This window comes from Streptococcus cristatus (genome assembly GCF_001588905.1).
Classification (GTDB): domain Bacteria; phylum Bacillota; class Bacilli; order Lactobacillales; family Streptococcaceae; genus Streptococcus; species Streptococcus cristatus_N.
Genome location: NZ_LAWH01000005.1, coordinates 1 through 94494, shown reverse-complemented (window position 1 = coordinate 94494; position 94494 = coordinate 1). Strand labels below are relative to the sequence as shown.

Here is a 94494-nt window from a genome sequence, read left to right as displayed (position 1 = left end):
AGAGGCTAGGACTTTTGTCCCAGCCTCCTCTTCCTTGTGCCCCAGATAGATAATGATATTGTCCCCTTCTTCTGCCTGATAAAAGGCCCTCAGCTCCCTCACAAGGCAGTCAAAGTCCAGCTTATCAAGAGCCAGCTCAAAGCAGGAACGCTGAACCCTCACACCATAGCCTTCTAAAAGCTTTGATAGCTTCAGGCGTCGCTTATGGCTCACGATATCATAAATGACCAGACAAAATTTCGTTTTCTTTCTGGCAAACTCTTTTTCATCATCATCAAGATTAAAGAAGACCATCTTTCCCTCCTCCCGTATAGCTCGACACATACTCAGCTGGATCCAAGGCTTCAAAGCTCCGGATCAAGGATTTGATTTGCTGATCAGCCGCGTATAGAAAAGTGTAGCGGTTTTTATCCAGCTCGACATAGTGATGAATCTCCAAGATCCTCTCCCTCATAGCTCGAGAAAAGATTTCGATCCCCTCAGGTGTCAAAAAGATACCATCTTCCTTCTCAATGAAATGCTCTTCAAAAATTTCCTGACGATTGACCAGCCCCAGTACCGTATCATCCACGATCACCGGCGCCATTCCTCCATCAAATCACTCGCCAAGACAGCATGATGGTCATGTGGCTGATGCATCACTCCAAAGCCTAAGCTCAGGCCATGTTTGCGAATCAAGCCCATGAAGCAAGAATAAAGAATGGAGTAGCCAAAGTTTAGCAGGGTATTAAACTTGTCCAGAGCTGGCCTCCGACTCCGACCAGAAAAATGAAAACCATCAATGACCAGTAAGTTCAAGAGGTAAAAGTAAGATTTAGCCAGTCTCCCTTCTATTCCCATAATTTCCGCTATGCTTCTCGCTTGCTCCAGATTTACCAGCGCATCTCCAAAGCGTTTGAAGTCCTCCTGGTCCAGCAAGTCATTTTCGTCAAAAGCCTGGAGCAGATTAAGCTGATTTCCGATCTTGGCCTCAGCGATTTTCCGAGCAATCCCCAAGCAAAAGTCCGAGTCAAAAGAAGCCCGAGCCTGACTGCGCTGCTTTTCAAAATCTTCCTTCCTAAAGTAATCAAGGAAAAATAGAAATTCGCCCTTGCTCGAGAAATAGAACACAAAAATATCCCTATTAGCCAAGGCTTTCAGTAGCTGAGTAGACAGCTGAGCATTACCAAAGACCAAGATATTATCAATCAGATTAAAAGAAATTTCCTTCAAAAGGATCTGCTCCTCGTTTCTCACAAGCACACGCTGCTCCCTCACCGACAAGCTACAAGACGAATTTTGAATATATAAATCAGCCATAAAAATCCTATTTTTATTTTCTAACCAAACATTTCTAGCAAAAAACATTTTTAGTTTTACTGCCTCAACTGCGCAAACACTTCCCCAATCTTGCCTTCGATGACGAGGTCAGCTTGCTTGTCCTGTGGAATGCTGGTCTTGTTGATAACGACCAGATACTTGCCAGCAAAGTACTGGATGAGACTGGCTGCGGGATAGACCACCAAGGAGGTGCCCCCGATGATTAGCAGGTCGGCTTGATGAATGGCCTGCGCAGCTTGCTGGAAAGTCTCCATATCCAAAGACTCTTCATAGAGGGTCACATCAGGCTTGATCATGCCGCCGCAGTCAGGGCAGTAGGGCACCGTTCCAGGCAGAGCTAGAAATGCCTCCAAATCATAAAATCGCTGACAGTCTAGACAGAAATTTCTATTCGCACTACCGTGTAATTTGAGGACATTTTTTGAACCAGCTATTTCGTGCAGGCTGTCAATATTTTGCGTCACTACAGCCTTGAGCTTGCCGATCTTCTCCAGATGAGCCAGATAGACGTGAGCCGCATTGGGTTTTGCATCTGGATAGAGCAGGTATTTCTTATAAAAATCGAAAAACTCCTGCGGATAGCGCTCAAACATAGTATGTGAAACCAGCTGCTCTGCTGTAAAATGCCGACCTAGCTTGACACTATAAATCCCATCCGAACTGCGAAAGTCAGGGATATTAGACTCGGTCGAGACGCCCGCCCCACCGAAAAAGACGATATTCTGACTTTGGTCAATCATGTCTTGCAACTGCTGTATTTTATCCATTTTCCTCTCCTGTCAATAAAGCTTTAACCAAGCGGTTTGCCTCATCAAAATAAAAATATTCCCGATCGTAGACAATCCCTGTAAAGCGAGCCAAGTCTACCAAAATCTCCATAAAATGCTGGGATGAAAAGCCCGTTGTCCGATATAATTCCGCTTCATCAAAGGGCTTAATCAGATGAGCCAGCGGATTTCGCACTGACTTTTCCAATTCCCGCAACTGTCTGACCTCTTCCTTGACAGACTCCGGCAGATCCAAATGCAAAATCAACTCTGTCAAACTGGATGAATTTACCGTGCTTTCTGCATGAAAGGCTTGTAAGACAGCATAATCTGACTCCCGCATCCGTTCAAACTTCCAGCGGTCATAGCTGGCTTCACGAGAATTATGGATAAAGTGCTCAATATCAGGAATTTCCAGCTTGATCAGGCGCATGAAAATCCGATAAATCGCTGGGCTGACCGCTCGAACGAAATCAATAATCTGCTCATTGCGCAGCTTGGCTTCCAAATCGTAGAGATAGTTGGCCAGCTGCTCGTCAGCCAAATCGGTATGACAAAAAAGCTGAAAACCGCTTTGCGTCTGCAAGGCAGTCTTCAACTCTTCATTCATGGCTGGCAGAATATTGAGCTCTCTACGCTCTGCCAGAATAGCCAATAGGCTGGTTACAATCGAGGAACTTCCCATCAACTTCTGCGCCAGTTTATAGGCATAAGCATAGTCATAACGGGAAATCGCAAAGAGAATTTCCTCTTTTAAATCTAGATTCATGCTTAATCAATCAAGGTTTCCAAACCAACCTTCATCATATCGGTGAAGGTATTTTGGCGTTCCTCTGCTGTCGTATCTTCGTCAGGATTGACCAAACTATCAGAAATGGTCATGATAGCTAGAGCCTCCACTTGGTGCTGGGCAGCCAGATAGTAAAGTGCCGCAGCTTCCATCTCAACAGCTTTCACACCCCATTTGCCCAGCTCGATATTTTTTTCAAAATAGTTCGAATAGAAAACGTCTGATGACAAGACATTTCCGACATGGGTCGTCATGCCCAAGTCTTTGGCGATATGATAAGCCCTGTCCAGCAGGTCAAAGCTGGCAATCTGCGGGAAATCATACTGAGGCCAGTCATTGCGGATAATGTTTGAGTTGGTCGCAGCCGCTTGAGCCAGAACCAATTCACGAACGTGAACATCTGCATTGAGCGAACCAGCCGTTCCCACACGAATCAGCTTTTTCACACCGTAGTCCACAATCAACTCACGCGCATAGATAGAGATTGACGGCATTCCCATGCCCGTTCCCATAACAGAAACCCGCTGACCCTTGTAAGTACCAGTGTAACCAAACATGTTCCGCACTTCGTTAAAACAAACAGCATCTTCTAGGAAATTCTCCGCAATAAACTTGGCACGAAGCGGATCGCCTGGCAAGAGAATTTTATCAGCAATCTCACCTTGTTTAGCAGCAATATGGATAGACATAATTTATGATACAAAGAGCGACAAGAAAACGACTGAAAATTAGGAATCTGACGAGAAATCAGGATTTCTCAGTCAGATTATCTATTTTCCAAGTTTTCCGCTCGTGTTCAAATCTGAACACTTCACTCTACCTTTCCTTCGTTTAATATTTTATTTTCTTACAATTCAGCAAGAATGGCTTTAAGTAGTCGTTTGAAATCACCTTTGACACGCTCTGTTACTTCAACCACTTCCTCATGGTTGAGTTCTTCTTGGAAGCCGGCAGCATGATTGGTAATGCATGAAATTCCGAGAACTTTCAATCCTGAGTGGGCAGCCACGATCACTTCGGGAACAGTAGACATGCCGACTGCATCCGCTCCGAGCGTCTTATAAGCGCGGATTTCTGCTGGCGTTTCGTAAGTTGGACCAGTCACACCGATATAGACACCCTCATCCAGCTTAATGCCAAGCTTATCAGCGACTTGATGAGCAGTTGCACGATATTCTGGTGTATAAGATTTAGACATGTCAGGGAAACGTGGACCAAATTCATCCAAGTTTTCACCAATCAAAGGATTTTGACCCGTCATATTGATGTGGTCAGTAATCGCCATAAGCGTACCAGGACCATAACCGATACCTCCGGCAGCATTGGTAACAATGACACCTGTCGCACCGAGAGCCTTCATCACGCGCACTGGGAAAGTAACGACTTCGAGAGGATTTCCTTCATAGAAATGGAAACGGCCTTGCAGTGCCAAGACTTTACGGCCTGCCAAGTCTCCATAGACTAATTTTCCAGCGTGGCCAACGACAGTTGAGCGACCCCAGTTTGGAATATCCGCATAGTCAAGACTAACGGCATTTTCGATTTCAGAAGCCAATTCTCCCAAACCAGACCCCAAAATCAGACCAAATTCAGGTTCTGTCATACCTTTTTCTTTCAGAAAGGCTGCCGTTGCTTTGATTTTCTCAGATAACGTTGTCATAAAATATATTCCTCACTCTCTTATGCTTATACCAATTTGTCCAAGAAGCTTTCACCAATCATAGCCTTGTCGACACCGAAGTTGTCAGCGATGGTTGCTGAAATGTCCGCAAAGTGTCCGACAGGCAAGTGTCCATTCCCCTTGAGTGATTTACCAAAGACCAAGAGCGGAATGTACTCACGAGTATGGTCCGTTCCGGCATAGGTCGGATCGTTACCGTGGTCAGCGGTAATCATGAGCAAGTCGTCTTCACGCATGTTTTCAATGATTTCTGGCAAGCGAGCGTCGAATTCCTGCAGACAATCACGATAGCCATGCGGATCACGACGGTGACCATAAAGAGCATCGAAGTCTACCAAGTTGGTAAATGAGAAGCCATACTTGAAGTCCTCAGACTGGATAGCCTTAACCAGATTGTCTACACCATGATTATTGGACTGGTTATGCCCCATGTCGTGGTTGATACCTGCACCGTTGAAGATGTCGTTAATCTTACCAACAGAATATGTATCAATACCAGCTTCATTGAGCTTGTCCAAAACAGTTGGTTCAAATGGTGAGACTGCATAGTCATGGCGATTGGCTGTACGAGTGAAGTTGCCTGGCTCCCCTACATAAGGGCGAGCGATGATCCGTCCCAGAAGTGCAGGGCGTTCCAAGGTAATTGAGCGAGCGAATTCACAGATACGATAGAGCTCTTCCAAAGGAATAATCTCCTCATGAGCTGCAATCTGAAGCACCGGATCAGCAGAAGTATAGATAATCAATTCGCCAGTTTCCATCTGACGAGGCCCGAAGTCGTCAATAACAGCAGTTCCAGAATAAGGTTTGTTAGCCTCACGAATAACTTTGCGGCCAGAAAATTCTTCAATTTTAGTCAAGATTTCCTCTGGGAAGCCATTCCAGAATGTATCAAAAGGCTCAGTAATGTTCAGCCCCATGATTTCCCAGTGGCCTGTCATCGTGTCTTTACCTAAAGAAACTTCTTCTAATTTAGTATAGTAACCACTTGGATTTTCCTCAGCTGGTACAGTTTTCAAGGCTTGCTCACGCTCGATATTGCCCAAGCCTAGCTTAGCCATGTTTGGCAAATCTAGACCGACTGCTTTGGAAATATGTCCCAGAGTATCGGAAGCTCCATCTGGCACCCCTGCATTAACAAAATTGTTAGCATCTGGTGCTGCCCCAATGCCGACTGAGTCCATAACGACTAAGTGAATACGATTAAATTTTGACATGAAAACCTCTTTTCTAGTTATTTGCTTCTAAAATGTTTACGCCACCTTGACCAGCGACGATCACCTTGTTGACCATTTGTGTGAAAAGGCCGTGCTCAACAACGCCCACGATATGATCTAATTCTCGGCCAAATTCGACTGGATTTTCGATTACACCTAAATCTAGATCAATAATGAAGTTCTGCATATCCGTGATAAAACGTTGGCCATTTTTTTCACGGAAACTTGGCTTGTAGCCTGCCTCTACAAAGCGACGGAAAACTTGCTCTGCACCATATTGCACTACTTCGACTGGCAGCTTGAAAGCACCTAGCTTTTGAACCAATTTGCTTTCATCAACCACCCAGATGTAGTCCTTGGTAGGTGTCGCGACAACTTTCTCCATCAGCAGGGCTCCGCCTCCGCCTTTGATACCGTTGAACTGAGGATCCACTTCATCAGCTCCATCAACGGTCACATCGACCTGATCCACTTCATCGATGGACTTCAGCGGAATGCCCAGGCCTTCTGCTTGCTTGCTGGTAACGCTAGAGGTGGTGACTGCAGTAATCTGCAAGCCTTCCTCTTTGATACGTCGACCAATTTCCTCGACAAAATAGTAAGCAGTCGAACCTGTTCCCAGACCGACCACCATCCCGTCTTCGACAAATTCAGCAGCCTTGATGCCTGCTAGTTTCTTTAGAGTTTCCATAGCACCTCCTCAAATCAACTATGTTTAGTATATCACAATTCTTTGAAATTTGAAAGTGTTTTCAGCTCTTTAAACGGTTCTTCACGTTTTAACAGTGCTCCATTTCACGAAAATCTCCTTAAAATCTTGCTCCTAGTTCTATTTTACGCTACAATGAAGATAGGCAAATTATTGAAAGAAATACATATTTCAAGTAGTAAACCATAGAAAATCTGAGGAGGTTGTTATGATGCAGCAAGAAAATAAAGTTTTAGGTATTTTAGCCATTGTCTTTGGGGCAATCGCTTTACTTGGCTCCTGGATACCAATCATCAATTATCTATCTTTTTTTATCGGTACTATTGCTCTTATCCTTGCTATTATCGGTCTCATTGTTAACCAAAAGAAACCGAAAACTTTGGCTATAATTGGCTCTGTCATTTCCTTTTTCTCCTTAATTATCGCACTGGTCACTCTATCATTCTATTCCCGTATGTTCAATGAAATGGGAAAAAGGTTTGATACTCTTTCGAGCTCTTATCGTTCCTATGTTGATTCATCAGAAAGAGAAGAAGAAAAAGAAGAAAGTACGAAGTTTACATGGACAAAAGCAGAATTTGATGCACTCAAAGAGGGCGATATTTTGAAAAAAGGTGCAGGCGGAACAAAATACGACGACGTCATTCGCGACCACGGCAAACCAACTGACGAAACCACTTCCACTGTCAGCGGCTCTGAAATAAAAACCATCACCTACTTACCAGGAGGAAGCAAGTATCAAGCCGTCATCCTAACTTTTTCAAAAAACGAAGACGGTTCTTTCCTACTGACTAGCAAGATAGGAACAGGTTTAGAATAAAATAAATTTCCTACCTGACAGCTGTTTATCTTCTACCAATATTGGAAAGAACTCTAGCCATCAATCGCATTTTACTAAGACACAAGGATTTAACTATCACTTTCCTATTATACCCATTAATTGATGCAAAGTAAGGACAAAATGATGCACAAATCTCAAAAACTTTTTGGGTGAATTTTGGACGAACTGGTAGGAAAAGCTTATTAAATAAGCTTTCAGAAAGGATATACATGATAACACGAGAATTTGATACCATCGCTGCGATTTCGACCCCTCTTGGGGAAGGAGCCATCGGTATCGTCAGACTAAGCGGGACTGACAGCTTTGCTATTGCCCAAAAAATCTTTAAAGGCAAGGATCTAAGCAAAGTGGCCAGCCACACACTCAACTACGGCCATATCATCGACCCTCAAAATCAGGAGATTCTGGATGAGGTCATGGTCGGCGCTATGCGTTCTCCCAAGACTTTCACCCGTGAGGATATCATCGAGATCAACACCCACGGCGGGATTGCGGTGACCAATGAAATCCTACAGCTGGCTATCCGAGAAGGGGCTAGAATGGCGGAGCCTGGAGAATTTACCAAGCGAGCCTTTCTCAACGGGCGCGTGGATTTGACTCAAGCTGAGGCCGTCATGGATATCATCCGGGCCAAGACCGATAAAGCCATGAACAATGCTGTCAAGCAGCTGGACGGCTCTCTTTCCGACCTTATCACTAGCACCCGTCAGGAAATCCTCAACACACTGGCTCAGGTCGAGGTCAATATCGACTATCCTGAGTACGACGATGTTGAGGAAGCAACGACAGAAATCATTCGTGAAAAAACACTTGAATTCGAGCAACTTCTGACACAGCTTCTCAAAACTGCGCGACGAGGCAAGATTCTGCGCGAAGGGATTTCTACCGCTATCATCGGTCGACCTAATGTTGGCAAATCCAGCCTCCTCAACAATCTTTTGCGTGAGGACAAGGCCATTGTGACCGATATCGAGGGGACGACTCGTGATGTTATCGAGGAGTATGTCAATATTAACGGCGTACCGCTCAAGCTCATCGATACCGCAGGGATTCGGGAAACGGATGACCTTGTGGAGCAGATTGGCGTTGAGCGCTCTAAAAAAGCCTTACAGGAAGCTGATTTGGTTCTCTTGGTTCTCAATGCCAGCGAGCAACTAACTGACCAAGACAAACAATTGCTTGAAATTAGCCAAGACAGCAATCGCATCGTCCTACTTAACAAAACTGACCTTGAAGAGAAGATTGAACTAGACCAGCTGCCGACTGATGCAATCAAGATTTCCGTCCTCCACAACCAAAATATTGATAAAATCGAGGATCGCATCAATCAGCTCTTCTTTGAGAATGCTGGAATTGTCGAGCAAGACGCCACCTATCTGTCCAATGCCCGCCACATCTCTCTCATCGAAAAGGCTGTCGAAAGCCTGCAAGCCGTCAATCAGGGACTGGAACTAGGCATGCCTGTGGATCTCCTCCAAGTCGATCTGACCCGCACTTGGGAAATTCTTGGTGAAATCACTGGTGACGCTGCACCAGACGAGCTTATCACCCAGCTCTTCAGCCAATTCTGCCTAGGAAAATAATATGGGAATCACAGAGTTTATCAAAGCAAAAAATTTGGGCGAATACCTAGAAAGTCGAAAGAATGGACAAGTCAGAGAGCGCATCCAAAAACGTAGCTGGCTGGAGGTTCTCCTCCACAAAGCCCGTACTACCAAAATAAATCCTGAAAATCATCAAAAAATGAAGAATACGAAACACGGTTCTTGAAAAACAGAACCGTGTTTGTTTGTCTATTAAATCTAACTGAATATTTGCCTAATCATGAAGCGAGGCACTCTCCTTGTCCCAAACTATTTTTTTGTTTGGCTACATCTTCATCGGACTTGAGTCAGCACTCCGTCTTGCATTTCATAAACCTTGTCAACCTCGTCCAGTAGGCGGGTATCATGGGTAATCATGACTACGCTCTTGTTGAATTTTTGAGTCACTTCTTTGAGCAGATGGACCACGCGCTTAGCCCGTTCTGTATCCAGACTAGCTGTTGGCTCATCAGCCAAGATAATATCTGGGCTATTGTAAAGCGCTCTGGCGATAGCAGCTCGCTGCCGTTCCCCACCGGACAATTCTTTCGGATACTGTTTGAGCGTGTCTTTTAGATCTAGCAGCTCAATCAAACTGTCCAGATCTGTCCTTTCTTTTTTAGACAAACGATCAATTAGCTGAAACTGGTCTTCGATTTTCAAAAAAGGTATGAGATTGGAAGCCTGCAAAATAAAGCCGAAATCATTGAAGCGTAGAGCGGCCCGTTCCTTTTCCTTGAGCTGGGAGGTATCTTTCCCATGTAGGAGAATCTGCCCTTTTGAAGGAGTTTGCAAATGCCCCAGCAAGGTCAGAAAGGTTGTTTTACCCGACCCTGACGGCCCAATAATAGCTACAAACTGCCCCGCTTCCAGTTGGAAATCAGTTGGTTTCAAGGCTTGGACCAGTGTATGCCCCTGACCATATTCTTTTGTAACACCTTTTAGTTCTATGATTGGCATTTACTCACCTCCAATCGCTGTGATAGGGTCAATTTTCAGAACTCGGTGAATGGACAAAAGTCCGCCAGCCAGTGACATGAAAACAATCAGGACAATCAATCCAGCATAAGCTCTCCAGTCACTGTAAAAAGGCATAGAAGCCGGCAAGACTAGCTGGGTTCCCAAAAGAGCCAAGACAGCTAAGCTGATTCCCAGAGTGGATAGGATGAAAATCTGCCAGAAAATAGAAGCAATAATCTTCCCACTGGCAATCCCTTGGGCGCGCATAATACCGTAAAGTTGGGTCTTCTGAATGGTGATAATGTACATGAAAATCCCCAATACTAAAAAGGTAATCAGAACCATGGCCCCAATCATAAAGGAAAAAGTCAGAACCTGAGGCTGATAACCAGGGATATTTTCTATAAAATCACTCATAGAAAGCTGACTAAGCCCAGTTTCTTCAATCTTTTGACTATCTTTGACCACAAGTGCGCTGATATTCTTAACCTGACTAGAGCCGTACTTTAATTCCCTGAAATCATCTAGATCCATAAAAATTACAGGTTGCGTAAAGAAGCTATTATCCTCTGTGAAACCAACAACCTGATAGAGGCGCTCACTGCCATTGAGCTGAAGCTGGTCGCCTAGTTTGACACCTTTTTGCTGCAGACGCTTATCCGCAATGACTTCATAAGCAGTTTCAGCAGGACGTCCCTCAATAATGTCAGGCGCTAGAAAACTATCCCAAGAGAGACCAAAAACCTGAGCATTGAGTTTATCAGTCCCATCTTCATAATTGGCCACTGCTGACGTTTGTCCCAAAGCAGCGACTGAGTCCCCTTGAAGCAAGCTACTATACTCCTCTTCCTTGATAGTCGAAGCAACCAGATTCTTATTTGCGTACTCCGACAAGACAATTGACTCAGCCTGCCATTGGTCCAGAGCCAAGCGATTGAGCCTAGCCAAACCGACAGAAAGACTAGACAAAAAGAAAACCATATAGGTAATGAGAAAGACCACAGCAACCACTAAACGATAGCGTCCACGGCTGTAGATAATCTCTTTAAAAGCTAAAAACAAAGCTATCCTCCTTTGAGATGTTAAAGATCATTATATCATAAAGAAGCAAGCTAGAAAAACATATGAGACTAATGGCAACCAGATTCACACGAAAATCACTAAGTCGTATAGCGGTTCCCTAAGTAAGAAACTTTCCTTAAAAGAAATTCATAAAATAAAAAGAAACAAGGGCTTCAGTTCATATACTGAAACCGTTCTTGTTTCTTTTTCTTTACGCTTCGCACACACTTTTTCTGAGCAGATTAAGAAACACTTTACTGCTTGGTAAAGGTCAGAGTGTCTGGATCATCATCCAATTCGTTCACAATCAGCTGATTGCCATTTTGTCGGTAACTTTTGACATCGTCACCGACAATTAGTCTCTGCTTCGCTGCATCTACTTGTACCTGTTTGATTTCCTTACTGCCATCGACCTCGGTCTCAGTCCAAGTGCCAGTCTTACCGTTGATTTCTAGGACATGCTGGTCACCATCATGGTCGGTTGCTTGGTAGCGTCCGTTTATATTGCTGGTCTGACCTGCATTGGATGAAGAAGCCTGTTCTTGCGCAGGCTGTGATGTTTGGCTTTGGGTATTTTGTGATGAGTTAGCATTTCCTCCCTGATTAGCATTGCCTGAGCAAGCAGTCAATAGAACTGCGACTGTCAATGATAAGATTCCAGTAAAGGCTTTTTTCGAAATAGTCATATTGCTTTCTCCTTTTTCTACACTTGTAGTTTATAATTGTATTCTACAATTGTCTGTTTTGTTTGTCAATCATATAGCATTTTTTATCTAAAAATAGAAAATTCTCCAGCCTAACTTGACTGGAGATGTAAAATCTATTGCTTCTTCTAGAGGATCAAAGCTAGTCATCCTTGATGGCCGAGCCTTATGCCTTATCACCAAATAACAGAGTAGAATTCTGCAGATAGGGATTGGGGTACTTTCGAAGCAAATCTTTTACAGCTTCTACCAAAACCTTCTGCTCCATCTGACCTACTTGGTATCGTTCTAAAAGCAGCATAAAGTTTTCTTTTTCAGCTGGGAGGGCTTTTTTCTTAAAATAGCCCCAAACATGCTGAAAAGCATTACAGACCTGACCTCGGTTTTCTGGTAGGGCTATCGCCTGATCAATTAAATCTTGGACATGTGCTGCTTCCACTGAGTCGCTTTTTAGATATTGGCGGATTTCCAGATAAATCTTACTGGAATGACTGAGAACCAGATATTTATTTCTAGCCCAAAGAGTCTGACATTGGGATATTTGGCTTACATTTTCCATAATTACTTTTCTTACAATCTTTCCTTTTATTCCGGAAAAATCCATTCAATATGTGGAGCTCGCTTACTGATTTCTTTATAAATAGTATTGAAATCAGCATCAACAAGATCATTCAAGTCAATCTCTTCCAGTATTTTTCCTTCTTCGTCTTTAAAATAAAGTATGCGATAAGTTGATCTCGAATTTTTAGAATAAGCACGTCTAATTTCATACTCGATTTGCTTAATATTTGTTAAATTAATGTGATTTATATCTTGGAAAACAGAGGGTTTAACATCAATCTTATCATCAGAAATAGTAAAAGCTGCAGGCTCATGAGCTTTCTTATAAGCCGAAACACCTAAAATAGTAACTATAACACCTGCACCAATTAGAATTGGACCCACATATTCATTATTTTGATTGAGAATTTCTTGCTCAGATTCCTTTTCTCTTCGGATAGAAGCTTGTTCGGACTCTAATTGTTTATTATAGGTCTCTACAAAAGCTTGCAGTCTTTTTTGCTCTTCTTCTGGTGTTTCATTCTCAGGTGCAAAATCCGAATTAACCAAGGTTTTGGCTTTTTCAATAGTCATCGGGCTTTCATTCAACTTTGCATCTTTTCGTTCAGACTCTAGCTGTTCTAAGCGATCATTATAGCTATCACCAGTTCTGGGGGGAGATTGAATTGTAGCGATTGCAATAATTGCTCCGATGATAATGACAATAATGCCAATAACCTCACCAGCATAACTCCTCTTATATTCCACACAAATCTCCTTTACACCACATTATTTAATAGAACAAGAATACCATAATTTAGGCATTTTATAAAGTATCATTTTATTAAAGAAGCAGCCCTTAAGGACTGCTTCTCTTTGTATATACTAGCGCACTTCTGCGCCGACATTTTCTTCCAAGGATTTTTGGATTTTTTCCATGTATTTAGCCACTTCATCGTCAGTCAGGCTGTCTTCTGGATTTTGGAAGGTCAGTGTGTAGGCCATAGACTTAAGGCCAACACCTAATTTGTCACCAGAGAAGATATCGAAGAGCTTGATATCCGTCAAACGTTTCACTCCGGCAGCTTGAATCGCTTCCACCACCTGTCTGTGGCTGATCACTGCTTTGAGCAACAAGGCCACATCGCGAGTAACAGCTGGGAATTTGGTGATTTCTACAAAAGGCTGTTCTGGCTCAAGATTTGCCTCAATAGCTGTCAGATTGAGCTCTGCCACATAGGTTTCTGGGATGTCATAAGCCTTGGCCGTCACTGGATGAACCTGCCCAACATAGCCCACTGGCTGACCCTTGATCGAAATCAGCGCTGTCCGACCTGGATGCAGACTCTTAAGCTGGTCAGTTGCTTGATAATCAGCTTCTAATCCCAAGCGGTCAAAGAGCGCTTCAACCACTCCCTTAGCGTAGAAGAAGTCCACAGGAGTCGCTGGCGTTTGGAAATCTTTTTCACTTACCAAGCCAGTTAGGGCAAAGGCAAAGCTATTGATTTCGTTAGGCAATTCTTCCTTTGGATTACCTGTTTGTTCAAAGATTTTCCCAATTTCATAAAGAGCCAAATCCTTATTTTTACGAGCAACATTGTAGCTGACAGTATCCAACATGCCTGAGAGCATATTTTGTCGGAGAACACTGCGCTCCCTTGTCATAGGCCACATAAGCTCCGTTAGATTTGTAGGATTAAGCGTAAATTCAACAGCTTTTTCTGGCGTAGTCAAAGCATAAGAAATAATCTCGGTCAGCCCTGCTCCTTCAGCCACCGTCCGAACCTTGCGACGTAGCTTCTGAGTAGCCGTCAATTCACCAGCTGTTCCAGCATCTTGAGGTAGGGAAACTGGCAAGCGGTCATAGCCATAAATACGAGCAATTTCCTCGTAAAGATCTGCTGGAATACGAATATCCCAACGACGAGCAGGCACGCTGACTGTGAACAAGTCCGCAGATCCGCTAAGACCAAAGCCTAGACGACGGAAAATATCTTCAATATCCGCATAAGTCAAATCTGTTCCCAGGACTCGGTTGACATCAGAAAGGCTAGTCGAAACCTGCTTGTCAGTCGTATCTAACTGTCCTGCTTGGACAATACCAGCATGAACAGTTGCACCTGCCAAGTCAGCAATCATGCTTGCAGCAGCATCTAGAGCTTCGGTTACTGTTGCAAGGTTAATCCCTTTTTCAAAGCGTGAAGAAGACTCAGAACGCAATCCCAGACGACTGCTTGTCTTACGGATTGACTTGCCATCAAAGACAGCCGCTTCCAGAACGACACGAGTCGACTTGCCAGAGATTTCGGTGGCTGCTCCGCCCATAACACCTGCAAGGGCTACTGGCTTATCTGCCACAGTGATAACTAAATCGCCGACTTCCAGCTCCCGCTCTTCGCCGTCCAGCGTCACTAGTTTTTCACCAGCACGCGCTTCTCGGACGACAATCTGGTCGCCCTCAAATGTATCCAGATCAAAGGCATGCATGGGCTGACCAAAATAGAGCAAGATGTAGTTAGTCACGTCCACTACATTGTTAATCGGACGGATTCCTTCGTTCATGAGGAGATTTTGCAGCCACTGAGGACTCGGAGCAATGGTCACATTGTCCAAAATACGAGCGGCATAAAACGGTGCTTTTTCAGTCTCAAGGGCTACAGATAAGCTAGCCGCAGCCTCTTTATCCCCTTCAGTCAAAGGAAATTCTTTGAAATGAACGGGCTTATCGTAAATAGCTGCTACTTCATGCGCTACCCCACGCATAGACAGCGCATCTGCTCGGTTGGGTGTGATGGAAAGCTCGATAATTTCATCATCCAAGTCTAGATAAGGGAAGACCTCATCTCCTGGTACAGCACTATCTGGCAAAATTTGAATGCCATCCGCAAATTCCTTTGGCACGACAGAATCCGAAATGCCCAGCTCGCCAAGAGAACAAATCATACCTAGTGACTCCAAGCCACGGATTTTCCCTTTTTTAATCTTATAATTATCCGCAATACGAGCACCTGGCAAAGCCACCATAACCTTGATACCCGCACGAACATTCGGTGCACCACAGACAATCTGGCGAGGCTCCTCTTCTCCGACATTGACCTGACAGAGGTGCAGGTGAGTTTCAGGTACATCCTCGTAGCTTAAAACTTCTCCGACAACAATTTTCGAAAGACCTTCGGCTGGCGAGCTGACTCCTTCTACTTCAATACCAGTTGTGGACATTTTCTCAGCCAGCTCGGCACTCGTCACATCCAAATCAACCAGTTCTTTTAACCATTTATAACTAACTAACATATGTATGATTTTACGACCGACCAGACCTAACTCTGACTTCATAGACAAAGCCAGTCCATTCGTCTTTTCGGTCGTATTTGATTCCTCTCTATAAATTTCTGTTTTCACTAAAAGCCCAATAAACAGCGCTGTTATCGTCTTTTTAGTTTAATTTCTTCCTTAAAAGCCAGTCAATATCGACTGTGTCACCAGTAATATATTCATGCTGGCTAAATCTTTCAAAGCCATATTTAAAGTAAAAATTCTGCGCCTTAAAATTTCTTTCCCAAACACCTAGCCAAGCCCAGCTAAAGCCACGTTTTTGGGCTTCTTCTAAGGCAAATTCAAACATTTCCTTGCCCAAGCCGAAGCCCTGATGGGAGGCAAGTACATAAATCCGTTGAATTTCAAAGGAAGCTTCCAACTCCTGCTCTGTCTGAGCCTGACCCCAGTTACACTTGAGAAAACCAGCGATCTTTTGCTCCTTGTCCAGCACAAAATAATGCTCAGACTCAGGATTGGCCAGCTCCTGCTCCAGCCTTTCATGCGCCAGCTCATGGGCAAAATAATGCTCTAAATCTGCCTGTTTGATGAAAGGACCAAAAGTTTCTTGGTAGGTCTGCACTTGTAACTCCCGCAAAATATCCAGATCTTCTGGCTGAACTCTAACTAACATAGGGCACTCCTTTCTCAGAAGTGGCTGTGAGCGATATTCCTAGCTAAAATTGTCTTATAAGCTAGTATACTGATGAGCCTCTTTCTCACGCATTTCAAGTCCGCAAACATTGCTAATCAGGCTTTTCGTGATGGGATTGTTCAAATCAAGTTCTATTCTACTGACTTCTTACTTGAACTGCTGTGAAAAACGCACATCGCCTTGGTAGAAGCCACGAATATCGTTGATACCGTAGCGAAGCATAGCTACCCGCTCCTGACCGAGACCAAAGGCAAAGCCAGAATATTTCTCCGAATCGATGCCACTCATTTCCAAGACACTTGGGTGCACCATTCCAGCTCCCATGATTTCGATCCAGCCAGTCTTCTTGCAGACATTACAGCCAGCACCACCACACTTAAAGCAAGATACATCCACTTCGACAGATGGCTCTGTAAATGGGAAGTAAGATGGACGTAGACGAATCTTCCGATCCGCACCAAACATTTTTTGAATAATCAGCTGCAAGGTTCCTTGCAAGTCAGCCATAGAGATATTTTCCCCTACGACCAGACCTTCAATCTGATGAAACTGGTGAGAGTGAGTCGCATCGTCTGTATCACGACGGAAAACACGTCCCGGAGAGATCATCTTAAGTGGCCCTTGGCTAAAGTCATGGGCATCCATGGCACGAGCCTGAACAGGAGAAGTGTGAGTACGCAAGAGGATCTCTTCTGTGATGTAGAAGGTATCCTGCATATCTCGCGCAGGATGGTCTTTAGGCAGGTTCATCCGTTCAAAGTTGTAGTAGTCTGACTCAACCTCGAAACCATCCACGACCTGATAGCCCATACCGATAAAGATATCTTCGATTTCTTCACTCGTTTGGGTCAAAATATGGCGATTTCCAGCTGGAATCTTACGGCCTGGCAGGGTCACATCCAAGGCATCATTGGCCAACTGGGCTGCGACTTTCTGCTCTTCCAAGATTTGAGCTGCTTCTTCAAAGGCCGCATTCAGCACATCTCGTGCTTCATTGACGTGCTTCCCGATAATAGGACGCATCTCAGCAGAAACATCCTTCATCCCTTTGAGAATCTCAGTCAGACTTCCTTTTTTCCCTAGGACAGATACTTTCAGCTCCTGCATATCCTTAGCATTTTCCAGAGTAATGGTCTGCAATTGGGCTAAAGTTTCCTCACGCAGACTCTGCAATCGTTCTTCAATTGTTGACATAGTTCCTCCAAAATAAAAACCGCGGCCTCACTCACACCGAAGCGGAGCGTTGACACGCGGTACCATCCGTTTTTTATCTGGCAAGCCAGACCTTAATTACCAATCCCAAAGCAAGTGAATTCGCCTAGCTTTCATCTAGAGAGCTCTCAGTCGCTGGCTCCCCTCCCTGTCAAACTTCCCCTAGGTTACTGGTCTTGCGGATTGCTATTCAATTATAATTTATTCTAACAGATTTCTAAACATTTCGCAAGCTCAGTTGAGGAATTTACAAGAAGAAAAAGAAGTCCGTTGAGCAACGGACTTCCTTTCTTTCTATTTAATCACTTGTCCTGCTTCTTTGAGAGCATCTTCTGGTACAGTGATACCCAGTTCTTTGGCATTTTTAGTATTGATAACAGATTTACCTTTATCAAAAATATCTACTGCAGTATCAGCAGGCTTGGCACCTTTAAGGACTTTAGCTGCCATTTTACCAGTCGCCACACCTAGGTCATACTGGTCTACAACGACAGAGGCAAGACCACCTTCTTCTACCATGGCTGTCGCACTTGGATAAATCGGTTTCTTAGCTTCTTTATTACTGGACACAACTGTCGCAAATGCTGACGCAATAGTATTGTCAATTGGAATCCAGATAGCATCAACCTTGCCAGTCATGACATTCATGGTTGAAGCAATTTCATTGGTTGAAGGAACAGAATATTCCTCTACCTTGTAGCCTGCCTCTTCAGCCAATTTTTTGAACTCTTCTACCTGGGCTTTAGAGTTGTCTTCACTGCTAGAATAAAGGGCACCGATTGTTTTCACATTTGGCGTCAATTTTTTAATCAGCTCTAGCTGTTGCTTGGCTGGATTGTGGTCAGAAACACCTGTGATATTAGCACCTGGCTTTTCCAGATTTTTCACTAGGTTTGCTCCAACTGGATCTGTGATAGCTCCCATGACGATAGGCTTGTCCTTAGTAGCCGCAGCTAGTCCTTGCGCAGATGGAGTGGCAATCCCAATCAGCACATCATTGTCATTGGACACCAGCTGCTTACTCATGGTAGAGACTTTGCTCTGATCTCCCTCAGCATTCATAAAGTCAATCTTAATCTTGTCGCCCTTATAGCCTTCCTCAGCTAGACCGTCCTGAATTCCCTTGTAAATCAAATCAAGCGAAGGGTGGCTGACATACTGCAAGACACCAACCTTTACTGTCTTACTATCGTCGCCAGTCTTAGATCCGTTGCTCTTTCCACTCAAGCTGGAATAAGCCATCCCACCGATTACCAAAATAGCCAATAGGCCCAAAATAGTCATTAAACGTTTATTTTTCATATTCTTTCTCCATTTCTTTATTTCATTTTTTCTATTCAATCCCTAGGGACGCCATCGTTTAAACATAGGCAATTCTCCTTGTTTTTTATAATAAGCAACAAAAAACCTCACACAGGTATTCTGTGTGAGGGCGTAAATCGCGGTGCCACCTCAATTATGGAAAATAGCTAGTCTTTCTCCATATCTCTATCTTGTCATCAAACAAGCTGCACTGTAAGGTGTGCGCACCGAATTCTTATTGTTTCAAATTCATATTTATCAATTAGCCCAATTTCGTAAAGATTTGCTGCTCATTTCCACCAACCACAAGCTCGCTAAAAACAAATGCATTTACTACTTTTCTAATTTCCTATATTGTAAATTTTTCCTGAAGGGATGTCAAGACCTTTTTGAAATTTTTTATAAAATGTTCGGTTTTTGTTTATAGCGATAATCATTGACAAAAATAAATTTCTTTTTGATGAGACTTTAGAAGCTTTTAGCTTGGTTTTTTGTTATAATCTTCTTTAGCAACTTTCAAGGAGAAAAGCATGTCTTTCGACGGATTTTTTTTACACCACATGACAGAGGAGCTCCGCCGCGAATTGCTGGGCGGCCGCATCCAAAAGATTAATCAACCTTTTGAACAGGAGCTGGTTTTACAGATTCGCAGCAATCGCCAAAGCCACAAGCTGCTCCTGTCAGCCCACTCGGTCTTTGGGCGCGTCCAGCTGACAGAGACTACGTTTGAAAATCCTGCCGTTCCTAATACCTTTATCATGGTCATGCGCAAATACCTGCAGGGTGCTGTTCTTGAAGCGATCCAGCAAGTTGAAAATGATCGGATTTTGGAAATCAGCGTCTCCAATAAGAACGAAATCGGTGACAGCGTGGCTGTGACTCTGGTCATCGAAATCATGGGCAAGCACAGCAACATCATTCTCTTGGATAAGGCTAGCGGCAAGATTATTGAAGCCATCAAACATGTCGGATTTTCTCAGAATAGCTATCGGACCATCCTGCCGGGCTCAACTTATGTTGCTCCGCCTCAGACAGGCAGTCTCAATCCTTTCACTGTGGGTGATGAAAAGCTCTTCCAAATCCTGCATACTGAAGACTTAGAGCCCAAACGCTTGCAACAAATGTTTCAGGGATTGGGTCGGGATACAGCTACTGAACTCAGTGGCCGTCTGACAGCTGACAAGCTCAAAAACTTTCGAGCATTTTTTGCCAGTCCGACTCAACCTAGCCTGACCGAAAAATCCTTCTCTGCTCTGCTATTTTCTGACAGCAAGACCCAAATGTCCACGCTATCCGAGCTTTTGGACACTTTCTATAAGGACAAGGCCGAGCGAGATCGGGTCAACCAGCAGGCCAGCGAATTGATTCGCCGAGTAGAAAATGAGTTGGAAAAGAACCGGAAAAAACTGGGCAAGCAAGAGGAAGAGCTCCTAGCAACGGAGAATGCAGAAGAATTTCGCCAAAAAGGGGAACTCTTGACCACCTTTCTCCATCAGGTGCCCAATGATCAGGACCAAGTGGAACTGGATAACTACTACACAGGTGAGAAGATTATCATCTCACTTGACAAGGCCCTGACCCCCAATCAAAATGCCCAACGCTATTTCAAACGCTACCAGAAGCTCAAGGAAGCCGTCAAACATCTGACCAGTTTGATTGAGGAGACAAGGAATACGATTCTCTACCTAGAGAGCGTGGAAACTGCCCTTGCTCAGGCCAGCCTGACTGAGATTGCAGAAATTCGGGAGGAACTAATCCAGACTGGCTTTATCCGCCGACGCCAAAGAGAGAAAATCCAGAAAAGGCAGAAACCGGAGAAATATTTGGCAACTGACGGTCAAACCATTATCCTCGTTGGGCGTAACAACCTACAAAATGACGAACTGACGTTTAAGATGGCTAAGAAGGACGAGCTTTGGTTCCACGCTAAGGATATTCCAGGCAGTCATGTGGTCATCACAGGCAATCTTCAGCCCAGCGATGAGGTAAAGACAGACGCTGCCGAGCTAGCGGCCTACTTCTCCAAGGCCAGACTCTCCAATCTGGTCCAAGTGGACATGATTGAAGTTAGAAAACTCAACAAACCAACTGGCGGCAAGCCCGGATTTGTCACCTATACGGGCCAGAAAACCCTGCGCGTCACACCAGATGAAGAAAAGATTAAAAGCATGAAAATGTAAACTAATCAGTTTCTAAAATATGGATTTGGCGGATATTGAAAAACAAAAGAGGAGCCTCGGCTCCTCAAACTTACTGAATTTAAAAATCTAGTTATCTTTCAGAGGTTGGGACAGCAGAGTCCTAGCCTCTTTTTTTATCAGAAGTAGACAATTATCACAGCAATTGGCTACTCAACCTTGTCCATGTCCGATCTTACTTCATCGACATTGAATTTTGCAAAGAGGAACTTACGGTCTTGAACTGGGAAACGTTGATCCAACTGATCCACAGCACCTAGCTCCACAATCCCTTCCTTGATAACAAAGTCCATAACGTGACCACCAAAGGTATGGTCGTCTGAAATAAAGTGAAGATGATAGCCGGCTACACTGACACCGTGGAAAATTTCGGGTGTCCAAAAGCCAACAATGGTGCCGGAGACATTATCAGCATGGTACTCTGGCTGACTCACGGCCACCTCAGCAAACTTCTTCTCTGAAGTCGATTTTGGAATCATTCGCACATGCATGTGGGAAAATTCTCCATGAATCTTGATGGAGCGGAATAGATTTTCCCCATCGTAATAAGATTCAATCCGCTTTTCCAGCTCTTCATCTGTCATTTCGAAGCGCTGGCGGAAAATGACCTCCGCTTGATGGGGAACAACCGCAGCGTAGGGCACCGTTACATCATCTGAAACTTCTACAACTTCAGGCACATTGCCAGATCCCTTAGCCTGATAGGCCTTCCCATCAAGAACAATCAACTCCCCATCAATGGAATCCAGTGTACCAATCCCTAAATCGCCGTATTTCAGGAGCTCCCCAATCGTCATGCTCCCACCATAAAGTCCAGCCATCAAAGCTCCTAGGGTATTATACTGAAATAATTTCACTGGCTCTGCCATTTTTTCTCCTACATCAACAAATTTTTGTATTTTCTAATTCACTTAAGTATATCACATTCTGATTGAAATTCAAAAAAAGCGTTTAATGGACAATTAGAATCCGCACGTGATGCCTTAAATCAACTGACTTTCCTCAATACAGGCATCAGCGAGGATTTGAGCTACACGGTCAAACTTAAGTCGAAAATGTTCTAGTTTGTGACCATCGGAGCCAACTGAAAAGCGCTGACCACCCAGCTCCTTGACCAGACCAAGAGCGTAGATATAGAGATCTTCATGACCGTAGAGATACATAGACTTGCAGTTGAGTTCAAAGGCCAGATCATGATCAATCATCTTTTGAAAAAGCTGTCGCAGCTCTGGTTTAAAAGTTTTTAACTCCTCTACGGTAAGCGCAAATTTTCGGAAACCATAGTCAAAGTGGGCTAGGACATCTGCTGGTACAGCCTCAATAGCCTCTTCCAGCTCTCTCAGGTAGCGAGGAATTAACTCCATCTTGTCCAGCTGCAAGACAGGCTCTTCCAGATAGTCAAAACTGCCATTGTGGTGGACAGACAGGAGCTTGAGATCATAATCCTTGTCCGCTAGGAAAGCCAGAATATCGGCCTTACGCGGGGCGTAATAGCCAATTTCAATGCCCTTTTTGATGCGGTTGCCATATTGCTGGTTTAGCTCTGCTATTTTTGCTGAATAAGCCGCATAGTCAGGTACATCATCATGGGGCGAGGCAGCTTGGTAAGGGTAGGGATTGGACAAATCATAGTGCTCGGTGGTGACAATCTCGCCCTCGTAATGGTCCAGATAGTCAGAAAAATCCGCCTCAGAATCATAGGAAAAATAGGTATGAAGATGATTGTCGCGCATGCTTGCCACCTTTCTGCAAATCTTGTGTTCCTTTAATAATGTCAACGTTTGGTCGGCCCTTGTTTTATATTTCCCACATTCCGATCCTTTCGTTGACGTTGTCCATGCTCTAGCCTTTCGACAGAAGCCATTTTATTTCTTCCTAGGCCTTTACCTTTCTTTCAGCATGGCACTGGATAGGTCTAGCAGCTGCAAAGCCGTCTCAAAGTGCTCTCCCATCAGGTCATAGACAGCATCTTCGCTCAAAACGCCGCAGGCCACATCCTCAGGAAAGTCTGGTTGATTAGAAAATTCCAAATCGTCAAAGAAAACTTGGCTGGTGTAATAATCTCGGAGCTGGATATAATTCTTCTGGCTAGCCTCCAGCTCAGCCAAAGCAGATTGAGCCGCAGCCAGAGCCTGAGCGTATTTATTCAAATGCTCTTCCATTTCTTGGATTCGTTTCAGTTGGGACAATATCTCTACTCCTTCTTTAATCAAACTATCGTGTCAGCAAGAACATGCCTCTTCCTAATATAATCGAAAACTAGCAAGGCAAGAGATTTTTCAAGAAAACTTTACAAACTTTCGTACAGATCTGCCATAGTAGTATCATCTGGAACCAAACGCAGATATTTGCCAGCCTGTATTTTTGCTTCTTCCACACGCCCTAATTCGCGCAAGAGATAAACATATTCTTCCAAAAATTCAGGATTTTCCTGCAAGTCAACTGCCAGTTCCTGATACAGCTCCCCAGCTTTTTCCAGATTTTCCAAGGCCTGATAAGCACGCGCCAGATTCCAGCGAGTTAAGACATTATCTACTTCCTGATCCTCAAAAGCTAAGATCTCATCGTAGCGTTCCTGCTCCAGATAGAGATTGGTCAGGCGTAGAGCAATTTCCTCTAAATCATCTGCATTTTCCTGAGCTGCTAGCAAGTAGTTTTCAGATTTTTCCACATCATGCAGTTCGTAAGATAGTTGAGAAGCGAGGAGCAAAAGACGGGTTTCGAAAGGATTCTTGGTCAAACCTTGCTCAGCCATTTCCAAGGCTTCCTCCGTCTTATGCTCTGCATGGAGAGACTGCGCATAGGCATACTCATAGCCTTCAAAATCTGGCGAAATCGTATCCAGCTGCTTGAAGTACAAATTAGCTTTTTGGTACTCCTCTTGCTCATACAAGATAGCTGCTAATTCATAGACCGTCTCTTCGTCGTACTCCAGCTCTACAGCCTTTTCCAAAAATTCAATAGCTGCTTCGATTTTCCCCAGACTAGCATAACAAAGGCCAATGCGCTGGTAGGTGGACACGCCTGTCTGCTCGTAGATGGAGCGATGATCTAGCTGGGCATATTCCTTGATGGCCTGGGCAAAATTTTCCAATTCAAACTCAATTTCTGCTAAACCAAATGTCACCAAAGGTTCGTCCGACAGTTTGGCAGCTTCCAGCAATTTCTCCCGCGCCACATCTGGCAATCCCTCTAGCTGATAGAGGTCAGCCTTGGCCAAGAGAGCTGCCACATACCATTCACTTTCCGAGTTAATTTCCTCTAAATAGGCAAAAGCTTCCTCCAAATCACCATCGTCAGCGGCAATCGTTGCCAGACTAATATAGGACTCGGGGAAAAGCGGAGCCAATTTTTCATAAATTCGCTTGGCTTGAGGGAAAAAGCCGATACTTTCTAAGTAATCGGCTAATTCTAATAACTCTTGATCGGTATCTTGGCTCAAAGCCTCTTCAAAATACTTTTCAGCCTGCGCTAAATCTTGATTTTGCAGGGCTGTTAACATTTGTTCACTCTTACTCACTGCCTTCTCCTAATTCTTGAACACTTTCTTCATACAAACCGCTAACCTTCTTGTACCACTTAAAGAGCGCTGTGATGGCAACCTTGGCTGACGCATAAGCTGGAATTCCCAGCAAGACGCCCCAAATACCAAACATGGTTCCTGAAGTCAGCAAAACAAATAAAATCGTAATCGGATGGATGCTTAATTGGCTTCCCAAGATCAATGGAGACACGAAGCGCCCCTCAATGGTCTGCTCCACGATAAAGACGATAATGACTTTCAACAGCATGATCGGACCAGCTATTAAACCAAGAACCAAAGCCGGCAACATGGCAAGGAAGCTTCCCAGATAAGGCACTAAGTTCAAAACTCCTGCGACAACGGCTAGAGTTACACCGTAACGCAAGCCAATGATCTTGAAAAGAATCATAAACATAAAGGCCACAATAATCGCTACGGTCACTTGACCACGAACATAATTGGCCAACTGGGTATTGACATCTGTCATGACCTGACCAAATGACTCGCGGAATTTCGTTGGCAAGAACTGAACCACATAGCCTTTGAGATTTTTCCCATCACGCAGTAAATAGAAAAGAATAAAAGGCATGATGATGATAGCCACAATGATTTGTGAAGCCGTACTAATCAAATTGCTAGCCCAATTAACTGCCTTAGATGAAAAATTGCTGGCCCATGAAGTGATCTGAGTCGATAACTTATTCGTAACTTGCTCGATTTGTGGCTTCAAATCATCTGAAATATGATTGGTCAAAACATCATCAATCATTTTATTGGCTTGCTTGAGATAGGCGGGAACATTTTTTGAAAAACTCACTATCTGATGCTGCAAGTTAGGAATAGCAACTGCCAAGCCCCACACAATCAAAACACCAATCAAGACAAAGACAATTGTAATCCCAGCCACACGGTTAATCTTGCGCTTTTCCATCCAGTCGACAATGGGATTGAGCAGATAGTAAAGCAGCCCAGCCAAAATCACTGGCAACATAATGACACCAATAAACTCAATCACCGGTGTAAAAATAAAGCTAATTTTGCTAAGAATAAAAATGTTCAAACCGATGAGTAAGGTCACCAAAAATACGGTAATGGCCTTATTATCCAAGAACCATCTAAAAAACCAGGACAAACTAAAATCTTTTTCTTTGTGTTCCATATTCAACTCCTTTGGATATTCCATTTCATTGTACCATTTTTCAAAAAAAAATTCTTCAAGCAACCATGATGAAATGCCTCATTTATCGGACTTTTTCACTGATTGAAGTTAAAGTCCTGTTTTCTCTATCCATTCTACAAAAATAAAGAAAAATAGACCGAGATGGTCACTCGGTCTATGTATTTTTTCACTATGGATGGCTGACAATCAGTTGCAAGTCACCAGACAAGGTCCACTCTGTAACATCGCTCGGCAGGATGAAATGAGAGCCTTTTTCGATTGGATACACTGATTCATCTACTGTCAGCTCACCAGCACCTTCCAAGATACTGAACAGGCTGTAATCTACTGTCTTTTTAAATTCAACAGAACCAGCAATGTCCCACTTGTAAACAGCAAAGAAGTCATTGGCCACCAAAAGAGTAGAGGTCAAATCGTCTGCCTGAATGGTAACGGGACGGCTATTAGCAGGCTCGCCGATAGTCAGAACATCAATCGATTGCTCCAAATGCAACTCACGAAGATTGCCAGCATCGTCCTTACGATCAAAGTCATAGACCCGATAAGTGGTATCGCTAGACTGCTGAGTCTCCAAAATCAGAATGCCTGAGCCAATAGCATGCATGGTGCCACTTGGCACATAGAAAAAGTCACCAGACTTGACCGGAATTTTGGTCAAAAGATGATCCCAGTCCTTGCTCTCGATTTGCTGGCGCAGCTCTTCCTTGCTCTGGGCATTATGACCGTAGATAATCTCTGCCCCTTCGTCTGCAGCGATAACATACCAGCATTCTGTCTTGCCAAGCTCTCCTTCGTGCTCTAATCCATAGGCATCATCTGGATGGACTTGAACGCTGAGCCAGTCATTGGCATCCAAAATCTTTGTCAAAAGCGGAAAGACTGGCTCGGGGCGATTCCCAAAGAGCTCACGGTGTTCGGCATAGAGAACATCTAACTTCTGACCGGCAAATCGACCATTCTTGACGGTTGACACGCCATTAGGATGAGCCGAAATTGCCCAATACTCTCCCACATGGTCGCTGGGGATTTCATAGCCAAAAACATCACGCAGCTTGGTGCCACCCCAAATCTTCTCCTGCATCACAGACTCTAGAAATAACGGTTCTGACATAATAGTCTCCTTACATATTTTTCATCTTCCAAAATCAGGCATTCCTTGATGATAAAAGTTTGGTACTGCTTACATTATAATATAGACTCGGGTACTTTGTCTACTCCTACCTTACTTTACAAGGAGAAATCTGGCTCTCGCCAGACATTTATAATAAAAAGATTAAAGCTCCCCAGCAAATGCCGCAAAGATAGCCGACTAGCACATCCTTTGGATAGTGCACTCCGCCAATCACGCGCACTGCGGCCAACCCTGCCGAAAGCAAGAGGCAGATAAGCCCCGGCAGCCAGAAAAAGTAGAGCAAGCACATAGAAATCACTGTCGCCGAAAAAACATGGCGACTGGGCATAGACCTGCCTGATGTATCCTTGGCCAGCAAAGGCTGAATAGCCCATTTTTCGTAAGGGCGTGCTTGATTCAGCCGTTTACGAATCGCTGATAAGAGACCAAATCCAATAGCTGGTAAGAAGAAAAAAGTAAGCAAGCCTTTCCAACCCTCCATCAGAAAGGCATCAATCAAGACCAATCCATACACTAGAGGTATAAAAACAGTCATCCCCCTATTAAAATAGGCCATCCCTTTCACTATCCTAGGACGACTGCGAAAGGGAGCCGTTAATTGTTGATAAAAAATCGTGTAGTCTTTCATGCTTGCTTACCCTGCTTTTTAAAAAGTTGAATTCTCATACTTTCTCTACTATAGCATATTTCTAGACAAGATGGTAGATGGATAGCAAAAGAGACTGAGACCCAAACCCCAATCTCTTAGTGTTCATGTTTTCTGAAACGTATTATTTCTCCAAGTTCCAGATTTCCTTGGCATATTGCTCAATGGTATCATCTGAGGTGAACTTGTCAGATGTAGCGATGTTGATCAAGCTCATGCGGGCCCATTTTTCTTTGTCACGATAGAGGGCATCAATCTTCTCTTGAGCTTCCACGTAGGCATGGAAGTCTTCCAAGAGGAAGTATTCATCATTGTGGGTGATGAGGACTTCGTAGATTTCAGAGCCTTCTTCACGAACGTTTGGAATGGTACCGTTGACAAAGGTATCGACCACTCGGCGAATGTCTGGATTACTTTCATAGATACCACGTGAGTAGTAATCGTGGCGGGCATAATGCTCGTAAACTTGGTCCTTGTCCATCCCAAAGATGACAATGTTGTCGTCACCGACCTCGTCCTTGATTTCGATATTGGCTCCATCCAGTGTAGCTAGGGTAATAGCACCTGTCATCATGAACTTCATGTTGGAAGTACCAGAAGCTTCCTTGGAAGCCAGAGAAATCTGCTCAGATACATCTGCCGCAGGAATGATGAGCTCAGCCAAGCTGACCCGGTAGTTTTCTAGGAAAACAACCTTGAGTTTACCTTGCAGGCTTTCATCCTTGTTGACCAGATTGGCCACTTCATTGATCAGCTTGATAACAGACTTAGCAAAGTGGTAGCCTGGAGCAGCCTTGGCACCGAAGATAAAGACGCGCGGTACCATGTCCTTATCAGGATTGTCCTTGAGGTCCCAGTAGAGCTTGATGATATGAAGCAGGTTGAGCAGCTGACGCTTATAAGCGTGGAGGCGTTTCACCTGGACATCAAAGATAGCTTCTGTAGAAACTTCTACTCCTGTTGATTCCTTGATGAAGTCAGCCAGACGAGCCTTGGCTTCTTGCTTCACTCGGTAGAAATCGCCCAGCACTTGCTGATTGTCCTTGAATTCCAAAAGCTTGCGCAGCTCATGGATATCACTTCTCCAGCCCTTACCAATCAGCTTATCAATCTTAGCCGATAAAGGCTCATCCGCAATTTGCAGCCAGCGACGCTGGATAATCCCATTGGTCTTGTTATTAAACTTCTCTGGATAAATGCTGTAGAAATCACGCAATGTATCTTCTTTGAGCAATTCGGTGTGGAGTTTAGCAACACCATTGATTGAATGCCCACCGATGATAGCCAAGTGGGCCATGTGGACTTGATTGTCCTTGACAATTCGAGTGTTTTCGATGACTTGCGGATCAAGTCCACGTCCAGCCATTTCAGCCACATAGCGATTGTCAATTTCTAGGATGATTTGATAAACCCGCGGCAGGACATTCTTAAAGAGCTCCGCATCCCATTTTTCCAAGGCTTCTGACAAAATGGTATGGTTGGTGTAGCTCATGGTCTTAACCGTTGTGTTCCAAGCATCTGCCCACTCGAGACCATATTCATCTAGCAAAAGACGCATAAACTCAGCTGGCGCAACTGCTGGGTGGGTATCGTTGATATGGACAGAGACCTTCTCATGAATATCCTTGAGCGGACGACCTTGCTTAAGGTAGGATTTGATAATGGTTTACAGCCCTGCGCTGGTCATGAAGTATTCCTGAATCAGGCGCAGTTCTTTTCCTTCGTAACTAGAATCGTCTGGATAGAGAATGGCAGTGATGTCCTGCACCCGCCGACGGGCTTCAATAGTCGGATAGTCCAATTCATACTCTTCTGGAATTTCAACATCCCAAAGACGGAGATTATTGATATTGTCATTGCCAAAGCCAATCTGAGGCACGTCATAAGGCACAGCACGCAAGGTTTTAGAATGCTCATAAACCGGAACAATGCGGCCTTCTTCATTGGCACGGAGGTAAACATTGCCAAAGATCTTGACATCCACAATGCCGTGATCCTTACGGGTTTCCCAGACATTGCCTAGACTACCAAACCAATCATCTGGAATCTCGACCTGATAGCCATCTACGATTCTCTGCTTGAAAAGACCGTAGCGATAGCGAATCCCATTTCCAAAACCTGGATAGCCAGTTGTAGCTAGCGAGTCCATGAAGGCTGCTGCCAAGCGACCAAGGCCCCCATTTCCCAAAGCCATGTCGTGCTCAGCATTTTTTACATCCTCAAAGTCAACTCCTAACTCAGCAAAGCTTTCCTTGACCGTATCAAGAATACCTAAATTGAGCAGGTTGGTTTCCAGCATACGTCCCGGCAGAAACTCAATTGAGAAATAATAGGCTGTTTTTTGCTGCTGTTCCACGAGTTTATTGCGGCGCTCCAGCCACAGTGGCGTGATATATTTACGAATGGTACTAGCGAGGGCTTGAAAAAGCTCGGCTGCTGTAGCATCCGCAATCTTAATCAGCTGTCGTTCGTGCAAAGTATCCTTGAAATCTCGGATAAACTGTTCTTTATTTAATTCCATTTTTACCAATCAACTTCCTTTCTTTTAGGGAAAAGCATCCGTCTGGATAAGATGTCAACATGAGAAAGACCACTTACGCGACAAATCCTCTCTTGTTAGAAACAAGAGAGGATTGCTGTTCTAATGCAACATATTAGAGCAGTGACTCATATAAATCACTGTATGCTCGACTAGCTGTATCCCAAGAGAAATCTCTTTCCATAGCCTGAGTTTGCAGACTACGCCAAGCTTCTCGGTCATGCCAGTAAAGATTGAGGGCTTCTTTGAAAGTCCATGTCAGCCAATAACCAGAGAAGTTATTGAAGCTAAAGCCTGTTCCCTGTCCACTATAGACATTGAAAGGTTCAACCGTATCGCGCAAACCACCAACCTCGTGAACCAGTGGCAGTGTACCGTAACGCATGGACATCATCTGAGATAGACCGCAAGGTTCAAAGCGGCTCGGCATAAGGAAAATATCACTAGCCGCATAGATTTCCTGAGCCAAAGTAACATCAAAAAGGATATTAGCGGACAATTTTTCAGGATAAGCCTGGCCAAACCAAGCGAAGGCCCGTTCAAATGCAGGATCACCTGTTCCAAGTAGCACAATTTGCACATCTTCCTGAAGCAGATTATGCAACTCTTCCACCACCAAATCAAAACCTTTTTGACGTGTCAATCGAGAGACGATACCAACGACAGGAACATCATCCCGAACTGGCAAGCCGACTTTTGCTTGAAGAGCTCGTTTGTTTTCCAATTTCCCAGTCAAATCATCTTTATTAAAGTGGTAAGCCAGCAATTTATCGGTTTCTGGATTGTAGATATCTGTATCGATACCATTGACAATACCGACCAGCTTGCCAGACTCCATCCGAAGAACCTGATCCAGACCGCAGCCAAACTCAGCTGTCCGAATTTCGTTGGCATAGCTCGGTGAAACAGTTGTCACGCGATCCGCATAGAGAATGCCCGCTTTCATCCAGTTGAGACAGTCATTCCAACGGAGAGTGCCATCCGCATAACGTTCATAGCCGACACCAAAGAGTTCCCAAAGCATACTATCCGAAAATTGTCCCTGAAACTCTAAATTATGAATAGTCAGCACTGTCTTGATGTTGTTATAGGCCTGAATCCAGCGATATTTTTCCTTGACCAAGAAAGGAATCATAGCTGTATGGTAGTCGTGCGCATGGAGAACATCTGGAATAAAGTCAATGCGCTCCATCAGTTCAATTGCTGCTAATTGGAAATAGGCAAAACGTTCGCCGTCATCAAAATCACCATAGACATGTCCACGGAAGAAATAATGCTGATTATCGATAAAGTAGAAGTTCACACCTTCTAACTCAATCTTTTTGACACCGACATACTCCCGACGCCAACCGACACTGACTTCAAAGGAGAAGAGGTCTTCAACTTGATCACCAAATTTAGCATCCGTCATGTCATAATATGGCAGAATAACCCCAACTTCATGGCCAGCTTTGACCAAGGATTTGGGGAGGGCGCCGATAACGTCCCCCAAACCACCCGTCTTGGAAAAAGGTGCTCCTTCTGCTGCTACAAATAAAATTTTCATGAAACGATGTCCTCTGTAACTTTTTGACCTTTCTTCAGTACAACTGGATGTTCAGCTGTCCCTCGAACGACAACTCCTTCAGCAATCTCAACGCCCTTGTCCACAATTGCATATTCTACCACTGCATTTTTTCCAACGACGACGCGTGGGAAGAGGAGACTATCTTTGACACTGCTACCCGCTAAAATTCTTGTATTCCGCGAAATAACAGAGTTTACAACTTCACCTTCTACAATACTACCTGACGCAAACTGAGAGCGATTTACTTTTGATGTAGTTGCATAGTAAGTCGGCTCTTCATTTTTCACCTTCGTATAAATCTTGTGATTTGGTGAGAAGAGAGAGTAGAATTTCTGCCGATCAAGCATGTCAATGTTAGCTTTATAGTATGAATCAACAGAGTAGATATTTGCCAAATAGCCTGTGTACTCATAAGCAAAAGCTCCAACTTCAGCTGCCAAGTCTCGAAGAACATAGCGTAGCTTTTGTGGGAATTCTTTTTGGGCTTCTTCTTCCAATTTTTCAATCAACCACGGCGTATCTACTACAAAAATATCTGTAGACATATTGAAAAGCTCGCCCTCGTCTCTATCACTATGCAGCTTATGTCCTAGGACATGGTCTGTTTCACTGACTTGCAGAACTGCATTGACATCTGAAATATCTTTAGATGGCAATTTCTTGTAAACCACTGTCATCGGTTGCTGGGTTGTGTTATGTAAGTGGAAGACCTGATTTAGGTCAATGTTGATCAACACATCACAGTTCAGGGCTACAGTTTGGTTAGAGCCTGAGCGCTTCAAATAAGTCAATAACTGTTCATAATATTCCTTACCAACTGTACTACTTTCTACACGAGTATTGTAAATGCCTAGATAGTAGTGACTCAAAAGTGTAGACAAGCCCCACTCACGACCTGAACGAATATGGTCAAATACAGAACTAATATTGTCCTGCTGGAAGATACCAAAGACGCTACGAACGCCAGCATTAGCAAGGCTAGAAAGGGGGAAGTCAATCAAACGGTATTTCCCACCAAATGGCAAACTGGCAACTGGACGATGTTCTGTTAAGGTTGACATGTCGTGGAAACCGACCGTATTTCCTAAAATCGCTGAATATTTATCAATCTTCATCTGTTGGTACCCCCACTTTTTCATTATATCCGACTACTTGCACTTCATCTGTTCCGTCAATCTCTACACCATCAGAAATAACAGCGCCCTCACCAATGATCGCACGTTTAATCTTAGCTCCTTGGCCAATAATAGCGCCACTCATAATGACAGAATCAATGACTTCTGCACCCTCACGAACTTGAGCGCCTGTTGAAAGAATAGAATGCTTAACAGTTCCATCCACAAAACAGCCGTCAACTACCAAAGAATCTTCAACATGAGCATTTGCACCAAGGTAGTTTGGTGGTGAAATCAAGTTACGTGAGTAAATTTTCCACTGACGGTCACGACTATCTAAAGCATTTTCTGGACTAATGTATTCCATATTAGCTTCCCAAAGTGACTCAATCGTACCAACGTCTTTCCAGTAGCCGTTAAATTCGTAAGCATAAACGCTTTCGCCAGATTCAAGATAGTTAGGGATAACATTTTTACCAAAGTCGGACATATCTACATTGCTCTTTTCAGCAGCAATCAGCATATTACGGAGACGTTGCCAGTCAAAGATATAGATTCCCATAGAGGCCTTGGTTGATTTAGGATTTTCTGGTTTTTCTTCAAATTCAACGATCCGATTGTTAGCATCGGTATTCATGATACCAAAACGGCTGGCCTCCTTGAGAGGTACATCCAAGACAGCAACCGTCAAACTAGCGCTGTTATCCTTGTGGGATTGGAGCATATCATCGTAGTCCATCTTGTAGATATGGTCACCAGATAGGATTAAAACATATTCAGGATTGATACTGTCGATATAGTCAATATTTTGGAAAATAGCGTGGCTTGTTCCCTCAAACCAACGATTTCCTTCACTGGCAGAGTAAGGCTGAAGAATGGATACACCTGTATTGATACCATCTAAGCCCCAGCTTGAACCGTTCCCGATGTGACTGTTCAAAGCAAGTGGTTGGTACTGGGTAATCACACCGACATTGTTAATCCCAGAGTTGGCACAATTTGACAGCGCGAAATCAATAATACGATAACGACCACCAAACTGTACTGCTGGTTTCGCAATACTTTGTGTGAGCTTTCCAAGACGAGTTCCTTGCCCACCGGCAAGAATCAAAGCTAGCATTTCATTCTTCATATCCTACTCCTTTGTGGAATCTTTTTTAGCATTTTTACGAACATTCACACGACGCTTGATTTTCCAAATACTTGCTCCCAAAGCTGGTAGCGTAAAGGTCAAGGTCTGCGGATAATCTTTCCATAGTCCCTCTTGAGACTGAACTGTTTCGTTGTGTTCTTTCCAAACACCTCCCCATTTCTCTAATTCAGTATTCCATACTTCTTCATAAACGGCTGCCACTGGCACACCAATGGTAAAGTTTTTGCGCTCTACTGGCACCATGTTGAATACACAGACTAACATATCTCCTTTTTCTGTCTTACGGATAAAGGAAAGGACGCTCTGATCGGTATTGTCTGCATCGATGATTTCGATGCCATCGTAGCTAAGATCAATCTCCCAAAGCGGACGATTATCTCGATAAAAGGCGTTGAGAGCAGAAGTGAAGGTTTGCATCTGCTTGTTCATCTGATCGTCCAGATTTGACCATTCCAGCTGCTCTTCTGACTTCCACTCTAGGAATTGACCAAATTCTGAACCCATAAAGAGCAGTTTCTTGCCTGGATGGCAGATTTGATAGGTCAAGAGGTTGCGGAGACCAGCAAATTGATTGTAGCGGTCACCCCACATCTTATGCATCATGCTCTTCTTACCATGAACGACTTCGTCGTGAGAGAAAGGCAAGAGGAAATTTTCAGAAAAAGCATACATAAAGCTGAAGGTCACCAGATTAAAATCGTACTTGCGATAAATCGGGTCTTCTTCATAGAAACGGAGAATATCGTTCATCCAGCCCATATTCCACTTGAAGTCAAAGCCCAAACCGCCCATCTCTCTCATGCCTGTAATCTTGGTTTCGGACGAGCTCTCTTCAGCAATCATCATAACATCTGGATGAGCCAGCTTGATAACTGTATTCAAACGCTGCAAGAAATAGTAGCCTTCATAGTTACGATTACCGCCATCCTTGTTTGGCTGCCAAGGACCACTATCATAGTCTAGATAGAGCATGTTACTAACCGCATCTACACGAACCCCATCTAGATGATAGAAATCAATCCAGAACTTGATGCTAGAGATCAAGAAGGATTGCACTTCATTTTTTCCTAGGTCAAAATTCAAGGCACCCCAGCCATAGTTGTGAGCTCGGTCATGATCCTGGTACTCAAAGGTTGGTGTTCCATCATAGTAGGCCAAGGCATCGTCATTGATGGTAAAGTGACCTGGAACCCAGTCCACAATGACACCAATATTATTTAAGTGACATTCTTCGACAAAGTCCTGAAATTCCTCTGGCGTTCCATAAGTATGTTCAAAGGCAAAGTAACCCATAAGCTGGTAGCCCCAGCTGAGTCCCAAAGGATGCGCCATGAGCGGCATGAACTCAACGTGTGTATAGTTCATTTCGACCAGATAAGGAATCAACTCCTCCTTAAGCTGAGCCATAGAGTATGGACTACCGTCAGGATTGCGTTTCCAAGATCCAGCATGCACTTCATAGATATTGACCGGTCTTGAGAAAAAGCCCCAACGCTTTCTCCGAGCCAGCCAAAGTCCATCTTGCCACTTCTTCTCTGGAATAGTCCGAACAATAGCTCCCGTACCTGGGCGCTCTTCCAAATAGATAGCCAGCGGATCAATTTTCAAGATTTCCTGACCGCTACTGCGTTTAATATTGTACTTGTAAATATCTCCTTCCTTAGGCAAATCCGTGAAGACTTCCCATACACCGCCTTCATTGCGAGTCATAGGAATCTGCTCTCCATACCAATTGGTGAAATCTCCAATCAGATGCACATTCTGCGCATTTGGAGCCCAAACTCTAAAGGTGTAGCCAGCCTTGCCATCCACCACATCCTGATGCACTCCCAAATAATGCTGCAAATGAAAGTTTTCACCTGTTGTAAAGGTTCTTAATGCTTCTTTTTTGTCCATTTAGTCACCTTTCTATTTGTAAGCGTTTTCTATGTTTCTATTTTACCCCATTTTCTTATATTTTTCAAGTAAATTTCCAAAAACTATCTCAAAAATTTCAAAAGCCCAATTTCTTCAAAAGAATGAGTTGCTATATCAATAGATCGTTGAAGAAGATCTCATGAAATACTGATTCTACAGGCTTTTACCTGAATTATTTGATATAAAATTAAAGATAAAACGGTTAAAATTTGTATAGACCAATATGTAAATTTACATTTTAAAATGATAAGTAATCAAAAATATAAACACTTGCTTATTTTTATATTGTTCGAACACTTGTTATAGAATTACAAGTTCATCAAGGTAAGAAAAAAGGCCGCACAAAGCCGCCTTTCTCATTATTTCACATCAAACACGATGGATTTCACTTGTGTCATCGCTTCGATACTGTAACGAATCCCTTGCACTCCTGCTCCAGATCCCTTAACACCAAGGAATGGGAAGTTATCTGGACCACGTTGGGTCTTATTATTGATATGTACAGTACCCACTTCCAGTTTTTCAGCAATTTCAAATGCTTTCGGAAAATCATTTGTAAAGACTGAGGATTGAAGACCGAACTCTGACTGGTTACAGATCTGAATAGCCTCTTCAACGGAAGTCACACGAATAATCGGAAGAACAGGACCAAATGGCTCTTCCCAAGCTAATTTCATATCCAGTGTCACATGGTCAAACAAGGCAGGCCAGATGAGATTTGCTTCACGTTTGATTTCTGTCAAGGCTGACGCCCCTTTTTCTTGAGCATCTTCAATCAAGCCCCAGATGAAATCTGCTGATGCGTTATCAATGACTGGTGTGATATCCGCATTATCAAAGGGATCCCCAACCGTCAGTTTCTCTACCTCTGCCTTAATCAGCGCCGCTAATTTATCTGCCACGCTCTCCATGACAATGACACGTTTAATAGCCGTACAGCGCTGACCGGAATAACTGTATGCCCCGCCAACAATCTGCTTAGCTGCATGTTCCAAGTCAGCATCTTCCAGCACGACTGCAGCATCCTTACCACCCAATTCTAACATGATTGGACGCATACCAGCTAACTTACCGATGCGCTCACCGATTGGAGTGGAGCCAGTAAAGTTTATGTAATTTACTTCCTTATGCTCAATGATATAGTCCCCAATTTCTGAACCACGTCCTGTGATGGTATTGAAAACACCAGCAGGCAGACCAGCCTCAGCAAAAGCCTGAGCCAAGAGCAGACCAGAAATTGAACCTTGTGTAGGTGGCTTAAACATCACGACATTTCCACCGATAAGGGCAGGAGCAATCTTAGAACCAGACAGGTTGACTGGGTAGTTAAATGGCGCGATAGCCAAGACAACTCCTACAGGCTCACGACGAACCACAGCCAATTTTTTCTTGCTGGCAGCCTCGAAGCCGCCACCTTCCATAACCTGGCCATGAATACGAATTCCCTCTTCGGCCGCATAGCGAATCAAGTCTGCTGTTCGAACAACTTCTCCAATCGCCGCTTTAATACCCTTGGCAACTTCTTTTGCAAGGATTTCGCCAATCCTCTCCTGATCGCGCTCCAAAATATCCGCGGCCTTATGCAGATAAGCTGCACGTTCGACTGCTGAAAGGGCGCGCCAAGCTGGCAAAGCCGCACGAGCGCTCGCCATCGCATAATCAACCTCTGCCTGACTCATCGCAGGAACAGTTCCTAAAATCTCATTATTGATAGGAGATGAGATGGTGATTTCATTTTCAGAAGCTCTCCACTCTCCATTTATATAGTTCTTATATTGTGTCACATGTCCCCTCCAAAATGTTATTAAGTATCATTTTATCAAATTTTCTGAAAATTTCAACTAAATTTTATAAATTTAAAGAAATTTTTCACAAATTTCATGAATCATCTTCTTTTGTTCGTATTAACTCGCTATATTTCTCGATTTTTCATCGAGTCTCACTTTCTACACTAGGTCTACTATGACGCTGAAGAAAACTAAAAAAGACCAGGAAAATTTTCCTGATCTTAATTTTCAGATTAATCGAAGTCAAGATATTCTTTTTCAAGTTCAAGAACTTCTTCCATCGTTGCACATTCAGTCAATGCGCGCTGTGCAAGTTCTTCCATCTTCTTCGTATCCAATTTCTTCATAAGGCTACGAGTCCGAAGGACAGAAGTGGCACTCATAGAGAATTCATCCAAGCCCATTCCGACAAGAAGCGGCACAGCTGTTTGGTCACCAGCCATTTCTCCACACATACCTGCCCACTTGCCTTCAGCATGAGCTGCCTTAATAACGTTGTTGATCAAGCGAAGGATTGATGGGTTGTATGGTTGGTAGAGGTATGAAACTTGTTCGTTCATGCGGTCAGCAGCCATTGTATATTGGATCAAGTCGTTAGTACCGATAGAGAAGAAGTCAACTTCTTTGGCAAATTGATCAGCTAGCATTGCTGCTGCTGGAATTTCAATCATGATACCTACTTGGATATTATCCGCTACAGCAACTCCTTCCGCTTGCAATTTCGCTTTTTCTTCTTCGTAAACTGCTTTAGCCTTGCGGAATTCTGTCAAGAGAGCAACCATCGGGAACATGATACGCAATTGTCCATGTACAGAAGCACGCAAGAGAGCGCGGATTTGTGTACGGAACATAGCGTCACCAGTTTCAGAGATAGAGATACGCAATGCACGGAAACCAAGGAATGGATTCATTTCATGCGGCATATCGAAGTAAGGAAGCTCCTTATCTCCACCGATGTCCATTGTACGAACGACAACAGGTTTACCATTCATTCCTTCAAGTACAGCCTTGTATGCTTCGTATTGCTCGTCTTCTGTTGGGAAGTCTTGTGAATCCATGTAAAGGAATTCTGTACGGTAAAGACCTACGGCCTCAGCACCATTTGCATTGACACCTTCAACGTCTTTTGGTGTACCAATGTTAGCAGCGAGTTCAAAGTGTTTGCCATCGGCAGTCACTGTTTGAGCATCTTTCAAGAGAGCCCATTCAGCTTTTTGCTTCGCATAAGCTTCACCAGCTGCCTTGAATGCTGCTGCCTGCTCTTCAGTTGGGTTAATGATAACTTCACCAGTGATACCATTTGCTGCAATGATATCGCCGTCTTTAACGAGTTCAGTGATATTATTGGTTCCCAATACCGCTGCGATTTCAAGCGTACGCGCCATAATCGCAGAGTGGCTTGTTCGTCCACCGATATTGGTTACAAACGCTTTAACAAATTTCTTGTCTAATTGAGCTGTATCAGAAGGAGTCAAGTCATGTGCAATGACAACTGATTCTTCATTGATAGAAGCTGGATTTGGTAATTTCTTGCCCAAAAGGTTTGCCAAAACGCGCTTCGTTACGTCACGAATATCTGCCGCACGTTCTTGCATGTATGGATTGTCTTCCATACCTTCAAAAATAGCGATAAACATGTCTGTAACTTCTTTCAGACCAGCTTCCGCATTTACTTTCTTAGTACGGATCGTTTCTTTGATTTGACCAACCATTTCAGGGTCAGCGAGTACCATTAAGTGAGCGTCAAATACTTGAGCCGCTTCTTCACCAAGGCTATCTACTGCTTTCTCACGGATAACAGAAAGCTCGTTCTGTGAAGCTTCAAGAGCTGCATCCAAACGAGCCTCTTCTGCATTCGTATCATCGACTGAAACAGTCTCAAATGACAAATCCGGTTGAACTAATAGATATGCCTTAGCAACAGCAACACCATCAGATGCCGCAATTCCTTTAAGCATTTCTGTCATTTTCTTATGCCAATCCTTCTTTTTCCATTGTTTCTGAGATAGCAGCGATAGCATCATCCGCGTCTGCACCTTCAGCTGAGATTTTAACGTCAGCACCTTGGCCAACACCAAGACTCATAACACCCATGATTGATTTAAGGTTTACTGATTTACCTTTGTACTCAAGAGTGATATCTGAAGCAAATTTGCTAGCTGTTTGTACCAACAATGTTGCTGGACGCGCGTGAATACCTGTTTCTGCCACAATGTGGAAATCTTTAGAAGCCATAGTTAGACTCTCCTTTAAAATAATTCTTTTTGAGTTAAAGTGATAACCCTTACAAGTTGATATTATATCACTTTTTGAAATCTTTTTCAAGAATTTTATAGCCCGCTTACAAAATATTTCGTTAGAGTTTGAAAATGAATTCTGTTTTAAAATAGTAGATTCAATCGTCAACTCCCTCTCTTTCCGGAATAGTTCCAAGGCTTTCTTCCTTATAATGAATTCTTCTTGGTCTAGCTTCTCTTAAAGTACAGTAAGCGCTGTTACTTCTTGTGGTTATTTCTCTTTGTTTCGATGTTTTATACACTATATATTGTATCTATATAGATGCTATAAGAAAATATCATACAATATTTAGTTCAAAACTGTTGACATCGAATTCGCTTTTAGATATACTAGTTTCAGATTAAAATTTAAGAAAATGAAAGTATAGAGGAATCATCAAATGGTAACTATTTACTCTAAAAACGATTGTGTTCAATGCAAGATGACCAAGCGTTTTCTTGATACCAACAATGTAGAATATCGCGAAATCAACCTTGATGAGCAACCAGAATACATCGACCATGTTAAAAGCCTCGGTTTCAATGCAGCGCCTGTTATTCAAACACCAACTGAAGCATTTTCTGGTTTCCAGCCTGGTAAACTTAAAAAATTATCATAATCTCGCCAGTATTTAGAGCTTTGTTGCCGCTCCTATCATTCGTAGGAGCCGTTTATTTTGTAAAAGCAAAAGACATTTTAGAAAAAGGAAAATTATGGGACTCAAACACTTAGAAGATGTGACTTACTTCCGTCTAAATAACGAAATCAACCGTCCAGTCAATGGGCAAATCATGCTTCACAAAGACAAAGAAGCCTTGGAAGCCTTCTTTAAAGAAAATGTTGAACCAAACACGATGAAGTTTGCTTCTATTACTGAAAAAATTCAATATTTAATCGAAGAGAACTACTTGGAAAAAGAATTTATCCAACTCTATTCTCCTGAATATATTGAAGAGTTGTCTGCTTTTATCCATGCTCAAGATTTCAAGTTCAAATCTTTCATGGCTGCCTATAAATTCTACAACCAGTATGCACTGAAAACCAATGATGGTGAATATTATCTCGAAGGCATGGAAGATCGGGTGCTCTTTAATGCCCTCTACTTTGCCAACGGAGATGAAGCCATTGCCAAGGATATCGCAAATGAAATCATCCACCAGCGCTACCAACCGGCTACACCAAGTTTCCTCAACGCTGGCCGGGCTCGTCGTGGCGAATTGGTTTCTTGCTTCCTCATCCAAGTAACAGATGATATGAACTCAATCGGCCGCTCCATCAACTCCGCCCTGCAATTGTCTCGTATCGGAGGCGGAGTCGGAATTTCCCTCAGCAATCTGCGGGAGGCTGGAGCGCCTATCAAGGGCTATGAGGGAGCTGCATCTGGCGTTGTGCCTGTTATGAAACTCTTTGAGGACAGCTTCTCTTACTCTAACCAGCTGGGGCAACGTCAGGGAGCTGGGGTTGTTTATCTCAATGTCTTCCACCCAGATATTATCGCTTTCCTTTCTACCAAAAAAGAAAATGCTGACGAAAAAGTTCGGGTCAAAACCCTCTCACTCGGTGTTGTCATTCCAGATAAGTTCTACGAATTAGCGCGCAAGAATGAAGATATGTATCTCTTTAGCCCTTACTCAATCGAACGTGAATACGGCGTGCCATTTGCCTATATCGATATCACAGAGAAATACGATGAGCTAGTTGCCAATCCTAAGATCACCAAGACTAAGATTAAGGCCCGTGATTTGGAAACAGAAATTTCTAAACTCCAACAAGAATCTGGCTATCCTTATGTCGTAAACATCGATACAGCTAATCGTTCAAATCCAATTGACGGTAAAATCATCATGAGCAACCTTTGCTCAGAAATCCTGCAAGTTCAGGAGCCTAGCCTCTTGAATGATGCACAAGAGTATCTACACTTGGGAACAGATGTATCATGTAACTTGGGTTCTACTAACGTCGTCAATATGATGACTTCGCCTGACTTCGGAAAATCCATCCGGACTATGACACGCGCCTTGACCTTTGTCACTGACAGCTCACACATTACAGCCGTTCCTTCAATTGACCACGGTAACAGTCTGGCGCATACCTTTGGTCTGGGAGCTATGGGACTGCACAGTTATTTGGCGCAACAACTGATTGATTATGGATCTGCGGAAGCTGTAGAGTTCACTAGCATCTACTTCATGCTCATGAACTACTGGACCTTGGTTGAGTCTAACAATATCGCTCGCGAGCGCGGTGTAACCTTCCATAACTTTGAAAAATCTGACTATGCTAACGGCACTTACTTTGACAAATACCTGACGGGTGAATTTGTACCTAAGTCTGACCGTGTCAAAGAACTTTTCAAAGATATCTTTATCCCAACCGCTGCTGACTGGGCAGAGTTGCGCGACAAGGTCAAGGCTGACGGTCTCTACCATCAAAATCGCTTAGCCGTTGCACCAAATGGCTCTATCAGCTACATCAACGATGTTTCTGCTTCAATCCATCCAATTACTCAACGGATCGAAGAACGTCAAGAAAAGAAAATCGGTAAGATTTACTATCCTGCGGCAGGTTTGTCAACTGAGACCATTCCTTACTATACTTCTGCCTACGACATGGATATGCGCAAAGTGATCGATGTCTACGCAGCCGCAACTGAGCACGTGGACCAAGGTCTATCTCTGACTCTCTTTATGCGCAGTGATATTCCAAAAGGCCTCTACGAATGGAAAAAAGAAAGCAAGCAAACAACCCGCGACCTTTCTATCCTGCGTAACTACGCCTTCAACAAGGGCATCAAGTCCATCTACTACGTCCGCACCTTTACTGACGATGGCGGCGAAGTAGGCGCTAACCAATGTGAAAGCTGTGTGATCTAGTAAATAACAATTTACAAAACTACACCATTTAAATTCAACAAAATAAAGTATAAAAAACACTTATCGCAATGTCGCCAAGGAAATCATTCCATTGGCGACATAAGCAAGTATTAGAAGTTTAAAGCGAGATTATCATGGAAACATACTATAAAGCCATAAACTGGAATGCTATCGAAGATGTCATCGACAAATCAACTTGGGAAAAGCTGACAGAGCAATTCTGGCTCGATACGCGTATCCCCTTGTCAAATGACCTAGACGACTGGAGAAAACTATCAAACAAAGAAAAAGACTTGGTTGGAAAAGTCTTTGGTGGTTTGACCCTTTTGGATACTATGCAATCTGAAACAGGGGTTCAAGCACTTCGCTCGGACATCCGTACACCGCATGAGGAAGCTGTTTTCAACAACATCCAGTTTATGGAATCTGTCCACGCAAAATCTTATTCCTCTATCTTTTCGACCTTGAATACCAAGGCCGAAATCGAAGAAATCTTTGAATGGACCAACACTAATCCCTACCTTCAAAGAAAAGCGGAGATTATCAATGAAATCTACCTCAATGGTAGCCCTCTAGAAAAGAAAGTTGCCAGCGTTTTCCTTGAAACTTTCCTCTTCTACTCTGGTTTCTTTACGCCCCTCTACTATCTTGGTAACAACAAACTGGCCAACGTTGCGGAAATCATCAAACTGATCATCCGTGATGAGTCTGTTCACGGAACTTACATTGGTTACAAATTCCAACTTGGTTTCAATGAATTGCCTGAAGAAGAGCAAGAGAAACTCAAAGAATGGATGTACGACCTGCTCTACACCCTCTACGAGAACGAAGAAGGCTATACAGAAAGTCTCTATGACGGGGTTGGTTGGACCGAAGAAGTCAAAACCTTCCTTCGTTACAATGCCAATAAGGCTCTTATGAACTTAGGACAAGATCCACTCTTCCCAGATTCAGCGGACGATGTCAACCCAATCGTCATGAACGGGATCTCAACAGGAACGTCCAACCACGACTTCTTCTCTCAAGTCGGAAATGGTTACCTTCTTGGTGAAGTTGAGGCCATGCAAGATGATGACTATAATTACGGTTTAACCAAATAATTTGCAGACACTAGAAAACGACTAACTTGGTCATCAAGTTAGTCGTTTTTTATCATTTATCATCAGCTAGCGCTTTCGTCTTCAGCTACTTCACTATCCTCTTTCTTAGGAGCTGGCGGTTCATAGGCACGGATAATCTGCGCCACCACTGGATGGCGAACCACATCCTTGGCTGAGAAATGCACAAAATCAATCTGGGAGATGTTTTTCAACTTCTCTTGAGCGTCGATGAGGCCAGATTTGACATTGCGAGGCAGGTCAATCTGGCTGATATCTCCATTGACAATCATCTTGGACTGGAAGCCCAGACGTGTCAGAAACATCTTCATCTGCATGATGGTGGTATTTTGTGCCTCGTCCAGAATCACAAAGGCATCATCCAGCGTCCGCCCCCGCATATAGGCCAGAGGAGCAATCTCAATGATTTCTCGCTCCATCAGACGCGTCGTCTGGTCCTTACCCAAAATCTGATACAAGGCATCATAGACTGGACGCAGATATGGATCCACCTTTTCCTTAAGGTCACCAGGCAGAAAGCCCAAACTCTCACCAGCTTCTACCGCTGGCCTTGTCAGAACGATTCGTTTGACCTGTCCACGCTTGAGAGCTGTCACCGCCAAAGTCACCGCTAGAAAGGTCTTCCCTGTTCCAGCTGGACCAATCCCAAAGACGATATCATGATTTTTGACGCTGTCCACATAGATTTTTTGACCAAGTGTCTTGACCCGAATCGGCTTGCCATAACTGTCCTTGATAATCTCTTCTTCGTAAAGAGCTACAAACTTATCAATCTCGTCATTTTTGACCATAGTAATAGCCGTCACAACATCGGGTGTACCAATGGTCATACCACGATTGACCAAGACCAAGAGAGCCTGAATGACCTGGCGCGCCTCCTCACAGGCAGTCTCCGTCCCCAAAATCTGAACAATCTCGGTTCGGGCATGAATTGTGACCTTCAATTCTTGCTCCATCAGGCGCAAATGGCGTTCATTAGATCCAAAGAGATGAAAGGCATCATCTGGATGGCCCAGTTTTAATTCTACTGAATGTTCTTGCAAACAAAGAACCTCTCTATTTTAATTTTTTGAATGAATTACCTTTATTATATCAAAGCAAACAGAAAATGACTATCCCTAGCCACTATGCACTTAATGGGCCTGATACTCTTCCCAAATAGCATCGAACTCGCCCAAGTTAAAGGAAAAATTTGCATGCTCCTCTAGAAAACGGCTGACCTCATCAAAATCATCCGTGTGCTTGGGAAAGGCAGTGTCCTGGAAAGCCAAGTCCGCCAAAATAGCTTTGGGCTTATTACTTTTGGGATTTCGCTCCGTCATCAGCCAGCTGTAAAAAGATTTTCTCATTTACACCAACTCCGTTCCAGTCGGATTCTGCTTGATTTTACCAGCTTTCATCAGCCCACCTAGAGCTTTTTTAAACTGCCCTTTGGAAATGCCAAAAGTGGCCTTGATGTCGTCTGGTGAAGATTTATCGTTCAAAGTCATGAAGCCACCGTTGCTCTCCAGATAGGTCAGAATCATCTGGGCATCATTTTCCAGCATTTCAAATGAGCGAGGCTTGAGGGAGAGATTAAGGGTGCGGTCTACTTCACGGAAGCCAATTACTCGTGCATCCAAGACCTGCCCCAGACGTGGCTCTGCATAGCGCTCGCTCGGATGGATAAAGCCCAGCATATTATTCTCTGGCAGATAGACAAAGGTGCCAGAAAGCTTGAGCCGATAAACGATGGCTGGCCAATTTTGATTCTGCATATTATTGTAGGCAGGACGAGCCATACGCTGAAAATCCTCCTGATAGGCCAGCTGTCCCCAGATGCGGTCTTTCTTGTCCACACTGAGACGAATATAGAGACGGTCGCCCTTCTTAGGCCAAAGTTCCTTAATTTCTGGCAAAATATCCAGTGACACCACGATTTGCTTATCTGGCAGACCCGTATCGACAAAGACGCCCAGATCCTTGCGAACCTCCGTCACTGTTCCCCAGCCAAACTGCTCTTGGGTCGCTGTGACTTCAAGAGTCGTTAGGCGAAGCTTCTGCTTCATATCGCTGTATGCAAAGCCCTTGACAGATTGACCGAGCTCATGTTGTCCTTCTTCCTTAGAAAGCGCATAAGTCTGTCCATCCTTCTGGACAAAGTAAAAACGATCGTTTTCATCCGTGATAATCCCCACGATGAAGCTAGCAAGATTTGTGTTCATATAGTCCTACTTCTACCTTGCCTCTTCTAATCGCAAGGATTTTTATGTTAAAACAACTCAGTCAGCCAAGGCCAACTGAGTTTTGATTCTGCTAAAATATTAAACTTCTAGAAGTTCTTTTTCTTTAGTCGCTGTCATATCATCGATATGCTTCACTGCATCATCAGTGACTTTTTGGATATCCTTTTCAAGAACTTTCAATTCATCTTCAGTGATTTCTTTAGCCTTTTCCTGTTTCTTTGCTTCGTCCATAGCGTCACGGCGGATGTTACGAATCGCAATCTTAGCATTTTCACCGACTTTTTTTACTTCCTTAGCCAATTCACGACGAGTTTCCTCTGTCAGAGCTGGAATGACCAAACGAATGACAGATCCGTCGCTAGATGGTGTGATACCTAAGTCAGAGGCATTGATCGCACGCTCGATATCCTTGATAGAAGACTTATCAAAAGGTGTCACCAAAAGCACACGCGCTTCTGGAATCGTGATAGAAGAAAGTTGGTTAAGCGGTGTCTCTACTCCATAGTATTCCACATGGATACGATCCAAAAGGCTAGCATTAGCGCGGCCTGCACGGATGCTACCAAATTCACGCGCCAAACTTTGGTGCGAATGGGTCATTCTTTCTTTTGCTTTTTCTACAATTGCATTTGCCATTTTCTTTTCTCCTGATTTTTATAAATTATTTGAGACAGTTGTCCCGATTTGCTCGCCAAAGACCACTCGTTTGATATTGCCAGGTTCATTCATATTAAAGACAACTAGATCAATGTCATTGTCCATAGAAAGGGTAGAAGCAGTCGAGTCCATGATGCGCAAGCCTTTATTAATAACGTCACGGTGGGTCAATTCATCAAACTTCACAGCTGTTTTATCCTTGTTTGGATCGGCATTGTAGACTCCATCTACACCATTTTTAGCCATGAGGATAGCGTCTGCCTCAATTTCTGCAGCCCGCAGAGCAGCTGTCGTATCTGTTGAGAAATATGGTGAACCAATACCAGCACCGAAAATAACGATCCGACCTTTTTCCAAGTGACGAAGAGCACGTCCACGAATATAAGGCTCAGCCACCTGCTGCATCGCAATCGCTGTCTGAACGCGGGTGTCAACGCCCACTTGCTGCAAGGAATCTGCCATTACAAGTGCATTCATGACTGTTCCCAACATGCCAGTATAGTCCGCTTGAACGCGATCCATACCTGCTTCTGCTGCTGGCTCGCCTCGCCAAAGATTACCACCACCGATAACTAAGGCAATTTGAATGCCCAGTTCATGGACTTCCTTGATTTCTTCAGCCATTTTTTGGACAGTGGCGATATTGATGCCCACACCTTTTTCGCCAGCCAAAGCTTCTCCAGATAGTTTAATCAAAATACGCTTATATTTAGGTTCTACCATTTTTCCACTCCTTGTTTTATCTGTACTATTTTACCATAAATTCCACTTTTTACCTAGCCCTATTATTCAAAATATTAAATTAAAATACAAAAAGAAAACTTCACCAGATGACTCCAGTGAAGTTGTGATTTATTTATATTTTAAAGCACGTTTGAAGGTCTTCCAAGCTCCCAAATCATCTGTCTGCAGGACAAGGCTGGAGTAAATTCGCGCGATGAAAACGGTCATCATCACCGCAAAAGCAGCTGTAATTCCTAGAGAAAGCCAAGCTTCCAAGCTGGTCGCATAGCCATTGATAGATCGGAATGGCATGAAGAAGGTCGAGATGAACGGAAGATAAGAACCAACTTTCAAAATCACATTGTCTCCTGCAGCCCCTATTGAAGAAACTCCCATAAAGCCGACTAAAATCAGCATGATAACGGGCGAAAGGACTTTTCCTGTATCTTCTGCTCGCGCCACCATCGAACCAAGAAAGGCCGACAAGACAACATACATAAAGATACTAACAGCTACAAAAGCTAGAGTATTCAAAGACACAGCTTCTCCGATATACTGCTGAATGGCTGGATTGCTCTTCAAGACTTGGGATACAAGAGGAATGCTGTCCGCAAAGAGAAAGGCCGCCAGTCCACCAAGCACATAAATGCCCAGATGGCTAAGAATCACTGCAAAAATCCCAATCATACGGGCATAGAAATAATCGGTCGCCTTAATACTGGAGAAGATAACTTCCATGATTTTAGTGCCTTTTTCACTGGCCACATCTTGGGCAGTGACGCTAGCATAAGTAATCAGAATCATATAGAGCAGTAAGCCCAGTCCCATTGCAGCAAAGGTCTGAACCATCTTCTTGCCTTCTTTATTTTCATCGATTTTTTCTTCAAACTGGACTGTCCGCGCAAGAATCTGACTCTGCTCATCTGATAAATCGGCCTGAGCCAAGTTTAAAGCCTGCTGGACCTGAATAAGGGAATTGGACAGAGCCATTTTCGTTGCAGCGTTCATACTGGTTTCTGCATAGTAGGTAGCAGAAAGCTGCCCGCTTCTTTCCTCAATCGTCAGATAGCCCTCGATTTTCTTATCTTTTACAGCCTGCTTAGCTGCGGCTTCATCTTTGTACTGAAAACTCAGCTGATCTTCAGCTCTTAACACTTCTCTGACAGAATCAAGCTGGGTCAGCACTGCTACCTTTTTAGAGGAGGACATAGAGCTTCCCTGCAGATAACCAATCCCCAAGCTCAACCCAAGAAAGAGAAAAGGAGACAAGACCATAAAGACAAAACTCCAAGACTTGACATGACGCAGGTAGGTTTCTTTGATTACGATTAACATTTGTTTCATACTTCCACCCCTGATTCTAATTTGAAAATTTCATCAATTGTCGGTGCCTGCTGGTCGAAAGTTGCCACATAGCTTCCCTGAGTCAAGCGATCAAACAATTCAGGGCCAGCTGTTTCGTCGTCTAAAATCAATTTCCAGATGCCTTGCTTGGTCTGCGTTACCTTGACAACATGGGGCAGGGCTTCTAATTCAGCCTGTGACAAGTCACTTGAGACGAAAAGACGAGTCTTGCCATATTGGTTGCGAACTGCTTGTACCTCCCCATTGAGGACCACTTGCCCGTCACGAATCATCAGGACATCATCGCACAACTCTTCCACATTTGTCATGACATGATCCGAGAAGATAATCGTCGCTCCGCGCTTCTTCTCCTCAATAATGACTTCTTTCAGGATTTCAGTATTGACAGGATCCAGACCGCTGAAGGGCTCATCTAAAATAATCAAGTCTGGCTCATGCAGGAGCGTGATAATCAGCTGAACTTTTTGCTGGTTCCCCTTAGACAAACTCTTGATTTTGTCGGTTAATTTCCCCTTGACCTGGAGCTTTTCCATCCACTGGGGCAGTTTTTCTTTGACAACAGCTGTTGGCACACCCTTTAGATTTGCCAGATAGCGCACTTGCTCAAAGACCGTCAGCTTGGGCATCAGGCTTCTTTCCTCTGGCAGATAGCCAATCCTGCTATAGGTCTCCTGCTTAATCGTCTGCCCTTCGAAACGGATCTCTCCAGTATAGTCTAGGAAGCGCAAAATACTGTGAAAAATCGTTGTTTTCCCAGCACCGTTTTTCCCAATCAAACCAAGGATATGTCCCGGCTGGGCTTCAAAATCAATACCGAACAAGACTTGCTTTTGCCCAAAACTTTTTTCTAGTTTTTCTACATGCAGCATATGAAACCTCCTATTATGATACTAAGATTATTATACTACTTTGAAAGCAGTTTTTCATCTTTTTGTCCTACTATACAAAAAATTTTCTCTCTATTTTTCATAAATAGAATATGAAACTCGCTCCAGCTAGCACCACAAATAAATGAGGCTCGAAAGCCTCATTCATTTAATATATTCTATTCATCGCTCTTTATTGACCACCCACTTGAGGAGGTTGGTCAGAAGAACCCAAAGAACAAGACTGATGGTGACAATGTAAAGCCAGGCATTCTTGTCCGTTGCCCAAGGTAGGGGCACATTCATACCAAAGAAGCCGGTGATAACGGCTAGAACTGCTAGAAGGACCGAAATAATGGTCAAGACAGTCAAATTATCATTCAGATTGTTGTTCAGGATGTTATTGTAGGAGCCCGAAAGCTGGCTAAGAACCTGAGCAATCAAATCCGTCATTGAAACTAGCTGACGTGCCTCAATCATGGCATCTTCAAACTGCTCGGTTTCTAGTTCATCAAAGCTACGATAAACAGCATGACTCTTGATGTGCCCCAGAAGAATAGTATTTTGCTTGGATGCCGCCACCAGATAGACCATAGAAGTTTCCAAGTCGGAGAGGGCAAACAAGTGCTTTTTAGTAGTTTTTTGACGCAAAAGTCTGTTAAGCTCATCCTTGCGCTTATCCATCTGCTCAATGACCGGATAGTAGGAATTGGAGATCAACTCCAGACTAGCAAAAAGAAACTTATAGACCGACACAGGCTCATGGTGCTCCGTGTAGGCCTTCATGATATCGACCACATAGGCATTGTCTTGATTGCTGATGGTGATGAGGCGATCCTGCTGCACCACGAAAGTCATCGGAATGGTCTCATAGTAGTCCTTTTCTGTCGCCAAATTCAGCACATTATAGATGAAAAGAACCGTTCCATTCTCGCGATTGTAGTCCATGTGAGCCCGCTCGTTCTTATCCAGCGCATACTCGATAGTTTCAAGATCGATATTATAATCCTGATAAATCTGTCCATTCTTTTTAACATCATCTGAGTCAATGTTGATCCAGACAGATTGGTCTTTTAGTTTTCTTTCCAGAATCATAGAACTCCTTTCTGGGATCTAGAATGATTGTTTAATAGCTCACGCCTAACGTCCACACTTAGCCTCATAGCCAAAGCTCCTATGTCCTGACAAGAAAGCCAGCAAATCAATGTCATCTTTTAAATATAGCTGTAAGGAAGTTAGCTATAGCTACGACACGAAGAGACGGAAACGATTATTGTTCACCGATAAGTTGTAAGGCAGTTAGGCACTACGCTTACTTTACTAGTGAAGCGTTTAGGTAAGCCGCCATAGCGGTTACAGATTGTTAAATTATGACACTGAGTTTTACGACGTAAAGTTTTACGAATCGATAATATTCGTAAAACTTTACTAGTGGAGCGCCTAGCCAAGTTCCATAGAAACTTGGCGTTAGTTACTTAGGTTGTTACACAATCAAGTAACTTTGGCGATCTACATCTTCTCTTCTAACTCTACGTCTGGATATTTATCCGCAAACCAGCGGAGAGCAAAGTCATTTTCAAAGAGGAAGACTGGTTGGTCGAAACGGTCTTTAGCTAAGATATTACGGCTTGATGACATGCGCTCATCTAAATCCTCCGGCTTGATCCAACGAACTGTCTTTTTACCCATTGGGCTCATGACTACTTCCGCATTGTACTCGCCTTCCATACGGTGCTTAAAGACTTCAAACTGGAGTTGGCCGACAGCGCCTAGCATATACTCTCCTGTTTGGTAATTCTTATAAAGCTGAATGGCTCCCTCTTGTACCAATTGCTCGATTCCCTTGTGGAAGGATTTTTGTTTCATGACGTTCTTAGCAGAAACTTTCATGAAAATTTCAGGTGTAAAGGTTGGCAGTGGTTCAAATTCGAACTTGTTTTTTCCAACCGTCAAAGTGTCTCCAACCTGATAAGTACCGGTATCGTAAACTCCGATGATATCTCCTGCTACGGCGTTGGTCACATTCTCACGACTTTCAGCCATAAACTGAGTGACATTCGACAGTTTGGCAGTCTTACCAGTACGAGGCAGGTTGACACTCATGCCTCGCTCAAATTCACCCGATACGATACGGACAAAAGCGATACGGTCTCGGTGACGAGGATCCATGTTGGCTTGGATTTTAAAGACGAATCCTGAGAAATCCTTGTCATAAGGATCCACAATTTCTCCGTCTGTTTTCTTGTGGCCATGTGGCTCTGGCGCAAACTTGAGGAAGGTTTCGAGGAAGGTCTGTACCCCAAAGTTGGTCAGGGCTGAACCGAAGAAGACTGGAGTTAGCTCACCAGCTAAAATAGCTTCCTCTGAGAACTCATTTCCTGCTTCCTTCAGGAGCTCAATGTCATCCTTAACTTGCTCATAGAAAGGATTGCTGGCAAAAAGTTTGTCCCCTTCTTCTAGACTGGCAAAACGCTCATCTCCTTTATAGAGTTCCAGACGATGATTATAGAGGTCATACAAGCCCTCAAAGGCTTTCCCCATCCCGATTGGCCAGTTCATAGGGTAGCTAGCGATACCCAAGACTTCTTCCAATTCTTGCAAGAGGTCCAGTGGCTCACGACCGTCACGGTCCAGCTTGTTCATAAAGGTAAAGACCGGGATTCCACGATGTTTAACAACCTCAAACAATTTCTTGGTTTGGGCCTCGATACCCTTGGCAGAGTCCACGACCATGACCGCAGCATCCACCGCCATCAAGGTCCGATAGGTATCTTCTGAGAAGTCCTCGTGCCCTGGTGTGTCTAGGATATTAACACGTTTACCATCATAGTCAAACTGCATAACGGATGAGGTTACCGAAATCCCACGTTGTTTCTCGATATCCATCCAGTCAGACTTGGCAAAATTTCCTGTTTTCTTACCTTTTACAGTACCAGCCTCACGAATTTCGCCCCCAAAGTAGAGCAACTGCTCAGTGATGGTCGTTTTCCCTGCGTCCGGGTGGGAAATAATAGCAAAGGTACGGCGTTTCTTGATTTCTTCTTGTAAAGTCATTTTCTTCTCTTTCTTTCATTTTAGGATAATGGTGAATGTCAGTATTTTTATATTTTACATTGGAATATTCTAATCCTTTCAACCTACCTATTATAGCGGATTTAGCGCTTTTTTTCAATTATCTGAAGAATATAAAAATCGCTCTTTCCAGCGATTCTATTCTTTATTTTTGTCAAATTTGTCTTAAAATTTGACAATGACACTGCTAAAGAGGAAAATTGCAAAGATTAAGATTAAAATCAGATTTAAGAAAACCCCTGCCAACTAAACTTGACAGGAGCTATAAAATGCAATATTAAACAATTTCTAGCTGCTTTTTCCACCGTTTCTTAAATATTTCATCAAAAAGAAGCAAAGTAGCGGACAAAATAATCGACACAGCTAAATATTTTACTAAAAGATTGTGCTGACTGATAAAAGGCGGGCTTTTTAGCAGACCGTAATTTCCACCCGTAACTTGATTGACAGCGACAAGAAAGGCATCAAGCACAAAAGTATAGAGGACAATCGTATATTTCTTGAGCTGGTTCTTGTCGTAGTGATTCATCAGATAAATCAGGGAATTAACCAAGAGGGCATAGTGACCAATCAGGAAAGAGAAGCTGGTAATATGCGGGAAATCATAAGGATCAAAGACTGGATAACCAAGGGCAAAGACTGCTCCGCTGGCTCCTAGAAGAGCAAAATACTGCTTGCTGGGCCATTTATCTGGCAGAAAGACCACCGCAAACATGGCCAAACGGCAATGGTACAAAGGCAGACTATTTGCAAGAGGAAGCTGAAAACCCACATACCAGCTATAAAGAATTGCCAGTTGGCACAACTGAAGGATTTTCATGCTTTTGATAAAGCTAGAATTCTTATGGTATTTTATCGATGCGTAGACAGACAGCAAAAGCAATGCCATCATCAAAGAGTAGGCCAAAGCTGAAACAAAGGGTGGTTCAGTTTGGTTGGTAGTCAAAAAATGATGCATCCAGTTTCCTTTCTACTTTTAAAATCTGTAAGTTCAAACTCGCAGTCAGATTGAAGATCTAGGAAGAATTTTCCTAGTTGCTAGAGAAATCATTTCCTCTTCCAATCTTTATTGGGTCAATCGCTCTGCCTGTCTTTCCTTCATTTCTTTGAACAAGTAAGAAAATAGAAGCAAGGCCGTCGCTAAGACCACAGACACGATCATATAATTCCCAAGCATACCATGATCTCCTACCAGAGGCGGATCCTTTAAGAAACCGTAGTTGCCCCCGAATGCAATATTTCCAAGCAAGATGAGGAAGTCTAAGCCAAAGGTAATTTCTACGATACGGCGATAGGACAAATTAAGTCTATCATAATGCTTCATCAGGTAGATAATCGAATTGCCTAACAAAGCCAAATGACCGATGAAAAACGAAAATAGGGTTATATGCGGAAATGAATAGGGATCCAAAATAGGATAGACAATGGCGCAAATCGGTCCAAATACTCCCAATAAGGCGAAATATTGTTTATAGGCTACTTTATCTGGCAGTAGCAAGACAGCAAACATCGCCACTCGACAATGGTACAAGGGGAGACTCTCCGATAAAGGCTCCTGAATAGCCAAGTACCAGCCATACAAAGATACTAATTGCACGATTTGGGCAACCCTAAAAAAAGTCTGCACTTTCTTTTGTTCAAAATAACGACTAGCAACATAGATGACGGACACTAGGCTCATCATGAGCAAAATATAAGCAAAAGGCGTCATCACAGGCGGTTCTGTTTTGTGACTAGTAAAAAAATCTAGTAAATTCATCTTTCAAATTTTCATCCTATTAAATATTTTTTTAAGGACACTGGGCTTGCTCTTCCTAGCAAAGTCCTTAATTACTTTTCAAAAAGTTTTCAACTTCCTAGAGTAATAGCTTCTGGCCATTACAACTCTAGACAGATTGAGCTAGATTATCTGGTCTACTGGATATAAGCACCCAGTCAGCATCAACTTCAATCTAATCTAAGTATTGTTCTCGTTTGCCCTGATAGATTTCCCAGAGAAGCTGCATCTGCTCTTTTGTTATCCTTTTCTCAGATAAAAGAGGCAAATTCTGCGGGTCAAAGAAATTCAGTTCTGAGATTTCTAAATTGGGCTGAAAATCTCCCTCTTTCAGCTGACATTCAAACACAAGCTTGACATACTGCTTACTTTGTGGCTGAAATTTATTGCTATCAAAGACAGCCAGCAAGCGTACTACGCTAGCTTGAAATCCCGTTTCTTCCAGAATTTCTTTTACTATATTTTCTCTGGGAGATAAGCCTACTTCGCAGAAACCACCCGGCAGAGCCCATGTCTCCTCTTGCTGTCCTCGTACTAGACAAATCTTGTCCTGCTGAACGATAAAAGCTCGAACATCGACCAAAGGAGTCGCATAAAAATCTGTCGGCCGGAGCAAGTCAGACAGCTCATCCGGTTCCAGATGGCTGGTCTCGCTGAGCAACTGATTCAGATTGTCTCTGATATCCGCATAGCGTTCTCGATCAAAGTCACTGGCAGCAAAAGACAAGCCTGTATCCGTTATAGCCAGCAGTCGTTGCAGAATTAAAGCTGTATCAGTTGTCCCCATGCTCCAAGGCCTCCACTAGTTTATCCAACTTCATCGAATTACTGCCCTTGAGCAAGATTTGGTCGGCCGATTGCAACCAAGTCTTAACGGTCTTAGTCAAATCTTCAAACTGATCCTTGTCAGCATTTTTGACAAAATAATGTACCCGATTTGGTGGGTAGATTTCCCGAGCATAGACGTAGAGGGCTTCCATGTCCTCTCCATAGAGGAAAAGATCGGTAATAATCTCTGGATTGAGGCTGGTAATCATGGCTCCGTGCATTAGCTTGGAGTCAGCACCCAGCTCTTTCATATCCGCCAAGACGGCAGCCTTGCGGCCACCCTGACTAGCTGGAATCGCTGAGAAGGTTTCAAGAATCAAGCGCATAGCTGTTGGATTGGCGTTGTAGACATCTGACAGGATATCAGCTCCATTAGCCGCCTTCTTCCACTCGGTTCGATTGCGAGTCAATTCCAGCTGGGCAAAGGCCTGACGAATCGCCGACTCACTGACCCCCTCCTGCAAAGCTACGTAAGACGCAATCATAGCGTTGGTCGCATTGTATTTGCCAGTCACGGGCAAGTCAATCGCCTGCTCCAGAAAATTCGCTTTAAAGGTCAAACTATCCTTGCGCTCTTCTAGACGGGTCAAGCAAATATCTGCATCGGGACCAAAGCGAACCACTTTTTGCTGATCTGGCAGAAAGTCATTGACAATCTTGTCTGCTGGAGCCAAGAGCAGACCGCCTTTTTTCATGCCATCCGCAATCTGCATCTTACCTTTAGCAATCTCCGTACGGCTTCCGAAAAATTCTAAGTGAGCTTCGCCAATCAAGGTTACAATGCTAGTCTTTGGCTTGGCAATTTCAGACAGAAGATGGATATCTCCCAAATGATCCTGTCCCATTTCCAAAACTAGCTTTTCTGTGTCATCTGGCATGTGGAGCACCGTGTAGGGCAGGCCGATTTCATTATTATAGTTGCCCTGGGTTTTATAGGTTTTGTAGCTAGTAGCCAGTAGCTGAGCCAGCATATCCTTGGTTGTGGTCTTCCCATTGGAGCCCGTCACAGCGAGCACATCTACACCTGTCTTTTCCAGATAGTATTGAGCCAAAGCTTGAAAGGCCGCTAGCACATCATCGACCAAAATATAAGGTCCTTCTGCTACTGGATGCTCAGACAAGGTAGCCGCAGCTCCCTGAGCGAAGGCTGTCGCGATAAAGTCATGGCCGTCACGCGCGCCCTTGAGCGGGATAAAAAGATCCCCCGCCTCAATCAAACGGCTGTCAAATTCGGCCTTTCTAAAAGTCACATTTTCAAACTGACTGACATCATTTTTGGCAGCCAAGACTTCTGCTATTTCATATAAATCTAATTTCATATTTTTAACTCATTTTTCCGCTTTTTCCCAAAAAAGAAGGGAGTGAGCTCAGACCAAATATTAAAAGTTCAGTCTATCATCTCATTCCCTCTATTATATCATAATTATAAAAGATGCGCTTCTCTCTTAGCAAAGGCTTCTTCAGCTAGACTTACCAATTTCTCAATCAACTCGGAATAAGGCAATCCCATATTTTCCCAAAGCAAGGGATACATAGACCATTGAGTAAAGCCAGGCATGGTGTTGAGCTCATTGAGGAAAATGTCCCCCTCTTCTGTGTAGAAGAAATCACAGCGAGCCAATCCCTGTCCGCCCAAGGCACGAAAAGTTGTCTCAGCATTCGTACGCATGACTGAAATAACCTCATCCGAGATTTTTGCAGGAATATCCATGGTAATCTTATTGTCAATATACTTGGCTTCATAGTCGTAGAAAGCCACATCTTTGACCACTTCGCCCGGCAAGGTACTCTTAACGTCATAATTTCCTAAGAGACCAACCTCAATCTCACGCGCATTGACTCCCTGCTCAACCAAGACACGGCTGTCGTACTTGAAGGCCAAATCCAACGCCGCCCGCAGCTCCTCTTGATTATCAGACTTAGAAATACCGACACTAGAGCCCATATTAGACGGTTTGGTAAAAATCGGATACGTCAATTTTTCTTCGATTTCGGCAATTTTTTCTTCCAGATTTTCACCCTCAATCACCGCTACATAAGGAACCTGTGGGATTCCAGCAGACTCCAGAATACGTTTGGTGGTGATTTTATCCATGGCAACACTAGAAGACAATATATTACAGCCCACATAAGGAAGGCGCAGCACTTCAAGGAAACCTTGGATAGAGCCATCCTCGCCCATCGGTCCATGAAGAACAGGAAAGACAACTGCATTTTCCTCATAAATATCACTCGGTTTGACTTGCTGTGAGAAGTCAACCGTATCATTGGTCATGAGCTTTTCATCTGCAGACGGCTTTTCTGTAAATTCCTGCGTTTTGATAAAATCGCCAGCTTTTGTGATGAAATAAGTCTTGACAGAAAATTTGTCATAGTTGATAGCTCGCATGACACTCTCAGCCGACAAGACTGAAACTTCTCGCTCAGCGCTGCGGCCACCGTATAGTAAAATCAAGGTTTGTTTGACCATTATCTTATCCTAACATTTCTAGCTATAAGTTCATTTTGGGTTGCCCCATCTTCTTTTTAGACTGTTTCAGTATACCATATTTCCCCGCATTTTTGAATAGAAAAAAGACTCCCAAAGCCGTTTTTCAGCAGGAAATCTTTCTTTCATATTACAATTCTGTCCGATTTTCAATGGCTCGGAGCAGGGTCACTTCGTCTGCGTATTCGATATCAGCGCCGACAGCCAGTCCGCGGGCCAGTCGAGTCACCTTGATACCTGCAGGCTTGAGCACCCGCGAAATATACATAGAAGTTGCTTCTCCGTCAGCCGTTGCATTGGTGGCCACAATCACTTCCATCACTTGGCTGTCCATCAAGCGAGTCAGGAGACTCTTGAGATTGATATCATCTGGTCCTACACCGTTCATGGGGGAGATGAGGCCGTGAAGGACATGATAAAGGCCATGGTATTCTTGGATATTTTCCATAGCAGACACATCGCGACTATCCTCAACGATCAGAATCACAGTCTGATCGCGCGTTTGATCTGTACAGATGGCACAAGGATCATCGTCTGTCAGATTACCACAGATAGAGCAGTAAGTCAGCTCACGCTTGGCAGCTAGTAGATTTTTGGCGAATTCATTGACATCATCGTCACTCATCCCGATGGTATAAAAGGCCAGACGAGTAGCTGTCTTGATGCCGATACCCGGCAGCTTTGAAAAGCTATCTATTAATTTAGCGATAGGAGTTGGATAAAGCATAATAGTAATCGTTGAGCAGTAAAATCTTGATCCGATTCTACTGCTTTTCCTTTCTAATTCATAGGGTGCTGTTGATTATAAAGGTTAATAATATCACGGGTAATACTGTGGCTGACCGTTGAGGAAAGGTCAGTATTGTGCGGAAATACCACAGCTACAGCTATTTTAGGATTATCGCTTGGTGCATAGGATACAACATTGGTATTAATAGCAGATGTACCACCGTTGACAAAGGTTTCAGCAGTCCCTGTTTTGGCACTGATCGAAACCATAGCGCCCTGGGCAATCGTCCGTCCAGTTGTAAAGCCACTCCATCCATTGACCACCTGATAGAAACCTTGTTTTATCAGAGCCATATTTTCCTCGGAAATATTGACCTGATTTAGTTCTTTTGTTTCCTTCTTCTCAATCAAGTCTCCCAGTCCACCTTGGTCATTGTTGGCGTAAATGCCTTCAACCAGATGCGGAGCTACCCGTTTACCGTTATTGGCTACCGTCGACGCATATTGAGCCAACTGAAGTGGTGTGTAGTTATCAAACTGACCAAAAGCATCCGTAATATAATTGCTGACTGTGAAGTTTTTGGGAATGTAGCCTGTTGATTCTGTCGGTAAATCAATCCCTGTTTCAGTCCCCAGACCATATTCTGCAAAAGTCGAACGGAGCTTTTTCATTGAAGCATCGACATTATGGGTTCCTAAAGCCATATTTGGGCTATACGGAGTTCCAAGCATATTTAGGGCCACCTGAACCATATAGGTATTAGACGAATATTCCAGAGCCTCCACCGCTGTAATAGAACGTGAGCCATAGGCCGTAAACCAAGAATTGATAGGAGAAGAACCCGCGAAAAGAATCGGCTGATCGACCAAGGATTGATTTCCTGAAATGGCTCCGTACTGCCAACCAGCGGTTAAGGTAGCCGCCTTGACGACAGAACCTGGAACGAAAACATTTGTAATGGTACCCAGCGCATCCGCTGAGATATCGCCTGTTTCCAGATCGTGCTTGACACCAGCCAGGGCCAAGATTGACCCCGTATTGGGATCCATAGCCACGGCATAGACACCTTCTGAATAGGTGGCATTACCTTTGGCTAGCTCCATATTAAAGGCATTTCTGAGAATATCCTCAACTCCCTGCTGGAAAGTCAGATCTACGGTTAGTTTCAAGTTGTTCCCTTTGCTTCCCTCGGAAATGGTCTCAACGCTCTCCATGTTGCCATTTTTGTCCAGCCGAATTTCTTTTTCTGCTCGTTTTCCTTGTAAAACAGACTCATACTCTTTTTCCAAATAAGAAATTCCCACTCGGTCATTCAGAGAATAGCCCTTCTTGACATAGTCATCCGCTTCCTCAGCTGGCAGACCTGTTTTTTCGGTTGAAATTTGACCAACAATCGAAGCCAGCGATGTTTCCAAAACTTTCCGATTCCAGCTGGTTGAAATACTAATACCCGGAAGCTCTTTGCCGATGGACGCAATCGTAGCGACCTGCTCCGTCGTCAAATCATCTGTCTGAATCGTCCCTGTTGAAAAGTTTGGCACAGCATTCATCTGGCTAAATAGAGCGATAATCCTCTTTTCCTCATCTGTATAGCCTAGCTGGCTTGGATCAATACTCTCCGTCGCTGCCTTATAGATCTTGGCTTCAGGCAAACGATTGCCATCCGTATCAAATTTTTCTTCCTTGGGTAATTTTTCAACCACTTCTCGGTAAACTTTATTATCCGCCAGATAATAATCAACCTCTTGGCGCTCGGTCACCTTTAGATCAGACACTGACACATACTGCAGTAATTTTTGTGCTGTTTCACGGATTTCTTCTGCTGTCAGTTTATTATCTCGTGTAAAGGTCACCACTTGCTTGGTTGTGTTCTCCACCAAGGGCTTGCCTGAAGCATCATAGATTTGTCCACGAACCGAACTCGATTTTATCTTTGTTTTACTTGCTTTAGCTAATTTATCTGTATAAAATTCTTGGTTGACGACCTGCATATAGCCCAGACGAGCGATCAGCACCAAAAATAAGACTCCGACAATTCCAAATAGAAGGTAGAGTCGGCCTGTGATAGAATGGCTATCAAATTTTCTCTTAGACATTTCTTCTCTCATCCTCGTAAAAATCTATCTTTTATTTTACCACATTTCCCCAGCAATGAAGCATGGAAATCTAAAAGGATCGAAAAAGAATTTTTCTTTAATAATGAGAAAAAGCCCTGCTAAGCAGAGCTTCATCACCAATTATTTTCCAAGGTAGTATTCAGCAACTACGTTCAATTTTTCGTCGAATTCGAATACCAATGGTGGGAAGTTAGGGATTTCCACGTCCATGATTTCGTCATCTGACAATTGTTTGATGTGTTTTACAAGGGCACGGATTGAGTTACCATGAGCTCCTACGAATACGTTTTTACCATCTTTAAGTGCTGGAGCGATTTTATCTTCCCAGAATGGAAGGGCACGTTCCAAAGTCACTTTCAAGTTTTCAGCATCTGGGATAACTGAATCGTCAAGTGAAGCGTAACGACGGTCAGTGTGAGCTGAGTGCTCATCATCACGGTCCATGTTTGGAGGCAATACATCGTATGAACGACGCCAGATGTGAACTTGCTCATCACCAAATTGTTCAGCTGCTTCAGCCTTGTTTTTACCAGTCAAACCACCGTAGTGACGTTCGTTCAAGCGCCATGATTTTTCAACTGGAACCCAGAGTTGATCAGCTGCTTCAAGAGCAAAGTTTGTTGTTTTGATCGCACGTTTCAAAACTGAAGTGTAAGCTTGGTCAAATTCGATACCAGCTTCTTTGATCAATTTACCAGCGTCGATTGCTTGTTGTGTACCTTTTTCAGAAAGATCTACATCAGCCCAACCAGTGAAAAGGTTAGCTTTATTCCATTCAGACTCACCATGGCGAGCAAAAACCAATTTTACCATTAGATGGATTCTCCTTTTATTTTCCGGGGTTTGCCCCGTTTATCTATTTTATTTTACAAAATTTTCTCTCAAAAATCTAGTCTCAGTGAGATATTTGTGAAATTTTCCACTTGCTCAGACTTTTAAGAAAATCTATTCTCCACTCAAGACTTCTAGCTAGCCACTTGTTCTTGCTGGGCGCACTCAGGACAAATGCCATAAACAACCATCTGGCTCTTAGTGATTTGATAACCGGTCTGCTCTGCCGCTTCCTGCTGAACGTCTGGCAAATCCAAGTCCATATCTGCAATTCGACCACATTTTTCACAAATGATATTAAGGTGCTGATGCCCCATAAAATCATAATAGGTCGTCGTGTCATTACGAACCTTGAGCTCAGAGACGAAGCCTTCATCAATCAACACTTTTAGGTTGTTATAAACAGTCGCCAAGCTCATATTGGGAAATTCAGGCAAGAGAGCCTGGTAAATCATCTCTGCACTAGGATGGTCATGACTGCTGATGATAAAAGCAATCACGGCCTTTCTCGTCTCTGTAATTCGAACACCTTTCAGCCTCAGATGTTCGATTACTTCCTGATAATTCTTTTCATACTCTTCATGCATCTTCTCTATACTCCATCCACATTCATTTCTAGCTTATTTCCATTATATCATGACAAACATAGATTTTCTATTAAGAATGATTGTAAATAAGGAAAAATATTAATCTGCCTAATAGACCTATTCATTTTAATTAAGTAGATTTTTGCCTCAAAGCACGATATGATAGAGATGTTAACAAATATGTAAGCGCTTAATTTTGAAATATCGGTTTTATCGTAAGAAATTCTGTAACCAAACTTCTGCTATTCTATCTGCTGTGCAGAAAAGATGCCGAAGAGCATTTGGATACGGCTGGTTTTCTACCACTTTTTAGAAAAAAATATATAAATGAGGATATCATTATGAAAAAAACACCAAATCGCTGGTTCATTTTAGCAGCAGCTATCTTAACCAACCTTTCTTTAGGTGCTGGATACGCCTGGTCTGTTTTTCAAAAAGCGCTACTGGAAGCCAATGCTAGCCAAGGATGGGTGCAAGCTCAAACCTCTCTAGCCTTCAGTATCTCTTTTGCAATGGTGCCAATCGGCATGATTATTTTCGGACCTAAAGTCGATTCATTAGGCCCTAAGAAATTTGTCTTTCTAGGAGGCATTCTCTTTGGTGCTGGTATGTTTGCTACAGGATTTGCAACTTCTCTTCCTGTACTCTACTTGACCTACGGGGTTGTCCTTGGTCTCGGTATCGGATCAGCCTATGGCGCTTCAACTTCTGTCGCTACCAAATGGTTCCCTGATAAAAAAGGTCTCGCGGGTGGTTTAACCGCTGCTGGCTTTGGACTTGGACCACTAATCATCGGACCACTTGCCAAAACTCTCATCGCTTCAATGGGCGTTTATTCTACATTTAAAGTTCTGGGAATTGCCCTACTTGTCGTTATCTGCTGCTCTTCTCTTGTCATGGAAAAAGCCCCAGCGGCTACTCCAGCAGCAGGAAGTTCTGCACCGACAGGAAAAACTCACAAAGAAATGCTACGAGAAGGCAACTTCTGGTTGCTGTGGCTCATCTACATTTTAGGTGCTACTGGTGGTATGATGATTATCGGCTCAGCAGCGTCTATCTCCGACCAATATAAACTAGTTGGAGAAGCAACTCTATTCGTTATGTTGGTTTCTATCGCCAATACTTTTGGACGAATCTTCTGGGGAGCTGTATCGGACAAAATCGGCCGCTACCCTACTGTGATCGCCATGTTTGGCGCTGTTGCTGGTGGCTTGGCGCTGACCGCTCTCTTTAAAGGGGAGGGAAGCATCCTTGCAATTTTAGGCGTCATGCTTGTCGCCCTGTCCTTCGGTGGCTTCCTTGGATCTTTCCCAGGTATTACAGCCGAAAATTGGGGCGTGGCCAATGTCGGCACAAACTATGGCTGGATGTTCACTGCTTATGGTGTTGCAGCTATTGCCGGGCCACAGTTGGGTGCTCGACTTGCTCAAGCAAACAAGGGAGACTATTCAATGGCCTTCTATATTGTTATTGGTATGGCATTTCTTGGTATCATCCTACAATTATTCTATATTTCTAAATCAAAGAAAGCTTAAAACTAATTCTAACTCTGGGATAACCCAGAGTTTTTCTTTGACAAAGAAACTGTTAGCCAGCAGAAAGTGAAAAGAGCTCTCCTGACTAGCATAAAAGCCGAGACAAACTCGGCTTTTACGTTTAACGGAACGATTCTAGATCAACGGTCAGCACTTTGCTATCTCGAACGACCTGCTGCCCTGCAATGTAGACATCCTGAACATCGCTGCCCTTGACTGCGTACACTAGGTGCGACAGCATATTTTCCAAAGGATAGAGGTGAAGTCGTCCCTTAGGCTGAATGGCAATGAAATCGGCTTGCTTGCCCGCTTCCAGACTGCCAATTTTGTTATCCAATCCCAGCGCCTTGGCTCCTTCAATGGTCAAAGCCTTCAAAACCTGCTCAATCGGAAACTGAGTCGCATCGCCTGCCCGCATTTTCTGAAGGAGGGCTGCTGTCCGACCTTCTTCAAGCATATCCAGATTATTATTGGAAGCAACAGAGTCTGTCGCTAGGCCAACGGTCACCCCAGCAGCTAGTAAATCCGTCACCGGAGCTACACCGGAAGCCAGCTTGAGGTTGCTGATAGGATTATGGGCGATGCTGACTGGTGAAGCTGCTAAATCTGCAATCTCTGACGGATTGAGCTCAACTCCGTGAGCAAAAATGGCTGTTTGCTCCAAGTAGCCCAGCTCTTTCAAGAAAGCCAAAGGCCGTTTACCATAGCGCTCCAGGATAATTTTATTTTCTTCCTGAGTCTCTGCCACGTGGATATGAAGCTTCAAATCCAGCTCACGCGCTAACTCAAGACTGCCTTTAAGCAACTCTTCATCACAGGCATAGGGCGAATGAGGCGCCACCATGACCTGAAAATCTTCATCATCGTAGGATCGGATTTTCTCAATAATGGCCCGAGTACGAGCCAGAGTCTCTTCGGCTGTTTCCGCCTCTGAGCTAAAGAGGGTTGGTGAGAAATAGCAGCGCATACCGGACTGCCGCACAGCCTGATAAATCCGGTCAATATCCACTCCCTGAGGATTATACATATCGTTAAAAGTCGTTGCTCCTGACTGCAGCATTTCAGCTAGAGCCAGCTGGACAGCCTGGGTCGTTAGATCCGCCGTGAACCGGCTTTCTGCTGGCCAGATATAGTCCCCCAGCCATTCGTGCAGATTGCTGTCATCACGAATCCCACGCAGCAAGGTCATGGCCGAGTGAGTATGGCAGTTGACCAGCCCTGGCATAATCCAAGCTCCTTCATAATCCACCAACTCGCTGCACTGTTCTAGCCAGGCCTCGTCATAGGGGCCACAGTAGGTAATGCGTTCATCTTCCACAACTAGCAAGCCTTCCCGATAAACATGAAATGCGCTGTCACAGGTCACCAGATTAACATTAGTATAAGCTTTCATCCTTGCTCCTTCTCATTTCGTTTTAGCTATTATAGCAAGCCTAGTAAACTAGCGCAAGAATTTTTCAAAATTATTTAAAATAAAGATAATCAGGATTGGGAGTCATATAATACAACTCTCCTTTAGAGAAAATCAGATTAATTTTATGTTGCTTATAGCTATATAAAATAAAGTCACTCTCCAACTGATAGTCTTGGTTCAAGCTAGCTGCCTGAGCAATATCCGCCGCTGTTACATAGAAAGCCTTTGCCTGCTCTCCCGTCACACGCTGACCTCGATAGAGCTCTTTTATATTTTCTAACTCCTGAGCTTTAAAAGTGTCCTTAATATAATTCGGATCCTTTATGACGGCCTCTGGCTCGCCAAGAACCTTTTTGACTTGCTCCTCTGTATAGCCTTTGAAATCAGGCGTTTGAGCACTAAATCCTCCTTCAAAAGAACGATAATACACCTTGGCATTACCTGTTGCATAGATCTTGTCTTTATTGGCAGACTGTGCATCTTGAGGCAAGCCATCCGTCACTTCATCTGGCGAACTTGTAGCCTTACTCTCAGAAGCTGGAGTACTAGATGATGAGGTCTGGCTACTCTTTGATTTTTCTTGCTGACTGGAGCCTGTAGCCTTCGTCGATTCTGATTTCTTTGGTATTTTCACCTTTTGGACAGAAGAGGCTTCAGACCTAGGAACCCTTTTCCTTGGATAATAGCAAGCTGTCAAAGCCATGACAGCTGCAAGCATGGTTAAAAAGGTTATTACTTTTTTAAAATACATAGTTACCCCCATTTCTTAGCTACATTATATCATATTTTAAGTTGAGCAGGAGGAGCATCCTGATTTTTACCGTCTTCTCTAACAAACAAATACTATGTCTTCTAGAAGCTTAGGAAAAATGATTGATGTTATGCCAAAACATAAGAAAAAACCTACTGCACAAGCTAGGAAGCTGATACAGTAGGCTTTTGATTTTTGTCTTATTTAACAGCGTCTTTAAGAGCTTTACCTGCTTTGAAAGCTGGAACTTTAGAAGCTGCGATTGTGATTTCTTTACCAGTTTGTGGGTTGCGACCTTTACGTGCTGCACGCTCACGAACTTCAAAGTTACCAAAACCGATCAATTGAACTTTTTCACCTTTTGAAAGGTATTCTGTAACTGCTGCAAATACAGCGTCAACTGCTGCTGCTGAATCTTTTTTAGTCAATTCTGTAGCTTCTGCCACTTTTGCGATCAAATCTTGTTTGTTAGCCATTTAACAAATCCTCCAATTTTTTTCTGGGTTAATAACCCTAACAGATATTATCATATCTAAAAAAAGCGTCTAGGTCAAGTCTTAAGCAGACATTTTACAAATAATTTACCTTATTTATAGCGAACTAGAACGGCCCATGCATTTTCTCCAGTGTGAGTTTGGATGATCGAACCTGTTTCTAAGACAGAGATTGGTTTTTCAACAAATTCCTGCAGCTCTTCCTTCATTTGATTGGCAAATTCTGGTCCACCCGCATAGGAAATTCCGATTTCTTCAATTTCCTTCTCTTTCAGAGACTCTTTCAAGTCATCCAGCCATTTCTTGAAGGTTTTAGCGCCCCTTCCTTTGACAATAGGAGTCAAGGTATGATTTGTCATTTGCATGACGACACGAATATTTAAAAGCGAGCTAATCAGACCAGTCACACGGCCGATACGACCACCTTTGACCAAATTTTCTAAGGTTGATACGCCGATATATAGCTCCGTCTTGGCTTTGACTTCCTCAAGTTTTTGTAAAATCTCCTCCAAAGTCGCTCCAGCTTTTGCCATCTTAGCAGCCTCAACGACTTGGAACTTCATGGCTTGGTCCGTGAAAGAACTATCGACAACTGTTACATCAGCCTTAGCCAAGGTAGCACCCTGACGAGCTGCCTCTACGGTGCCAGATAAAGCATGAGACATGTGAATCGAGATAATTTGGACATCTTCTGCTGACAAATCTTCGAAAACTTCTGCAAATACTCCAACTGGTGGCTGGCTAGTCTTGGGCAGATTTTTACTAGACTTCATCAACTGAAGGAACTCTCCCTCCTTCAAATTGGAATCCGAGTAGACTACACCGTCAATCATGACTGTCAAAGGAACTATCGTAATATTCAAATCTTTTGCTAGTTCAGGCTCAATCGTAATCGAAGAGTCTGTCACAATTTTAATTTTTGTCATATTTTCCCTACTTTTATCCTGTTATTGAATCTATTATACCAAAAAATCCTAAGTTTTTGTGAATCAATCTTAGCTTAATCCATAAATCTCAGAAAAATAAGAGCCTTCTAAGTCAAACACTACTTAGAAGACTCTTAATGATTTGATTAAGGCACTAGCCAAAGCTTACACAAAGAGATGCTCTTTTAAGCCTCATCATCTTTGCGCTTGTGACCAAGAATCATGAATCCTAGACCCGCAAGAAGAGCACTGGTCGTTGCTCCCACGATGGAAACTGGAGCAGTGCTACCTGTATTTGGTAAGGTCGCTTGTTTAGTCTTATCTCCTGCTGGAGTTGGAACAGCTGGCTTATCATTTGAAACAGGTCTGCTTTCAAGCTTCACTAGCTGATCCGTTTGAGCTTTATTAGCTGAATCAGTCTCTTGATCTGGCTTCACTTCTGGAGTCACTGGTGGAACCGGACTTGGCTGAGGTTCTGGTTTCGGAACCGGTTGCGGTTGTGGCGCTGGTTCTGGTTGAGGTTCTGGTTTCGGCTGCGGTGCTGGTTCCGGTTGTGGTTGAGGGCTAGGAACTTGCTTCGCTTCAAAGGCCCATGTGCCGATGAAGGTTAAACTTGTTTCCTCTTCCACTTTTTCGTAGCCCACGAATTTCCAAGTACCATTTGCAACAGATACCTCTACAGGCATCGGTGCTTCTGGAACAAAAGCAATCGCTGCAGAAGCACTTGTGGTATATGTTCCACTTTGTGGAAGTAAACTCAATACTTCTGTTGGCAAGTTATTGTCTACCGTAGCACTTTCGAAGCGGTAAGTCACTTTATAGGTTTCAATTACCGGTGCAGGCAAAACATTAACTGGTACAGGAACTTCAGTAGAAGAACCATCTGGATAATCAACACGAACTGTACCGCTATAAGTACCTGGTTTTGTAGTATCTATTTGACCCGCAGGTGTGATATCTACTACCTTAGTGCCAGCTGGAAGGCTTGGCAAGTTCGTCACATTATCGGTCAAGTCTGGTGTTTCTCCAACCTTGATAGTTTCTTCCGTTACTTGAGGCGTATAAGTTTCAGCATTTGTCGGATTCGCCTTGAATTCCCACTTACCTACAAACTCTACATTGGCCTTGTTCACAACGGCGCTAGCTGCGTCATAGCCCTTGAAGGTCCATGTGCCATCATTCACTGTATCTGTGTAGGTAGTTTGAGATGGTTGTTGAGCCGAAACAGAGGCACCATTCACATATGTTGCACTGTCGCTTGGAGTCCAACCTGTGATTTCCGCTGGAAGAGCCTTATCTGCTGTGGCGCTCTCGAAACGATAAGTAGCTTGGTACTTTTTAGCTTCAAAGGCCCATTTTCCTACAAACTCTACATTGGCCTTGTTCACGACTGCATTGTCTGCATCGTAACCCTTGAAGGTCCATGTGCCGTCATTCACAGTATCTGTGTAAGTGGTTTGTGATGGTTGTGTAGCGGAAACAGAGGCACCATTCACATACGAATCACTGTCGCTTGGGGTCAATGCGGCGATGGCTGCTGGAAGTGCTTGACCTGCTGTCTCGCTCTCGAAGCGGTAACTTGCTTGGTACTTATTGGCTTCAAAGGCCCATTTTCCTACAAACTCTACATTTGCCTTGTTGACAACGGCGCTAGCTGCGTCGTAACCCTTGAAGATCCAAGTGCCGTCATTCACTGTATCTGTGTAAGTGGTTTGTGATGGTTGTTTAGCTGAAACAGAGGCACCATTCACATATGTTGCACTGTCGCTTGGAGTCAAGGATGTGATAGCCGCTGGAAGAGCTTTGCCAGCAGTCGCACTTTCAAATCGGTAACCTGCTCGATACTGGTTTTCCTTAAATTCCCATTTCCCTACAAAATCCACATTAGCTTTGTTGACAACGGTGCTAGCTGCGTCATAGCCCTTGAAGGTCCAAGTGCCGTCATTCACAGTATCGGTGTAAGTGGTTTGAGATGGTTGCTTAGCTGAAACAGAATTACCATTCACATACGAATCACTGTCGCTTGGAGTCAAAGCGGTGATGGCTGATGGAAGAGCCTTACCTGCCGTCTCACTCTCGAAGCGGTAACTTGCTTGGTACTTGTTAGCTCTAAATTCCCACTGACCAACAAAGGTAACATCTGCCTTATTGACCACAGCACCAGCTGGAATATACCTCTTAAAGGTCCAGATACCATCATTCACTACGTCTGTGTAGGTAGTTTGGATTGGCTGCTTAGCAGAAACTGCAACACCATTCAGATAAGCCTCACTGTCGCTTGGAGTCAAGGATGTGATAGCTGATGGAAGATTCTTCCCAGTAGTCGCACTTTCGAATCGGTATCCTGCTCGATACTGGTTTTCCTTAAATTCCCATTTGCCTAGAAAATCCACATTAGCCTTGTTGACAACGGCATTATCTGCGTCGTAACTCTTAAACGTCCAGGTACCGTCATTCACAGTGTCTGTGTATGTCGTTTGAGCGGGTTGTTTGGCTGAAACTGCTGCGCCATTCACATAAGTGGCACTATCATTTGGAGATAAGGCTGTGATAGCGGTTGGAAGATCTTTCCCCGCGGTCGCACTTTCGAATCGGTAAGCTGCTTGATACTTATTCGCCTTAAACTCCCACTTACCAATGAAAGCTAGATCAGACTTTTTCACAATCTTACTTTTAGCATCATAACCAACAAAAGTCCAGATACCATCGTTCACATCATCTGTGTAAGTCGTTGTAGTTAGCTCTTCTGGTAGAACTTTTTGTGTATTGTAGTAAGTCGAGGTGTCTTTTGGTGTTTTCTTCTGGATAAAGTCAGGTAAAGAAAGTCCAGCCGTCCCACTTTCAAAACGATAGCTTACATGGTGCGGTCTAGGCGTCACTTCCCATATACCAGTGTATATCACTCGCTTGCCATCATAAGTTGCATTCTTGTGATCGTATCCCTTGAAGGTCCATATGTAATCTTTTTCAACTTCTTCTACTAATTCTTTAGCCGGTTGTTTGGCTACAATTGTGTCGCCAACCTTGTAAGAGGCCTCATCTTTCGGAAGCATGTCCAAGATACTTTGTGGCAATGGGACACCTGCTTTAGATGATTTGAATACATATTCTGGATTGGGAGTAGGGGCCCATCTTCCAACAAAAGTCCGTCTTCCTACTCCAATAATGACTTTTTCTTTATCATATTCTTCGAATTTCCAAGTCACCTTATTTGCTCTATCAACATAAGTCGTTTCACTTGGTTGCTCAGCATCTACTTCTGTAAGAAACAGGCCGCCCATCTTATAATCAGTTGGATTTTTCGGGGTCAGCTTGGCGATATGATCTGGTAATGCAATATCAGGATTGGTTGACTGGAACTCATAGTCGACACCATTTGGCTCAAAGCTCCACGTTCCAGTTATAGTTTTGACTTTCGTTCCTGCAATAGCTTTTCCATATTTAGCTGTATCAAAACCATGGAAAGTCCAAGTACCAGTTGGAACGCTTATTGTAGTTGTCTCAAGTTGAATCACATCTTTGTAATCGTCCGCTTGAGCTACAAATTCACTAGCAGCTGGAAGCATTGAGCGAATCTTATTGGGTAGAGGATAGATCGGAGTTGAGTTCTTAAATTTGTATTCTACTCTGTAGGTAGTATCAGTCTGTTTTGTAGAATCCTCAGGCAATTTTCCTTTAGAGGAAGTGTCTCCAGACTCTGCTTCTTTTGAAGGAATCTTATCCTTTCCCAAGATGACTTTCGAATTCTTATTACGAAGTCCCGAATTAACGAAGGTTACCAGATTTCGGTAAACTTTATCAATTTCTTCTTGCTTTGTCGCAGTTTGAAGCACGCTATCAGCCGCTGTCATCAAATCATTAAGGATTTCTACACTCTCATCTGTTTTCCTTGAAAAATCCTTGTTGCGCAACTCTTTGAGATAGTTTTCTAAAGCACTCTTCTTCAGACTAACGTTTGCAGAGGGCAGCTGGGCAGCTCCTTCTGTGGATGGCTGAACCGTTTCAGCAGCTGGTTGAGAATTTCTAAGAGCAGTTGAATCTGTCACTTGACTTGCCTCTGTCACAGTAGGGGGAGCAGATTTTAAGATAGCTTTATTGTCCTCTTTAGTCTCTGCTTGTACTGACGCGGAAGCCATTTTTGAAGTTGTCTCTTGACTTTCTACTTTTGTTGCTTCAGACGCTCCTTCTGAGGCTTGATTATCTGACTTATTTCCCACTTGTGCTGTAGATTCGAGCTCATCGGCGTGGACTGTTTGGTCCACTCCAATCGCAGTGGGTGCAAACAAAAATCCAATCGCAAGGGACACAGTAGCAACTGATAATTTGCGGATCGAATATTTTATCTTTCTATCCTGAAAAGACATCCTTTCCTCCTCTTTTACTTTCTTGGCAACTATTATAGCATAAATAGTGATAATTGCATATTAGGAGAGCCTATTCTTCACGTTTTTGCTTTCCCATGAAATATATAATCATCATAAGTAAAAATAGGTATTGACTATATTTCTATCTCCAAGGTACGAAAAAAGATTAAAAAAGCATTAAAAGGGCTTCTTTAATCTTTTTAATTTCTTTATCGAGACGTTAACAGTCAAATATTCTATTCGTCCTTCGCCGCAAAACCATCATTTTTGATGGCATACTGCTCTATGATGCCATTATGGCCAAAGAGAACTCCGTGGAGGACTCCGCCATAAACAGCTCCGCCATCCATGCCAATCTTGCCATCCTCAGTCATCCAAAGCTGATCAGTTCCCGGCGCTTCATGCAAGAGATAAAATGTCGGTGTATGGCCAAAGACAATCGTTTTGCCAGTCTGATTGCTGCCTTCATGAAAAGGAGCGCGAATCCAAACTTTTTGATAATCACTGGTCTCCCGCCAGTCTTTCAGCTCCAAATCAAGGCCAGCATGGACAAAAATGTACTGTTCCGTCTCCAATAGAAAAGGCATCTGACGAATAAAGTCGACTAAATCTGCTACCGCCGCCTTGACACCTTCCGCGTCTGCTACTCCATCGACAGGAGCATTGAGTGGTCGGCCTAAAAGCGAATTAATCGTCGTATCTCCGCCATTGCGTCGGTAGTGGTCATAAGACTTTTCAGGATTGTCCAGCCAAGTCAGAAACATATACTCATGATTGCCAGAAAGACAGACAGCTCCTTCTTGCTCCACCAGAGCTTTGACTCGCTCCAAAACGGCTCGGCTGTCTTCGCCACGATCGATCAAGTCCCCTAGAAAGACTAGTTGGCTGCGACCGTCCCAGTGCTGGAGTAATTCATCAAGCATACCAGCCTTGCCATGGACATCACCGATTACAAAATATTCTGTCATAGTCGTCACTTTCCAAAGGAGACCGAAACACTAGTGTCTCAGCCTCGCTTGTTTATTTTTTTAATAATTCTCTGGCTTGCGTCAAAGCAGCCTCTGTCACATCTTCACCAGCCAGCATCTTAGCGACTTCCTGAACACGCTCGTCAGCCGTCAGCAGGCGAACCGTTGAAACGGTCGAATTCTCATCCGAAATCTTCTCAATAAAGAACTGATAATCGGCAATCGCAATGACCTGCGGCAGATGGGAAATTGCCAAGACTTGACCGTTGGAGCCAATCTTGTAAATCTTCTGAGCGATAGCTTGAGCCACACGGCCAGAAACGCCCGTATCCACTTCGTCAAAAACAATACTGGTCTTGCCTTCCTTACGAGAAAAGGCCGATTTGATCGCCAACATAAGACGGGAGAGTTCGCCGCCAGAGGCAACCTTCACCAAAGGTTTGAAATCCTCTCCCGGATTGGCTGAGATGTAAAACTCTACTTGTTCATTGCCTTCACGGTTGAACTTGCCCTTACTGAACTGTACTTTAAAGCGCGCCTTTTCCATGTAGAGATCCTGTAGCTCCTGCTTGATTTCCGCTTCCAGCTGGGCTGCTAGTCCGTGACGAGCCTGACTCAGCTCCTGAGCCAGCTCTACCAGCTCTCTCTCCAAGGCCTTCAGTTCTCGGTCCATATCCTCTGAGGACAAGTTACTTCCAGTTAAAAGGCTGTATTCTTTTGAAATCTGAGCAAAGTAATCCAGCACATCATCTACTTGTCCGCCGTATTTACGCGTGATGCTGTTAATCAAATCCAGACGACTCTCCACCTGCAGCAGCCGATCTCCGTCAAAGTCCAGTCCATCTAAAATGTCCTCTAGGCGCTTGCTGACATCTTCCAAGACATAATAAGTCTCTGACAAGCTGCCGGAAAGCTCCTTGTAAGCTGGATCGTAATCTTCAATAGACTCAAGGTCATTCATAGCTGAGCGAACATTGGCCAGACTGGAAAAATCTTCATTATCCAGCATGGTATAGGCGTTCGTTAGCGTATCGGCAATGAGCTTGTGGTTGAGCAAACGATCTCGTTCCTGATGCAAGGCAGTATCTTCACCGCTTTTGAGGGCTGCGCTCTCAATCTCCGCCATCTGAAACTCCAGCATCTCAATTCTAGCCTTATGCTCCTGCTGGTTTTTCTGCAGAGTCAGGACTTGCTTACGTAGACTTCGATAGCGGTCAAAGGTTTCCTGATAGCGGCCTTTGAGATGCAAAAAGTCTGCTGATCCAAACTCATCTAGCATGGCAATATGAAGCTGAGATCTCATCAGCTCTTCTTGATCGTGCTGACCATGAATATCCACCAAATGCTGACCGACAGCCTTTAGAACAGATAAATTGACCATCTGACCATTGATACGGCTGACACTGCGGCCGTTTTGCAGAATTTCTCGACGGATAATCAGCTCATCGGTCAGCTCCCAGCCCTGCTCCTCAAAAATCTCTCGCAAAGCTCTGCTATTTTCCAGCGAAAAAAGTCCCTCTATCTCAGCTTTGGACGCCCCATGACGAATAACATCCGTCGTAGCGCGGCTGCCCAGCATCATGTTCATGGCGTCAATAATAATAGACTTGCCGGCTCCGGTTTCCCCGGTCAAAACCGTCATGCCTTGCTCAAAATTAAGGGAAATCTCCTCAATAATGGCAAAATTTTTAATCGAAATTTCTAATAACATAGACTTTCCTACCAATTATTGATTTCAGCCGTGACTTTTTGGGCTGCACTTTCACTTACTGCAACGATTAGGATACTGTCGTTATCCGCAATGATGCTGAAAATTTCCTCAGCAAATTCTTTACTCAGATGACGCTTGACTACCGCCGCACTTCCTGGTATTAGGTTAAGATTGAGCATATTTCCTAGATTTTGACAGGCCAAAATATTATTTTCAGCCAACTTCAGACTATTTCCAGCTGTTTTAGGAAGCTCATAAATATAGGTGTTATCTTTAAAAGGGATTTTGACAATCCCTAGCTCCTTGATGTCTCGTGAAACCGTTGCCTGTGTCGCTGTAATACCAGACTCCCTGAGATGTTCTACAATTTCCTCTTGGGTGCCAATCTCAAACTCGCTGACAAATCGTCTGATTTTCTCTAATCTATCCTTCTTCTTCATCTTTAAATTCCCTGTGGGCTGCCTCTACGACAGCAACTAAGTCTTGCTCCAGCTCATTTTTCGGCTGCTCGTTTTTCTCCAGAAAGGCTAAAAATTCAACATTGCCATGCCCACCCTGAATCGGAGAAAAATCTAAACCTTTGACTGAAAAACCTGCTTCTACCATAAAGGCTGTCACGGTTTCCAGCACCGCCAAATGAACTTTCTTGTCCTTGATAATCCCCTTCTTGCCAATCTGCTCGCGGCCAGCCTCGAACTGAGGCTTGATCAAGGCCACGACCTGACCTCCCTCCTCTAAAATCTGATAGAGGGCCGGCAAAATCAGGCTGAGCGAGATAAAGCTGACATCAATGCTGGCAAAGCTGGGCCGAAAGTCAAAATCAGCTGGCTCCGCATAACGAAAATTGAACTGCTCCATGCTGATAACCCGTTCATCTTGGCGAAGTTTCCAGGCTAACTGGTTGGTTCCGACATCAACAGCGTAGACCAGTCGTGCTCCCGCCTGCAACATGACATCGGTAAATCCTCCAGTTGAAGCTCCGATATCCAAGGCCACTCGGTCTGCCACCGAAAGGCCAAAGACTTGCAAGGCCTTTTCTAATTTTAGGCCGCCCCGACTGACATACTTGAGCTTTTCTCCCTTGAGTTTGAGCTCTGTTGCATCATCGATTTTTTCACCCGGCTTATCAAAGCGCTCTCCATTCGCAAGTGACACGACCAGACCAGCCATCACTCCACGCTTGGCCTGCTCTCGGGTCTCAAAGAGGCCTTGTCGATAGGCCAGTACATCCACTCTTTCCTTAGCCATCCAGTCTCAAACTTTCTATTATTTTTTGAATTTCTTCCGCTGAAAAATCACTTTCTTTGTCTAGTTGCTCCAGCAGGCTTTTTGCTTGTTCCAGCGTTTCATCGAAAAAGTCTCTGGCTCCATCCAAACCTAGTAAAGCTGGATAGGTTGATTTCTCAGCCGCCAGATCCTTCTGCGGTGTCTTACCGATCTGCTCAAAACTAGCCGTCACATCTAAAATATCATCCCGTACTTGAAAAGCCAAACCCAAGAGCTCTCCCGCCTGACGAAGCTTCCCTAGGACTGATTGACTAGTCTGAGCTATGATCCCCGCTGCTACAAAAGGATAGGCCAAGAGCTTACCTGTCTTATTGGCATGGATGGTCTGGAGCTGGTCCATGGTCAACTTGCGGCCTTCTCCCTGCATATCCAGAACCTGCCCAGCTACCATACCATAGGATCCAGCCGCCAAAGACAGCTCTGCTATCAGATCCACCTTGACCTGACTAGGGAGCTCTGCCATTGCCACTAAACCATAAGGATCCAAAAAGAGAGAATCTCCCGCCAAAATGGCCATATCCTCCCCAAATTTCTTGTGGCTGGTCAGACGGCCTCGGCGGTAGTCATCATTATCCATAGCTGGCAAATCATCATGGATCAGGCTGCCAGTATGAATCATCTCCAGAGCCGCCGCCACCTGAAAATGAGCAGGAGTCAGTTCTAGACCAAATCCCTCCAGCAACTCCAAAAGCAAGAGAGGGCGGATCCGCTTGCCACCAGCCTCGATAGAATAGAGAATGGTCTCAGTCAAATCCGCTGACACTTCCTTGCTCTGATAAAATTCTTGAATCGTCAGGCCAATTTGCCTGATTTTAAACTCTCTTGTCATTCCATATCCGTTTCCGTGCCATCCGCCTGCATGACCTTGACCAAGGTCTTTTCTGCCTGATCTAGCGTCTTTTGCAAGTCTTTAGACAGCTGCATGCCCTTCTGGAATTCAGCGATGGCCTCTTCCAAGGCCACATCTCCATTTTCTAGCTTCTGGACAATAGCTTCCAAATCAGCTAAGTTTTCTTCAAATTTCTTGTCTTTTGACATCTTTTACCTCAACTTGGACCTGACCATCCCGCATGAGAATGGTCAGCTGGTCCTTCTTCTTGATATCCTGACTGGACTCGATTACTGTTTCATTTTTTTGGATAATAGCATAGCCCCGCGCCACAATGCGACTGGTATCCAGCATGAGTAGCGCATCTGACAGCCGCTTGGCTTCAGCCACCTTATGGTCATAGATCACCGCCATATTGCTACGCAACAAGCGCTCCTGCTGGTGCACCTGCTCCTGATAGCGCTGCACCTGCTGCAGAGGTGACAGAGATTCCAAGCGATGTTGGAGAATATTGACCTGCTGGACTTCTTCACTATAATATTCGCGAATTTTTTGCTTTAATCGTAGATTAAGCTGGTCTAGCTTTTGCAGATAGCCATCATAAAGTCGCTCTGGCTGCCGAAAAATAACAGAAGAAGCCAGCTTGCGCAAGCGTTCTCGCTGGTAGGAAAGACGGTTGGAGGCCGCATTGGACAGACGATTTTGCTGCTGATTCAAATGCCCCAGAAGATCCAGCTTGGTGACTGGTGTCGCCAATTCTGCTGCTGCTGTGGGGGTTGCCGCACGTCGATCTGCCACAAAGTCAGCCAGAGTCGTGTCCGTTTCATGCCCCACACTGGAAATGATCGGAATCTGAGACTCAAATATAGCTCGTACGACGATTTCCTCATTAAAAGCCCAAAGATCCTCGATGGACCCGCCACCTCGGCCAATAATCAATACATCCAAGTCTTCTCGCTCATTGGCTCGACGGATATTAGTCGCTACCTCTGCGGCAGCTCCTTCGCCCTGAACCTTGGTCGGATAAAGCAGGATGTCCACGCCAGGAAAACGGCGACTGACTGTCGTGATGATATCTCGGATGACAGCTCCACTAGGACTGGTCACCACCCCAATCTTCTTAGGAAACTGAGGCAGGGCTTGTTTAAACTTATCTTGGAAAAGACCTTCTTCTCCCAGTTTTTTCTTGAGCTGCTCGAACTGAAGAGCTAGGGCGCCAATACCGTCTGGCTCAGCCTTTTCAATGACAATCGAATAGGAACCACTTGGTTCATAGAGCTGAACACGGCCAATGACATTGACCTTCATGCCCTCTTCTAGTTCAAAACCAAGCTTTTTATAGACACCTGACCAAATAGTCGCCTGAATCACTGCCTTCTCATCCTTGAGGGAAAAATACTGGTGATTGGGGCGCTTGCGAAAATTGGAGACCTGACCTGTCAGATAAACCCGTTCCAAATAAGGATCTCGGTCAAACTTCATCTTCAAATAACGGGTCAAAGTCGAAACCGATAAATAATCTGGCATGTCGCTCCCTTTCTATTTTCTAGTATTTGCGTAACCTTTATTATACCAAAAAATGGAAGAAGGCGGTGCTTCCAAGTTCCCAATTTTCAGGATAAAAATCACTAAGATTTTGTACTTTCCTTGATAATTTGATACATTTCGATATGCAACTGTTGGGCAATGAATTCTAAGGTTAGTAAACTAGGAATCGAATCGCCTGCCTCAATACGAGCCAGCTGTCTGACTGTCAAACGAGTCTCATCCTCACACAGCAATTCCCTTGTCATTTTACGTTGTTCCCGCAGTTCTCGAATTTTTTTCCCAATTGCTATTTTTAGCTCTGACATGGCACTTTCCGCACTTATCCTTTTCTACTAGTTTTTATACTTTTAACTCTCATACTTTATTTTTATTATAGCACAAAAAAGTTTTCTATCGTATTAACTTTTTTCTATAAATTAAAAAAGTAATTATGTGAGAAAGTTCATGAATCTTAGACTTTTCCTAACTAAGACAAAATTTCCTAATCCACAAAAAGAGACTCGGATTTTTCCAAGCCTCCCAAAATTTATTGACTAAAATTTTTCATCCAAGTTGGAATTTGTCGACTCAATTCTGTCGGTAATACCACATAAACCTCTTTGGCTAATTCATCCGCTATGGCTGAATGCAAGTAGGTCGCAGCTGTTACTCTTTCAAGAAGTGAAGCCTGCTGAAATTGACCTGCAAAGCCAGCAATCATCCCTGCCAAGGTATCTCCCATACCGCCAGTGGCTTGATAGGGACCACCAACCTGCAGCTGATAAATATCCTTTTCCCCACTCTGAAAAACTCGCGTTCCATTCCTTTTCTGTACAACTAGAGTTCCCTTAGGAAATTGGTCAACAGCCTTTTGGCTAGATTTTTCGTCCTGCGACTCGATGGGCAAGCCAGACAAACTTTCCCATTCTTTCTGGTGAGGGGTAAAAATTGTCTGGGACTTTGGAAAAGGCAGAGCTTGCTTGGCAAAAAGCGAGATAGCGCCCCCATCCATAATCAAGATTTGTTGCTTGTTTACAAGCTGTAAAACCAACTGCAGCACCGATTTCTCTAAAGATTTTTCAGCCAAACCCGGTCCGATTAAAATAACAGTAGCCTTGCGGATCTGATCCATCAGTCGCTCTTGCTCCCACAAATCAAAGGCCATAGCCTCTGGCAAATGGGCATGGAGGGCAGGAATATTTTCCCGTTCAGTTGCAACAGTCACCAAACCAGCTCCGCTCCTTACTGTGGCCAAGGCAGCCATGATAATAGCTCCACCATAGGGATAGGTCCCGCCAATCAAGAGCAGGCGACCATAGTCGCCTTTATGGCTGTCTGGCGATCGATTTATAATAACCTTTTTCAAAAGCCTGTCACTGACTAGTTTCATCTTTTATCCTCTATAATTATTTAAATGTTTTCAAAAACCAATATTAGCCGCCCAAGCACATCAGGCAAAGAAATTCGACTGCTATTTTCTATTCCTGATAAGCGCATATCTTTATTAAATTCTAGTTGCATAAGAGAAAGGTGCCGAACCGAACAAAAAGCATTATCTTTTGTCACTTCAAAATCAAAAGCTAAAATGACTCTCCATCTCACCAGTTATCGCCAATAAGCATATTCTATACTTTGACAATTTTTCCGAAATTTCCAATCTTTATTTCGACCCGAGCAATTTTTCTTCTCCCATATTTTACCATATTTTCGCTCGATACTTAAAATGAAGAAACCGATGCAGAGAACAGGCCGTTTGAAACTATTACATCGCTTACTACCACAGTACCTAAAATATGTAGGCTTTCATCAAAGAAAACTATACCACGAAACTCTAGTCTCATCTAAAAAGCCCCAGCGAATTTTAAAAAACGTACAGTTGCCAATGCAACTCTTTGGTTGTAAGCAAAAACAGCTATCGGTTCATTCAAATAAACAAATTTATCTTGAAAACAAAAAAGGTCCACTGGACCTTTTCAAAATGTTAAGTTACTACCGTAACTTTCTATCAACAACCTAAAAATGTCCCCCAGACATTTTTAGCCACCTAGATATGCTTTGCGGACTTCGTCGGAAGTCAAAAGTTCTTGGCCTGTTCCGGACAGAACGATTTTTCCAGTTTCAAGAACATAACCACGGTCTGCGATAGACAGTGCTTTATTGGCATTTTGCTCAATCAAAAGCACAGTTGTCCCCTGCTTTTGGATATCTTGAATGATATCAAAGATTTCTTGAATGAAAATCGGCGCCAGCCCCATTGATGGCTCATCCAAGAGCAAGAGCTTAGGAGTAGACATGAGCGCTCGACCCATAGCCAACATCTGCTGCTCACCACCTGAAAGGGTTGCAGCATCTTGGTTTTTACGCTCTTCCAAGCGTGGGAAACGAGAAAAGACCTTTTTGAGATTGGCTTGATTTTCTTCTCGGTTTGTTTTGAGAAAGGCACCCATTTCCAAATTTTCCAAAACGGTCAGACCCGGAAAGACATGACGGCCTTCTGGTACTTGCGAAAGTCCAGCTGCTACGATTTTTTGAGCAGGAACTTTTTGAATTTCATTGCCTACAAATTCAATTTTACCAGCACTTGGACGAACCAAGCCTGAAATCGTGCGGAGAATGGTCGTTTTTCCAGCGCCATTGGCACCAATCAGAGAAACGACTTCTCCTTCGTTGACTTCAAAGCTGACATCACGGACAGCCTGAATCATGCCATAGTGGACAGATAGATTTTCAACTTTGAGCATGGACATTAGGCTTCACCTCCTAGATAAGCTTCAATAACGCGTTTGTCATTCTTAATCTCATCTGGTGTGCCGTGGGCAATCAAGCGACCGTACTCTAGTACGTAGATGCGCTCAGTTACTTCCATAACCAGACTCATATCATGCTCAATCAGCATGATAGTAATGTTAAATTCATTTTTAATCCGACGGATCAGGGCAGTCAGCTCAGCTGTTTCCTGTGGATTCATCCCAGCAGCTGGCTCATCCAAGAAGAGAATCTTTGGCTCTGTGGCAAGCGCTCGGACAATCTCTAGACGACGCTGTTGACCATAAGCCAAATTTTTAGCCAAGGTTTCTGCTTCCTTATCCAAGTCAAAGATAGCCAGCAATTCCAGAGCTTTTGCTTTCAATTCCTCTTCATTTTTATAAAATGCTGGAAGGCGGAAGAAAGAAGCCAGCACATGAGGTTTATGGTGATTACCGAAAGCAATCAGTACATTATCCAAAACAGTTAAATCTTTAAAAAGACGGATATTTTGGAAAGTCCGGCTGAGACCCAGTGTTGCAATCTTGTAAGGTGTTTTACCATTCAGCAAATGACCATCCAAAGTAACTGTTCCCTCACTCGGTTCATAAACACCCGTCAAAAGGTTGAAAAGAGTTGTCTTTCCAGCACCGTTAGGCCCGATAAGACCGACCAGTTCCCCTTCGTTCAATTCCAGAGTTACGTCACTAACAGCTGTTAGTCCTCCAAAATTTTTGGTTAATTTTTTTACATCAAGAAGTGCCATTATTCTTTGACCTCCTTATTCTTTTTAAAGAGCTTAGCCAAGCTAAATTCCCAAGTACCAAGCAAGCCGCCTGGACGGAAAATCATCACCAAGATTAGGGCAAGCGAATAAACAATCATCCGAACGCTTGAGATATCTTGTAAAAGCATATTGAGGATACCCAATACTACTGCCGCAACGATTGCTCCAGTCATTGATCCAAGACCACCAAAAACAACGATAATCAGGACATTGATTGTATTGATAAAGGAATAGTCTTTTGGTACAACAGAACCGACAAATCCAGCCTGCAAAGAACCTGCAATAGAAGCTGTAATAGCCCCAAAAACGAAAGCAATAACTTTAATTTTTGTTGTATTGACACCAACAGACTCTGCCGCAATCTCGTCCTCGCGAACAGACAAGGTGCTACGTCCGATAGGACTGCGGAGGAAGTTAAGAGTCAAAATAGTTGTAATTACGACAAAGACATAAACCAACTGCCAAGAGGTAAAGTTAGGAATGGATAGGATACCTGCCGCACCATTAGTTAGATCGCCTCCATTGACAATCAAAATCCGGATAATTTCAGAAACACCCAGCGTCGCAATTGCCAAATAGTCTCCCTTTAAGCGCAGGGTCGGAATACCAACAAGCAGAGCTACTGCACCTGCAATCACAGCGCCAACCAACATAGCAATAAAGAAAGTGCCATAGTTTGGAGATTTAGAGCCCATGATAGCTACTGCATAGGCACCAATGGCCATAAAGCCAGCATGCCCAAGCGAGAATTGCCCAGAAAAACCAACGATAAGATTGAGGCCAACAGCCAAGATAATATTAATCCCAATCTGCTCAAAGATTTGCAGATAGAAAGGATTGAGAATACCTGTGCTAGCAAGCACTGTCATCAATAGATAGCCAAAGAGGATCAGAGCAAGCCATAACGCATTTACTTTTAAATTATTTTTCATACATTACACCTTCTCTTTCACATTTTTACCTAGAATACCAGCTGGGCGAACCAATAGAATGATAATCAAGATCGCATATACAATCGCATCACGGAAATCTGACAGTCCAACTGCTGTTGCAAAAGTTTCCAAGAGACCGATTACAAAACCACCCAAAGCTGCCCCAGGGATGATACCAATTCCTCCCAAAACTGCCGCAACGAAGGACTTGATACCTGGTGTCATTCCCATCAGTGGTTCAAGTGAGTTGTAGTAAAGAGCAATCAGCACCCCTGCTGCTCCTGCCAAGGCTGAACCCAAGGCAAAAGTAAAGCTGATCGTACGATTGACATTAATACCCATCAGCTGAGCAGCATCACTATCCACGGAAACAGCCCGCATGGCTTTACCCATTTTCGTCTTTTGCACAATAAACTGCAAACCAACCATGAGTAAAATAGAAATTCCCAAAATCATTAGTTGAATATTGGAAATCGAAATTGGCCCAAGCGTATAACGCACTGTTTTAATCACTTGAGGGAAGGAGCGAGTATTGGCACCTACAAAGAAGACCATCCCGTACTCCAAAAGGAAAGAAACCCCAATTGCTGTGATCAAAGCTGCAATCCGTGTCGAATTGCGCAGCGGACGATAGGCTAAGAATTCAATCACTACACCGAGGATTGCTGTACCAACCATAGATAAAATAAGGGCTACAAAGAAGTTTAGGTGAAGGGCGTTAATCAGGTAATATCCCATAAAAGCACCAATCATATAAATGTCTCCATGCGCGAAATTGATCAGTTTGATAATTCCATAAACCATGGTATAACCCAAGGCCAGAAGCGCATAAACACTCCCCAAAATCAATCCATTAGCCAATTGCTGAAGAAATTGTTCGAGCATTCCACACCACTCTTTCTAATATAAAATAAGAGCAGAAACAACAATCTCAGACGAAGCCTTGTCTTGCCGTCTCTACTCAAACATCATAAGCAAGTAAGAAACAAGTCAAAGACTGGGTTTATCCCCAGCCTCAGACCCTTTATTCAGGTTTAACTGTTTCAACAGTTTCTACTTTACCATCTTTCAAACCAATCATCAAGGCTGTCTTCACAGGATTGTGATCTTTATCGATGGTAATAGATCCAGTAACTCCTTCAAAGTCTTTTAACTTAGCAAGGTTATCTTTAATATCTACAGATGTTTTTGCACCCTTAGATGCTTCTGCTGCCATATAAACTGCGTCATATGAAAGGGCTGCAAACATTGAAGGTTCTTCGTTATATTTAGCTTTGTAAGCTGCAACGAATTTCTTCGCTTTATCTGTCATGTCACCTGAAGTTGAGAAACCAGATACATAATAAACATTAGTTGCCGCTGCTGGAGTTGCTTGCTCAACAAACTTGGCATCGCTAAATCCATCAGGTCCAACGATTGTTTGGTTGATTCCCAAACCACGCGCTTGGTTCACCAATTTACCAGCTTCTGTGTAATAACCTGGCACAATCAGTGCATCAAAGTCTTTACCTTTGATTTTTGTCAAAGCAGCTTGGAAGTCTGAGTCACCAGAAGCGAAAGTTTCTGTCGCAACGATTTCACCCTTGTATTCTTTCTTGAAAGCTTCTGCCATTCCTTTTGCATAATCGCTTGAATTATCATAGTAGAGAACAACTTTTTTAGCTTTCAAAGTATCAGTTACATATTTAGAAATTATTTTACCTTGGTAACCATCAGTAAAGGTTGCACGGTACAAATAATCTTGTTTATTTGTCAAATCATCTTGTGTAGCACTTGGTGTTACCAAAGGAACGCCTGCTTTACCAGCATTTGCGATTGCAGCAGCGACGGCACCTGAAGTTGCAGGACCAATGATTGTATTAACTTTATCTTGAGTTACCAAGCTTGTAGTAATAGTTGCAGCTTCTGCAGTTTCTGATTTGTTATCTTTATCAGTTACTTCGATTTTCTTGCCATCTACACCACCAGCTGCGTTGATTTCATCAACAGCAAGTTGAGCACCGTGTTGTTCTGCAGTACCGTAAGCCGCTACAGCGCCAGTTTCTTCAAAGTTGAAACCGAATTTAAGTGTTTTACCGATTTCTGTTCCAGTAGCAGATGAGTTGTTTGTAGAAACTTCTCCACAGGCTGCTAGAAGCGCAGCACTAGCAAAAGCTACAAGCGAAAGTGCAAATTTTTTCTTCATGAATAATCTCCTCTATTTTGTTTTTTGCTATGTTTGCAAATGATATAGTAAGAATATACCGAATTATCTGACAATTGTCAACCCAAAGAAGCCATTTTTTTAAATAATAGCGTTTTCTTGGTTTCTAAATAAGCTTCCAACAAAATTCGTATCCAGATTTTGGATCTCGCAGGTCTGGATTTTTTTGATATAGGACTCTTTTGACAGGCTCTCCTTCAGAGAATCCGCCTGATCTTTTGCCACATAAAGCTGTAAATAACGGTGCTTCTTAGAATGATAAATAATATCTCCAACATGAGCCAACTTCTTTGCATCGCGATTATAGTATAGATGAATAATTAAGCCCATTCGTTCTTCTTTTTTAAACATGACAATCCTCTCTGGTCATTTATACTCTATTGATTATATCAAAAAAAGCCCACAAATGGGGCATTTTTCGTAGTTATAAATGAAAACTAGCTAAGATTATTATTAGCCATGATTTCATCGATGAAACCATATTCTAGAGTTTCTTGGGCGCTCATCCAGTAATCACGTTCAGCATCTGCGTGAATCTGCTCAACCGATTTACCAGAATTGTCTGCAAGAATTTGCTCCAAGGTCTTACGAGTCTTGAGCAAATGCTCTGCTGCAATGGCCATATCTGTTTGCTGAGTACCGCCACCAGTACCACCCATTGGTTGGTGGATCATATACTCTGCATTTGGAAGCATGAAACGTTTGCCTTTAGCTCCGCTAGATGCAATGATGGTTCCCATGCTGGCTGCCATTCCCATGACAATTGTCTGCACATCAGACTTGATGAAGTTCATGGTATCCACAATCGCCAATCCCGCTGACACAGAGCCACCCGGAGTATTAACATAAAGATAGATATCCTTGGTGCTGTCTTGTGCATCTAGGAAAAGCAATTGCGCAATAACAGAATTAGCCATATTGTCCTCAACAGGACCTGTCAGCATGATAATACGGTCTTTTAAAAGGCGTGAGTAAATGTCATAAGAACGCTCACCACGGCTGGTTTGTTCAATAACTACAGGAATCATGAATATTTTCTCCTTCATTCGATCTATTCATTATTATATCTTTTTGGTCAAAAAAGGTCAAATATTTGCTTTCTCTGTCCGATGACAGAAAGCAGCGCTGAGATTATCTCTGGTTTGGAAAGCATAAATCCACCGGTTTGGCAGAACTTTCCTTTTTGCAACTTCTAGCTATTATTTTGTACCAAAGAGGCGGTCACCAGCATCTCCGAGACCTGGAACGATGTAGCCGTGTTCATTGAGGTGATCATCAAGGGCAGCAGTGAAGATATCTACATCAGGGTGAGCATCCTGCAAGGCTTTAACACCTTCTGGAGCAGACACTAAGCAGACAAAGGTGATGTTGCTTGCGCCACGTTTTTTAAGTGAATCCACCGCCAAAATAGCAGAACCACCCGTAGCCAACATTGGATCGACAACAAAGATTTGACGTTGATCAATGTCTTCTGGCAATTTTACCAAATATTCAACTGGCTTCAAGGTTTCTTCATCACGATACATTCCGATATGGCCGACTTTAGCGGCAGGAACCAAGCTCAGGAGACCATCCACCATACCGATACCAGCCCGCAAGATTGGGACGATCGCTAATTTCTTCCCTGCAATCTGCTTTTGAACTGTTTTCGTAATCGGTGTTTCAATTTCTACATCTTCAAGTGGCAAATCGCGCAAAACTTCGTATCCCATCAGCATTGCGATTTCATCTACTAATTCACGAAAAGCTTTTGTGGAAGTATCTGTGCGACGCAAGATAGACAATTTATGCTGAATGAGTGGATGAGCGATAACTTCAAGTTTTCCCATGATTGGATTTCCTTCTTTCATTTTATTCTTCTTATTATATCAAAAAAGAAGAAAAAAGGCTTGCAACAAGCAAACCTTTTCATCTATTTTGACTACTTTTTGATAGAAGAGTTTGATTTCAATTTAGGCTTTATTGATAGACTATTACACCAAACCTTCTAAGAGGCCTCTCATAAAGTTCTCAGAATTAAACTCGCCGATGTCGTCAATTTTCTCGCCAAAACCAATCAGCTTCACTGGAATATCCAGTTCCTGACGAATGGCAAGCACAACACCACCGCGCGCAGTTCCGTCAATCTTAGTCAGGACAATACCTGTCACAGGCGTAATTTTTGAAAATTCTTTGGCTTGAACCAGTGCATTTTGACCAGTGGAGGCATCCAAGGCCAAGAAAGTTTCATGTGGCGCTGCTGGATCTACCCGCTTGATAATACGACCGATTTTTTCCAGCTCTGCCATGAGATTGTCCTTATTTTGCAAGCGACCAGCTGTATCGATCATGAGAATATCAACATTTTCAGCCTTGGCTCTTTCCAAACCGTCAAACACGACACTGGCTGGATCGCTCTTTTCTGGACCAGTCACAACAGGCACATCGACTCGGCGACCCCACTCAGCCAGCTGGGCAACGGCTCCAGCTCGGAAGGTATCTGCTGCCACCAGCATCACTTTTTTACCTTCTTGCTTGTATTTATAGGCCAATTTACCGATTGAGGTCGTCTTCCCTACTCCATTTACACCGACAAAGAGCATGACAGTCAAACCATTTTGGAAATTGATTTTTTCATTAAAGCGGCCATCTTTCTCATAGATATCGACCAATTTTTCAATGATTAGTTGGCGCAAGGCTTCTGGTTTCTTAGCATTTTCCAGACGAGCTTCATAGCGCAGATCTTCAGTTAGATTGGAAGCTACCTGCACACCGACATCACTAGTAATCAGCAATTCTTCCAAGTCTTCAAAGAAATCTTCGTCAACTGAGCGGAAATTAGCAAAGAAGGCATTAAGGCGAGCACCAAAGCCAGTCCGCGTCTTTTTGAGACTGCGGTCATACTTGTCTTGGACACTCTCTTCTTGGTATTCAGCTGTTTCTACTTGAGTCTGTTCTTCCTCTGCCTCTTCTCCATACTCGGTCGAATCTACTTGTGAGGAGGTGCTGGCTTCCTGCTCACTAGATACTTCTTGCTCTGGTTCGTGGTTGATTTGCTCTCTTGCTGCAGCCAAACGCTCCTGCAATTCTTGGTAATAATCTCTGCTTTCAGTCGCTACTTCTGATTCGCTACTGCTTTCCAGAGCTTGATTTGCTGAAGTTTCAGACTGCTCTTCTGCCTCAGCCAAAACTTGCTCAGAACTTTCCTTATCTTCAAGCACTGGTTCAGATAAGTCAGCTTGTTGAGCAGTTGAGGCAAATTCCTGCTCAGAAGTTGCTGAATCTGAGGACTCTATTTTCTCTTCTGACACAGATTCTACTTCCTGAGTTTCCGCTGTTTCTTCATTAGAAGCAGCAAGGGGCTGGAAGTCTGTCTCAGATGGAACTTCAATCTCTGTAGTCTGATAACTCTCCTCTGCCTGTTCCTCTATCTGGGGCTTTTCTTCAAGTTCCTCTTTTTTACGTCCAAAAAGACGGTCAAATAATCCCATTCTTTAGTTCTCCTTCAATACATATTTCCGAATGGCCCAAGCAACTGCATCTTCATCATTGGTCATCGGAGTGACAACTTCTGCGACTTCCTTGACTTCTGGCACAGCATTTTGCATGGCAACTCCTAGCCCAGCCCAAGCAATCATTGACAGATCATTGGCTTCGTCACCGCAGGCCATAACTTGGCTTTTATCAATTCCCAAGTGGGCAATCAGTTTCTCCAAACCAGTCGCCTTGTGGACATTTTTCGGTGACCATTCCAGCAGCATTTCCCGTGATTTGAAAATCTCATACTGGTCAAACAGTTCGGGCGCAATATGAGGAATGGCTGCATCCAGCGGTTCCTGAGCAAAGGCTGTGACGCACTTATTGTAGGTAATTTGGCTAGAAAGGTCTTCAAAAGCAATGGATTCAAAGTTCAGAGCTGGATTAAACTCCGCATAGAGCGATACTTGGTCTGATTGAATCTGATAAACCAAGCCCCCATCAATCGCATCCAGAGGCAGACCCAATTTCTCAGTCTCTTCATAAATTCTAGCTACATCATCGTAGGCAAAAACTGTTTTATCCAAAATTTCGCCTGTATTGCGCTGAACCAGACCACCATTAAAGGTAATGGTGTATTCATCTACCTGACCATCGGTGCCCAGCTCATGCAGGAAAAATTCCATAGCCTTAAGCGGACGCCCTGTGGTCAATACAACTTTGACACCCTGCTGTTGAGCCGCTTTGAGCGCTGCCAGATTCCCTTCAGAAATCTTTTTATCCGTGGTTAAAAGCGTCCCGTCCAAGTCCAAAGCAATCAATTTAATATCAGCCATTACAAGCCCTCCATGTAGGTCATAACAGATTGGGCCGCATGGTGCCCAATCACTTCTTTCGCAACTGCCAAAATTTCCGGCCGTGCATTTTCTGGTGCAATCGGGTGTCCTACCACCTGCATCATATGCAGGTCATTGAGGTTATCACCAAAAGCCATGACCTGATCCATCTCTAGGCCTAACTTCTTAGCCAGCTCGACAAGAGCCACACCTTTATCCACATAATCCAGCACGATATCAATCGACTTATAGCCCGTTGTCATCGCCTTGACACCAGCGACATTCTCATTGACCCAGGCTTCGCCATCGGCCACTGTTTCTTCGTTGAAATTGGTCGTGAATTTAAAGATCTCGTCTGTAATCTCACTAAAATCAGCAACTTTTTGGATATTTTCATTATAATTAGCGCTGAAAGAGAGATAAGTCGGATCTACTGTATCTAGGACATAACAGCCTTTTTTCCCTGTCAGGAGCAATTCGTTGATATTGACAAAAGGCGACTCCTTAAGTTGGTCAAACACCTTGAGATAAAATTCTCTTGGCATGGTTGCTTCGTATAGATCTTTTCCTTGGAACTCTACAAGGCTGCCATTCTCCGCGATAAAGATAATATCATCTCGAACTTCATGAAAGAGCTTTTCAAGAGAAAGAATTCCTCGACCACTGGCAACAGCAAAGTAGATGCCCTTTTCTTGAAACTGGGCCAGCAGATGCTTGAGCCGCTCCATATCAAACTGGCCCTTGTCATCTAAAAAAGTACCGTCCATATCTGTTGCTACTAATTTTATGCTCATACTATAAACTTTCTAAATCTTTTAACTTGACCGACACAATCTTGGAAACTCCTGACTCCTGCATGGTTACTCCATAGATAGAGTCTGCTGCAGACATGGTTCCCTTGCGGTGGGTCACAACGATAAACTGGCTTTCTTTGTCAAAGCGGTTAAGATAATCTCCAAAGCGCTTAACATTGGCCTCATCCAGAGCTGCCTCAACTTCATCCAAGATAACAAACGGTATGGTCTTGACACGGATGATGGAGAAGAGTAAGGCTAAGGCTGACAGGGCTTTTTCTCCACCACTCATAAGATTGAGAGATTGGATTTTCTTGCCCGGAGGCTGAACCGAAATCTCTACCCCAGCTGTCAACAGGTCGCCTTCTGTCAAGATGAGGTCTGCTGAACCGCCGCCAAACATCTGGCTAAAGGTCAGCTTAAAGCTTTCACGAATGGCTTCAAAGGTTGTTTGGAAACGTTCCTTGACCTCGTCATTCATCTCTTCAATGGTTTCCAAGAGAAGATTTTTGGCCGAGAGGACATCGTCCCGCTGACTATTGAGGAAATTCAGTCGGTTGCTGACTTCTTCAAATTGTTCTACCGCTTCCAGATTGACTGGTCCCAAAGCACGAATAGCCTTTTCTAAGTCTTTGACTTGAGCTTCCGCAGCTGCAAGATTTTCCAAAGAACGCGCTCTTTGATCAGCCTCTTCAAAGCTGATCTGGTAATTATCCGTCAGATTGGTCAGCAGACGACGCAAAACATCTGAAAATTTCTCTTTTTCTGCCTCTGCCTTGGCCTGACGGCGAATCAAACTTTCATTTTGCTGACGTGCTTGGTCTAAATACCCTAGAATATCCTCAGACTGCCCCTCTAAGTCGTCCAGCTCAAATTTGAGTCGGATGAGGTTCTGATCCAAGTCTGTCTTTTTCTCTTGGGCAGTCTTAAGTTGCTCTTCCAAGACGGAAATATCCACCTTTTGACTGACAGCTTCTTCCTTTTGCTCTATCAAAAGCTGCAAAGTAGCAACTTCCTTGTCCAAGGCAGCCTTCTCCTCTAGCAAACGCGACAAATCATTCTTCTCAAAGCGCTGGCTAGAAGTCAGCTCCGTGCTCTTCAATTTCAGTTCAGACAAGTTAGCCGATAGCTGATCGAAGCGATCCTGAACAGCGTTTTTATTCGACTTGACTTGCTCAATTTCTGCAGTAATAGCCGTTTTTGCAGCCTCAATAGCCGACAGCCGCTCTTCCATTTTTTTCTTTTCAGCCAGGCCTGCTGTTTCAGTCTGGCTAGCCAAATCTTGCTCCTGCAGTTTCTCCAGCTGGCTGAGTTCTGCAACCCGCTCCGCAATCTGTTCGTAGGCCAACTTGACTCTTTGCTCCGTCAAGCGAGCTTGCTCACCCTCAGACTTGATGGCTTCCAAGACTTGCTTAGCCTCTGATAGCTGAGACTGCAAGCTTTCGACTTGCTGCTCCTGAACTTTCAGCTTCTGGGACTGCTGCTCCATTTCTCCGAGCAGGCTGTCCAATTCAGGCTTGATAAAGATTGTGTTATTATTGCGATTAGCTCCTCCAGCGTAAGAGCCGCCTGTGCGCAGTTCCGTGCCGTCCAGCGTTACAATTCTGACTTGGTAACGAACCTGACGGGCAGCTGCACGCGCATGTTCAATGGTATCGAAGATAGCAGTTGTTCCCAGCAGATTTTGGAAAATATTCTCCAAACCTGACTCATAGGTCACAAGCTCTGAAGCTATACCTAAGAAGCCTGGACTGGCCTCAATTTTGGATCGATTTTGCTCAGGAAGTTGGCGAGCCTTAATGGTCGTCAGAGGTAAGAAAGTGGCCCGACCAGCCCGATTTTTCTTAAGAAAATCGATGGCTCTGGTCGCTGCCCCCTCGTCCTCAACGATGATATGCTGACTACTTGCCCCCAGCGCAATTTCCAAAGCGGTCTGGTAATGAGGATCGAAGCTCAATTTCTCGCTGACTGCCCCGACAATACCACCCAGACGATCAGCCTCCTGCAGAACGCTTTTTACACCTGCATAAAAATTGCTGTGATTTTTAAGGATAGCTTCTAAACTGGCTGCACGAGCTTTTTTATTTTTCAAATCATCCAGCAGGGCAAACATACTGGTCTGCTCATTTTGATAAGCAGTCGCCAACTTCTCGACCTGCTCCTCCTGCTGCTGATACTGATCTAGCAAGTCTCTGAGGGCAGCCTGTGCCGCTTCCAATTCTGCTTGTCGAGCCGCTTCTTCGTCTCTACCAGCTTTTAAATCAGCCTGTAGTTTGCTAAACTCTGCCTGTTTGCTGGCCGCTTGGCTCCGCTCATTCTCCAGACGATTTTCTAGCGAGGTCAAGTCGTTGGACAAGTCCGCTTCTTCTTGCATGAGCTTGACGTAACGATCCCGCAGATTTTCGATCAACTGGTCTGGGTCATCTGAAAAGTCCGCCAATTCTGCTTCCAACTGGCTCATAGCCTCTTGATTTTCTGTCAACTGGACTACTAAATCAGCCAGATGAGCTTCCTTGGAGGAAATATTAGCTGTCAGCTGCTGGCTTTTTTCTCTCAACCCAGCCAAGCGTTCTTCATTTTCCAAACGGCTGCTGGCCGCCTGACTAGATTCCAGCTTAGCTAGGTCTATCTGGCGTTCCAAATCACTGATCAAACGCGTCAACTCCAAAAGACTGGCCTGATCGTCAGACAGTTTTTGATTCACTTCCTGACGTTTAACCTTAATCTCTTGGTTTTCACGCTCCAATTCATCCCGTTTCGTATAATAGGCCGCTAGTTCCTGCTTGATACTCTCCAAATCAGCTTCTGCCGCCGTCAAATCAGTTTTATTCGCCTTGATTTGAGCCACCAAGACATCCAGATAAAGCTCCTGACGCTCTTTATCCAGTTCTAAAAAGCGCTTGGCCGTCTCAGCCTGCTTTTCCAGTGGCTTGACTTGACTATCCAGCTCGTAGATAATGTCTTCCAAGCGATCAAGATTGTCTTGAGTCTGCGCCAGCTTGCTTTCCGTTTCCTTGCGGCGGGTCTTATATTTGAGCACTCCGGCCGCTTCTTCAAAAATAGCCCGACGCTCCTCTGGCTTACTGTTAAAGATTTCCTCGACCTTTCCTTGGGAAATAATGGAGAAAGAATCCCGTCCCAGTCCTGTATCCATGAAAAGGTCATGGACATCGCGCAGACGGACCTTTTTGCCGTCAATCTTGTACTCGCTATCACCACTGCGATAGATATGGCGCTCGACGCGGATTTCCTTGCCTGCTTGCTTGATAAACTGATCCTGATTATCCAAAACCACAACGACCGAAGCATAGTTGAGGGGCTTGCGGTTCTCCGTCCCTGCAAAAATGACATCGGGCATCTTGCCACCCCGCAGACTCTTGACACTCGACTCACCCAGAGCCCAGCGCAGGCTCTCTGTAATGTTGGACTTGCCTGAGCCATTGGGACCAACAACAGCAGTCACACCTTGGTCAAAAACCACCTTGGTCTTATCTGCAAATGACTTGAAGCCCTGAATTTCAATTTCCTTTAAAAACATTAGTGACTTTCCTTTTCAAATGCATCCTTGGCAGCTTCCTGCTCAGCCAGTTTCTTAGAACGGCCTTGTCCCTGACCCGCTTTCTGACCATTGATTAACACAGCCACAGCAAAGTTCTTAGCATGGGCTGGCCCTGTCTCATCTGTAACCTGATAGACAATCTCCACATCACCATTAACCTGCAGGAGTTCCTGCAACTTGGTCTTATAGTCAGTCACCTGCTCAAAGTCACCTGCTTCCACCTTAGGAATCATGACTTGATAAATAAAGTCCTTGACAGTCTCCACATCCTTATCCAAAAGGAGAGCACCCAAAAAGGCCTCAAATAAGTCACCCAGAATGGTATCCCGATTGCGGCCTCCTGACTTTTCCTCACCGCGACCTAGCTTGATAAACTGATCAAACTGACAGTCCCGTGCAAAGCCAGCCAAACTCTCCTCCCGAACAATCATGGAGCGTAGTTTTGACAAATCTCCTTCTGGTTTTTTGGGATATTTTTTATATAAATACTCAGAAATAATCAGCTGCAGAACAGCGTCTCCTAAAAATTCCAGGCGTTCATTGTGTGAAATTTTTAAGAGGCGGTGCTCATTGGCATAGCTGGTATGAGTAAAAGCGGTCTCTAGCAGACTGCTGTCTTCAAACACCAGCCCAAACTGCTCCAGCAGTGCATCTTTTAATTGTTCCATAATTTCTTTTTCATGCTAAGCCAAGGCAGAGCATGAGTCCAATCCATCCTTTCTAAAATGATGTTCTTTGTGAACTATCTACCATTATACCAAAAAACAAGTGCCAACGCACTTGTTTACTTGCCTTCTTAGCGTATTTCCCGGTCTATTCCTTATCTGGGATGACCTTGAAAAGATAATAGGTAATAAAGATTGTCAGGGCGAACAAGAAAATTTTCACCCAAATTATCGGAGCTAACGCAATAGAAATTCCCATCAAGATATAGATGGACACGATAATCTTTTTCTTTCGCTCCTTGGCAATCGAGCCAGTCTCCCGAAAATCTGCGACATAGGTCTGATATATCTTGGTGTGATAAAGCCAATTCTCAATCCGTTTGGAACTGCGCGAAAAGCAAGCAATAGACAAAAGTAAAAAAGGAGTCGTAGGAAGAAGGGGCAGAAAAATCCCCAGTACCCCTAAAGCCAAAGATAGACAGGCAATCACAAAATAAATCAAGCGCATTTAGTTTCCTCACGTACGTTTTCATGATCATCTTTAGCTTCCTTTCTAGTATAAAAAACAAGCTAAAAAATATAAAACTAGTTTCCCATAAAAAATAATTCTTGTCAATCTTAAAAAAGAGGCTGGGACAAAAGTCCTAGCCTCTCAATTTTCTTTGGATTGTCGAGCAAGACACAGTGGTTGAGTGGGCTCTACTACGCTGATTTCATCAGCTTTTACAGCCCTACTCAACTGTGCGGAGGTGGGACGACGAAATC

The 94494-nt window shown here is 43.7% G+C and carries 85 protein-coding genes, 2 pseudogenes and 1 other annotated feature; of the genes and pseudogenes, 8 read left to right on the top strand and 79 right to left on the bottom strand.

All coding sequences use genetic code 11. The annotated features are described in order from the left end of the window. The 9 genes and pseudogenes from cas2 to rpiA form a co-directional block, all read right to left on the bottom strand. Positions 1-294: CRISPR-associated endonuclease Cas2 (cas2, locus tag A0765_RS01325; RefSeq protein ID WP_062004240.1), on the bottom strand; the 294-nt coding region annotated here is incomplete at its 3' end. Continuing rightward, the gene (locus A0765_RS10545; protein ID WP_257000781.1) at positions 281-490 is read right to left on the bottom strand and encodes a hypothetical protein; all 210 of its coding nucleotides are present in this window, start codon (positions 488-490) and stop codon (positions 281-283) included. The genes cas2 and A0765_RS10545, both read right to left, overlap by 14 nt. A gap of 18 nt (positions 491-508) precedes the next feature. Then, positions 509-1299 (bottom strand): annotated as a pseudogene (cas1, locus tag A0765_RS01315) (CRISPR-associated endonuclease Cas1); the annotation flags it as partial. A 56-nt stretch (positions 1300-1355) separates the two neighbouring features. Next, a complete protein-coding gene (locus tag A0765_RS01310; RefSeq protein ID WP_062004238.1) occupies positions 1356-2087 on the bottom strand; it encodes an NAD-dependent protein deacylase in 732 nt (243 codons plus the stop codon). Next, positions 2080-2856, bottom strand: coding sequence for a Gbs1250 family HEPN protein (locus A0765_RS01305; protein WP_062004236.1), 777 nt, complete (start codon positions 2854-2856; stop codon positions 2080-2082). Before A0765_RS01305 ends, A0765_RS01310 begins: the two co-directional genes overlap by 8 nt. Before the next feature lie 2 nt (positions 2857-2858). Further along, positions 2859-3566 (bottom strand): purine-nucleoside phosphorylase, encoded by a 708-nt coding sequence (gene deoD, locus A0765_RS01300; RefSeq protein ID WP_062004234.1) that lies wholly within the window; start codon positions 3564-3566, stop codon positions 2859-2861. Positions 3567-3724: 158 nt separating this feature from the next. After that, on the bottom strand, positions 3725-4537 hold the full coding sequence (locus A0765_RS01295; protein ID WP_062004232.1) for a purine-nucleoside phosphorylase: 813 nt from the start codon (positions 4535-4537) through the stop codon (positions 3725-3727). Positions 4538-4563: 26 nt separating this feature from the next. After that, entirely contained in the window at positions 4564-5775 is a 1212-nt protein-coding gene (locus A0765_RS01290; RefSeq protein WP_062004230.1) for a phosphopentomutase, read from the bottom strand. Between the two features lie 13 nt (positions 5776-5788). Next, positions 5789-6466 carry a ribose-5-phosphate isomerase RpiA gene (gene rpiA / locus A0765_RS01285; RefSeq protein WP_048764632.1) on the bottom strand — a complete coding sequence of 226 codons (678 nt, stop codon included), beginning with the start codon at positions 6464-6466 and terminating at the stop codon, positions 5789-5791. Positions 6467-6695: 229 nt separating this feature from the next. Between rpiA and A0765_RS01280 the strand changes: the two genes are divergently transcribed. From A0765_RS01280 to A0765_RS01270, 3 genes are all read left to right on the top strand, one after another. Further along, complete coding sequence (locus A0765_RS01280; protein ID WP_062004246.1) at positions 6696-7304, top strand: CD20-like domain-containing protein; 609 nt, start codon at positions 6696-6698, stop codon at positions 7302-7304. Positions 7305-7534: 230 nt separating this feature from the next. Next, positions 7535-8908 carry a tRNA uridine-5-carboxymethylaminomethyl(34) synthesis GTPase MnmE gene (gene mnmE, locus A0765_RS01275; RefSeq protein ID WP_062004228.1) on the top strand — a complete coding sequence of 458 codons (1374 nt, stop codon included), beginning with the start codon at positions 7535-7537 and terminating at the stop codon, positions 8906-8908. Position 8909: 1 nt separating this feature from the next. Then, complete coding sequence (locus A0765_RS01270; protein WP_062004226.1) at positions 8910-9095, top strand: hypothetical protein; 186 nt, start codon at positions 8910-8912, stop codon at positions 9093-9095. Positions 9096-9202: 107 nt separating this feature from the next. Here the strand turns inward: A0765_RS01270 and A0765_RS01265 are convergent, their stop codons facing one another. The 9 genes from A0765_RS01265 to trpX all read right to left on the bottom strand — a co-directional run bounded on the left by A0765_RS01265 (position 9203) and on the right by trpX (position 18655). Then, a complete protein-coding gene (locus tag A0765_RS01265; RefSeq protein ID WP_045496552.1) occupies positions 9203-9868 on the bottom strand; it encodes an ABC transporter ATP-binding protein in 666 nt (221 codons plus the stop codon). Further along, the gene (locus tag A0765_RS01260) at positions 9869-10930 is read right to left on the bottom strand and encodes an ABC transporter permease (RefSeq protein ID WP_062004225.1); all 1062 of its coding nucleotides are present in this window, start codon (positions 10928-10930) and stop codon (positions 9869-9871) included. It abuts the gene before it with no gap. Between the two features lie 254 nt (positions 10931-11184). Beyond that, a complete protein-coding gene (locus tag A0765_RS01255; RefSeq protein WP_062004223.1) occupies positions 11185-11616 on the bottom strand; it encodes an SP_0198 family lipoprotein in 432 nt (143 codons plus the stop codon). 184 nt (positions 11617-11800) lie between these two features. Continuing rightward, positions 11801-12193, bottom strand: coding sequence for a YbgA family protein (locus A0765_RS01250; protein ID WP_062004221.1), 393 nt, complete (start codon positions 12191-12193; stop codon positions 11801-11803). Between the two features lie 26 nt (positions 12194-12219). Continuing rightward, a complete protein-coding gene (locus A0765_RS01245; protein ID WP_062004219.1) occupies positions 12220-12942 on the bottom strand; it encodes a hypothetical protein in 723 nt (240 codons plus the stop codon). A 117-nt stretch (positions 12943-13059) separates the two neighbouring features. Further along, positions 13060-15507 (bottom strand): phenylalanine--tRNA ligase subunit beta, encoded by a 2448-nt coding sequence (gene pheT, locus A0765_RS01240; protein WP_371259492.1) that lies wholly within the window; start codon positions 15505-15507, stop codon positions 13060-13062. 100 nt (positions 15508-15607) lie between these two features. After that, on the bottom strand, positions 15608-16120 hold the full coding sequence (locus A0765_RS01235; protein WP_062004217.1) for a GNAT family N-acetyltransferase: 513 nt from the start codon (positions 16118-16120) through the stop codon (positions 15608-15610). A 168-nt stretch (positions 16121-16288) separates the two neighbouring features. After that, the gene (gene pheS / locus A0765_RS01230; RefSeq protein ID WP_061910872.1) at positions 16289-17335 is read right to left on the bottom strand and encodes a phenylalanine--tRNA ligase subunit alpha; all 1047 of its coding nucleotides are present in this window, start codon (positions 17333-17335) and stop codon (positions 16289-16291) included. 312 nt (positions 17336-17647) lie between these two features. Further along, positions 17648-18655, bottom strand: coding sequence for a tryptophan ABC transporter substrate-binding protein (gene trpX / locus A0765_RS01225; protein ID WP_062004215.1), 1008 nt, complete (start codon positions 18653-18655; stop codon positions 17648-17650). 123 nt (positions 18656-18778) lie between these two features. After that, positions 18779-19015 (bottom strand) — a binding site (T-box leader). Positions 19016-19185: 170 nt separating this feature from the next. Here trpX and fbpA point away from each other — a divergent pair. Further along, on the top strand, positions 19186-20835 hold the full coding sequence (gene fbpA, locus A0765_RS01220; RefSeq protein WP_062004213.1) for an Rqc2 family fibronectin-binding protein FbpA: 1650 nt from the start codon (positions 19186-19188) through the stop codon (positions 20833-20835). A 167-nt stretch (positions 20836-21002) separates the two neighbouring features. Here the strand turns inward: fbpA and budA are convergent, their stop codons facing one another. The 15 genes and pseudogenes from budA to A0765_RS01145 all read right to left on the bottom strand — a co-directional run bounded on the left by budA (position 21003) and on the right by A0765_RS01145 (position 39647). After that, positions 21003-21722 carry an acetolactate decarboxylase gene (gene budA, locus A0765_RS01215; protein WP_061910878.1) on the bottom strand — a complete coding sequence of 240 codons (720 nt, stop codon included), beginning with the start codon at positions 21720-21722 and terminating at the stop codon, positions 21003-21005. Positions 21723-21836: 114 nt separating this feature from the next. Next, positions 21837-22586, bottom strand: coding sequence for a PHP domain-containing protein (locus A0765_RS01210; RefSeq protein ID WP_062004211.1), 750 nt, complete (start codon positions 22584-22586; stop codon positions 21837-21839). Positions 22587-22736: 150 nt separating this feature from the next. Further along, positions 22737-23042 carry a DUF4298 domain-containing protein gene (locus A0765_RS01205; RefSeq protein ID WP_062004209.1) on the bottom strand — a complete coding sequence of 102 codons (306 nt, stop codon included), beginning with the start codon at positions 23040-23042 and terminating at the stop codon, positions 22737-22739. A 101-nt stretch (positions 23043-23143) separates the two neighbouring features. Then, a complete protein-coding gene (locus tag A0765_RS01200; RefSeq protein WP_142325616.1) occupies positions 23144-24373 on the bottom strand; it encodes a tetratricopeptide repeat protein in 1230 nt (409 codons plus the stop codon). Then, entirely contained in the window at positions 24366-25535 is a 1170-nt protein-coding gene (locus tag A0765_RS01195; protein WP_062004205.1) for an AI-2E family transporter, read from the bottom strand. Before A0765_RS01195 ends, A0765_RS01200 begins: the two co-directional genes overlap by 8 nt. 190 nt (positions 25536-25725) lie before the next feature. Beyond that, positions 25726-26667: a mannose-6-phosphate isomerase, class I gene (gene manA, locus A0765_RS01190; RefSeq protein ID WP_062004203.1), complete on the bottom strand. Its 942-nt coding sequence runs from the start codon at positions 26665-26667 to the stop codon at positions 25726-25728. Positions 26668-26815: 148 nt separating this feature from the next. Beyond that, positions 26816-27316, bottom strand: coding sequence for a phosphatase PAP2 family protein (locus tag A0765_RS01185; protein ID WP_062004201.1), 501 nt, complete (start codon positions 27314-27316; stop codon positions 26816-26818). 142 nt (positions 27317-27458) lie between these two features. Continuing rightward, positions 27459-29855 (bottom strand): annotated as a pseudogene (locus A0765_RS01180) (glycogen/starch/alpha-glucan phosphorylase). A 133-nt stretch (positions 29856-29988) separates the two neighbouring features. After that, positions 29989-31419 (bottom strand): glycogen synthase GlgA, encoded by a 1431-nt coding sequence (glgA, locus tag A0765_RS01175; protein ID WP_062004199.1) that lies wholly within the window; start codon positions 31417-31419, stop codon positions 29989-29991. Further along, entirely contained in the window at positions 31416-32555 is a 1140-nt protein-coding gene (gene glgD, locus A0765_RS01170; RefSeq protein WP_062004196.1) for a glucose-1-phosphate adenylyltransferase subunit GlgD, read from the bottom strand. Before glgD ends, glgA begins: the two co-directional genes overlap by 4 nt. Continuing rightward, a complete protein-coding gene (locus A0765_RS01165; RefSeq protein WP_005589595.1) occupies positions 32545-33687 on the bottom strand; it encodes a glucose-1-phosphate adenylyltransferase in 1143 nt (380 codons plus the stop codon). The genes glgD and A0765_RS01165 overlap by 11 nt, the downstream gene beginning before the upstream one ends. 3 nt (positions 33688-33690) lie before the next feature. Further along, positions 33691-35604 (bottom strand): 1,4-alpha-glucan branching protein GlgB, encoded by a 1914-nt coding sequence (gene glgB, locus A0765_RS01160; RefSeq protein ID WP_062004194.1) that lies wholly within the window; start codon positions 35602-35604, stop codon positions 33691-33693. A 380-nt stretch (positions 35605-35984) separates the two neighbouring features. Next, complete coding sequence (locus tag A0765_RS01155) at positions 35985-37409, bottom strand: NADP-dependent glyceraldehyde-3-phosphate dehydrogenase (protein ID WP_062004192.1); 1425 nt, start codon at positions 37407-37409, stop codon at positions 35985-35987. 236 nt (positions 37410-37645) lie between these two features. Further along, complete coding sequence (gene ptsP, locus A0765_RS01150) at positions 37646-39379, bottom strand: phosphoenolpyruvate--protein phosphotransferase (protein WP_061910896.1); 1734 nt, start codon at positions 39377-39379, stop codon at positions 37646-37648. A gap of 4 nt (positions 39380-39383) precedes the next feature. Continuing rightward, a complete protein-coding gene (locus A0765_RS01145; RefSeq protein WP_002896017.1) occupies positions 39384-39647 on the bottom strand; it encodes a phosphocarrier protein HPr in 264 nt (87 codons plus the stop codon). Positions 39648-40089: 442 nt separating this feature from the next. On the opposite strand from A0765_RS01145, the gene nrdH reads away from it, so the two are divergent. The 3 genes from nrdH (at position 40090) to nrdF (ending at position 43662) form a co-directional block, all read left to right on the top strand. Beyond that, positions 40090-40308: a glutaredoxin-like protein NrdH gene (gene nrdH / locus A0765_RS01140; protein ID WP_005589588.1), complete on the top strand. Its 219-nt coding sequence runs from the start codon at positions 40090-40092 to the stop codon at positions 40306-40308. 94 nt (positions 40309-40402) lie between these two features. Then, on the top strand, positions 40403-42562 hold the full coding sequence (nrdE, locus tag A0765_RS01135; RefSeq protein WP_062004190.1) for a class 1b ribonucleoside-diphosphate reductase subunit alpha: 2160 nt from the start codon (positions 40403-40405) through the stop codon (positions 42560-42562). 134 nt (positions 42563-42696) lie between these two features. Further along, positions 42697-43662, top strand: a complete 966-nt coding sequence (gene nrdF, locus A0765_RS01130; RefSeq protein WP_062004188.1) for a class 1b ribonucleoside-diphosphate reductase subunit beta — start codon at positions 42697-42699, stop codon at positions 43660-43662. A 62-nt stretch (positions 43663-43724) separates the two neighbouring features. Here the strand turns inward: nrdF and A0765_RS01125 are convergent, their stop codons facing one another. From A0765_RS01125 to A0765_RS01040, 18 genes are all read right to left on the bottom strand, one after another. Next, positions 43725-44723, bottom strand: coding sequence for a PhoH family protein (locus A0765_RS01125; protein ID WP_048764824.1), 999 nt, complete (start codon positions 44721-44723; stop codon positions 43725-43727). A 90-nt stretch (positions 44724-44813) separates the two neighbouring features. Further along, positions 44814-45029, bottom strand: a complete 216-nt coding sequence (locus A0765_RS01120) for a YozE family protein (protein WP_005589581.1) — start codon at positions 45027-45029, stop codon at positions 44814-44816. After that, entirely contained in the window at positions 45030-45884 is an 855-nt protein-coding gene (cvfB, locus tag A0765_RS01115; protein WP_062004186.1) for an RNA-binding virulence regulatory protein CvfB, read from the bottom strand. Positions 45885-45983: 99 nt separating this feature from the next. Beyond that, the gene (gene frr / locus A0765_RS01110) at positions 45984-46541 is read right to left on the bottom strand and encodes a ribosome recycling factor (protein WP_005589576.1); all 558 of its coding nucleotides are present in this window, start codon (positions 46539-46541) and stop codon (positions 45984-45986) included. A gap of 18 nt (positions 46542-46559) precedes the next feature. Beyond that, positions 46560-47285: a UMP kinase gene (pyrH, locus tag A0765_RS01105; RefSeq protein ID WP_005589574.1), complete on the bottom strand. Its 726-nt coding sequence runs from the start codon at positions 47283-47285 to the stop codon at positions 46560-46562. Between the two features lie 129 nt (positions 47286-47414). Beyond that, complete coding sequence (locus A0765_RS01100; RefSeq protein WP_062004184.1) at positions 47415-48629, bottom strand: ABC transporter permease; 1215 nt, start codon at positions 48627-48629, stop codon at positions 47415-47417. Beyond that, positions 48626-49519 carry an ABC transporter ATP-binding protein gene (locus A0765_RS01095; protein WP_062004182.1) on the bottom strand — a complete coding sequence of 298 codons (894 nt, stop codon included), beginning with the start codon at positions 49517-49519 and terminating at the stop codon, positions 48626-48628. Before A0765_RS01095 ends, A0765_RS01100 begins: the two co-directional genes overlap by 4 nt. A gap of 180 nt (positions 49520-49699) precedes the next feature. After that, positions 49700-50611 (bottom strand): magnesium transporter CorA family protein, encoded by a 912-nt coding sequence (locus A0765_RS01090; RefSeq protein WP_062004180.1) that lies wholly within the window; start codon positions 50609-50611, stop codon positions 49700-49702. A gap of 414 nt (positions 50612-51025) precedes the next feature. Next, on the bottom strand, positions 51026-52570 hold the full coding sequence (locus tag A0765_RS01085) for a peptide chain release factor 3 (protein ID WP_062004179.1): 1545 nt from the start codon (positions 52568-52570) through the stop codon (positions 51026-51028). A 295-nt stretch (positions 52571-52865) separates the two neighbouring features. Further along, on the bottom strand, positions 52866-53546 hold the full coding sequence (locus tag A0765_RS01080; protein WP_062004177.1) for a YwaF family protein: 681 nt from the start codon (positions 53544-53546) through the stop codon (positions 52866-52868). A 108-nt stretch (positions 53547-53654) separates the two neighbouring features. Continuing rightward, complete coding sequence (locus A0765_RS01075) at positions 53655-54347, bottom strand: YwaF family protein (RefSeq protein WP_062004175.1); 693 nt, start codon at positions 54345-54347, stop codon at positions 53655-53657. Between the two features lie 193 nt (positions 54348-54540). Continuing rightward, complete coding sequence (locus A0765_RS01070) at positions 54541-55152, bottom strand: NUDIX hydrolase N-terminal domain-containing protein (RefSeq protein ID WP_062004173.1); 612 nt, start codon at positions 55150-55152, stop codon at positions 54541-54543. Beyond that, positions 55139-56512, bottom strand: coding sequence for a UDP-N-acetylmuramoyl-tripeptide--D-alanyl-D-alanine ligase (locus A0765_RS01065; RefSeq protein WP_062004171.1), 1374 nt, complete (start codon positions 56510-56512; stop codon positions 55139-55141). The genes A0765_RS01070 and A0765_RS01065 overlap by 14 nt, the downstream gene beginning before the upstream one ends. Positions 56513-56616: 104 nt before the next feature. Further along, the gene (locus tag A0765_RS01060; protein WP_062004169.1) at positions 56617-57663 is read right to left on the bottom strand and encodes a D-alanine--D-alanine ligase; all 1047 of its coding nucleotides are present in this window, start codon (positions 57661-57663) and stop codon (positions 56617-56619) included. A 148-nt stretch (positions 57664-57811) separates the two neighbouring features. After that, positions 57812-58408 (bottom strand): recombination mediator RecR, encoded by a 597-nt coding sequence (recR, locus tag A0765_RS01055; protein WP_005589561.1) that lies wholly within the window; start codon positions 58406-58408, stop codon positions 57812-57814. Positions 58409-58461: 53 nt separating this feature from the next. Continuing rightward, positions 58462-60519 (bottom strand): penicillin-binding protein PBP2B, encoded by a 2058-nt coding sequence (pbp2b, locus tag A0765_RS01050; protein WP_142325615.1) that lies wholly within the window; start codon positions 60517-60519, stop codon positions 58462-58464. A gap of 129 nt (positions 60520-60648) precedes the next feature. After that, positions 60649-61341: a phosphoglycerate mutase gene (locus A0765_RS01045; protein WP_062004165.1), complete on the bottom strand. Its 693-nt coding sequence runs from the start codon at positions 61339-61341 to the stop codon at positions 60649-60651. A gap of 152 nt (positions 61342-61493) precedes the next feature. Continuing rightward, complete coding sequence (locus tag A0765_RS01040) at positions 61494-61946, bottom strand: Fur family transcriptional regulator (RefSeq protein ID WP_062004163.1); 453 nt, start codon at positions 61944-61946, stop codon at positions 61494-61496. A gap of 341 nt (positions 61947-62287) precedes the next feature. Here A0765_RS01040 and A0765_RS01035 point away from each other — a divergent pair, with 341 nt between their 5' ends. Then, the gene (locus tag A0765_RS01035) at positions 62288-63481 is read left to right on the top strand and encodes an L-lactate MFS transporter (protein WP_062004160.1); all 1194 of its coding nucleotides are present in this window, start codon (positions 62288-62290) and stop codon (positions 63479-63481) included. 121 nt (positions 63482-63602) lie between these two features. Here the strand turns inward: A0765_RS01035 and A0765_RS01030 are convergent, their stop codons facing one another. The 28 genes from A0765_RS01030 to A0765_RS00890 all read right to left on the bottom strand — a co-directional run bounded on the left by A0765_RS01030 (position 63603) and on the right by A0765_RS00890 (position 94237). Next, complete coding sequence (locus A0765_RS01030; protein WP_062004158.1) at positions 63603-64874, bottom strand: TRZ/ATZ family protein; 1272 nt, start codon at positions 64872-64874, stop codon at positions 63603-63605. Positions 64875-64944: 70 nt separating this feature from the next. Continuing rightward, positions 64945-65646 carry a DUF4947 domain-containing protein gene (locus tag A0765_RS01025; protein WP_062004157.1) on the bottom strand — a complete coding sequence of 234 codons (702 nt, stop codon included), beginning with the start codon at positions 65644-65646 and terminating at the stop codon, positions 64945-64947. A 200-nt stretch (positions 65647-65846) separates the two neighbouring features. Then, positions 65847-66122: a non-specific DNA-binding protein Hbs gene (gene hbs / locus A0765_RS01020; RefSeq protein WP_005589527.1), complete on the bottom strand. Its 276-nt coding sequence runs from the start codon at positions 66120-66122 to the stop codon at positions 65847-65849. 110 nt (positions 66123-66232) lie between these two features. Further along, on the bottom strand, positions 66233-67066 hold the full coding sequence (locus A0765_RS01015; RefSeq protein WP_005589526.1) for a DegV family protein: 834 nt from the start codon (positions 67064-67066) through the stop codon (positions 66233-66235). 185 nt (positions 67067-67251) lie between these two features. Beyond that, positions 67252-71430, bottom strand: a complete 4179-nt coding sequence (locus tag A0765_RS09845; RefSeq protein ID WP_081108109.1) for an SHIRT domain-containing protein — start codon at positions 71428-71430, stop codon at positions 67252-67254. 236 nt (positions 71431-71666) lie between these two features. After that, entirely contained in the window at positions 71667-72398 is a 732-nt protein-coding gene (locus A0765_RS01005; protein WP_062004155.1) for a metallophosphoesterase family protein, read from the bottom strand. Positions 72399-72450: 52 nt separating this feature from the next. After that, positions 72451-74109 (bottom strand): DNA repair protein RecN, encoded by a 1659-nt coding sequence (gene recN, locus A0765_RS01000; RefSeq protein WP_062004153.1) that lies wholly within the window; start codon positions 74107-74109, stop codon positions 72451-72453. An 8-nt stretch (positions 74110-74117) separates the two neighbouring features. Continuing rightward, a complete protein-coding gene (locus tag A0765_RS00995; protein WP_062004150.1) occupies positions 74118-74549 on the bottom strand; it encodes an arginine repressor in 432 nt (143 codons plus the stop codon). Further along, positions 74533-75357 (bottom strand): TlyA family RNA methyltransferase, encoded by an 825-nt coding sequence (locus A0765_RS00990; protein WP_062004148.1) that lies wholly within the window; start codon positions 75355-75357, stop codon positions 74533-74535. The genes A0765_RS00995 and A0765_RS00990 overlap by 17 nt, the downstream gene beginning before the upstream one ends. After that, entirely contained in the window at positions 75350-76225 is an 876-nt protein-coding gene (locus A0765_RS00985; protein ID WP_062004147.1) for a polyprenyl synthetase family protein, read from the bottom strand. The genes A0765_RS00990 and A0765_RS00985 overlap by 8 nt, the downstream gene beginning before the upstream one ends. Further along, complete coding sequence (locus A0765_RS00980; RefSeq protein ID WP_005589516.1) at positions 76222-76434, bottom strand: exodeoxyribonuclease VII small subunit; 213 nt, start codon at positions 76432-76434, stop codon at positions 76222-76224. The genes A0765_RS00985 and A0765_RS00980 overlap by 4 nt, the downstream gene beginning before the upstream one ends. Then, positions 76412-77752, bottom strand: coding sequence for an exodeoxyribonuclease VII large subunit (xseA, locus tag A0765_RS00975; RefSeq protein ID WP_062004145.1), 1341 nt, complete (start codon positions 77750-77752; stop codon positions 76412-76414). The genes A0765_RS00980 and xseA overlap by 23 nt, the downstream gene beginning before the upstream one ends. Before the next feature lie 101 nt (positions 77753-77853). Continuing rightward, a complete protein-coding gene (locus tag A0765_RS00970) occupies positions 77854-78078 on the bottom strand; it encodes a helix-turn-helix domain-containing protein (protein ID WP_048765763.1) in 225 nt (74 codons plus the stop codon). A gap of 221 nt (positions 78079-78299) precedes the next feature. Beyond that, positions 78300-79142, bottom strand: coding sequence for an NAD(P)H-hydrate dehydratase (locus tag A0765_RS00965; RefSeq protein ID WP_062004143.1), 843 nt, complete (start codon positions 79140-79142; stop codon positions 78300-78302). A gap of 646 nt (positions 79143-79788) precedes the next feature. Then, on the bottom strand, positions 79789-80499 hold the full coding sequence (locus A0765_RS00955; RefSeq protein WP_062004139.1) for an ABC transporter ATP-binding protein: 711 nt from the start codon (positions 80497-80499) through the stop codon (positions 79789-79791). Next, positions 80499-81263 carry an ABC transporter ATP-binding protein gene (locus A0765_RS00950; protein ID WP_005589509.1) on the bottom strand — a complete coding sequence of 255 codons (765 nt, stop codon included), beginning with the start codon at positions 81261-81263 and terminating at the stop codon, positions 80499-80501. The genes A0765_RS00955 and A0765_RS00950 overlap by 1 nt, the downstream gene beginning before the upstream one ends. Continuing rightward, positions 81263-82216 (bottom strand): branched-chain amino acid ABC transporter permease, encoded by a 954-nt coding sequence (locus A0765_RS00945; protein WP_005589507.1) that lies wholly within the window; start codon positions 82214-82216, stop codon positions 81263-81265. Before A0765_RS00945 ends, A0765_RS00950 begins: the two co-directional genes overlap by 1 nt. A 3-nt stretch (positions 82217-82219) precedes the next feature. Further along, positions 82220-83101, bottom strand: a complete 882-nt coding sequence (locus tag A0765_RS00940) for a branched-chain amino acid ABC transporter permease (protein ID WP_062004137.1) — start codon at positions 83099-83101, stop codon at positions 82220-82222. 139 nt (positions 83102-83240) lie between these two features. Further along, positions 83241-84401 (bottom strand): ABC transporter substrate-binding protein, encoded by a 1161-nt coding sequence (locus tag A0765_RS00935; protein ID WP_061911462.1) that lies wholly within the window; start codon positions 84399-84401, stop codon positions 83241-83243. A 99-nt stretch (positions 84402-84500) separates the two neighbouring features. Beyond that, positions 84501-84770, bottom strand: coding sequence for a DUF2129 domain-containing protein (locus A0765_RS00930; RefSeq protein WP_062004135.1), 270 nt, complete (start codon positions 84768-84770; stop codon positions 84501-84503). An 86-nt stretch (positions 84771-84856) separates the two neighbouring features. Continuing rightward, positions 84857-85447 (bottom strand): ATP-dependent Clp protease proteolytic subunit, encoded by a 591-nt coding sequence (locus tag A0765_RS00925; protein ID WP_015605185.1) that lies wholly within the window; start codon positions 85445-85447, stop codon positions 84857-84859. A gap of 171 nt (positions 85448-85618) precedes the next feature. Then, on the bottom strand, positions 85619-86248 hold the full coding sequence (gene upp, locus A0765_RS00920) for a uracil phosphoribosyltransferase (RefSeq protein ID WP_015605186.1): 630 nt from the start codon (positions 86246-86248) through the stop codon (positions 85619-85621). Between the two features lie 144 nt (positions 86249-86392). Beyond that, positions 86393-87889, bottom strand: coding sequence for a signal recognition particle-docking protein FtsY (ftsY, locus tag A0765_RS00915; RefSeq protein ID WP_062004133.1), 1497 nt, complete (start codon positions 87887-87889; stop codon positions 86393-86395). Between the two features lie 3 nt (positions 87890-87892). Next, complete coding sequence (locus tag A0765_RS00910) at positions 87893-88711, bottom strand: Cof-type HAD-IIB family hydrolase (protein ID WP_062004131.1); 819 nt, start codon at positions 88709-88711, stop codon at positions 87893-87895. Further along, complete coding sequence (locus A0765_RS00905) at positions 88711-89505, bottom strand: Cof-type HAD-IIB family hydrolase (RefSeq protein WP_062004128.1); 795 nt, start codon at positions 89503-89505, stop codon at positions 88711-88713. The genes A0765_RS00910 and A0765_RS00905 overlap by 1 nt, the downstream gene beginning before the upstream one ends. A gap of 1 nt (position 89506) precedes the next feature. Continuing rightward, positions 89507-93043: a chromosome segregation protein SMC gene (gene smc, locus A0765_RS00900; protein WP_062004126.1), complete on the bottom strand. Its 3537-nt coding sequence runs from the start codon at positions 93041-93043 to the stop codon at positions 89507-89509. Continuing rightward, complete coding sequence (rnc, locus tag A0765_RS00895) at positions 93043-93732, bottom strand: ribonuclease III (protein ID WP_045501072.1); 690 nt, start codon at positions 93730-93732, stop codon at positions 93043-93045. The genes smc and rnc overlap by 1 nt, the downstream gene beginning before the upstream one ends. 145 nt (positions 93733-93877) lie before the next feature. Then, entirely contained in the window at positions 93878-94237 is a 360-nt protein-coding gene (locus A0765_RS00890; RefSeq protein WP_062004124.1) for a YbaN family protein, read from the bottom strand. Positions 94238-94494 lie beyond the last annotated feature (257 nt).

Coding starts and splice junctions, on each gene's coding strand:
- A0765_RS01250 (WP_062004221.1), bottom strand. CDS start 12,193: ATGGAAAATGTAAGCCAAATATCCCAATGTCAGACTCTTTGGGCTAGA.
- A0765_RS01255 (WP_062004223.1), bottom strand. CDS start 11,616: ATGACTATTTCGAAAAAAGCCTTTACTGGAATCTTATCATTGACAGTC.
- manA (WP_062004203.1), bottom strand. CDS start 26,667: ATGTCAGAACCGTTATTTCTAGAGTCTGTGATGCAGGAGAAGATTTGG.
- A0765_RS00950 (WP_005589509.1), bottom strand. CDS start 81,263: ATGGCACTTCTTGATGTAAAAAAATTAACCAAAAATTTTGGAGGACTA.
- A0765_RS01290 (WP_062004230.1), bottom strand. CDS start 5,775: ATGTCAAAATTTAATCGTATTCACTTAGTCGTTATGGACTCAGTCGGC.
- A0765_RS00925 (WP_015605185.1), bottom strand. CDS start 85,447: ATGATTCCTGTAGTTATTGAACAAACCAGCCGTGGTGAGCGTTCTTAT.
- A0765_RS01165 (WP_005589595.1), bottom strand. CDS start 33,687: ATGAAGAATGAAATGCTAGCTTTGATTCTTGCCGGTGGGCAAGGAACT.
- pheS (WP_061910872.1), bottom strand. CDS start 17,335: ATGTCAACAATTGAAGAACGATTGCAGAGTCTGCGTGAGGAAACTTTA.
- glgD (WP_062004196.1), bottom strand. CDS start 32,555: ATGAAGATTGATAAATATTCAGCGATTTTAGGAAATACGGTCGGTTTC.
- A0765_RS01210 (WP_062004211.1), bottom strand. CDS start 22,586: ATGCGCGACAATCATCTTCATACCTATTTTTCCTATGATTCTGAGGCG.
- A0765_RS00995 (WP_062004150.1), bottom strand. CDS start 74,549: ATGAAGAAGAAGGATAGATTAGAGAAAATCAGACGATTTGTCAGCGAG.
- A0765_RS00945 (WP_005589507.1), bottom strand. CDS start 82,216: ATGAAAAATAATTTAAAAGTAAATGCGTTATGGCTTGCTCTGATCCTC.
- budA (WP_061910878.1), bottom strand. CDS start 21,722: ATGGCAGAGCCAGTGAAATTATTTCAGTATAATACCCTAGGAGCTTTG.
- deoD (WP_062004234.1), bottom strand. CDS start 3,566: ATGTCTATCCATATTGCTGCTAAACAAGGTGAGATTGCTGATAAAATT.
- A0765_RS01195 (WP_062004205.1), bottom strand. CDS start 25,535: ATGGAACACAAAGAAAAAGATTTTAGTTTGTCCTGGTTTTTTAGATGG.
- A0765_RS01040 (WP_062004163.1), bottom strand. CDS start 61,946: ATGCATGAAGAGTATGAAAAGAATTATCAGGAAGTAATCGAACATCTG.
- A0765_RS01235 (WP_062004217.1), bottom strand. CDS start 16,120: ATGTTAGTTAGAGTTCAGCCAGAAGATCTGGATATTTTGCGGGAGTTA.
- A0765_RS01015 (WP_005589526.1), bottom strand. CDS start 67,066: ATGACAAAAATTAAAATTGTGACAGACTCTTCGATTACGATTGAGCCT.
- A0765_RS00990 (WP_062004148.1), bottom strand. CDS start 75,357: ATGGCTAAGGAAAGAGTGGATGTACTGGCCTATCGACAAGGCCTCTTT.
- A0765_RS01030 (WP_062004158.1), bottom strand. CDS start 64,874: ATGAAAGCTTATACTAATGTTAATCTGGTGACCTGTGACAGCGCATTT.
- pheT (WP_371259492.1), bottom strand. CDS start 15,507: ATGAAGTCAGAGTTAGGTCTGGTCGGTCGTAAAATCATACATATGTTA.
- A0765_RS00940 (WP_062004137.1), bottom strand. CDS start 83,101: ATGCTCGAACAATTTCTTCAGCAATTGGCTAATGGATTGATTTTGGGG.
- A0765_RS01305 (WP_062004236.1), bottom strand. CDS start 2,856: ATGAATCTAGATTTAAAAGAGGAAATTCTCTTTGCGATTTCCCGTTAT.
- fbpA (WP_062004213.1), top strand. CDS start 19,186: ATGTCTTTCGACGGATTTTTTTTACACCACATGACAGAGGAGCTCCGC.
- A0765_RS01145 (WP_002896017.1), bottom strand. CDS start 39,647: ATGGCTTCTAAAGATTTCCACATTGTGGCAGAAACAGGTATTCACGCG.
- trpX (WP_062004215.1), bottom strand. CDS start 18,655: ATGAAAAATAAACGTTTAATGACTATTTTGGGCCTATTGGCTATTTTG.
- nrdE (WP_062004190.1), top strand. CDS start 40,403: ATGGGACTCAAACACTTAGAAGATGTGACTTACTTCCGTCTAAATAAC.
- A0765_RS01100 (WP_062004184.1), bottom strand. CDS start 48,629: ATGAAACAAATGTTAATCGTAATCAAAGAAACCTACCTGCGTCATGTC.
- A0765_RS01065 (WP_062004171.1), bottom strand. CDS start 56,512: ATGAAATTAGATTTATATGAAATAGCAGAAGTCTTGGCTGCCAAAAAT.
- rpiA (WP_048764632.1), bottom strand. CDS start 6,466: ATGGAAACTCTAAAGAAACTAGCAGGCATCAAGGCTGCTGAATTTGTC.
- A0765_RS01060 (WP_062004169.1), bottom strand. CDS start 57,663: ATGGTCAAACAAACCTTGATTTTACTATACGGTGGCCGCAGCGCTGAG.
- A0765_RS00980 (WP_005589516.1), bottom strand. CDS start 76,434: ATGTCAAAAGACAAGAAATTTGAAGAAAACTTAGCTGATTTGGAAGCT.
- A0765_RS00910 (WP_062004131.1), bottom strand. CDS start 88,711: ATGGCTGATATTAAATTGATTGCTTTGGACTTGGACGGGACGCTTTTA.
- A0765_RS01070 (WP_062004173.1), bottom strand. CDS start 55,152: ATGGGGACAACTGATACAGCTTTAATTCTGCAACGACTGCTGGCTATA.
- A0765_RS01090 (WP_062004180.1), bottom strand. CDS start 50,611: ATGATTCTGGAAAGAAAACTAAAAGACCAATCTGTCTGGATCAACATT.
- pbp2b (WP_142325615.1), bottom strand. CDS start 60,519: ATGAGAGAAGAAATGTCTAAGAGAAAATTTGATAGCCATTCTATCACA.
- ftsY (WP_062004133.1), bottom strand. CDS start 87,889: ATGGGATTATTTGACCGTCTTTTTGGACGTAAAAAAGAGGAACTTGAA.
- A0765_RS01295 (WP_062004232.1), bottom strand. CDS start 4,537: ATGACAACGTTATCTGAGAAAATCAAAGCAACGGCAGCCTTTCTGAAA.
- A0765_RS00970 (WP_048765763.1), bottom strand. CDS start 78,078: ATGTCAGAGCTAAAAATAGCAATTGGGAAAAAAATTCGAGAACTGCGG.
- A0765_RS01085 (WP_062004179.1), bottom strand. CDS start 52,570: ATGACTTTACAAGAAGAAATCAAGAAACGCCGTACCTTTGCTATTATT.
- A0765_RS01265 (WP_045496552.1), bottom strand. CDS start 9,868: ATGCCAATCATAGAACTAAAAGGTGTTACAAAAGAATATGGTCAGGGG.
- A0765_RS00965 (WP_062004143.1), bottom strand. CDS start 79,142: ATGAAACTAGTCAGTGACAGGCTTTTGAAAAAGGTTATTATAAATCGA.
- recR (WP_005589561.1), bottom strand. CDS start 58,408: ATGCTTTATCCAACTCCTATCGCTAAATTAATAGATAGCTTTTCAAAG.
- pyrH (WP_005589574.1), bottom strand. CDS start 47,285: ATGGTAGAACCTAAATATAAGCGTATTTTGATTAAACTATCTGGAGAA.
- A0765_RS01270 (WP_062004226.1), top strand. CDS start 8,910: ATGGGAATCACAGAGTTTATCAAAGCAAAAAATTTGGGCGAATACCTA.
- A0765_RS01005 (WP_062004155.1), bottom strand. CDS start 72,398: ATGACAGAATATTTTGTAATCGGTGATGTCCATGGCAAGGCTGGTATG.
- A0765_RS01185 (WP_062004201.1), bottom strand. CDS start 27,316: ATGAAAGACTACACGATTTTTTATCAACAATTAACGGCTCCCTTTCGC.
- recN (WP_062004153.1), bottom strand. CDS start 74,109: ATGTTATTAGAAATTTCGATTAAAAATTTTGCCATTATTGAGGAGATT.
- mnmE (WP_062004228.1), top strand. CDS start 7,535: ATGATAACACGAGAATTTGATACCATCGCTGCGATTTCGACCCCTCTT.
- A0765_RS00930 (WP_062004135.1), bottom strand. CDS start 84,770: ATGTTTAAAAAAGAAGAACGAATGGGCTTAATTATTCATCTATACTAT.
- A0765_RS00905 (WP_062004128.1), bottom strand. CDS start 89,505: ATGAGCATAAAATTAGTAGCAACAGATATGGACGGTACTTTTTTAGAT.
- A0765_RS01035 (WP_062004160.1), top strand. CDS start 62,288: ATGAAAAAAACACCAAATCGCTGGTTCATTTTAGCAGCAGCTATCTTA.
- A0765_RS01095 (WP_062004182.1), bottom strand. CDS start 49,519: ATGCTGCATGTAGAAAAACTAGAAAAAAGTTTTGGGCAAAAGCAAGTC.
- A0765_RS09845 (WP_081108109.1), bottom strand. CDS start 71,430: ATGTCTTTTCAGGATAGAAAGATAAAATATTCGATCCGCAAATTATCA.
- xseA (WP_062004145.1), bottom strand. CDS start 77,752: ATGCCAGATTATTTATCGGTTTCGACTTTGACCCGTTATTTGAAGATG.
- glgA (WP_062004199.1), bottom strand. CDS start 31,419: ATGAAAATTTTATTTGTAGCAGCAGAAGGAGCACCTTTTTCCAAGACG.
- A0765_RS00935 (WP_061911462.1), bottom strand. CDS start 84,401: ATGAAGAAAAAATTTGCACTTTCGCTTGTAGCTTTTGCTAGTGCTGCG.
- hbs (WP_005589527.1), bottom strand. CDS start 66,122: ATGGCTAACAAACAAGATTTGATCGCAAAAGTGGCAGAAGCTACAGAA.
- cvfB (WP_062004186.1), bottom strand. CDS start 45,884: ATGAACACAAATCTTGCTAGCTTCATCGTGGGGATTATCACGGATGAA.
- upp (WP_015605186.1), bottom strand. CDS start 86,248: ATGGGAAAACTTGAAGTTATCGCTCATCCACTCATTCAGCATAAATTG.
- A0765_RS01280 (WP_062004246.1), top strand. CDS start 6,696: ATGCAGCAAGAAAATAAAGTTTTAGGTATTTTAGCCATTGTCTTTGGG.
- A0765_RS01080 (WP_062004177.1), bottom strand. CDS start 53,546: ATGCATCATTTTTTGACTACCAACCAAACTGAACCACCCTTTGTTTCA.
- A0765_RS00890 (WP_062004124.1), bottom strand. CDS start 94,237: ATGCGCTTGATTTATTTTGTGATTGCCTGTCTATCTTTGGCTTTAGGG.
- A0765_RS00955 (WP_062004139.1), bottom strand. CDS start 80,499: ATGTCCATGCTCAAAGTTGAAAATCTATCTGTCCACTATGGCATGATT.
- smc (WP_062004126.1), bottom strand. CDS start 93,043: ATGTTTTTAAAGGAAATTGAAATTCAGGGCTTCAAGTCATTTGCAGAT.
- frr (WP_005589576.1), bottom strand. CDS start 46,541: ATGGCAAATGCAATTGTAGAAAAAGCAAAAGAAAGAATGACCCATTCG.
- ptsP (WP_061910896.1), bottom strand. CDS start 39,379: ATGACAGAAATGCTTAAAGGAATTGCGGCATCTGATGGTGTTGCTGTT.
- A0765_RS01075 (WP_062004175.1), bottom strand. CDS start 54,347: ATGAATTTACTAGATTTTTTTACTAGTCACAAAACAGAACCGCCTGTG.
- glgB (WP_062004194.1), bottom strand. CDS start 35,604: ATGGACAAAAAAGAAGCATTAAGAACCTTTACAACAGGTGAAAACTTT.
- A0765_RS01120 (WP_005589581.1), bottom strand. CDS start 45,029: ATGAGAAAATCTTTTTACAGCTGGCTGATGACGGAGCGAAATCCCAAA.
- A0765_RS01045 (WP_062004165.1), bottom strand. CDS start 61,341: ATGGTAAAATTGGTTTTTGCTCGCCATGGTGAGTCTGAATGGAATAAA.
- A0765_RS00985 (WP_062004147.1), bottom strand. CDS start 76,225: ATGACAAGAGAGTTTAAAATCAGGCAAATTGGCCTGACGATTCAAGAA.
- rnc (WP_045501072.1), bottom strand. CDS start 93,732: ATGGAACAATTAAAAGATGCACTGCTGGAGCAGTTTGGGCTGGTGTTT.
- nrdF (WP_062004188.1), top strand. CDS start 42,697: ATGGAAACATACTATAAAGCCATAAACTGGAATGCTATCGAAGATGTC.
- nrdH (WP_005589588.1), top strand. CDS start 40,090: ATGGTAACTATTTACTCTAAAAACGATTGTGTTCAATGCAAGATGACC.
- A0765_RS01310 (WP_062004238.1), bottom strand. CDS start 2,087: ATGGATAAAATACAGCAGTTGCAAGACATGATTGACCAAAGTCAGAAT.
- A0765_RS01025 (WP_062004157.1), bottom strand. CDS start 65,646: ATGTATTTTAAAAAAGTAATAACCTTTTTAACCATGCTTGCAGCTGTC.